This window comes from Curtobacterium sp. VKM Ac-2865 (assembly GCF_015350905.1).
Classification (GTDB): Bacteria; Actinomycetota; Actinomycetes; order Actinomycetales; family Microbacteriaceae; genus Curtobacterium.
In genome coordinates this window covers 254296-365760 of record NZ_JADKRZ010000004.1, presented here as the reverse complement: position 1 = coordinate 365760, position 111465 = coordinate 254296, and the positions used below count along the sequence as shown (strand labels likewise).

The following is a 111465-nucleotide window of genomic DNA, read 5'->3' as shown; positions in this document are numbered from 1 at the left end:
GCCGACGACGGCGATCGCGGCGCAGTACGTGAGCGCCCAGCTCGCGATGTAGACGGTCCAGCGTCGGCTGCTGGCGAAGGCCGAGCGGCCGCGGATCGCGAGCATGAAGCCGATCAGCAGCGCGAAGAGCGCCGCGAGCGTGCCGACGTAGACCGCAGCGAACGCGGTGCCCGTCGTCAGGCCCATCGCCAGCGTGCCGAGCGAGGTGGCGACCCCGAGGGCCGTGATGAACGTGACGTAGGGCCAGCGCACGGCGTCGTGCGCGCGGCGGCTGATGCGGTCCGCCCGGTCGAGCATCGCGCGAGCGTCCGCCGGGTCGATGCGGCCGGTGGTGGTGGTGTCGGTCATGGTGTTCCCTCCCGTTGCCACCAGTCTGGCAAGTACTTTCCGGTTTGGCAAGTACTTTCCAGTTGGGGCCTGCTCGGAGGAACGAGTGGTCAGACCGGGAGGATCGGGGACGTCGGCACGGAGCCGAGGTCCCACGCCGGCACGTGGCGGCGACGCCAGCCCTCGCGGAGCGCCCGCACGGCGTGGTCGAACTCCGTCAGGGTGTCGAGGTGCGGCCGGACGAGCATCTGGATCTGCAGCCCCTCGTAGACCGCGAGCAGCTGCGTCGCGGCGCGTTCGGCCGGGACGACGATCGCCTCGATGCCGGTGTCGAGGTCCCGCTGCAGCCCGACGGTGAGCATGACGACGTAGTCCTGGTAGCGCTTCCGGAACAGCTCGGCGAAGCTCGTCCCGGCCCCGGCCATGTTGATGACGCCCGCCAGCACGCGGACGCGGCCCGGGTCGGCGACGTCCTCGGCGAGCGTCTGGCGGACGTGCTCGATCGTGCACATGGGGCTCTGGCGACGGGTCGAACCGCGCATGGACGTCCAGCGGTCGTACGTCACGAGCAGCAGCGCGTCCCACGTCGGGAACGCCCGGGAGACGGCATCGAGCGGGAGTCCGGCGACGTCGGCCACGACCGCGGCGTCGACGTCGTTGAACGGGTGCAGTCGGTACGCCCGGATCGCGGCACGGACGAGGCGCTCGGCGATGGTCTGTTCTGGCAACGGCCGCTCGGCGTCGAGCGTCCCGTCGGAGAGTCCCTCGGTGAGTGTCTGCACCCGACCATCACACCGCATCCCGGGGGTGCCGTCGTGTCCCAGTGCGGGGGGTGTTGTGCCTCAGGTGTCGGGCAGGCTGAGCTTCGACCCGCGGGGGTCACGGTTCCGGGTGGGCGCGGCGGGCGGTGGGTCGTACGGGGGCGTCGCCTCGGCTCGGCGACGGGCGGCGTCGGCGCGACCCGTGGCGAGCAGGGCGGTGATGGCACTCGAGGACTGCATGAGGGCGAGCACCGGCGGCATCAGCAGCAGCACGAGGTGGTCGGTGGACCCCTCGCCGACGACGAGCAGACCCACCCAGGCGATGAGTCAGCCGACGGGGAGCCACCGCGTCCGGTCGAACACGACGACGCCGGCGCCGACCGACCCCTCGACCTGTCGGAGCACCAGGTCCCGGTCCTCGGGGAGCATCGCCGGCGGTCGCGGCCCGAACTGCTGGCTGATGCGCTCGGAGCGTCGCCAGTCGCCGGTCAGGGCCGCGGGCTCGAGGGTGGCCGGGGTCGACGCCGTCCGCAGGAACGTGGCGGCGAGGCAGCCCACGGCGGCGGCGAAGGCCGCGATCGCGACGAGGGCGAGGCCGAGCGGTGCCTCGAGCACGGAGTGCCAGAGCAGCTGCGCGACGACGCCGAACGTGCCGAGCGCCGTGGCGACGGTGCCGCAGACACGGGTCCGGCGGCGGACGCGCGCGGGGTCGAGGAACTCGGTGCGGCGTGCGCGGTACACGCGCCACCCGGTGACGACGGCTGCCTCGGTCATGCGGCCATCATGCCCTGCGGGTGGCCGGTCGCCTCGGCGGCATGCTCGGTCGTCGGTCGTCGGTCGTCGGTCGTCGGCCGCTGGTCACGTCGGCGGCTTGCTCCGTCGTCAGCCGACGGTGACCGGGGCGGCGGACGGGCGGGTGCGCTGCCGCATCCAGACGAAGAACCCGGTGAGGGTGAAGACGCCGTAGACCACGTACATCAGCCCCGAGGCGTAGTACCCCGCCGAGAACAGCAGTGGCACCCCGACCAGGTCGACCGCGACCCAGACCAGCCAGAACTCGACCCACCCCTTCGCCATGCCGTACGTCGCGAGCAGGGACCCGACGAAGATCCACGCGTCGGACCAGACGGGCTCGTAGGACCCGAGCGCACGGAACACGGGGGTGAGCAGGGCCGTGCCGCCGACGAGCGCGACCACCAGCAGCGCGCGGGTCCGCCAGGAGGCCCAGCGCGGGTCGATCACGGTGACCGACTCGGCAGGGCGGTGCGTCCACCGGTACCAGCCGTAGACGCTGACGATGATGAACATCACCTGGCGGCCGGCCTGCCCGAGCAGGTTGACGGGGTTCGGGGTGTCGAAGAGCGCCCCCATGAAGACCGTGAAGAGCAGGGCGTTCCCCAGGATGCCGACGGGCCAGGCCCAGATGCGACGACGCATCCCGCCGAGCGCGCTGAGCAGCCCGAAGACGTTGCCGATCACCTCGCGCCAGAGCACCGTCTGGTCCCCGATGACGATCTGCGCGTCGAACAGCCAGCGCACGATGCCCATGGTCCCCTCCTCGTTCCCGGTCGATCCAACCGTGTCGGCCTGCCAGGCATTCCTCAGGATGAGCTGTCCGATCGGGGTACAAGCCAGTCGGCAGTCCTGGGGACCGAAATCACCCCCGTTTTGGGTCCATTCAGACGCATGATCTCCGTTGTCAGCACTTTGGGGGACCGGTAGCGTCGATGTCAGACGGAACCCAGCCCGCCCGAGCCGCCTTGCGCTCCGGAGCTCGGCGGTTCCGCTCGGCACCGGTCAGCCGCGACCCACGTACCACGGGGTCGATGACACCGTCCCGCCTGCACGCAACCCGAACCACCGTGCCGGCGGCCTCAGCGCTCCCCGAAGAGCGCAGGAACGGATCCACCATGCAGAAGATCGTCACGGGTGCCGTCGCCGGCGCCGCCGGCATCGCCCTCCTCCTCGGCGGGGCTGGCAGCTTCGCACTCTGGAACGCCAATGCCTCGAGCGCCGCGGCGTCCATCGCCTCGGGCAACCTGACCCTCACGGCTGCGAACGACGGCGTGTGGACCGACCTGACCAACGGCCGCTCGGCCACGATCAACCCGGCGTCCGTGCTCATGGTCCCCGGCAACAAGTACCAGTTCACGCAGACCCTGAACATCGCCGCGACCGGCCAGGACCTCAAGGCGAACCTGACCTACGCCACCCAGAGCATCACCGGTGACTCCGGCCTGATCGCGGCGACGACGAAGACCCTCGCGGTCACGTCGTCGAGCGACTCGGTGGTGCAGTCGACCTCGTCCGCCAACACCTTCGTGGTCTCCCCCGCTGCCGGGACGTCGGCCGTGAAGGTCGTCTTCACGATCGAGCTGCCCCAGTCCGCCACCACAGGCCAGAACGGCACCGTCAACGTCGGTGCGCTCGCCTTCACGCTGACGCAGACCGCGATCGGCTCCTGACCACCGGCGCGGTCGGTCCCTGATCCGTCGACCGCGCCGGTTCCACCACCACGACCACGTTCACCGGGGGGTGACGGAGATGAGCAGTCCGACCGCGTCGCGACGTCGCCACCGTGCGCCGTCGCGTCACCGCTGGGTGTGGGTCACCGCGCTCGCCCTGGCGGTCGCCGTGGTCGCGTCGGTGCTCGGCACCGGCGGGACCTACGCGCTGTGGAACGCCTCGGCGAGCACGAAGTCCTCGGTCGTGCGCTCCGGCACCGCGACGCTGACGGTGAGCCCCCTGTCCCCGATGTACCAGACGGCGATCGGCCCGGGCTCGAGCACGACGGGCACGTTCACCGTGCGGAACACCGGTACCGTCCCGCTCTCGATGCGGGTGGCCATCACCGCGACGAAGGTGTCCTACGCCGACACCACCGACGACGTCGTGCTCGGCGCGCAGACACTCCGGCTCGCGTCGGTCGGCTCGGCGTCCGAGTGCCACGCCGGCATGTCCGGCGCGACGGGTCCGCTCGCCACCTTCGACACCGGCAGCGGCTACTACACGTTGCCCCCGGGCGCCTCCGGCATGGGCTGCATCGAGATCGTGCTGGCGATGGACGCGCCGCAGAGCGTTTCGGGTGCCGTGACCGACTTCACGCTGACCGTCACCGGCACGCAGGTCGCGCCGTGAGCCGCCGGGTGCGCGTGCTCCTCGCCGCGATGCTGAGCCTGGCGCTGGTCGTCGGCGGTTCGAGTGCCGCGTGGGCGCTGTGGACCGCGTCGGCGAAGGCGACGTCGAGCACGACGATCGGCAAGCTCGCCGCCGGGATCAAGGGCGCGGAGGACATGACGACGACGTTCTCCAGCACGGTGTCCTCGCTGACGAAGCCCCTGACGCTGATGAACTCGCAGAACCTGCGGGGGACCACGACGACCTCCGTGATGGTCACGAGCGACAGCTCGTCCGAGCTCGCGCAGGCCATCGACGTCGTCGCATGGCCGGTCCCCTCGACGGCGGACTGCACCGACGGCGCGGCCGTCGGCAGCGGATCGGTCACCGGGACCTGGGCATCGCTGCCGAGCATGACCTCGACGCTCGCCGGCCACACGGAAGCGGTGTGGTGCACCAGGAGCACACCCCGGGCGTCCGCCCCGGCCTCGGCGACGGCCAACGTCATCGTCACCCTCACGACGAGCTGGGGGCCATGGGTCTCCGCGCCGGTCCGGGGTGGGTTCTACCTCAACACCTCGGCGGCGACCGCGGCCGCTCCCGCCCTGACCTGCACCGACCACGGTGGCAACTACGTCGACGTGACCTGGCCCGCATCCTCCCGCCCGACCGACACCTGGTACGGCGCCTACGTCGGCGACACGATGGTCGGGCAGCGGTCACAGGACTACTCCGGCGCCATCCAGCTCGCGCCGACCGACTTCCCCGCGTCGATCCCGCCCGGCACCTCGACCGTCGTCGTGAAGGTCGTCGACAGCACCGGCGCCCCCACCTCGACGGTCGCCGGCAGTGGACCCGTGACCCTGTTCACGCAGAACGACGGAGCGGCGATCCGATGCGGCGCATGACCCTGACTCGACGTGCGGCCCCGAGCCGACGTCCGACCCCGCGCACCGGTTGGCGGGCGGCACTGCACGCGGTCGTGCTCGGCCTGAGCACCGGACTGCTGCTCGCGGTCGTCGGGGTGGCCCTCGTGGTCATCGTGATCCCGAAGGCCACCGGGTCCACGCCGCTGACCGTCCTGACGCAGTCGATGGAACCGACGCTGCCCCCGGGCACGCTGCTCGTCGTGCGGCCCACCCCGGTCGACGCCATCCGGGTCGGCGACGTCGTGACGTACCAGATCGAGTCAGGTCGGCCCGCGGTCGTCAGCCACCGCGTCGTCTCGATCGCGACCGCCTCCGACGGCACCAGGAGCTTCGTGCTGCGCGGAGACAACAACGCCGTCGCGGACGCGGCAGCTGTCGTGCCCGGCCAGGTGCGCGGTGTCGTCTGGTACAGCGTCCCCGGGATCGGCTGGGTCAACCAGCTCGTCAACGGGTCGCGGAGCTGGCTCGTCCCGATGATCGCCGGGGTGCTCCTCACCTACGGCGCGGTGATGATCATCGCCGGCACGGTCTCGGCGGCGCGCCGTCGTCGCCGACGTGCTCGACGGTCAGGGCCGCGCCACGTCGCCGGCCCTCGGCGGACGGGTCAGCCGCACGGGACGGTGTCCTCCGCCGGGTGACCCGCCTCGGCGAGCGCCACCCGGGCGTCCTCGAACGACGAGTACGGCACGTGCTCCCCGCGGACGTCCCGGTAGTCGGTCAGGCCAGGGCCTGCCCAGTAGACGACCCCGTCGTCACCGACCGCGGCGAGCGCCGTCCGGATCGCGGCCGCGGGGTCTGGTTCCTCGACGATCAGGGCGTCCGAGTCGACCGAGCGCGCCCCGGCCAGGATCGCGGCCCGGATCGGTGCCGGGTCCTCGAAGCGCGGGTGGTGGTCGGCGACCACCACGACGTCGGCCGCGGTCGAAGCGACGACCCCCATGCCGTGCCGCTTCGTCGGGTCACGGTCCCCGTCGGCACCGAGGACGATCGCCACGCGGGCGGGTGCGACGGCGCAGACGGCCTCCAGGCTCTTCGCGAAGGCGTCGGGCGTGTGGGCGAAGTCGACGAACACCCGTGGACCGGTCGGTGCCGAGGCGTCGGACATCCGCCCGGGGACGACGACGTCGAGCCGGTCGCCCACCGCGGCGCGGAGCACCTCGGGGCCCACCCCGGCGCGGATCAACATGGCCATCGCGAGGCCGGCGTCGGCCGCCATGTGCCGACCGAGCAGCGGCACCTCGGTGGCGATGTCCGTGCCGTCCGGCCCCGTCAGGCGGAACCGCGTACCGTCCAGACGCTGGTCGAGCACGGCCACCCGCCAGGTCGCCTCCTGCTCGGGCAGCGACGTGATCGTCTCGACCGGGACGCCCGCGTCGCGGACGATCGTCCGGCCCGCGGCGCTGTCCACCGAGACCACGCCGCGACGCGCGTGCTCCGGCGTGAACAGCGCCGCCTTCGCGCGGAGGTACGTGTCCATGTCCACGTAGTCGTCGAGGTGGTCGTGGCTGAGGTTCGTGAACCCGGCGACGTCGAACCGCACGCCGTCGAGCCGATGTCGGCTGAGGCCCTGCGCGCTGGCCTCGACGGCGATGCCCATGACCCCCTGCTCGGCGGCCCTGGCCAGGAAGGCGTGCAGCTCCGGCGCTTCCGGGGTGGTCAGGCGCGCGGCGACCGCGGCGTCCCGGATCCGGCGTTCCGCGGTCGACGTGAGCGCGGTGGGCCAACCGAGGCGGCGCATGAGCGCGTCGAGCACGTACACGGTCGAGGTCTTGCCGTTCGTGCCCGTCACCCCGAGCATCGGGACGCCGAGGTCGCCCGTGCCGTACACCGCGCGGGCAGCGGCGCCGAGGACCGTCCGGACGTCGGCCACCACGACGACCGGCAGCCCGCTCGCCGTCGCGGTCGGCTCCCCTGCCGCGTCGGTCAGGACGGCGACTGCCCCGGCACGACGGGCAGCTCTGACGTGGTCGGCGCCGTGCTGGTGGCGTCCGGGCAGGGCCGCGAACAGCCCGCCGGGGCGGACGTCCCCGGTGCTCACCGTCATCCCGGTGACGCGGGAGCCGCTGTCGGGCTCGGCGGCTCCGACCGCGGCCGCGACGGAGCGCAGGCTGACCGGGCTGAGGTGCTCGGGGTCGAACGCGTGGGGCACTGGGACGTTCCTCGTCGTCGGGTCGGCGTGCCCGGGCCGGGCGACGCTGTTCGTCCATGGAACGCCGCACCGTCCGCGTCCCGGTCCAGTCGCACGTACCCCGCCCCTGTGGGAACCGCACGTCTAGGCTCTGGGGACGTGACGGACGGTGTGGCACGGGCCCAGGCGCTGCTCGACGACGCCGCCCGACGACTGCGCACCGCGGACGTCCGGGACGAGGCCCTCGGCGAGTACGTCCGACCGAAGGCGGTGCTCGGCATCCGCCGCGAGCCGACCATGCGGCCGCTCGGTCGGGTCTGGCGGGTCGGGGCGCTGCTGATCGGGTCGTCGCTGGAGACCGGCGGCCGGGTCTGGGCGACGGGCACCATCACCCGGGTCACCGACCCCGGGCGGGCGCAGTTCGTGTCCGTGTCCGCCGAGACCCGTCGGGCCTACCGGGCGGCGGCCGTCCGTGGTCGCTTCGACGCGGGCGACACGGTGAACCACGGCGCGACGCCGATCCCTCTCGACGACACGCTCGTCGACGCCGACGGGGTCCTGTCCGTGCGGGACGACGAGCCGTTCGTCCGGTGGTCGCCGACCTCCGGCGCTGCCGTCCCCCTCGTCGACTACCTGACCGACCGTGTCGCGCTGCTGGTCGACCCGCCCGCGGGCGCGACCGACTGACCGGCTCCGGCCGGGCCGCGCCGCCGATCCGCTGAGATCGCAGTTCGTGTCGGGTCCGGCGCGCACGAGGCGACACGAAGTGCGATCTCAGCGGCACGCGCGGCACGCGGGCACGCGGGCACGCGGGCGGACCGCGTAGCGTCCGCGAGGTGACCGACTCGCCACGCCGCCGTCTCGTGCTCCCCGGCCAGTACGGCCCGCTGTTCGACGATGGTGGCCCCGCGCTCGTCGTCGAGGCCCGCGAGTTCTTCACCGCCCGGCCCGTGCACCGGGCCAAGGCACACCTGTGGTTGAGCGCCCTCCGACACCGGGTGCGCGAGCTCGGCGACCGGGCAGAACACGTGCAGGTCCTCCGACTGGAGGATGTGCTCGCCGGACGGGACGACCTCGAGGTCGTGGACCCCCCGTCGCGCCCCCTCCGCCGGCAGGTGCGGGACCACGACGTGACGGTGCTGCCGAGCCGCGGGTTCGTCACCTCCGAGGACGACTTCGCCGCCTGGGCCCGCGGCCGGGGCGGACGCTTCCTCATGGAGTCCTTCTACGAACAGGTGCGCCGCCGCGAGGGCTGGCTGATGGACGGCACCGCCCCGGTCGGTGGGGTCTTCAGCCACGACGCCGACAACCGGCAGCCCCCGCCGCGCGGTGCGACCACCCTCGGGCTGCCCGGACCGTGGACCCCGACCGAGGACGAGGTCGACGACGAGGTGCGCGAGGACCTCGACCGGTGGGAGCGCGACGGTCTGGCGCAGTTCGTCGGCCGGGACGACCGCCGCCGCTTCGCCGTCACGGCGGACGAGGCCACGGCGGCGCTCGACGACTTCCTCGAGGTGCGGCTCGGCGACTTCGGACCGTTCGAGGACGCGGTCCTGACCAACGACCGGACGATGGCGCACTCGCTGCTGAGCGTGCCGCTGAACCTCGGCGTGCTCGACCCGAGGGACGCCGTCACGGCAGCGGTCCGCGCGTACGAGACCGGCGGCGCTCCCATCGGCAGCGTCGAGGGGTTCGTCCGCCAGATCGCGGGCTGGCGCGACTACGTCTGGCACCTCTACTGGTGGCTCGGGGACGAGTACGGCGCCGATGCGTCGGCACTCGGGACGCGGCGGGACGGAACACCGACGGACGCGCAGCCTCGTGGGGCCTCGCTCCCCCGGTGGTGGCGGGAGCTCGACGCGTCCGAGGTCGACGCCGTCTGCCTGTCCACCGCGCTCGACGACGCCAGGGACCACGGCTGGCTGCACCACATCCAGCGGTTGATGGTCCTCGGCAACTACTCGCTCCAGCGCGGCTGGGACCCGGTGGAGCTGACCGAGTGGTTCACCGACGTCTTCGTCGACGGCACCGACTGGGTGATGCCGGCCAACATCGTCGGGATGTCGCAGCACGCGGACGGCGGAGTCGTCGCCACGAAGCCGTACGCGGCGGGCGGGCGCTACATCGACAAGATGACCGACCACTGCGGCGGGTGCCGCTTCGACCCGACGAAACGGCTCGGCGAGGACGCCTGCCCGTTCACGGCCGGGTACTGGGCCTTCCTCGACCGCGCGGAACCGGCGCTCCGCGCCAACACCCGGATGACGCGGCCGCTCCAGCAGCTCCGGCAGATGCCGGACCGCGAGCAGGTCGTCGCCCAGGAGGCCGCCCGGCGCATGCCGTGACGGCGCACGGTCGCGACCACCCACCGGACGGGAGGCTCGCGGTGCGCTGGCACCGAGCCTCCCGTCCGGTGGTCCGCGCGACCAGAGCGGTCAGGGCGCCGCTGGCGCCTCCGTGGTCATCCAGAACGGCGACCAGTGGTAGCCGTCCGGGTCGTCGAACTGCCGCTGGTACATGAACGGGTACTCGTCGGTGTCGCCGACCCGCCCACCGGCCGCTGCCGCACGCTCGACCAGGTCGTCGACCGCCTGACGGCTGTCGAGGTCGAACGAGACCGTGACCTTCGACGGGGTGTCCGGTCCGCCCACGAGGTCCTCGGAGCCGCCGACGCTGGCGTACATCTCGCGGCTGGTGAGCATGACGTACTGCTCCGGGGCGATGGCGAAGCACGAGGCCTGGTCACCTGACATCTCGGCGTTGGGCGTCCAGCCGAGCGCCCGGTAGAACGCCGTCGCGCGCTCGACGCTCTCGACGGGACAGGTGATGAAGAGGCTCATGCGGTGATCGTCCTCGTGTCCTCCGTGCTGGTCAAGGGTCCCGTGCGCTCTCGTCTGCTCCACGTGGCAGGCTCTGGAGACATGGGCGCACGGAGCAGGACGATCAGCATCCTGATGGGGCTCCAGGCAGTCGGCGCGCTGCTGGTGGTCCTGCTGGGCGAGCGCACCGTGCGGGCCGTCACCGTGACGCTCGCGGGCCAGCCGAGGAGCACCTTCTCGCACGTGGACCTCGGCGTCGCGATGGTCGTCGTGCTCGCGGTGTCGGCCGTGGCGTGGGCGCTGTCGGCGCGGTGGTCCGGCACACTCGACCCGCTGCTGACCACGCCGATCACCCTGTTCGTCATCGCGCAGCTCAACGGCATCCGGGACGTCGGTGCACTGGTCGGCGTCTACGCGCTCGCGTCGGCCGGGGTGCTGTTCGCGGTGGTCCAGCAGCGCGACGAGCAGGCGACCGGCGGGTCCCGCGTGGCGCTCGGACTCGGGTCGGCGGTCGGCATCGTGCCGTGGGGCATCGTGGCGTTCCACCAGGTGGGCGCCGGGATCGTCGGTCACCCGCTGCCGGGGATCGTGGTCGTGGTCACGCTGGTGGCACTCGTCGCGGCGGTCGCCGAGTTCGTGGCGACGTGGCGCCGGCGGCTCGTCGCGGCGTCGGTGCTCCGCGCTGCGGGGTTCTCGCTCGTCGCGTGGCTCGTCGTGGCGGCGCTCTGACCCTGCCAGCGCGGGTCGTCACCCGACACGGCCCCGATAGGGTCGGAGCGTGGCACCGATCAACGACGACTTCAGCGACCGCTTCGACCTGCGCGAGTTCACCCCCGGCACCGACGCCGACGGGGCGCCCGACGCCCGCACCGCTCCGTGGATGGAGGCCGTGGGCATGGGCTTCCACGAGGGCACCCTGTCGCCCGAGTCCGCCGCGCGCATGGCGGCGAACTTCGTCGAGGACGGGGAGACCTTCCTCGGCGTGTACCTCCGCGAGCCCTTCCCCGGCTCCGTCGACGAGACCTGGCCCGCCGGCACCTTCACCTGGCTCCGCAAGGGCCTGAGCTGGGGCGACGGTGCCGCCGTCGACACGCAGGCCATCACCGGGGTCACGGTCCGACCGACCGAGCGTCGCCGCGGGATCCTCCGCGCGATGATGACGCACGCCCTGACCCGCGGTGTCGAGCAGGGCTACGCGCTCGCCTCGCTCACCGCCTCCGAGGGCACGATCTACCGGCGCTTCGGCTTCGGCTGCGCGATCCGCGAGCGGGCCGTCAGCGTGCGACGGAACCGGGCGCTGCCGTTCCTGGCGCCGACCTCGGGCACCGTGACCGTCGTGCCGCTCACCTGGCTGGCGGACGGCGTCGGTCGCGGGGTCTTCGACCGCTTCCACGAGCGCACGCCCGGCTCGATGGTCCGGAACTCCGGCACGTGGCCGGTCGTCTTCGGTGAGCTGACCGGCGACGGCGAGAAGGCGAAGGACGTCCGCGCCGCCGTGCACCGGGCCGAGGGCACCGACGAGATCGACGGCTACGTCACCTGGAAGGTCAAGGACAGCGGCGGCGAGACCACGGTCGAGATCGTGGACATCGTGTACACGGACGACTCCGCGTACCTCTCGATGTGGGAGTTCCTGCTCTCGATCGACCTCAACGACGTGGTGCAGTACAAGCGCTCGCGGCTGGACGACCCGATCGTGGCCGTGCTCGGCGACAACCGGGCGTACGACGTCGACCACGAGGAAGACCACGTCTGGCTGCGCGTGCTCGACGTCGCGGCGACGCTGTCCTCGCGGCCGTACGCGGTCGACGGCTCGGTGTCGCTCGCGGTGTCCGACACGATGGGGTTCGCCACCGGCACGTACCGGCTCGACGTGGTGTCCGGCTCGGGCACGGTGACGCGGCTGTCCTCGGACGTCCTCGACACGGTCGACGGGGCGGCGGTCGACGTCGCGCTCGACGTGGCCGACCTCGGTGCGCTGCTGATCGGGTCGGTGTCCCCGGTGACGCTCGCCGCCGCCGGCCTGCTCCGGGCGTCGGACGACGCGGCGCTCCGGCTGCGCGCGATGCTGCTGCCCCCGCGGACGCCACACGGCATCACGTACTTCTGAGGCAGGGGCGGCGCGGGGGCGCGTGCGCGGGCGCGGGCTCGCACCGTGCGCGTTCTCCCGGCCGGTGCGAGGTCGTACACCCCGTGCGTGCCGACAGCGCCGCACGGGGAGTACGACCTCGCACGGAACGTGCCCGACCAGACCCGAGCGGGGCGCGCGCCGACGCGACGGCCCGCCTACCCCCGCCGCCGAACCCGGGGGTCGACCACGCTGTAGACCACGTCGACGACCACGTTCGCGGCGACCACCAGGAACGCCGCGAACAGCGTGAAGCCGACGACCACCTGCAGGTCGAGGGTGTGCACCGCGTCGATGAGCAACGCCCCGAGGCCCTGCATCGAGAACACCTTCTCGGTGATGACCGCCCCGCCGAGCAACGACCCGAGGTCGAGCCCGAACAGCGTCACCACGGGCAGGATCGCCGTCCGTAGCCCGTGCCGCACGACGACCTGGCGCTCGCGGAGCCCCTTCGCGCGAGCCGTCCGGACGAAGTCCTGCGACATCGACTCGAGCATCTCGCCCCGGGTCAAGCGGGCGTAGATCGCGGCGCTGATGAACGCGAGCACGCACCACGGCAGCACCAGGTGGGTGAACCAGCCGACCGGGTCCTCGGTGAAGGGCACGTAGCCGCTGGTCGGGAGCACCCCGAGCACGAACCCGAACAGCAGGATCGCGAGCAGCCCGACCAGGTACGACGGCGCGGACACCCCGGCGACCGCGATGCCCATCACGGTGCGGTCGAGCAGGGACCCACGGCGCAGCGCCGAGGCCGCTCCCCCGGCGACACCGGCGACGAGCCACAGCAGGGCCGCACCGACGGCGATCGAGGCCGTGACCGGCAGCCGCGTCAGGATGAGCGAGGTGACGCTGTCGTGCAGCTGGAACGAGTACCCGAAGCACGGTGCCGCGCAGTGGATGACCGAGGCACCGGTGCCGAAGGTCCGACCCGTGAAGATCCCGCCGAGGTACGCGCCGAACTGCGCGATCCAGGGCTTGTCCGTGCCGAGGAACGCCTGCACCTCGCGGAGTCGGTCCGGCGTGCAGGGCTTGTCGCAGATGGCGCGCGCGGGGTTCGTGGGCAGCAGCATGAACAGCGCGTACGTCACCGCGGCGACGACGAGCAGCACCACCACGGCGCCGAGCACGCGGAACAGGACGAAGCGGAACGCGGTCATCGGGTGCCTCCGCGCGGGTCGAGGGCGTCGCGCAGGGCGTCACCGAGCACGTTGAACGCCAGGGTCACGAGGAACAGCGCGATGCCGGGGAACAGCAGGTACATCGGGTCGGTCTGCACCCAGCCGATCGCGTCGCCGATGCTGCGACCCCACGACGGTGTCGGCGGAGTGACCCCGACCGCGAGGAACGACAGCGCCGCCTCGGCACCGATCATCGACGGGATCGAGATCGTCGCGTAGACGGTGATCGTCGCGGCGAGGTTCGGCAGCAGCTGCGTCCGGATGACGTGCCACCGCCCGGCACCGAGCGCGGTCGAGGCGACGACGTAGTTCCGCGACCGCAGCGACAGCGTCTGTCCGCGGATGACCCGCGCGACGGCCGGCCACCCGAAGAACCCGATCACCAGCACGACGAGCAGCGGCTTCGGGAACGACGTCGGCACGATGGCAGTGAGCGCGATCATGAACACGAGCGACGGGAACCCGAACATCACGTCGACGACCCGGCTCAGCACACGGTCGTACCAGCCCCCGAAGAACCCGGTCGTGACGCCCACGAGCACGCCGATGACGATCGACATCGCGGTCGCCGCCAGACCGATGCCGAGCGAGGTCCGCGCGCCGTACGTGACGATCGCGAACAGGTCGCGCCCGGTCAGCGGTTCGACGCCGAACCAGTGCGTGCCGCTGACCCCGCCGAGCGCACCACGCGGTGCCCCGAAGGAGTTGAGCGCCCCGATGTGGTAGCTGTACGGGTCCTGCCCGCTGATGCCCGCGATCACGGGTGCGAGCACGGCGACGAGCAGGAAGACCGCGATGACGACCGCGCTCGTGACGGCCCAGCGGTCCTGCCGGACACGGCGGACGACCGCGCGGAACCCGGTCGAGCGACCGGACGCGGCGACGGGCCGCTCCACGACGTTCGCGGTCACGATCCGACCTCCACGAGACGACGCCACGCGGCACGGCGGGCGGCCTGACGTGCCGGGTCGGCCACGGGGGCGGCGGCGAGCAGCATGCGCGTGTAGTCCTCCTGCGGGTCGTCGAGCACGGTCTCGGTGCGGCCCCGTTCGACGACCAGACCGTCGTGGAGCACGACGACCTCGTCCGCGAGCTGGCGCACCACCGCGAGGTCGTGGCTGATGAGCAGCATGCCGAACCCGAAGTCGTCCTGCAGTGCCGAGAGCAGGTCGAGCACGGCCGCCTGCACCGTCACGTCGAGCGCGGAGGTCGGTTCGTCGGCGACGACGAGCGCCGGGCGCAGGGCGAGGGCACGAGCGACTGCGACACGCTGACGCTGCCCGCCGGACAGCTCGTGCGGGAACCGTTCCGCCCACGTCGGGTCGACCTGCACGGCCTCGAGCAGGTCGCGCACGCGCGTGCTCCGCTCGGCAGGTGTGGATCCGTGGACCAGCAGCGGCTCGGCGATGCTCCACCCGATGGTCTGCCGCGGGTTCAACGACGACGCCGGGTCCTGGAACACGATGCCGACACGGCTCCGGATCTCCCGCAGGCGCCATCCGCGTGCGGTCCGGAGGTCACTGCCGTCCACCTCGACGCTGCCGGCGACCACCGGCACGAGGCCGGCGAGCGCACGCCCGATGGTCGACTTGCCGGACCCCGACTCCCCCACGAGCCCGAGGGTGTCCCCGGCCCGCAGCTCCAGGTCGATGCCCGAGACGGTCGGGAGGCCGCGCCGGTCGTACCGCACGCTCACCTCGCGCAGGCGCGCCACCACCGGCCGGGAGGCTCGGCTCGCCTCCGCCTCGCGACTCCCGCCGTCGCCGAGACTCGGCCCGACGGACACTTCGCGGCCTGCGCGGCCCGCATCCTGTCCGGTGGGGCGAGACTCGGCCGGGCCCGTGGTGGGCCGGGCGGGCGGGGCGGACGTACCCCGAGCCTCCAGGCTGGGGACGGCGGCGAGCAGGGCTCGCGTGTAGGCGGCCTGCGGGGCCGCGAAGACGTCGGCGACTGTGCCGTGTTCCACCGGCCCGCCGCGGCGCATGACGAGCACCTCGTCGGCGACGTCCGCGACCACGCCCATGTCGTGGGTGATGAGCAGGACGGCGAGGTCGCGCTCACGGCAGAGCTGTCGCAACAGGTCGAGGATGCCCGCCTGGACGGTGACGTCGAGGGCGGTCGTCGGTTCGTCCGCGATGAGCGCGACGGGGTCCCCGGCGAGCGCCATCGCGATCATCGCGCGCTGCAGCTGCCCGCCGGAGAGCTCGTGCGGGTACGCCCGTCGGATGCGTGCCGGGTCGTCGAGGCCCGCGGAGCGCAGCAGCTCGTCGATGCGTGCGGACACCCCGGCGCGGTCGAGACCGCTGGGGTGGGCACGGACCGCCTCGGCGATCTGCGTGCCGATCGACAGCACGGGGGTGAACGAGTTCATCGGCTCCTGGAAGACCACGCCGATGCCGGCGCCGCGGACGGCGCGCAGCGACTCGACGGACGCGTCGACGAGCTCCTCGCCGCGGAAGCGGACGTTGCCCGAGACGCGGGCCTGGGGCGGCAGGAGCCCGAGCACGCTCATGGCGCTGACGGACTTGCCCGAGCCGGACTCCCCGACCAGGGCGAGCACGCGGCCGGGCGTCAGCGCGAAGGAGACGTCACGCACGACGGGCTCCGCGTCGCCGAACGCGACGCGGAGCCCCTCGACCTGCAGGATCGGGTCGTTCACTGGGCGAGCGCGACCTTGAGGTAGTTCGGGTACGCGGGGAAGTCCGCGACGCGGAAGTCCTGCACGTTCGACCCGGCGAGGAACGACTGCTCGGCGTAGGTCAGCGGCACGACGGGAGCGTCGGCCATGATCTTCCGGTCCGCCTCGGCCCAGAGCTTGCGTGCGGCCTGCTGGTCGATCGTGCCGGTCGCCTTCGCGATCAGCGCGTCGACCTCGGGGTTGCTGTACTTCGAGACGTTGTAGCGGCCGCCACCGATCTCCGACGACGCGAAGAGCGGCTGGATGTTGGCGTTCGCGCTCGGGAAGTCGGGCTGCCAGCTGAACAGTGCCAGGTCGAAGTCGGTGCCGTCCGTCGTCGCCGTGTAGAACGAGTCGATGTCGAGCGGCTTGAGCGTGACCGCGATGCCGGCGCGCTTGAGCCCGGCCTGGATCGCCTGCGCCTCGGCGAGGTTCGCGGGGTCGTTCTGCGTCGCGAGCGTGAGCTTCAGGTCGGTGGCTCCGGCCTTCTGCAGCAGCTGCTTCGCCTTCGCCACGTCACCGCTCGCTCCCGGCTCGTACAGGTCGTAGCTCTGGCGCCCGGCGATCCCCGGTGTGATGAGCGTCGACGCGTAGCTGCCGGCGAGGGCTCCACCCGATGCGATCCGGTACGACTTGCGGTCCACCGCGTACTGCAGGGCCTGACGCACCTGGAGCTCCTTCAGCGAACCCTTCTGCGTGTTGATCGCCAGGTACTGCAGCGGGCCGGCCTTCGACGTCGCGAGGCGGTCCTGCGCGGACGGGTTCGCGCGGACCTGGTTCAGCTCGGCTGCGCCGAGGTAGGTGGCCCCGAACGAGTCCTTGGCGTCGCCGTTGTCGGCGATGAGGGTCTGCGTGACCGTGGAGGGGTCCTGCGACTCCTTGAGGACGACCTTCGACGGACCGGCGGTGCGCACGGTGTCGGTCTTCGCGCTCCACTGCTTGTTCCGCACCAGGGTGATCTGCGACCCCTGCTGGTTGGACTCCACCTGGTACGGGCCGCTGGCGACGGGCTTGGCGTCGTACGCACCGGTGTCCGTGCCGTCGCCCTCGGGGACCGGGGCGAACGCGGGCATCGACACGATCCACGGCCAGTCACCGTAGGCCGCGGTGAGCTTGAAGACGATCGTGGAGTCGTCCGGCGTCTCGATGCTGTCGAGCGTCTTGCCGTCGAACGGCCCCCGGTAGGCGTCGCCACCGACCAGCAGCGACTTGTGGTAGCTCAGACCACCGGGCAGGGTCGGCGCGAACGAGCGCTCGATGCCCCACTTGATGTCCTTCGTGGTGATGGCCGAGCCGTCCTGGAACTCCAGCCCCTTCTTGAGGTGGTACGTCCAGGTCTTGCCGCCGTCACTGGAGTCGCCGGTGTTCGTCGCCAGGTCCGGGACCACCTTCGCGGCCTTGCCCGGCTGGACGTCCCAGGCCGTCAACCGGCGGAGCACCAGGCCGAGCGTCGTGATGTTGAGGTTCTGACTGGTCGCCGGGTCGAGGTGCACCGACGTCGCCGTGGTCAGGATGTTGAGCGTCCCGCCCTTGCTCGTGCCCGAGGACGCGTCGTCCGAGGCGCCGCCGCCCGAGCAGCCGGTGAGGACCAGGGCTGCGGCTGCGGCGACGGCCGCGGTGGTGGTCAGGCGGTTCGAGCGTCTCATGACGTGGTGCTCCTCGAGGGGTCGGTGCTGCGGGGCCGCGGCCGGTCCAGGCTGGGCGGCGTCCATCCTGGCACCGCCCCCATGCGCACGGAGACAGCCGATGACGCACGACGCAACAAAGCGATGTGCCGGGTGGACCGGTCGTTCCCCTCGCGCTTCCCTTCGCGCTTCCCTTCGCGCTTCCCTTCGCGCTTCCCCTCGCGCGTCCCCGAGCGGTGTCCGGGATCAGCCGGTGAGCGCGGGATCGACCGGGTCGGCGACGGAGACCGGCGCCACCCGGTGGACGACGGCGGACGCGTCGGCGATCCCGAGGCCGGTGAACAGGGCGGCCCAGAGGTCCCGGAGCTGCCGCTCGGTGACCTCGAGGGAGCGAGCACCCGTCCGTGTCCGCAGCACGCCGAACGTGGACGCCAGGACGAGGTCCGTCGCCCGGGCGACCTCGGGGTCGTCGACCGAAAGCCCCCTGGCCACCGCGAAGTGCCCCTGTGCGTAGGTGCTCCACGAGAACGTCGTGGGGAGCTCCTGCCCGGATTCCCCGAGCTCCTGGCTGAGCCGGATCGCGCTGGCGGCGACCGGGCAGCGGAGGGCGTCGAGGCACGACGACAACAGCATCGTCACGAGGTGCGCGAGTCCGGTCGGCTCCTGCACCGCGCTCGCCATCTCCGCCCAGCGCGCCTGCTGCTGGCCGACGACCGTCACCGCGAGGTCGAGCTTCGACGGGAACAGGTGGTAGCCGACCGCTGACTTCGGACGGTTCATCGCTGCCGCGACGCTTGCGAACGAGGTGCCGTCGTAGCCGTGCTCCGCGAACTCGGCAGCGGCGGCCTCGACGATCTGCTGGCGCGTCCGTGCCTTGGCGGCCTGGCGCTGGTTCATAGGGCTCCTCGAGCGACGACTCGGGGTGGTCGTGCCCGTCGATCCTACGAGCGCCGGACAGTGCGTGCCGGCGGACCCGTTCTGAGCGGTTCATCAGACGATCGTCTGGTGAAACCCGGCGGGTTCGGATGTTCGCCGGTCAGGTTGCTCTCACCTCCGCCGCAGCCACCTCGTGCCCCGACCGAGCTGCTGCGGCTCCGTCGACCTGGAAGGCTCCCCGTGCAGATCTCCCGCCGCACCGCGCTCGTCGGCATCGCTGCCGCCGTGCCGCTCGCCTCGGCCGCCCTGGCCACCCCCGCCGTCGCGGCGCCGCCCGCGGCGAGCTCCGGCCCCGCGTCCTCCGGCACTGGCGTGCTCGGCGTGCAGCGGTGGCTCAACACGACCTTCGGCCACGTCCCCGGCTGGGTCCACGTCACCGAGGACGGACAGACCGGCGCCGCCACGGTGACCGGACTCGCCCAGGGCGCCCAGTCCCTCCTCGGGATCACACCCGTGGTCCCGGCTGTCGGCCCGGCGACCCGGCAGGGGCTCGAGCAGCACGGCGACGTCGGCGGCGAGACCGGTCCGGACGCCGGCACCTGGTGTCGTCTCGCGCAGGCAGGGCTCATCTGCGCGGGCTTCTCGACCGTCACGATGACCGGGTCCTGGGACGCAGCCACCGTCGCCGCGGTCCAGGCACTGCGCGGTGCGCTCGGTGCGGCGCCGGCCGGCCCCACGATGTCACCCCACCTGTTCGGCTCGCTGCTGACCACCGACGCGGTCCGACTCGGTCCTGGCGGCTCCCCGACGGTCCGCACGGTGCAGCAGTACCTCAACCGGACGTACGCGGAAGCGACGGGTGGTGCCTACGGCAGCACGAGCGGACTGGTCGACGCCAGCACCTCGCAGGCGGTGGTCCGGGCGATCCAGATCGCCGCGTCAGCCGGGGCGGTGGACGGCGCCTGGGGGCCCGGGACCGCAGCGAGCCTGCGTGCCGCGACGGCGAGCGTGGTCGGCGTCGGGGCGAGCGGGCCGTGGGTCCAGCTGGTCAAGGCACTCCTGGTCCTGAACCGTGAACGCATCCCGTTCGACGACGTCTACACGGCAGCCGACGCCCGGGTGGTCCGGGCGTTCCAGCAGTTCCAGGCGTTCCCCGCCACGGAGCAGACCGGCACGTGCGACTTCGGCACGTGGGCAGCCCTCGCCGCGAGCAGCGGGGACGCAGGACGTGCGACGACCGGCGCGGACCTGGCGTCCCGGCTGGACGCCACGCACGCCGCGGCCCTGACGTCCGCGGGTGTGTGCATCGTCGGCCGGTACCTCACGAACGACCAGTCGGCCGGTGTGCGCGACAAGGCCATGACGGTCGAGGAGCTGCGGGTGCTGGCCTCGGCCGGGCTCGACCTGTGGCCGGTCTTCGAGGAGGGCGGCACCGAGGAGTCCTGGTTCACCGTCGAGCAAGGTGTCACCGATGCCCATCGAGCACACGACGCGGCCAGGCGGCTCGGGCTCCCGAAGCAGACCACGCTGTACTTCGCCGTGGACTTCGACGCGACTCCCGCCCAGACGTCGTCGGCGGTGCTCCCGTACTTCCGGGGCGTCGCCCGGGGGCTGCGGGACCGTGGAGACCAGTACAAGGCAGGTGTCTACGGCTCGCGGCAGGTCTGCACCACGGTGAGCTCCGCCGGCCTGGCGCACTGGTCGTTCGTCGGCGGGCTCTCGACCGGGTGGGCCGGCAACCAGCTGGTGCCGCTGCCGTCGAACTGGTCCTTCAACCAGGTGCAGGCCCGGACCGTGGGGACCGGCGACGCAGCGACCGAGATCGACGCGAACGTGGTGTCCGGACGCGACCCCGGCGTGACCGCCGCCAGGCTGGGGCGCTGACGCGATGCTGTCGACACCGTCCGGCGACGCCGCCCGCCTCGCGCCCGTCCCGCACCAGGTCCTCTACGTCTTCGCCGACTTCCCGGAGGCCGTCCAGGTCGACTGCTCGTGCAGCCACCCCGGTGACCACGTCGAGATGTACCCCTTCACGGAGGAGATCCTCCGCCCGCTCGTCGACCGGCTCGTCCAGCACGTCCGCCATCTGCGCCGCCGCCGGCGCGTCCGGCTCTTCCGACGCCTGACCGAAGGAGACCCCAACGCATGAACAGCACACCGTCCCGCCGCCACCGACACCGCCTGACGGCCGCGTTCGCCGTCGCGGCCGGCCTGCTCGTGACCGGCCCACTGCTCCCTGCGAGCCCCGCGGTCGCCGTGCCCATCAGCGCCTCACCCGCCACCGGACCGACAGGCTCCACGATGACCGCCACGAACGACACCACCAGCGTCCGGATGTCCTCCGCGACACTGGACACGGTCGGTTCCCTGGTGCTGCGGCGCCTCGTGCTCGCCGACCCGGTGGCCGCGTCGAAGTGGTCGAGCGGCAAGCCCATCGCGGACCCCGCCCGTGAGCAGGCCGTCGTGGACCAGGCGGTCGGCCTGGCTCGGCAGCAGGGTGTCGACCCGGAACTCGTCAGCCGGGTCGTCCGCGCGCAGATCACGGCGAGCAAGGTCGTCCAGCGGGGACTCGTCGACCGCTGGACGCACGACCCCCGGTCCGCCCCGACCACGGCACCGGACCTGTCGACCATCCGACCGCAGCTCGACGCGATCGACACCGAGCTCGTCACCGCGATCGGGGCCGTCCAGACCGAGGCCCAGGACCCGCGCTGCGCCCATGTCGTCGACGCCGAACGGAAGCGTCTCGCCGTGGGGCTCGACTCCCTGCACCGCAAGGGCGTCCACGTGGCGTGGAGCGGCTTCTGCGCTGCCCCGGGCGACTGACACCCGCGGGACGTCAGCGGTCGAAGAGCCCGCCGAGGAAGTCGTTGCCGAGGTTCGACGCCTGCTCGCCGAGCCCGGATGCCTGCTCGCTGAATCCGGACACGTGCTCGCCCACACCGCCGAGGAGCTGCTCCCCCTCGGCCGCGAAGCCCTCGACGCCACCGCCGAGGTCGGCGAGCCCGACGTCCCCGATGCCGGACGCGATGCCCTCGAAGTCCACGCCCAGGTCGGCGGCCCCAGCCAGGACCGGGGCTGCGGCGGCGCTGACCACCGCGCCGCCGGCGACGGCGACCGCGATCCCGCCGAGTGCCATCGCTCCGGCGCCCACCGCTGCGCCACCGGCCATGGCACCCATGCGGCCGCGGTTGCCCGCGCCGGTGGCGTTCCCGCCGCCGAGGACCCGACGGATGAGTCCGGGGCGTCCGACCTCGCCGCGCGTCATCGCACGGGCCATCGGGCCCGCCGAGTCGTCCGCGACGCGCTCGTGCGGCGGCAGCTCGGCGTTCATGCGCTGCAGGATCTGCTGACGCTGCTCGGGCGTGAGTCGAGCGAAGGCATCGTGGTGGACCTGCTCGAGCTGCTCCGGCGACGAGGTGCGCAGGAGGTAGTCGTACTTCGCGAGGGCGACCTTGTCGTGGTCGGCGGGGCCGGTACCGCGCGGCCGGCCGTGCTGCTGGGGCTGCTGGCCGTACTGCTGCTGCTGCTGCGTCGGCTGGCCGTGGTGCTGGCCGTGCTGCTGCGGCGGGCGCTGCTGGCCAGTGCGGTCGTCCCCGGTGAGCTTGTCCGCTGCGCTCCGCACGACGCTGCGCCAGTCCGTGCCGCCGGACTGCTGCCCGCTCGGCTGCTGCCCACCGGAGCGCTCCCCCTGCCCACGCTGCTGCAACTGCTTGTCGATGACCTTCGAGGCCATGCCGATGATCCGAGAGAGGTTCGCCATGCACTGACCTTTGCGTCCTCACATGTGAGCGCTCAGCACCAGAGCAGTGCAGCGCCCCCAGAACCCATCCGGATCCCCTGGGAGGAACACTGACGCCTTGGTGATACTCCAGTATCGGTAGGCTGACGTCTGGAGCAGCGCGATCGCCGGACCGCTGCCCCAGGGCGAACGAGTGAAGCCCGGAACTGCGCAAACAGTTCCGGGCTTCGATTCGCTCTCCGAGTGGAAAGCCAGGGGAAACGACACTTCCCCGAGTCACCGCTCGGGTAGAAGTGTAGCCGAGCCCGCTCGGCTCCACACCCCTGGCCGACTGCTCCTCGTGTCCACCGGCGGCGACACCAGGAGGTCCTCGATGTCACACGACGACGAGCGCCGGCCCAGGCGTCAGGTCCCGTGGTTGGGGATCGCGAGCTTGCTCGTGACCCTCGCCCGCTTCCTGCACGACCTGTACCGCAGAGGTCAGTGACCGGGTGCTCCGCGCCGCAGCCAGCGGCGCGGAGCACTCCTGGTCAGCCCAGGAGCTGAGCGGCTCGGAGGGCGAAGTAGCCGCTCGTGGCCACCCCGAGGATGACTGCCGCGAGTGAGACGCCGAACCCGGTCACCCGGGATCCCGTGAGTTGACCAGCGCGAGCGAGTCCGACCGCGCCGAACACGATCCCGAGGATGCCGGGGATCGCGAAGAGGTTGAAGATGAACGCGACGAGCGCGAGCACAAGACCGGCGTAGCCGAAAGGGTTGGCAGCACGGGTCGCTCGGTCCTTCGCGGCACGCGCCTTCCGGCCGCGCAGGACCGGCTCACCCTGGTGCACCGTGCGGTACTCGGACGGGGCCGGCGGTCGGGGATCGTCCTGGAGACGGGCACCACCACCGCCGTGTGGTGCGGCGAACTGCGGCTCGGTCCGGGGGGCGAGTTGCCCCCAGCGAGCCCCGTCCCACCATCGCGTCTGGCTCGGGTCCTGCGGGTCCGGGTACCACCCGGCGATCGGCAGCGTCACGGCGCTCCCCTCCTTGCGTCGGGTCGAGCGTAGGGACGAACCGTCGGCACCAGGAGCCCCCAGTGCTGGTGCCGTGTGCGGCGAGGCCTCACATCAGCCCAGGGTGCGCTCGAGGAACCCGTTCCGGAAGCGCCCCGCCGGATCGAGCGACCGCGCCAGCTCCGCGAAGGCCGCCAGCTGCGGGTAGGCCTCGTGCAGGCGGGCAGGTGAGGCCGCGGAGACCTTCCCCCAGTGCGGCCGCGGGTCGAACGGCGCGAGCACGTCCTCGATCCGGAGCACGGCCGCTGCGACAGCGGACGGGTCCCGTCGGAAGGTGAAGTGCAGCCCGACCGACTGCCGACCGGTGGAGGGCGCGAGCCAGGCGGTGTCGGCCGCGACGGTCCGGACCTCGGCCGCGATGAGCAGCGGGGCGAAGAAGTCGGCGAGCGGACGCAGTGCCCGGAGCGCCGGCACCGCGAACTCCGCGGGGATCAGGTACTCGGCCTGGATCTCCGCGCCCGTGGACGGCGAGAACGTCGAGCGGAAGTGCGGCAGGCGCTCGGACCAGGGTCCGGGCACGCCGCCCTGTTCGGTCACGCTGGCTGCGTCGTTCTCGCCCGGGTGCACGGCCTCGGTGGCACGGCGGGCACCGAGTGCGACGAGGTCGACGCTCGGTGCGGGCTCGTCCACGCGGTGCTTCGTCCACACCTGGCGGGCGCCGCGGTCGTCGAACGCCGTGAACATCGACACCGAGTAGGCGTCGGCCATCACCGCGTCGAAGTGCTCCTCGACGGCGTCCCACGGCAGGTCGAGGTGCACGGTCGTGGCGACCTCGAACGTCGGCTCGATCGCGAGCTCCAGCGCCGTGACGACGCCGAGCGCCCCGAGCGCCACACGATGGGCATCAAGGGACCCGGACCCGGAACCAGCGGACACGTGCTCGAGCTCCCCCGACGCCCGGACCACGTCCAACCCGACCACCGCCTGCGCCAGCGAGGGGTTCCGCACACCGGAGCCATGTGTGCCCGTGGCGACGGCCCCGGCCGTGGAGATGTGCGGCAGGGACGCGAGGTTCCCGAGGGCCCAGCCACGAGCCTCCAGGCCGGCCGCGACCTGCGCGTGCGTCATGCCGGCGGCGACCCGCACCGTCCGTCGCTCGGTGTCGATGTCCAGCGACGGTGGCATCTCGGTCAGCGTCACCTGGACGGCGTCGGTGTCGGCGACCTCGTTGAACGAGTGCGTCGACCCGAGCGCCGTCAGGCGCGGTGTCGACGTGACCAGGCGCTGGACCTCGCCCACCGAGGTCGGGCGCAGCAGCGCCGACGCCCGGTAGGTGACGTTGCCCGCCCAGTTGGTCCGCTGCTTCGCGATCACGTCGGTCATCGTACGGCCGCTCAGAAGCCGCGGTCGAGACGGTGCCAGGTCTGCTGCCCACGCACCTCGTCGCGGAAGCCGCGCGAGGTGGTGTGCTCGTCGATGACCAGGAACTCGGTGCCGAGCATCGTCGCGAGGTCCTCGACCACCTGCAGCTCCACGGCCGTCGTCATGACGGTGTGGTGCGCGGCGCCGGCGGTGAGCCAGGCCTCGGCGGCGACGGGGAACGACGGACGGGGCTCCCAGACGGCACGGCCGACGGGCAGCTTCGGCAGCGCCTCGGTCGGCGGGACCACGTCGACGACGTTCGCGGTGAGGCGGAAGCCGTCGCGGGTGTCGGAGAGCGCGACGACGACGGCCTCACCGGAGTCGGCCGTGAACACCAGGCGCACCGGGTCGTCCTTGCCGCCGATGCCGAGCGGGTGGATCTCGAGTGTCGGACGCGTCGAGGTCAGCGTCGGGGACACCTCGAGCATGTGGGCGCCGAGGATCTTCTCCGCACCCGGGGTGAGGTCGTAGGTGTAGTCCTCCATGAGCGACGCACCACCGGCGAGCCCGGCGCCGGCGACGTTCATCGCGCGGACCAGCACGGCGGTCTTCCAGTCACCCTCGGCGCCGAAGCCGTAGCCGTCGGCCATCAGGCGCTGCACGGCGAGGCCGGGGAGCTGCTTGAGCGTGCCGAGGTCCTCGAAGTTCGTGGTGAACGCGGCGGACCCGTTCTGCTGCAGGAGTGCGCGGAGCCCGAGCTCGATGGCGGCGCCGTCGCGGAGGGCGCCGTGGCGGTCACCGTCGCCGCGCAGCGACGGGTCGACGTCGTACGCCGACTCGTAGGACGCGACGAGCGCGTCCACCGCCGCCGTGTCGGCTTCCGCCGCGTCGACCGCTGCGGCCAGCTCGTTGACGGCCCAGGTGTTCACCTGCACGCCGAGCTCGATCTCCGCCTCGGTCTTGTCGCCCTCGGTGACGGCGACGTAGCGCATGTTGTCGCCGAACCGCGTCAGCTTGAGCGAGCGGATCGCGGCCGCACCGGCTGCGGCCCGCACCCAGTTCGACACGCGCTGCTGGACGCGCTCGTCGGACACGTGGCCGATGGCCGTCGCGTGCCGGACACCCATGCGGGCCAGGGCGTAGCCGAACTCACGGTCGCCGTGGGCGGCCTGGTTCAGGTTCATGAAGTCGAAGTCGATCTCCGACCACGGCAGCGCCACGTTCGCCTGCGTGTGCAGGTGCAGCAGCGGCTTGGTCAGGGCGTTCAGGCCGCCGATCCACATCTTCGCGGGGCTGAAGGTGTGCATCCACGCGGTGACGCCGATGACCTTGTCGTCGGCGCTGGCCTCGATGAGGGCGCGGCGGATGCCGTCGGCGTCCTTGAGCACGGGCTTCCACACGAGCTTCACCGGCAGCGCGCCGGCGAGCGTCTCGTGCACGGCGCGGCTCTGGGCCTCGACCTGGCGGAGGGTCTCCTCGCCGTACAGGCCCTGCGAACCGGTGAGGAACCAGACCTCGTACCCGTCGAGCGTGGCCTGGGGGTCGACGGCGTCCGTCGTGGTGGGGGTGTCCAGCGTCATCGCATGGCTCCTTCGGGGTTCTGTCCGTAGACGTTCTGGTAGCGATCGAAGAGTCGATCGATGTCTGCTTCAGCGATCGGGACGACCTCGCCGCCCTGCTTTGCGATGTGCACCGTGCGCGCCACGTCCTCGGCCATCACGGCGGCCTTGACGGCGTCCTTCGCGTCCTTGCCGATCGTGAACACGCCGTGGTTCTGCATGAGGACCGCGCGGGAGCGGTGTCCCGAGAGCGTCTCGACGATGCCGTGGCCGATCGAGTCGTCGCCGATGATCGCGAAGGGACCGACCGGGATCGGTCCGCCGAACTCGTCCGCCATCGCGGTGATCACGCACGGGATCGCCTCGGCGCGGGCAGCCCACGCGGTCGCGTAGGTGGAGTGCGTGTGCACGACGCCGCCGACCTCGGGCATGTTCCGGTAGACGTAGGCGTGCGCAGCGGTGTCGCTCGACGGGCCGTGGGCGTTGCCCCAGCCCTCCGCGGGGACGCCGTCGAGGGTGCAGACGACCTGGTTCTCGGGGGTCAGGTCGTCGCTGGAGACCCCGCTCGGCTTGATCACGAAGAGGTCGGTGCCGGGCACACGCTCGGAGACGTTGCCGCCGGTCCAGATCACCAGGCCGTAGCGGACCAGCTCGCCGTGCAGGGAGGCGACGCGCGCACGCGTGGCGGCCACGGCCTCCTGGGTGGCGCTGTCGTGGGCGCTTGCTTCCGTCATCGGGTCGGCTCCTTCACTGCCGGGAGGCTCGGGTCGGCTCCGGCCGTCGTCTCCGGTTCGTCGGTCGTTGCGTCGCGCATGGTGGCGGCGTCGTGGGTGGTGGCGACTTCGTCGCGGGTGGTGGCGGCGACCGCCGCTGCCTGCAGGGGCAGGCCGGCGCGGAAACGCTCGAGGTAGGTGCGGAACCCGGCGACGTCGTGCTCGTCGGGGTCGGCCACGTGCACGGCGTCCCCGCCGAACACGCGCTCGGCCAGGTGGGTCGTGAGGTCGGTGTCGCCGGCGTGCTCGAGGTACGCGGCGAGCACCGCGATGCCCCAGGCGCCGCCCTCGCCGGCGGTCTCCTCGAGGGCGACGGGCACGCGGAGCGCGGCGGCGAGCAGGCGCTGCGGGGTGCCCGGCGTCCGGAAGAGCCCGCCGTGCGCGGTCATCCGGTCGACGCGGACGTCCTCCTCGGCCAGCACGTCCATGCCGATCGCGAGCGTGGCGAAGGCGCCCTGCACCTCGGCGCGGACCAGGTTGCCGAGCGTGAAGGCACTGCCGGCGCCGCGGACCAGGAGCGGCCGGCCGGCCTCGACGTGGGTGACGGGCTCGCCCGCCAGGTAGTTGTAGGAGAGCAGCCCGCCGGCGTCCGGGTCGGCCTGCTCGGCCTCGGCGAGGAGCGTGGCGTACACGTGGTCGATGTCGAGCGGGGTGCCGGCGGCCTCGGCGAAGCGGCCGAACACGCGGGCCCACGCGGCGATCTCGCTCGCCCCGTTGTTGCAGTGCACCATCGCCACGGCGTCGCCGGCGGGCGTGGTGACGACGTCGAGCTCCTCGTGCGCCTGCGCCATCGCCCGCTCGAGCACGACCATCGCGAAGATGCTCGTGCCGACGCTGACGTTGCCGGTGCGGGGGGCGACGGCGTTCGTCGCGACCATGCCGGTGCCGGCGTCGCCCTCGGGCGGGCAGAGCGGGACGCCGGGTTCGAGGGCGCCGGTCGGGTCGAGCCACGCGGCGCCCTCGGGCGTGAGCGCGCCAGCGTCCTGGCCGGCGACGAGCACCTCGGGGAACAGGGCGCGGATGCCCGTGCTCGTGCCTGTGTCTGCGCCTGCGCCTGCGCCTGCGCCTGCGCCGAGCATCTCGTCCGCCGTCTCGAGCATGGCGGCGTCGTAGTCGCGGGTCGCCGGGTCGATCGGGAACATCCCGCTCGCGTCACCGACCCCGAGGACGTCGTGCCCGGTCAGGCGGTGGTGGACGTACCCGGCGAGGGTGGTGACCCGGGCGACCTCGGCGACGTGGGGCTCCTCGTCGAGGACGGCCTGGTACAGGTGCGCGACGGACCAGCGCAGCGGGATGTTGAACCCGAGGCGCTCGCTCAGGGCCTCGGCAGCGGGGCCGGTCGAGGTGTTGCGCCACGTGCGGAACGGCACGAGCAGCTCCCCCGCGGCGTCGAACGCCAGGTAGCCGTGCATCATCGCGGAGACGCCGAGCGCACGGAAGGTGGTCGGTCGCACGCCGTACTGCGACTCGACGTCGGCGACGAGGGCGGCGTACGCGGCACGGAGTCCGGTCTCGACGTCCTCGAGCGAGTAGGTCCAGCGGCCGTCGACGAAGGCGTTCTCCCACTCGTGGTCGCCGCTCGCGAGGGGGACGTGGTCCTCGTCGATGAGCACGGCCTTGATGCGGGTCGATCCGAGCTCGATCCCGAGGGTCGCGCGACCGTCCTCGATGCGCTGTCGGCGGTCGTCGCCCATGCTGTCCTCCCGAGACATCGTCGTCCGTGCACGCTGCGATGCGTGAGCGCTCACATCCTGGCACGTGAGCGCTCACTCTCGCAACGCGGCCGCGTGTCCGGGCCTCGGGTACCGATGACGCCCGTCCCGACCCCGGTGAGATCGCACTTCGTGTCGACTCGACCACGGCGAAGGCGACACGAAGTGCGATCTCACCGCGGGGCGGGAGCGACGCGCAGCGAGACGGGGGCGACGCGCGGCGAGACGGGGGCGTGTCGACGCAGACGGGGGTGTGTCAGGCGCCGATCGTGCTGCCGCGGATCACGAGCGACGGGGTCACGACGGCGGAGGCGGTGGACGAGCCCTCGATCAGGTCGAGCAGCGCCTGGCCCGCGACCCGGCCGAGCTCCTCGAGCCGCAGGTCGACCGTGGTCAGCGGCGGACGGCTCGCAAGCGCCATCACGTCCCAGTCGTCGAAGCCGGTGACGGCGACGTCCTCGGGCACGGACCTCCCGAGCTCGCGCAACCGGTCGCACACGCCCCGTGCGATCTGGTCCGACCCGCAGACGACCGCGTCAACCTCGACTGTCCCACGCGCGAGCACGTCGACGGCCTGCCGCCCCCAGCGCTCCGACCACTCCCCGAACAGCGGCGGCGACACGAGTGTCGACCCGAGCGCCTCGGACGCCCCGGTCGCACGGCGCGACGCGGAGCGGTGCCACGCGGGGCCGGTCACGATCGCCACGCGTCGGCGCCCGAGCGTCAGCAGGTGGGAGGCGACGAGCCCGGCGCCGTGCTCGTCGTCGAGCGTGACCGAGACGTCGTCGGGGTCGGTGGACGGGGTGAACGCGTAGACGACGGGCATGGACACGTCGATCGGTGGGCGCGGGTCGGCGGACCGGCCGGTCACGATGATGCCGTCGACCCCGCGGGCGGCTAGGGAGCGGAGGTAGTGCTCCTCGCGGACGTGGTCGTCGCGGGTGTCGCAGAGCAGGACGGCCATCCGCCCGGCGGAGAGGACGTCCTCGGCACCGAGCAGCACGGGGATCGAGAAGCGGCCGAACGAGTCGGTCGTGATCATGCCGACCGTGTACGACCGCCCGGAGGACAGCGCCCGACCCCGGGCGTCCCCGACGAACCCGAGCTTGGCCGCGGCGTCACGGACCCGGGCGCGGGTCTCCTCGCGGAGCTGGCCGGTGTCGTTGAGGGCCTTCGACGCGGTGCCGATCGACACCCCGGCGAGCGCGGCGACGTCGGTGATCCGCACCGGAGCACCGCCGGGGCGACCGGAGCGGCCGGTTCGTCCGATCGTCACGGCAATCCCCTTTCCGGTCGTCGAGCGTGATCACGATCCTAGGACGGACGACTGCAACAGCCCTTGCACCGGAGCTGATCGTGTCGTAGCGTCTCGACCCAGAAACCGTTTTCCGACACCGTCGTCACCAGGAGCTGTCATGACCACCACGCTCGCCACCGACAGCCGCGTGCGCACCGCGACCCCGGTCCTCCCGACCGCCGCCGCGCACCTGACGGTCCGCCCACTCGCGAACGGGACCCCAGCCGGAACCGAGCACGACAACGGCACCGGCACCGCTTCCGGCACCCCTCGCATCACCGGCGGCTTCTGGCACCTCCGCCAGGAACGCAACGGCCGCGACGCCGTCCGCGACGGGTACCGCCAGCTCGACACCGCCGGCAACTTCCGGAACCTCCGCATCGCCGCGGGGACGGAGCAGGGCGAGGTCGTCGGCCCGATCTTCATGGACTCGGACGTGTACAAGTGGCTCGAGGCCGTCGCCTGGGAGCTCGGCCGTGAACCCGCTGACGACCTCCGCGACCTGCAGCGTGAGGTCACCGCGCTCGTCGCCGCGGCCCAGGCCGAGGACGGCTACCTCGACTCCGTGCAGCAGGTGCGCGGCAACGGGGAGCGGTACACGGACCTCAAGTGGAGCCACGAGATGTACTGCGCCGGCCACCTCATGCAGGCAGCGGTCGCGCAGTCCCGGGCGACGGGTGACACCGGCCTGCTCGAGGTCGCCGTCAAGAACGCGGACCACCTCGTGCGGACCTTCGGCGACGGCACCGCGCCGGACGGCACGCCCAGGAAGCACGACATCGACGGCCACCCGGTCGTCGAGATGGGCCTGGTCGAGCTGTACCGGGAGACCGGCACCCGCGCCTACCTCGACCTGGCGCACTGGTTCGTCGACGCCCGCGGGCAGGGCATCATCGAGCGCGCCGGCGGTGAGCCCACCTACTTCTCCGACCGTGTCCCCGCGCGCACCGCCACCACGGTCGAGGGCCACGCCGTCCGCGCCGTGTACCTGGCCGCGGGTGCCGTCGACGTCGCGATCGAGACCGGCGACACCGAACTCCTGGCCGCGAGCGAGCACCAGTTCGCCGACATGATGGCGACGAAGGCGTTCATCACGGGTGGCCTCGGCGCCCGCTGGGACTGGGAGGCCTTCGGCGACCCGTACGAGCTCCCGACCGACCGCGGCTACGCCGAGACCTGCGCGGCGATCGGCGGCGTGCAGTGGGCATGGCGGCTGCTCCTGGCGACGGGGAAGCCCGAGTACGCCGACGCCATCGAGCGCCTGCTCTACAACGCGTTCCTGCCCGGGGTCAGCCTGGCGGGAACGGAGTACTTCTACGTCAACCCGCTGCAGCACCGCGACGCCGCCCTGGCCGACGAGAACCGCTCCCCCGCCCACGGCCGCCGCGGCTGGTTCGACTGCGCGTGCTGCCCGCCGAACATCATGCGCACGTTCTCGAGCCTGGACGGCTACCTCGCCACGGCGACCGACGGCGGGCTCCAGGTGCACCAGTACGCGACCGCCGACCTGGGCCCCGTGTCCGTCGAGACGGGGTACCCGCACGACGGCCACGTCCTGGTCACGGTGACCCAGGACGGCCCGCTCGCGCTGGGCCTGCGGATCCCGGCGTGGTCGGACACGACGACGGTCACCGTCGACGGCACCGAGGCCCACCCGGCCGCCGGCTCCCTGCACACGATCGACCGCGAGTGGCACGCCGGCGACACCGTCGAGCTCACCTTCGACACCACGCCCCACCGGTTCGTGGCGGACGCCCGCATCGACGCCGCCCGCGGACAGGTCGCGATCGAGCGCGGTCCCCTCGTCTACGCCGTCGAGCAGCCCGACCAGGACGGCTTCACGGTCGACGACCTGACGGTCGACGCCGACGCGGTGATCACCGAGGACCCCCGCGAGGACCTCCTCGACGGCATCGTCACGCTGCGCGTCCCGGCCCACGCCCCGACGCGGCACGAGCAGGCAGCGTGGCCGTACCGCCGTCTCGACACGGCGACCCGGTCGGGAGGCTCGGCTGCAGTCGTCGACGCGACCAGCGTCGACGACGGAACCGGTGACGGCGGGGCCGCACCGAGCCTCTCCCCGTCGGCACGGCCGGACCGCCGCTGGCGCGTCGCTCCGGAACCGGCTCCGTGGGCCCAGGCCGTGGACGCAGTCGCGATCCCGTACTACGCCTGGGCGAACCGCGGCGCGGTCCCCATGCGCGTCTGGTTGCCGCTCGCCCGCTGAGCGGCCCGGTGCGAGGCTGCCCACACGGTGCCCGGCCACGAGCCCGCACCAGGTGCGCAACCTCGCACCACGGCACAGAAGCCGCACTGGGAACGAACCCGGCGTCAGGCGCTCCGGCGCACCACGAGCTGCGGCTGGATGAGCGTGTCGTCGAGCGGCCGGCCCTCGACGAGCGACCGCACCGAGGCGAGCACCCGCTCCCCCATCGCCATGAAGTCCTGCCGCACGGTGGTGAGCGGCGGGGTGAAGTGCGCGGCCTCGGGGATGTCGTCGAACCCGAGCACGGCGATGTCGTCCGGCACCCGGAGCCCGTCGTCCGCGAAGGCGTGCAGCACCCCGAGCGCCATCTGGTCGTTCCCGCAGAAGACCGCGTCCACCGCCGTCGCGTCGATCATCCGCCCGGCCGCGAAGCCGCTCGCCGGGGTCCAGTCGCCGTCGAGCACGACCGGTTCGAGCCCGGCCTCGTGCATGAGCCGCGTGTAGGTGGTCCGACGCACCTCGGACTCCTGCGAGACGGACGGCCCCGAGATGTGCACGATGCGCCGGTGCCCGCGGTCGAACAGGTGCCGCATCGCCAGGGTCGTGCCGACGACCTGGTCGATCGCCACGGCCGCGACGCTCGGCAGGAGCTGTTCGGCGCGCGACGCGGCCGGGATCGCGTCCCCCTGCATCGCGTTCGAGACCACGACGGGCACGGTCACCGGAACGGTCAGCGACGCGAGGGCGTCGAGCACCCGGTTGTCGGCGGCGACGAGGACGACCGCGGCGACGTCCTGTGCGAGCAGGCTGACGAGCGCGCCGGACAGGTCGGCCGGTCGCGGGTCGTCCGGCAGCGTGGAGAGCAGCACGTGGTAGCCGGCCGTGCGGGCCGCGCGTTCGAACCCGATCGCGGTGCTCGACGGTCCGTAGAGCGCGTCGCCCGCTGTCACCAGTCCGAGGGCCTTGCTCCGACCGCCGGCGAGAGCGCGGGCAGCCGCACGCGGGCGGTACCCGAGGTCCCCGATGGCGGTCGTGACCCGGGAGCGGAAGTGGTCGCGGACCGTCGGGTCCCCGTTGATCACGCGGGAGACGGTCTGGTGGGAGACCCCGGCACGCTCTGCGACGTCGAAGATGGTGGGGGCCTTGCGCCCCTTGCCGTTCGTCGTCGATGCGGTGGTCACGTGCACACCGTACCGCTCGGTGGGAGAACCGCACGGTCCGCACGAAACGGCTGACCGAGTTGACACCACGTCGCACAAAGCCCAGGATGTGAGCGCTCACTCAGAGCATCACACTCCGACAGCGGCACAGCAGCCGAGGTCACACAGCTCACGTCGACGTCGACGTGGCGGGAACAGAGGTACTTCGATGATGAAGCGCAGGATCGTCGCGGGCGTCGCAGCCCTCGGCATCGCCATCGCACTCGCCGGCTGCTCGGCCGGCGGCCGTGGTTCCGACGCCGGCAGCGGCAGCGGCAGCACCGACAACAAGGGCGCCCTGGTGGGCGTCGCCATGCCGACCAAGGTCTCCGAGCGGTGGATCAAGGACGGCAACGCCGTCAAGTCCGACCTCGAGAAGGCCGGCTACAAGGTCGACCTGGAGTACGGGGACAACAAGGTCCAGCAGCAGGCCCAGCAGGTCAGCAACATGATCACCAAGGGCGCGAAGGTCCTGATCATCGCGTCGATCGACGGTGGCGCGCTCTCCGACCAGCTCGACGCCGCCGCCAAGGCCGGCATCAAGGTGATCTCCTACGACCGCCTGCTCACGGGCAACAAGAACGTCGACTACTACGTGTCGTTCGACAACGAGAAGGTCGGCGTCGACCAGGCCACCAGCCTGCTCACCGGCCTGGGCGTCCTGGACGCCGACGGCAAGAAGACCGGCAAGAAGGGCCCCTTCAACATCGAGGTGTTCGCCGGCTCGCTCGACGACAACAACGCGGGCTTCTTCTTCAACGGCGCCATGGAGACCCTCAAGCCGTACATCGCGGACGGCACGCTGAAGATCCAGTCCGGCCAGGACTCGCTCTCGCAGGCCGCCACGCAGCAGTGGGACCCGGCGACCGCCAAGGCCCGCATGCAGAACCTCATCGCCAAGTCCTACTCCGGCGGCGAGACCCTGAACGGCGTGCTCTCGCCCTACGACGGCATCTCGATCGGCATCATCTCGGCCCTGCAGGGCGCGGGCTACGGCGGCAGCGACCGTCCGCTCCCGACCGTCACCGGTCAGGACGCCGAGGCCGCTTCGGTCAAGTCGATCATCGCCGGTCAGCAGTACTCGACCATCTACAAGGACACGCGCAAGCTCGCCAAGCAGTCGGTCACCATGGCCGAGGACCTGCTCACCGGCAAGAAGCCCGAGGTCAACGACACCAAGAGCTACGACAACAAGGTGAAGGTCGTCCCGACCTTCCTCTTCCAGCCGACGGTCGTCACGAAGGACAACTACAAGGAAGTCCTCGTCGACTCCGGCTACTACTCCGAGGCCGACCTCAAGTAGGTCGCCCCACCTGCGGACAGGAGGCGCGGTGCCAGCCCGCACCGCGCCTCCGCTCCGCCCCCCACTTCCGGACGGGAGGCGCGGTGCCAGACCGCGCCGTGCCTCCCGCCCGTCTCACCGCGCGCGTCGCGCGCACAACGGAAGGCAGTCCACATGGCGGACACCATCCTCGAGATGCGGGACATCACCAAGACGTTCCCCGGGGTCAAGGCCCTGCAGGGTGTCTCGATCGAGGTCGAGCGCGGACAGGTCCACGCGATCTGTGGCGAGAACGGCGCCGGCAAGTCGACCCTGATGAAGGTCCTGTCGGGCGTCTACCCGCACGGCTCGTTCGAGGGCGAGATCCTGCTCGACGGCCAGCCGGTGAAGTTCGGGTCGATCAACGACTCCGAGGCCGCCGGTGTGGTCATCATCCACCAGGAGCTCGCACTGAGCCCGTTCCTGTCGATCGCCGAGAACATCTTCCTCGGCAACGAGCGCGCCACCGGCGGGCTCATCGACTGGAACAAGACGAACCTCGAGGCCGCGGCGCTGCTGAAGCGCGTCGGGCTCAAGGACAACCCGGTCACCAAGATCGTCGACATCGGTGTCGGCAAGCAGCAGCTCGTCGAGATCGCGAAGGCGCTCTCGAAGGAGGTGAAGCTCCTCATCCTCGACGAGCCCACCGCCGCGCTGAACGACGACGACTCCGAGCACCTGCTCGAGCTGATCCGGTCGCTGCAGGCCGAGGGCATGACGGCGATCATCATCAGCCACAAGCTCAACGAGATCAAGGCGATCTCGGACAAGGTCACGATCATCCGTGACGGCAAGACCATCGAGACGCTCGACATGCACGCCGACGACGTCTCGGAGGACCGCATCATCCGCGCGATGGTCGGTCGCGACCTGTCGAACCGGTACCCGGAGCACGAGCCGAAGATCGGCGAGGAGCTCCTGCGCATCGAGGACTGGACCGTGCACCACCCGCTCGACGGGTCCCGTGAGATCATCCACCAGGCGAACCTGGCGGTCCGCGAGGGCGAGATCGTCGGCATCGCCGGGCTGATGGGCGCCGGACGGACCGAGCTCGCGATGAGCGTGTTCGGTCAGTCGTACGGCACCGGCATCTCCGGCACCGTCTACAAGCGGGGCACGCCGATCAAGACGCACACGGTGTCGCAGGCGATCGACAACGGCATCGCCTACGCCACCGAGGACCGCAAGCGCTACGGGCTGAACCTGCTCGACGACATCAAGCGGAACGTCTCCGGCTCGGCGCTCGGCAAGCTCGCCACGTGGGGCTTCGTGAACGGCTCCGAGGAGACCACGGTCGCCAGGCAGTTCCTGAAGAACATGAACATCAAGGCACCGTCGGTCAACGCGGTGACCGGCAAGCTCTCCGGCGGCAACCAGCAGAAGGTCGTCCTGTCGAAGTGGATGTACGCCGACCCCGACGTGCTCATCCTCGACGAGCCGACCCGCGGCATCGACGTCGGTGCCAAGTACGAGATCTACACGATCATCAACGCGCTCGCGGACCAGGGGAAGGGGATCATCGTGATCTCCTCCGAACTCCCTGAGCTGCTCGGCATCTGCGACCGCATCTACACGCTCTCCGAGGGCACCATCACGGCCGACGTCCCGCGCTCCGAGGCGACGCCCGAAGTCCTCATGCAGTACATGACCCAGGAACGGGAGACCCCAGTCAATGAACGCGCTCAAGTCCGCCGCTAGTTACCTCACCGGGCAGCTCCGACAGATCGGCCTGTTCATCGCGCTGATCGTCATCGTCGTCTTCTTCCAGGTGACGACGAACGGCATCACGCTCGCCCCGATCAACGTCTCGAACCTGATCGTCCAGAACAGCTACATCCTGATCCTGGCGATCGGCATGGTGATGGTCATCATCGCCGGGCACATCGACCTGTCCGTCGGGTCCATCGTCGCCTTCACCGGCGCCATGGCCGGCGTCATGATCACGCAGTGGCACGTGCCGTGGCCCATCGCCGTGGTGCTGTGCCTGGTGCTCGGTGGCCTGGTCGGCGCCTGGCAGGGCTTCTGGATCGCCTACTTCGGGATCCCGGCGTTCATCGTGACGCTGGCCGGCATGCTCGCCTTCCGCGGTGCCGCGCAGATCGTCCTGCAGAACCAGCAGATCTCGCCGTTCCCGACCGGCTTCCGTGCCCTCGGGTCCGGCTTCCTGCCGACGTTCGGCAGCTCGGGCTACGAGCCGCTCACGATGATCCTCGGCTTCGCCGCCGCGGTCGTCATGGTCGTGGTGTCGCTCCGTGGTCGCGCCACCCGCAAGAAGTACCAGCTCGAGAGCGAGCCGTTCGTCTGGTTCATCGTGAAGCTCGCCTTCGGTGCGCTGCTGGTCGTCTACGTCGCCCTGCTGCTCGCCAGCTACAGCGGCACGCCGATCGTCCTCGTCATCCTCGGTCTGCTCGTGGTCGTCTACTCGGTGGTCATGCGCAGCGCGGTCTTCGGTCGCCACGTGTACGCCATCGGTGGCAACGCCCTGGCCGCACAGCTCTCCGGCGTGAAGACGAAGCGGGTCACCTTCCTGCTCTTCGTCAACATGGGCGTCATCGCGGCCCTGGCCGGCGTGGTGTTCACCGGTCAGCTCAACCTGGCGGCGCCGGGTGCTGGCAACGGCTTCGAGCTCGACGCCATCGCGGCGGTGTTCATCGGTGGTGCAGCCGTCACCGGTGGCATCGGCACGGTGCCGGGCGCGATCATCGGTGGTCTCATCATCGGTCTGCTGAACAACGGCATGTCGATCCTCGGTGTAGGCACCGAGTTCCAGTCCCTCATCAAGGGCCTGGTGCTGCTCGCCGCCGTCGCGTTCGACGTGTTCAACAAGCGCCGGGCGGCATCCGCCCGCAAGTAGGGCGCGCTGCCCGGCCCAGCCGGCCCGCACAGGCCACGAGGCTCGTGCTGAGCGACAGAGCTCGCATCCCCGGATGCGAGTGACGTCGCACAGCACGAGCCTCGTTGCGTCGGGTCAGCGGGACAGGACGGCCCACCCGGCGGCCGGGAGGCTCAGGGTTCCGTCGCGCAGGTCGCCGCCGCCCGCCTCCACCTGGGTCGCGTCGGCTGCGGGAACCTCGACCGGGCCGTCGGACAGGTTCAGGGCGGTCACCACCGCGTCGTCCCCGGTCGCCGTCCGCAGCACGACGACGGTGTTCTCCAGGTGCACGACGTCGGTGTGTGCCCGGTGCAGCCAGGGGTGCCGGCGGCGGAGGGCGATGAGCGCCTCGTAGGTGTGCGTCAGCGCGGTCGGCTCCGGGGGCGTCGGCGGGAACTCCGGACGGACGGCGTCGTCGCCACCGAGGCGCTCCTCCTTCTCCCCCGTCCACCCGTACTCGTCGCCGGCCCAGACGCTCGGGGTCCCGGCGACCGTGAACAGCACCGCGGCCGCGTGGGGCGCGAACCGCTCCCCCACCGCACTCGCGATGCGGGTCACGTCGTGGTTGCCGATGAACGTGCTCGAGGCCGACGTCGCGAGCAGCGCGTCGTGGCGTTCGATCGCGTGCGCCAGCTCGAAGCAGTTGCGGTCCGCGATGCCGTGCCAGACCGCTTGCCACAGCTCGTACTGCGTGGTCGAGTCCATCGTCGACGCGGTGACGATCGCCGCGGTGTCGCCGTGGATGACCTCGCCGGTGAACCACGCGTCCCGGAACCGCTCCCGTACGCGGGGCAGCACCCGCGCCCAGAACTCCGAGGGGACCGCATAGGCCGCGTCGAGCCGCCACCCGTCCACGCCGCGCTCCAGCCAGTGCAGCATCACGTCGACGACGAGGTCCTCGGTCGCCTGCGACGTGTGGTCGAGCGCGACCAGGATGTCGTGGCCCTCGAACAGCCCGACCGGCACCGGGTCGCCGGGGTTCCAGCCGGACCAGTCGATGCCGAACAGCGGCGCGGACTCCGCCGCGGGACCGTCGGTCTCGAGCGCCCGGAACGCGGGGTGCTCACGGCCGACGTGGTTGAAGACGCCGTCGAGCACCACGCGGACGCCGCGGTCGTGCGCCGCGGTCACGAGCGCGTCGAAGTCGCCGTCGTCACCGAGCCGTGGGTCGATCCGCAGGTGGTCCACCGTGTCGTACCCGTGCGTGCTGCTCGCGAAGACCGGGCCGAGGAGCAGCCCGTTCAGCCCGAGGTCGACGACGTGGTCGAGCCAGCCGGTGATGCGGTCGAGCCGGTGCTCCACCGGGCGGTCGCCGACGGGCGTGTCCGGGCGGACCTCGGCGCCGACGAAGCCGAGCGGGTAGACGTGCCACCACAGCACGTGTTCGACCCAGGCGGGCTCGGACGGTCGGGCGGGGGCGCTGTCGGGAGTCACTGCTCCGATGCTGCCACCTCGGCGTCGGCTGGGTACGGGAGTGCGCTTCCGGACGATGATGGACGCATGGGACGAGCGATCCGCACCGAGGACGACGCACGCCGGGTCTCGGCCGCGCAGGCGGAGCGCACCTGTGCGTCCTGCGGGCGTCGGATGCCGGACTCGGCGGCGCCCGACGCGAAGTGGTGCTCGGACGCCTGCCGCCGGCACAAGCTCGACGACACCGACCGGACGCTCGAGCGCACCATCGACGAGCTGTTGGACGCCCGGGCGCTGACCTCGAGCATCTGCCCCTCCGACGCTGCGCGGGCCATCGGCGGCGAGGACTGGCGCGACCTCATGGAACCCGCTCGCCGGGCCGCTCGGCGGATGGTCGCCAGGGGCGAGGTCGAGATCACCCAGGGCGGGAACGTCGTCGACCCGTCGACCGCCAAGGGCCCGATCCGCATCCGCCGTCCCCGCTGAGGGAACACCCGCGGGGCGACAGGTGTTGGCTTCCTTCGATGACTCCCGACGGAACCACCACACAGTCCACCGCCCAGCGCACCGCCCTCGTCGTGGGTGCCAGCGGCATCACCGGCTCGGCCCTCGTGCAGCGCCTGACCCAGGACGGCTGGGAGGTGAGCGCGCTCTCCCGCCGAGCAGGGACCCGCGACGGCGTCCGTGGCATCGCCGCCGACCTCCGCGACCCCGAGGGGCTCCGCAGCGCACTCGCTGACGAACGACCCACGCACGTGTTCTTCACCGCCTGGCAGCGTCAGGCGACCGAGGCCGAGAACATCGCCGTGAACAGTGCGATGGTGCGCGACCTGCTCGCCGCCCTCGAGAACGCGCCGCTCGCACACGTCGCGCTGGTGACCGGGCTGAAGCACTACCTCGGCCCGTTCGAGGCCTACGCCGCCGGCGAGATGCCCGACACCCCCTTCCACGAGGAGGAGCCGCGGCTCGACACCCCGAACTTCTACTACGCGCAGGAGGACGAGCTCTTCGCCGCCGCCGAGCGCCAGGGCTTCACCTGGTCCGTGCACCGCTCCCACACGGTGATCGGCCACGCCGTCGGAAACGCCATGAACATGGGCCTGACGATCGCGGTGCAGGCGACACTGGCGAAGGAGCTCGACCTGGACTTCGTCTTCCCCGGCAGCGAGGCGCAGTGGAACGGCCTGACCGACATGACCGACGCCGGACTGCTCGCCGAGCACATGGTGTGGGCGGCGACCTCGCCCGAGGGTGCCGACGAGCCGTTCAACATCGTCAACGGCGACGTCTTCCGCTGGCGCTGGATGTGGCCGCGCCTCGCCGCGCACCTCGGGGTCGACCCGGCGCGCGTCGTCGGGTTCTCCGGGGAGGCCCGACCGCTCGAGCAGCAGATGGCCCCGCACGAGGCCGCGTGGGCCGGCATCGCCGAGCGCCATGGACTCGTCGAGCCGGACATCACCCGCGTGGCGTCGTGGTGGCACACCGACGCCGACCTGGGTCGGGCCATGGAGGTCGTCACCGACATGGGCAAGAGCCGCGACGCCGGGTTCACGGGCTACCGACGCACCGAGCAGGCCTTCGCCGACCTGTTCGCGCGCTACCGCGCCGACCGCCTGATCCCCTGACGCGCCGACACCTGTCCCGCCGCAGTGAACGGGGTACAGAGGCGTCCGTAGTGTCGGAGGCACACCGCCGGGACCACCGGTGATGCCCCCACCGGAAGGAATCACCATGTCGCTCGGAGACAAGGCCAAGGACGCCACCCAGAAGATCGTCGGCAAGGTCGAGGAGACCGTCGGCGAGCACACTGACGACCAGGAACTGCACGCCCAGGGCAAGAAGGACCAGCACATGGGCGAGGCGCGCATGGAGACCGAGAAGGCGAAGGACGCCGTCGACGGCAAGTGAGCACCTGCTCCTGAACACCTGAACGGCTCGGCATCCACGGATGCCGAGCCGTTCGTGCGTTCAGGACGTCCGTTCAGAAGGCGTAGCGGATGCGGCAGGACGGCAGGTGCTCGCCGACCAGCTCGCGGAACCGCTCGACGAGCTGGCCCTTCATGCCGGAGCGGTACCGGACGTTGACGGCACCGTTCTGGGACACCTTCTGCTCCTGCAGGTCGGGACGCCAGAGCAGGTCCTCGGCCTTCGGGTGCCAGCCGAGGTTGACCTGGTGCAGGGGCTCGTTGTGCGTGAGGAAGATGACCTCCGACGCGAGCTGCGCCTTCGCCCGCGGGGACAGCACGTCGTCGACCTGACGCAGGAGCTCGGCCCAGTCCGACTCCCATGTCGGGGTGAGGATCACGGGCGAGAAGTTGAGGTGGACCTCGTACCCGGCGTCGACAAAGTCGTTGACCGCCGCGATCCGCTCGGCGATCGGGGAGGTCCGGATGTCGGTGACCTTCGCGGTCTCGTGCGGCATGAGCGAGAACCGGATGCGCGTGCGCCCCATCGGGTCCCAGTCGAGCAGGTCGCGGTTGACGTACTTCGTGGCGAACGACGCCTTGGCCGTCGGGGTCATCCGGAACAGGTCGCAGAGGTCGCGCACGTTGTCGCTGATCATCGCGTCCACCGAGCAGTCGCTGTTCTCGCCGATGTCGTAGACCCAGGCGTCCGGGTCGCACTGGTTCGGTTCGGTCTTCTCCCCCTGCTTGTGGATGTTCCGCGCGACGTGCTTGGTGATCTGCTCGATGTTCGCGAACACCGTGACGGGGTTGCTGTAGCCCTTGCGGCGCGGCACGTAGCAGTACGCGCACGCCATCGCGCAGCCGTTGGCCGTCGACGGCGCGATGAAGTCCGCCGAGCGACCGTTCGGCCGGGTGACGAGCGACTTCTTCACGCCGAGCACCAGCGCCTCGGTCTTGATCCGCACCCAGCGCGAGACGTTGCGCTCGTCGCCGTGGACCTCGGGGATGTTCCAGTGCGACTCGACGGGGACGACCTCGGCGTCGGGCCACCTGGCGACGACCTCGGCCCCACGGGGCAGCTCGAGCGCAGCGGGTTCGGCGTAGATGCGGTGGACGTCGAGCATCGGGCGCACGCGGGGTTCGGTCATCGTCCCCTGTCTACCGGGCACCACCGACGGTGCAGAATCAGAGGCATGAGCGAGCCGGACGACCACTTCTTCGTCGTCGACGGACGTCGCTGGCGCCGTACCGACCCGGTCATCCCCGAGGAGACCGCTGCGGCGCTCCGGTCACACCTCGGTCGTGGGCGGAACGCGGTCAAGCAGGCGAAGCGCTCGGGCGACGACGCTGCGCTCGAGGCCGCCCGGCACCGGAACGGCCTCGCCAAGCACGGCCTCGGCGAACGCGGTCCGGCGTGGTGGGAGCGCCCGGAGGCCGACCGTGTCGCCGATGCCGAGCGCGCCCGCGACGAGCTCGACGCCCTCGACGCCCTCGACGACTGACCGCTGCCCATGACGACCACGATCCGCCCGCCGAAGCTCGACCGTGTGCTCAACGTGATCGTGATGGGCCCGGTGTTCATGGGCACAGGGGTCGCGATCGCCCTCGCTGCGACGTCCCCGGACGCGTCGGCGCGGGTGTTCCTCGCCGTCCGCGGCGCGGTCTTCGTCGCGACGGGGATCTGGCTCACGAGCCGCCTGCCGCGGGTATCGGTCCAGCTCCTGGACGACGAACTCCGCTACGACGGCTTCCTCGTCTCGTGGACGCTCCCCCGCGAGGGCATCACCGCCGTGCTCGATGACGCCTGGGTGGAGTGGCGAGACCCCGCCGGGCGGGAACGCCGTCGTCAGATCGGGCTGCTCACGCGTGCCTGGGAGGACGACGGCACGAAGTTCGCGCCGTACTGGCGCTGGCGTCGGGAGGCTCTGCTGCAGGTCAGGGAGTGGGCAACGGGTCCGGGCCACTGACCCCGGCGCACAGTCCTTCCCATCACGCCCGCGATGGGGAGCTGGATCGCGCGCGGGGTGGGCAGGGCGGGCAGGGCCGCCGCAGCCGACCGGTCAGGCCTCGGTGTGGCCGAGGTCGGGCTCGATGCGCAGGTGCACCGTGCGCGATGCCGAGGCGTGCAGCTCGAACACGACGACCTCGTTGTGACCCGCACGCAGGACCGGCCCCGGCACCGCCAGGGTCTGCTGCGGCCCGCGCGACCAGTACCGCCCGAGGCAGAACCCGTTCACCCAGGCGACGCCCTTCCGGAAGCCGTCGAGTGCCAGGTACCGGTCGGACACCGTGTCGAGCTCGAACGACCCGAGCGCCACGACGGGCCCGGCGAGGACGTCGGCAGCGGCTGCAGACCCGACGGGCTCCAGCGCCCGCAGCACGTCGAGCGCCCCGGTCGGCATCGGGTCGAGCGCGAGCGGGGACGCCGTCCACCGGGACAGCGGGACACCGTCCACGGCCACGCCGCCGATCAGTCCCTTGGGCTCGCCGATCCGCGTGCCGTAGTCGACACGGCCCTGGTCCTCGACGAGGAGCTCGAGCGTGCCGGTCACCGGCGGGAGCGCGATCGCGCGGTCGTGGTGCTCGCGCTCGAGGACGCCGACGGAGCGGCCATCGACGCTGACGAGGACGCGGTCGCGGACCTCTCCCCCGACGGTGAGCACACCACCAGTGGGCAGGTCGACCTCGGTGCGGTACAGCACGAAGCCCGAGGCGGCACCGAGCTCGTCGAACGTCGGGGTGGTCTCGTGCGTGGTCCAGGACGTGAGCTGCGGGAGCAGCGTGCGCAGGGCGGTGGACCGGTCGAGTCGGACGGCGAGGTCCGTGGCGGGGGCGAGCCGAGCCTCCTGGCCGTCGGTGAGCCGGCCGGAACCACCCGGTTCCATCGAGGCCGGCAACGGCGGCACGGGCGCGTAGCGCTCGATCACCGAGCGGAACGCGTGGAACTTCGCGGTGGGGCGGCCGGCCTCGTCGAGCGGGGCGTCGTAGTCGTAGGACGTCGCGATCGGCCGGTACACGCCCTTGTCGTTCGCGCCGTTCGTGAAGCCGAAGTTCGTGCCGCCGTGGAACATGTAGACGTTGACGGAGCCGCCGGCGGCGAGCAGGACGTCGAGGTCGGCGGCGCTGTCGGCAGCCGAGGTGGTGTGGTGGTGCTCGCCCCAGCTGTCGAACCAGCCGTCCCAGAACTCCGAGCACATCAGCGGCCCGGTGGGCTGCGCCTGCCGGAGCCGGGCCAGACGCGACTCGGACCGGGAACCGAACGACCCGGTCTTGTGCAGCGAGGGCAGCGAGCCGTCCTCGAGCATGGTGCCCATCGGCTGGTCGACGCTCGTGAACGGGACGGTGAGCCCGATCGCTCGGTGCATGGCCTCGAGCTTGGTCAGGTAGACGGGGTCGGAGCCGTACGCGCCGTACTCGTTCTCCACCTGCACGAGGACGATCGGCCCGCCCGGACCGTCCGCTCCGCCGGCGTCGATCTGCCGCGGGACGAGGATCGGCGCGAGGGCGTCGAGGTACCGCGACACGGCGGCGAGGAACTGCGGCTCGTCGCGGCGGATGCCCACGGTGCCGTCGGTGAACAGCCAGTACGGCAGCCCGCCGTTGGTCCACTCGGCACAGATGTACGGGCCGGGGCGGACGATGGCGTGCATGCCCGAGGCTTCGACGAGGTCGAGGAACCGGCCGAGGTCGAGTCCGTCGGTGAAGTCGAACTGCCCGGGCGAGGCCTCGTGTGCGTTCCAGGCGACGTAGGTCTCGATGGTGTTGAGGCCCATCAGCTTTGCCTTGCGGATGCGGTCGGCCCACAGGTCCGGGTGCACGCGGAAGTAGTGGATCGCGCCGGAGAGGACCCGGTGCGGCTCGCCGTCGAGCAGGAAGTCGGTGTCGCCGATCGCGAAGCGCATGGGCAGAGCCTTTCGTCAGAGCGGGGCCGCGCGGACTGGTGTCCGCACGGCCCCGAGGGTGGTGGTGCTGGTGCTACTTGGTCGAGACCGTGAAGCCCTGCTGCTTGCCGTACTTCACGAGCGAGTCCTGCCAGGCCTGGAGTCCGGACTCCAGCGAGGTGCCCTTCTCGTAGGACTGCCCGACGGTGTCGGCGTAGACGCTGTTCGCGTACACCTGGTACGGCAGGTAAGTGAAGTCGTTGTCGGACGACTTCGACGCGTCGACCAGGACCTCGTTGATCTTCTGGCCGCCGAAGTACTCCGGCTCCTCGTTGAGGAAGGCCGAGGACTCCAGGTCAGCGGTGGTGGACGGGAAGCCGCCGGACTCCATGAAGATCTTCGTGGAGGCCTTCGACGAGTTCAGCCACTTGAGGAAGCCGGCTGCGAGGGCCGGGTTCTTCGTCTGCTTCATGACGACCTCGGCGCTGCCGCCGTTGTTCGCGGTGACGGCCTTCGAGCCGTCGTAGGTCGGCATCGGGGCGACGCGCCAGTCACCCTTGGCGTCGGCGACGCTCGCCTCGAGGTTGCCCGGCATCCACGCGCCCGTGATGAGCGTGGCGATCTGGCCGTTGCCGAGCTGCTTGTACCAGTCGTCGGTCCAGCCGACGGTCTTGGCGAGCAGCTTCTTCTCGACGAGTTCGTTCCAGGTCGAGGTCCACTTCTCGGTGCCCTTGTCCTGCAGGTTGACCGTGACCTTGTCGCCCTTCGTGGTGAACGGCGTGCCACCGGCCTGGGCGATCATGCTGGTCGTGAAGCCGGCGTCGCCGGAGTCCGCCGCGATGTACGCGTCGGGGTCGGACTGGTGCAGCTTCTCGGCCGCGGTGACGTACTCGTCCCACGTCTTCGGGACGGTGATGCCGTTCGCGTCGAAGACCTTCTTGTTGTAGAACAGCGCCATGGGGCCGGAGTCCTGGGGCAGGCCGTAGACCTTGTCCCCGTTCGTCACGGAGCTCCAGGTGCTGGCGGCGAACTTGCTCTCCAGCCCGTCGAAGCCGTAGCTCGACAGGTCGAGGAGCGACTCGGACAGCGAGAACTGCGGGATGGCGTAGTACTCGACCTGCGCGACGTCGGGGGCACCCGAGCCGGCCTTGATCGTGTTCTGCAGCTTCGTGTACTGGTCGGCACCGGTGCCGGCGTTGACGAGCTTGACGTCCACCTTGGGGTACTGCTTCTCGAACGCGGCGACCTGGGCCTTCGCGGACGGGGTCCAGGACCAGTAGGTCAGCGTGCCGCCCTTGGCGAGCGCAGAGTCGATGTCCGAGGCGGAGCCGCCGGAGGACGAGCCGCCGGACGAGCAGGCCGCCAGGGCGATGGCGGCGGTGACGCCGATGGCGAGGGCGCTGAGTCCGCGCCGGGCCTTCGTGTTCATGGGGTGCCTTTCACTTCTTCGTGTTGGGGATGCTGCGGTGCTGCTGTGGAGCGGTCGGGCGGGAGGCGCGTGGCGGGGTCGCCCCGAGCCTCCTGGCCGTGGATCAGGCCTTGACGGACCCGGCCGCGAGGCCGGACTGCCAGAAGCGCTGCAGGAAGAGGAACGCGACCACGATCGGGATGATCGTGAGCAGCGAACCGGTGACGACGAGGTTGTAGATCGGCTGCGCACCGGAACCGGTGGCCTGCGCGTTCCACTGGTTGAGGCCGACGGTGAGCGGGTACCACTTCGGGTCGCTCAGCATGATGAGCGGCAGGAAGTAGTTGTTCCACGTCGCGACGACGGTGAAGAGCAGCACGGTGACGACACCGGGTGCGAGCAGGCGGAGCGCGATCGTGAAGAAGATCCGGAACTCCCCCGCGCCGTCCATGCGGGCGGCTTCGAGGAGCTCGGACGGGATCGCGTCGACCGCGTACGTCCACACCAGGTACATGCCGAACGGGCTGATCAGCGAGGGCAGGATGATCGCCCACGGGGTGTTCGTCAGGCCGACCTGCGAGAAGAGCAGGAAGGTCGGGACCGCCAGGGCCGTGCCGGGCACCGCGATGGCGCCGAGGACGATCGCGAACACGGCGCGGCGGCCGGGGAACGCGAACTTGGCCATGCCGTAGCCGGCGACGGTCGCCAGGAGCGTCGCTCCACCGGCACCGACGACCACGTAGAGCAGCGTGTTGCCGAACCACTGCAGGAAGATGCCGTCGTTGTAAGTGACCGTGTCGACGATGTTCTGCCAGAGGTTGAAGTCTCCGCCGAACCAGAGGCCGAACGTGGACAGCAGCGACGACTGCGTCTTCGTGCTGTTCACGAGCAGGTAGAACAGCGGCGCGAACGAGTAGACGACGAAGACGATCATCACGGCGGTCAGGAGACCGGAGCGCTTCGGCTTGCGGCCGTCGACGGGCTGCTTCGCCTTCCTGGAGGCTCGTCCCGCGCCGCCACGGCCGTCGCGGAGCGTCGTGGTCGCCTCGGTCACCGTGGCGGGTCCGGCAGGACCGGTGGCGGGGTGCTGCAGGGTGCTCATCGGTTCTCCTGTCGGGTGCCGCGGACCTGCACGACGTAGGCGATCACGGCGGTGATGACGCCCATCACGATGGCGACGGTGGCGGAGTAGTTGAACTGCTGGCCGCTGAAGGACAGCGAGTAGGCGTACATGTTCGGCGTGAAGGAGCTGCCGATGACGTTCGGGGCGAGGGTCTTCAGCAGGTTCGGCTCGTTGAAGAGCTGGAAGCTGCCGATGATCGAGAAGATCGTGGCGATGACCATCGGGCCGCGGAGCGCCGGGAGCTTGATCGAGAAGACCGTGCGCAGGGGCCCGGCACCGTCGAGCTCGGCGGCCTCGTACAGCTCGCCGGGGACGGTGCGGAGGGCCGCGTAGAAGATCAGCATGTTGTAGCCGAGGAACTCCCACGTGACGACGTTGCCGATCGACGTGAGGACCCAGGTCGGGCTGAACGGCTGCAGCAGGTCGATGCCGAGCGCGTCGTTCGCCGCACCGGTCAGGCCGAACTGGTTGCCGTAGATGAAGCCCCAGATGAGCGCTGCGACGACACCGGGGACCGCGTAGGGCAGGAACACCGCGATGCGGAAGAACGACGTTCCCCAGAGCCGCGCGCTGTCGAGCGTCAGGGCGGCGACGAGCGCGAGCCCGAGCATGATCGGGACCTGGATGACCAGGAACACGACGACCCGACCGAAGCCGGACCAGAACTGCGAGTCCTGGAAGAGCTGCAGGTAGTTGGCGAACCAGACGAACTGGTTGCCGCCGACGAGTTGGTCGCGGAACAGGCTGAGCCAGAGCGCGTACCCGATCGGCACGATGAGCATGAGGACCAGGACGACGACGAACGGGCCCACGAAGAGCCACCCGGTGAACCGGCCCCTGGGCTTCGGCCGCCGTCGCGGTGGCGCTGCCGGCGACCCGGCCGGGGCCGTGCGCGCTGCGAGCGTGCTCATGTGACTCCTTCGTCTGCTGCGTTCGGGGACGCGGCTGGTGCGTGCGTGGGACGCGGTTGCTGCGTTCGGGCACGCGTCTGCTGCGTTCGGGGACGTCGATGTTGACGTCAACATCGAACGAGCCGACGATAGCATGGCAACGTCAACATGCGTTACCGTTCGGAGCGGTCGGCTCCCTGTCCGGCTGTCCCCCGGGCGTTCCGCCCGGCCACGCCCGACGAAGGAGCGACGTGACGACCGACCTGTCCGCCACCGGCCGTCGCGCCCCGTCGATGGCTGCCGTCGCCGACGCCGCCGGCGTCTCGATGCAGACGGTGTCGCGGGTCGCGCGGGGCTTCGACAACGTCAGTCCCGACACCCGCGAGCGCGTCCAGCAGGCGATGGCCTCGCTCGGGTACCGGCCGAACCGGGCCGCGCGGGCACTGCGTTCCGGGCGCTTCCGCACGATCGGCGTGATCATGTTCACGCTCGCGTCCTTCGGCAACATGCGCACGCTCGAGGCCATCGCCGACGCCGCTGGCGCCGCCGACTTCACGATCACGCTGCTGCCGATGGCGTCCCGCACGGAAGAGGGCGTCCGATCGGCCTTCTCCCGCCTGCACGAGCAGGCCGTCGACGGCGTGGTGATCATCATCGAGTCCCACGTCATCGACACCGCCGAGGTCGCCCTGCCCGACGGCGTCCCGATGGTGGTCGTCGACTCCACCGGCACGACCGAACACCCGGCGATCGACACCGACCAGACCGACGGCGCCCGGCTCGCCACGCAGCACCTGCTCGACCTCGGCCACGACACCGTGTGGCACGTCGCCGGCCCCTCGTCGTCGTACTCGGCGGCACGGCGACTCGCTGCGTGGCAGACCACGCTCGAGCGTGCCGGCCGGGTCGTGCCACCGGTGTTCCGCGGGGACTGGAACACGTCCTCCGGCTACCGCGCCGGCCTCGAGATCGCCCGGCGCCCGGAGATCACCGCGGTGTTCGCCGCGAACGACCAGACCGCCCTCGGGATCCTCCGCGCGTGCCACGAGCTCGGGCGCACCGTGCCGGAGTCCCTCAGCGTGGTGGGCTTCGACGACTCGCCGGAGTCCGACTCGTTCTGGCCGCCGCTGACCACGGTGCACCAGTCCTTCGACGAGGTCGGTCGCCGCGCGGTCTCGACCCTGCTCGCCCAGATCGAGGGAGCACCGGTCGTCGCCACGACGGACCTGGTCCCGGTGCGCCTGGTCGAGCGCGCGAGCACGGCGCCCCCGCCGCGGTAGCGCGGCGGGCGCGTGGGCTGGCGCGTGGTGCGAGGTTGCGCACCCCGTGCGCGCCCGTGTCCCCGCACGGGGCGATCAACATCGCACCGACCGAGGGACCCCGCACCGTGCGGGCCGGCTCACCGGCCCGCACCACGTGCCGGACGGGAGGCTCGTGGCGGCCCGGCACCGAGCCTCCAGGCCGCCCCGTGGTGCGTTCCTTACCCTCACGCCCGCGCTGGAATGCGGAAACGCGCGTGGTGGGTCGGAAGTTCCAACCCCTTACGCGCGATTCGACCTCCTTCGCACGGATTGACCCGCACCGCACCGGACCGCACCAGACCGCGCGCCTGCGCTGGAAAGCGGAATCGCGCGTAGGCAGTCGGGATTCCCGACCACCTACGCGCGATTCGACCACCTACGCGTGATGCGACGATCAGCCGATCGACAGCGCCGTCCAGCTCACCGGGGGGAGCTCGATCGTGACGGTGTCACCCTCGCGGCGAGCCGACTCGTTCGTGCGCAGACCGACGCGCGACGTGTTCGTCAGGTCGTTGACCGCGTGCAGGTCGTCGTCCCAGACACCCTCGGCGTGGACGTCACCCGTGACGTCGAGCCCGGACAGGTCGATGGTGACCGTCGTGCTCTCCGAGGGGTGGCGGTTGACCAGGAACACCGCGGCCTTGCCGTCCTCGATCGTGGCGGCGGAGTCCACGACCGGGACCTCGCCGTACGTGCCGCCGTCGACGGTGTCACCCGACGCGATGACCTGCAGCGAGGTGCCGTGTGCGAGCCGCGACGTCAGCGAGAACGGGAAGAAGGTGGTCTGGCGCCAGGCCTCGCCACCGGGCTCGGTCATGATCGGGCCGATCACGTTGACGAGCTGCGCGATCGACGCCGACGCGACGCGGTCCGCGTGCCGCAGCAGCGAGATGAGCAGGCCACCGACCACGACGGCGTCCGCCACCGTGTAGATGTCCTCGAGCAGACGCGGGGCCACGGGCCACTCGTCGAGCGTGAACTCCTTCTGCTGCTCGTTCCACTTCGAGATCGACCAGACGTTCCACTCGTCGAACGAGATGTCGATGCGCTTGTCGGACTTCTTGTGCGCCTTGACGTGGTCGGCCGCGGTGGTGACCGTGTCGATGAAGCGGTCCATGTTGACGCCGGACGCCAGGAAGGTCGGCATGTCGGTGCCTTCTTCGTAGTAGGCGTGGGCCGAGATGTAGTCGACGTCGTCGTAGGCGTGCTCGAGGACCGTGCGCTCCCACTCGCCGAACGTCGGCATCGACGCACCCGAGGAACCGCAGATGACGAGCTCCAGGTCGGGCTGGATCTGCCGCATGCCCTTGGCGGTCATCGCCGCGAGCTTGCCGTAGTCGTCGGCGTTCTTGTGGCCGAGCTGCCAGGGGCCGTCCATCTCGTTGCCGAGGCACCACATGGTGATGCCGAAGGGCTCCTCGCGGCCGTTCGCGCGTCGCTGGTCGGCGAGCGCGGTGCCGCTGCGGATGTTGGCGTACTCGAGCAGTTCGATGGCGGCGTCGGTGCCACGGGTGCCGAGGTTGACGGCGAGCATCATCTCGGATCCGACCGAGTCGAGCCACTGCTGGAACTCGTGCAGGCCGACCTCGTTCGTCTCGGTGGAGTGCCACGCGAGGTCGAGGCGGCGGGGACGCTGGTCGACCGGGCCGACGCCGTCCTCCCACTTGTAGCCGGAGACGAAGTTGCCGCCGGGGTAGCGGATGGTGGTGACGCCGAGCTCCTTGACGAGTTCGATGACGTCCTTGCGGAAGCCGTGCTCGTCGGCGCTCTCGTGAGCGGGCTCGTGGATGCCGTCGTAGACGTGGCGACCGAGGTGCTCGACGAACCCACCGAAGATGCGGCGGCGCACCGGCCCCACGGTGAACGCGGCGTCGAGGACGAGGTGTGTGCGGGGCATGGATCTCCTTCGATCATCTGCTGGCTCGTGGGCTCCGGGCGCACTGCACCCGGTGCGGCAGGTCGCGCTCGGTCCCGAGTCGTTCCAGAGAGTGAGCGCTCACCTGTCCCGTAACGCTACCGGTATCCATGTCGTGACGAAAGGGGTGGCGCGCCGCGGACAGCGAGGCTAATGTGAGCGCTCACGGAGCACTGACCCACGTGTTCCGCAGCCCGGCCCACGATGGAGTGATGCCATGCCGATCCGACCCGTACCACCCGTCTCGCAGTCACGGGGCGCCGGTTTCACCCGGCGGAGCCTCCTGGCTGCCGGAGCGGCGGCAGCGACCGTCCTCCCCCTCGCTGCGTGCTCGAGCCCGCTCTCCGCCGGCCTCGCCGGAAGCGCGCTCAACCCGGAGACGCTCGTCTTCTGGAACCTCTTCGGCGGCGGCGACGGTCTCCGTATGCAGGAGATGGAAGCCGGCTACGCCAAGCAGCACGGCGGCTCCAGCTCCCTGCAGGCCACGACGTTCGCCTGGGGCAACCCGTACTACTCGAAGGTCACACTCGCCACCGTCGGGAACAAGCCGCCGGACGTCGCGATTGCCCACCTGACCCGGGCGAAGCCGCTCTGGGACGGCGACCTGCTCGACCCGATCACGTCCGAGGACCTGGCCGGGGTCGGGCTCAGCGCCAGCGACTTCAACCAGAAGGCCTGGACCGCGCAGAAGACCGACGGCAAGAACATCGCCATCCCGCTCGACACGCACCCGTTCGTGCTGTTCTACAACGTCGACGTCTGCCAGAAGGCCGGCCTGATCGACGGCGACGGCAACCTCAAGGACCTGACCGGCATCGACGCCTTCGAGAGCGCCCTCGCCGCGGTCTCGAAGGTCACCGGCGGCACGGCCCTGAACGTGGCGAACGTCAGCGAGATCGCGACCCCGTGGCGCTTCTTCTGGACGATGTACAACCAGATCGAGGGCGCGACGCCGTTCATCAGCGACGGCGGCGCGAAGCTCACGGTCAACGAGGACGCCTACTCGAAGGTCACCGAGATGACCCAGAAGTGGGTCAAGAGCGGCTGGCTCAACAAGGGCCTCGACTACGCCACCGCGCAGACGCTGATGTTCACCGGCAAGGCCGGCTTCTTCATGCAGGGCGAGTGGGAGATCAGCACCGCGCAGTCGATCAAGGGGCTGAAGTTCGGCATGGCGCCGATCCCGCAGCTCTTCGACAAGCCGGCGGCCCAGGCCGACTCGCACACCTTCATCCTGCCGCGGAAGGACCGCACGCCGGAGCAGAAGAAGGCCGCGATGCTCTTCATCAAGCAGATGCTCGAGCAGAGCCTCACGTGGGCGCAGGGCGGTCACGTGCCGGCGTACATGCCGACGTTCGACAGCAGCGCGTACAAGAAGCTCACGCCCCAGTCGAACTACGCCTCGGCCGCCGCGTCCGCCGTGTTCGACGACGCCGCCTGGTACGGCGGGTCCGGCTCCACCTTCGAGAACACCGTCGGCGCCCAGCTCGCGCTCGTGCAGCAGGGCAGCAGCTCCCCCGCCGCCGCCATGAGCGCGATCAAGTCCCAGCTCTCGACCTACCTCAACACGCCGAGCCCGCTGTGATCGGCCCGACGACCACCACGAACGCCGTGAACACCCTGCGAAAGGCACGATGACGTGACCACAGCACCTGTCCTCGACCGGCCCACGGACGCGGCGAGCGCGCCCCGCAAGCTGCGCACCTACCGCACCAGCCTGACCCGCGGCCAGGGCCGCAGCGGCTGGCTCTTCCTGGCCCCGTTCGGCCTGTTCTACATCGCCTTCCTGCTCGGCCCGACGGTCTGGATGATCGTCACGAGCTTCTTCAACACCTCGACGGTCCGCACCGGGCTCGGCTCCTTCGCCGGGTTCGCGAACTACGCGGAGATGCTCGGACGCGACGACTTCTGGTCGTCCCTCTGGCACACCCTGCAGTTCACGCTCTACACGACCCCGCCGCTGGTGATCCTGGCGTTCGTGTTCGCCGTGCTGACGAACCGGATGAACAAGGGCCAGTGGTTCTTCCGCCTGGCCTTCTTCCTGCCGTTCATCCTGCCGTCGGCGACGATCTCGCTGATCTGGGTGTTCATCTTCACGCCGAGCACCGGCCTCTTCGCGAGCATCCAGACGCTGCTCGGCATGACCCCAGGCGCCGGCATGCTGGCGAGCCCGAACACGGCGATGATCGGTGTCGCCATCGCCACCGTCTGGTGGACGCTCGGGTTCAACTTCGTGCTCTACCTGGCCGGCCTGCAGGAGATCCCCCGCGAGCTGTACGAAGCGGCTGCGGTCGACGGCGCCTCGAACTGGCAGCAGATCAAGTCGATCACCCTGCCGCTGCTCGGCCGCACCACGACCCTGGTCATCCTGCTGCAGATCATCGCGTCCCTGAAGATCTTCGACCAGGTCTACCTGATGACGAACGGCGGTCCGGGCATCTCGACCCAGGTCTCGCTGCAGCTCATCACCGGCGTCGGCTTCACCGACAACCGGCTGGGTGCCGCCTCGGCCGCGTCCGTCCTCCTGTTCATCGTGATCGTCGCGATCGCCGTCATCCGGCAGATCGTCGAGCGGGTCGCCGCCAAGCGTGAGATCGGAGCCTGAGATGACCACCACCGAGAGCATCACCACGGACCGCCCCAAGTACCGGTCCGGCGTCTCGTCAGCCGCCCCCACCAGTGCCGCCAAGATCGGTGTCAGCGGCCGCGGCTTCACGATCGCGTCGGGCATCATCCTGACGGTCTTCGCGATCATCTGGCTCATCCCGAGTGTCTTCGCCCTGAAGACCTCGCTGTCCGACAACGGCGTCGCGGCGCTCGGCGCCAACTCGATCCTGTCGAACTGGAACCCGACGCTGCACTCCTACGCGGCGCTGTTCCAGGCCGGCGACATCTGGAACTGGTACCTCGCCAGCGCCATCACGAGCATCGTCACCGCGCTGCTGACCGTGCTGTTCGCCTCGATGGCCGCGTTCGCGCTGTCCCGCCTGGTGTTCCGCGGTCGGAACGTCGCGTTCCTGCTCATCATCCTCGGCATCATGATCCCGACCCAGGTCCTGATCATCCCGATCTTCCAGGAGCTCAACGCCGTCGGCCTGCTGAACACCTACTGGTCGGTCATCTTCCCGCAGGTGCCCGCCGTGATCGCGGTGTTCATCTTCAAGCAGTTCTTCGACGGCATCCCCCGCGAGCTCGAGGAAGCGGCCCGCATCGACGGCGCCGGCATCTGGAAGGTCTACTGGTCGGTCATCCTGCCGCTGTCGCGTCCGGTGATCGCTGCGGTCACGATCCTGACCTTCGTCGGGGTGTGGAACAACCTGCTGCTGCCGCTGTTCGTGCTGTCGAACCCGGACCTCATGACGATCCCGGTCGGGCTCGCCACGGTCCAGGGCAGCTTCGGCCAGCGGTACGCCGACATCCAGGCGGGTGCGCTGCTCGCGGCGCTGCCGCTGATCATCCTCTACCTGATCTTCCAGCGGCAGATCGTGGAGGGCGTGACCGGTTCCGGCCTGAAGGGCTGACGCCACCACACGACGGACGGGAGGCTCGGTGCCAGCTGGCACCGAGCCTCCCGTCCGTCGTGTGGTGCGGTGGAACCGCGCGTGGTGGGTCAGATCGCGCGTGGTGCGTGGATCCGCGCGTAGTCGGTCGGTTCTTCGGACCTGCAACGCGCGGAACCACATCCCACCGCACGTGATGTGGGAAGGAACGACCAGGCGCCCGGCTCAGGGAACGGGCGTCACCGTCCACGTGCCGTTCGTCTGGATCGCCATGACACCGGGCAGGTCGACGTCGAACTGCTCCGCGAAGGCCTCGGTGTTGCCGAAGATCTTCGGCTGGTCGGACGTCGTGAAGACCCGTCCGCTGAAGGAGTCGTCGGCGTTCGCGGGCGTGAAGTCGACGGACACGTGCGGCACGTCGTCGCCGAGGAACAGTACTGCCGGACCGGTGCCGGACTGCGCTCCCGAGACCGACGGGATGTCGTTCCAGCTGCGCATCGTCACCGACCAGGGGCCCTGCGCGTCGACGATGACTGTCTGGTCCGGGGCGTCGTCCCGCATGACCGCCGTCAGGAACGAGCCCTTCAAGGGTGCGGTGGCGCGCCCGAACGGGGACATCCGCCCCGGTGCGGTGACCGTTGCGGTGCCCGTGCACGCCGAGCAGTCCAGCTCGATGACGACCGCGAACGCTCCCTCGGTGTGGAAGGCGACGTTCGACGGCCCGGTCGCCGACGCGGAGGCCGAGACGCCGGAGGCCACCGTACCCGCATTGACCGTGTCCGGCAGCGCCTGCGCGATGGGCGGTGTCGTCGCCGTCGGCGTGGGGGTGGCCGTGGCCGTGGGCGTGCGCGTCGGTTCCGTGGTCGGCGCGGTCCGTGACGCTGCGGGCTCGGGCGGTGCCGAGTCGTCCATCTCCTGCGCACATCCGGTCAGCAGCAGCACCGCTGCCATGACCGTGCTGACCAATGCTGTTCCCCGTACCGACCCCATGCGACCACCCTGGCACGTCGACCGGCGCGCGGGGTCGGACGGGCGCCGACGAGTCAGGCGTCGACGCGGGTCTTCGTCTCGTGCTTCCAGAACCCGGAGAACGTGATGCGGTCCTTCGGCAGGCCGGCGCGATGCAGGTGTCGGCGTCCCTCCGTCGCGAGCGTGGACTCCCCCACGACGAACGCGTAGCCGCGGTCGTCCGCCAGGGTGTGGCGGCGGAGCTCCTCGAGCGCAGCCGTGCCGGGCACCGCGTGCGGGTCCTCGTGCTCGCGGACGACCCAGGTCACGGTGACACCCGCCGGGGCGTCGAGCTGCCGGACGTCGGCTGCCGTCGGGACCTCCTGGATGATGCGACCGACGGTGTCGCGCGGCATCGAGCCGGCGATGCCGATGACGCCGGGCAGGCCGGTCTCCTCGGCGACGACGAGCACCTCGCTGGCGTCGGGCGGGCAGTCGAAGATGCGCCCCTGGTCGAGCACGGCGAGCTCGTCGCCGGGCTGCGCGCCGCAGGCCCAGATCGCGGCGCGACCCTCGGGAGCGCCGTCGTCAGCCGTGTGCACGACGAAGTCGATGTCCAGCTCGCCGACGTCCTGGCGGAAGGCAGCGACCGTGTAGTTCGCGCAGTGCGGGCGGACGGCCTCGGGGATCGCGAGGAAGGGCGGCCACCACTTCGCCCCGTCGAGCTCGGGCAGTTCGAAGGCGTCCTGGTGCGGCAGCTGCACGAACAGGCGGAACCAGTGGTCGTAGCCGAGGTGCTCGAACTCGTGTAGGTCGAGCCCGGTGACCGTGACGCGGTGCATCGACGGGGTCACACGTGCTGAGCGGACGACCTGGGCGCGGAAGAGCCTCGGGTTCGTGGGCATGAGCCGCGGGGTCTTCGCCATGAGGCAAGGCTAACCTGAGTCCCCGGTCATGCAAGGAGTGTCGGATACGCTCTCGTGCCGTGGAGCTCCCCCGATCCGGCAGCCGTCGTGCCGCCCTGCTGACCGCCGTGGTCGTCGGGGTCATGGTGCTCGCGGGCTGCACCGGCGGGACCACCGTCACCGGACCCACCAGCAGCACGGACGCCCGCCGCGGACCCGCTGCTGACGCCTGGTCGTTCAAGGACGCGACCGGCACCACCATCGCACTCGACCACCGGCCGGAGCGCATCGTCGTGGTGGACGACCTCGCCGTCTCCTTCCTGCAGTACGGCCTGCACCCGGTCGGGACGTTCGGCGACGTCCCCCTGTCGGAGGATGCCCGGTTCGACGAGCTCGACACCACGGGCATCACCGAGGTCGGCACCGACGACGGCGACGTCGACCTCACCCGGCTAGCCGGACTCGAGCCGGACCTCGTCGTGACGTCGGTCTACCCGACGGACGGCTCCGTGGGCGTGGACGACCTGGGAACCGGGTTCGCCAGCCGCACCCGTCAGGACCAGATCGGGAAGATCGCGCCCGTCCTCCGCGTCGAGTGGGGCGGGAAGGGCCTCGACGCCGTCCGGCAGGTCACCCGGCTGGCGGAGGCACTCGGCGCTGCCCGGTCGACCGTGGACACCGCGGAGCGCGCGTTCGACCGCGCTCGTTCAGCACTGTCGGACGCCGCCGACGACCGGGACCTACGGGTCGTCTCGTTGTACGCCGACGCCGACGGGGTGTACGTCACCCGTCCCGCCGACGAGCCGACCCTGCAGCTGTACGACAGCCTCGGCGTGGACGTCGTCGACCCGGGTCCGAAGGGCTTCTACTGGGGCGTGTACAGCTGGGCGAACGCGGGCAAGGTCGACGGCGACGTGCTCCTGCTCTCGCCGGAGGGGTACCAGGCCCGGCAGCTGCTGGCGCAACCGACCTTCGCCGACGACCCGGCCCTCGTCGCCGGGCAGGTGCACAGCTGGCCGGTGCCGGGGCTCGACTACGCGTCGCAGGCCCGCGCGATGACGGAGCTCGCCGGCTGGCTCGAGGACAGCCGGACGGTGTCCCAGCGCGCTGACGGCTGACCGCCCGCAGGCGTCAGGCGTCGGGCGTCAGGCGTCAGGCGTCGAGCGGCAGCAGGGGCGCCCAGAAGGCGTCAGGGCCGTCGCCGACGACCGCGTCGGACTCGAAGCGGAAGCCGTACCCGCGCACGAACTCGGCGGCGGCGGCGATCTCGCTCTGGGCGTCGTCCTGGTCGGCCTGGAAGAGGTACTCGCCGTGCCCCATGCGGACGCCGCTGTCGCTGATGACGCTCAGGTCCCAGCGTCCCTCCTCGGCGCGCTCGATCCGGACGACGGCGGCCTGTGCGGCGGTGAAGTCAGACATGACGGCGAAGCTACGCGTGGCCGCTGAGCGCTCCTCAGAGGCGCGCGTTCCTGGTGGCACGGTGCGCGGCCCGCACGGTGCGCGGCTCGCCGGCCGGTGCGAGGTCAACCACCCGGTGCGGTCCGGTGACGGCGCACGGGGTTGTCGACCTCGCACCAGGCAGAGCCGGGTCAACGGCCGAGCGCGGTGACCGCCACTCGCGTCGCCGTGGCCACCAGGGCGTCGTCGGGCTCCGCGCCGGCAGCGCCCTTGCTCGTCATCACGACCACCACGATCGGCGCCCGGCCCGTCGGGTACACGACACCGATGTCGTTGCGGACGCCGTACGACCCCGTCCCGGTCTTGTCGGCGACCGACCACGCCGGATCGACCCCAGCCCGGATCGTCGCGTCGCCCGTGGTGTTGCGGAGCATGGTCTCGCGCACCATCCTCCGATCGGACGGTTCGAGTGCCGAACCGAGGAGGACCGCGCGCACGTCGGCCGCGAACTGCGCCGGCGTGGTGGTGTCCCGCGCATCGCCCGGAGTGGCCTCGTTCAGGTCGGGCTCGACGCGGTCGACGTTCGTCGTCCGGTCGCCGAGGTCGCGGAGGAACCGCTGCACCTCGCCCGGCCCACCGACCCGCTCCACGAGCAGGTTCGCCGCCGTGTTGTCGCTGAAGCGGAGCATCGCGTCCAGGAGCGCCCGCACGGTCATCCCGGTGGCGACGGACTGACTCGTCACGGGGGCGTACGCCAGCAGGTCCGCACGGTCGTAGTGCACCACGGTGTCGAGGTCGGCGTCCGAGGACCGCGCGAGCAGTGCCGCCGCGATGAAGACCTTGTTCGCCGAGGCGAAGGCGAAGCGCTCCCCCGCACGCCAGGCGACCTGCCTGCCGGTGCCGGTGTCGATCGCCGTCACGCCGAGCCGAGCGCCGTGGTCGCGCTCGAGCGCGCGGAAGGCGCGGTCCGTCGCAGGCGACGAGGTCGTGTCGGGCGACGCGGCGGACGTCACGCTCGTCGGCCCCCTGCCCGACGCGGCGGACGACACCGGGGCAGACGGCCCCGCACCGGCGCACCCGGCGAGCGCGAGCGCCCCCACGAGCAGCACGGCCGCAGCGGACACCGTCGACGTCGATCGCATCCCGCCATCCTCCCCTGCGCCGTGCACAGTTCCCCACCTGACGTCCCACCGCCACCCGGTCACGTCGAGTGCGCGACCCGCGTCAACCGCGCGACAGCCGCTCCACCGTGGCGTGCGCGCCGTCGCGGACGAGTCCGTCGAGGGCGTCGCGGTACGCGGCGACGAACCGCTCGTCGTCGACGAGGTCCCCGAACACCTGCCGGTTCGCGATGAAGGCGAGCGGGTCCTCGCGCTGGGTCAGGGCGATGCGGTGCAGGGACTCGGCCAGGCGGTCGACGATCTCGATCGGCTCCCCCGACTCGTCGGTGCCCTCGGCGTACCGGGCCCACGACGCGACGATCCCGGCCGACAGGGCGACAGGTCCACCCGATCGGAGGTTGTCGCGCACGACCGGCAGCAGCCACTTCGGGATCCGGTCGCTCGACTCGGCGCAGAGCCGGGCCAGGGTGTCGCGGACCTCGGGGTTCTGGAAGCGCTCGATGAGGGTCGCCTTGTAGTCGTCGAGGTCGATGCCGGGTACCGGCTGCAGCGTCGGGGTCGCCTCCTCGTCCATGTACCGACGGAGGAAGGTCGCGATGGCCGGGTCCTGCGTGGCCTCGTGCGCGTAGCGGTTGCCGGAGAGGTACCCGAAGTAGCACAGGCCCTGGTGCGACGCGTTGAGGAGCCGCAGCTTCATCAGCTCGTACGGCTCCACGTCCGCGACGAGCTGCACGTCGACGTCCTCGTAGGCCGGGCGTCCGGCGGGGTGGTCGTCCTCGAGCACCCACTGGAAGAAGGGCTCGGCGACGACGGGCCAGGCGTCCTCGATGCCGAGGTCGTCGCGCACCGCGGCTCGGTCCTCGTCGGTGGTGACGGGGGTGATCCGGTCGACCATCGAGTTCGGGAACGCCACGTGCTCGTCCATCCACTCGGCGAAACGGGGGTCCTGCAGCCGGGCGAAGGCGGTGAACATCGCCCGGGCGACGTGCCCGTTGCCCTGGATGTTGTCGCACGACATCACGGTGAACGGCTCGAGCCCGCGGTCTCGTCGGCGACGGAGGGCCGCCACCACCAGGCCGAAGACGGTGCGCGGCGGGGTGTCCCCGTCGACGTCGGCGACCACGCCCGGGTCGTCCTCGACGAAGGCGCCGGTGACGTGGTCGAAGTTGTACCCGCCCTCGGTGATGGTCAGGCTGACGATCTTCGTCTCCGGCGACGCCATCTTCTCGACCACGGCGTCCGGGTCGTCGACGGCGAGCAGGTAGTCGACGATGCTGCCGATGACCCGGGCCTCGCGGGTGCCGTCCGCGTGCTTGAGGACGAGCGTGTAGAGCCCGTCCTGCGTCCGCATCGTCTCGGCCATGCGGCGGTCCTGCTCGAGCACACCGACCCCGCAGATGCCGTACTACCGGGCTTCGCCGCGCTGCAGGAGCCGGTCGATGACCATCGCCTGGTGCGCCCGGTGGAAGCCGCCGACACCGAAGTGGACGATGCCGGCCGTGATCCCGGTGCGGTCGTAGGTCGGGACGGCGACCCCCGCGGCGGCGATCTCGTCGAGGGTGGCCGTGGACAGGGAGACGGACATCGGTACTCCTTCGTACGGGTCGGTCGACCGGTCACGCTGGCCGTTCGGTCAGTCTTCCACGCGAGTCCGGGGGACAAGACTGAGCGTCCGCTCCGCCACGGTGCACTGAGTGCATCGTTGCACCTAGTGTTGCTTCCGTGACCCTGTCGATCGACCGCCGTGCTGCCCTCAAGGCGAAGCACCGTGCGGCGATCCTGCAGGCGGCCCGCGACCTGGTGGACGAACGCGGCGGACGTGGCTTCAGCGTGGACGAGCTCGCCGCCCGCGCCGACGTCGCCCGACGCACGGTGTTCAACCACTTCTCCTCGCTCGACGAGATCCTGCTGACGGTCTGCGAAGAGGTGCTGTCGGTGATCATCGACCGCTTCCTCGGTGACATCGCCAACACCCCCGTCGGTGACGGCTCCCGTTCCTCGATGTTCGACGAGCTCGAGTCCGCAGCACGGGGAGCCGACCTGGCGAGCGCCATCGCCCGGATGGCCACGATCCTCGGGGAACCGGACGACGAGACCGACGCCAAGGCGGCGATCCTCACCCAGACGGCCTTCGCCCGGGTGACCGACCGCCTCCGGGTGGAGGTCATCCGACGGCACCCCGCAGCCGACGAACTCGACGCGGCCCTGCTCGTCGACTCGCTCATGAGCGGCATCGTCGTCATCGCCGAACACTGGCTCTCGACGACCGGGCCCCGACTCGACCAGGACGCCCTCGACGACTGGGACGCCCTGCTCGCACGACTCGTGCACAGCGTCCGCAGCGGGTACCTGCCCGCGCACTGACATCACCACCAGGGGTCCACCGGCGTACCCCACTCCGCACGCACCACCCACTACGAAAGGAACGGGGCACCCCATGGCCGGTCTGCTCTACCGCCTCGGACGATTCGCCGCCCGACGGCACTGGCTCGTGATCATCACCTGGATCGTGATCATGGGGATCGCGGGCGGGACGTACGCCCTGTTCGCCGGGACCATCTCCTCGTCGATCACCATCCCGAACACCAAGACCAGCCAGGTGCAGGACCAGCTCGCGGACAAGTTCCCGAGTGCCAACGGCGGGAACGGCACGCTCGTCTTCGAGACGACGGACGGCAAGGCCTTCACGAGCGCGCAGAAGAGCGGGGTCGACGACTTCCTGAAGGACCTCGAGGACCTCAACGGCGTCAAGGGTGCGACGTCGGGGTTCAGCACGCAGGACCAGCTCGACGACCAGCGCCAGAAGATCGTCGACGGCCGCAAGGAGATCAGCGACGGCCGCGCACAGATCAAGGACGGCCAGGCCCAGCTCGACGCCCAGAAGGCCCAGCTCGAGTCCGGCAAGCAGCAGATCGCCGACGCGCAGGCCAAGCTCGACGCCCAGAAGCAGCAGCTCTCCGCAGCGTCGGCCTCCGGTGCAGCAGCGACCGGCGCAGCAGCCTCCGGCGCCGCCGCCCAGGCACAGGCCGCGCAGGCGCAGCTGACGCAGGCCCAGGCGCAGATCGACGCCCAGCAGGCCCAGATCACGTCCGGTGAGCAGCAGCTCACCGAGGCGCAGCAGAAGATCGACGAGAACACCACCAAGCTCGACGACAGCGCGAAGCAGCTCGAGCAGGGGTCCGACCTGCTCGACCTGTCGAAGGACATCCGCTTCGTCTCCTCGAACGGCAGCGCCGCGATCGGCACCGTGCAGTTCACGAAGTCGACGTACGAGGTGCCGCAGAGCACCAAGACCGCGATCTCCGACAAGGCCGATGCCGCGGAGATCGACGGCGTCCGCGTGTACGTGTCGAACGACATCGCCCAGGGGGTCCCGTCGATCCTCGGCCCGGGCGAGATCGCGGGCGTGATCGTCGCCGCGATCGTGCTGTTCCTGATGCTCCGGACGATCGTCGGTGCCGCAGTGCCGCTCGTCAGTGCCGTGCTCGGCATCGGGGTGGCGTCGCTCGCAGCCCTGTCGTTCTCCAGCCTCGTCGAGTTCATCTCGGTCACGCCGGTGCTGGGGGTGATGCTGGGCCTGGCGGTCGGCATCGACTACTCGCTGTTCATCCTCAACCGACACCGGACCCAGCTGAAGCAGGGCATGGGCGTGCACGAGTCGATCGGGCTCGCCAACGGCACGTCCGGCAATGCCGTCGTGTTCGCCGGCGCGACGGTCATCGTCGCCCTGCTCGCGCTCAACATCACCGGCATCCCGTTCCTCGGCCTGATGGGCACGGTGGGCGCCGTCGCGGTGTTCTTCGCCATCCTCATCGCCACGTCCTTCACCCCGGCGCTGCTGTCGATCATCGGCATGCGGATCCTCCGGGGGAAGGAGCGCACGCGCATCGGCAACACCGGCTCGACCCGCGTCCCGAACAAGCCCATGTCGACCTGGCGCGCGGTCATCACGCTCGTCGCCGGCATCGCGGTGCTCGGCACGATCGCGCTCCCGGCCACGCAGATGCGGCTCGGTCTGCCCTCGGGGTCGTCGGAGGCCGTCGACTCCAGCCAGTACAAGGCGTACAAGACGCTCAGCAAGGAGTTCGGCGCCGGACAGAACGGCCCACTGCTCGTCGTGGCCACCCTGCCGAAGGCGATCGACGAGGGCGACGTCACCGCGACCGAGGTCACCATCGGCCAGGCGATCGCGAAGAACAGCGACGTCGACGCCGTGCTGCCGATCGGCGCCTCGAAGGCCCGCGACATCATCGCGTTCCAGGTGAAGCCCTCCGGCGGCCCGGACAGCATCTCGACGGAGGACCTCGTCAAGGACCTCCGGACGCAGAACGTGAACGTCGACGACGGGAAGGCCACGCTCGGCGTCGCAGGCAACGCGTCCGCGAACATCGACGTCTCCGAGAAGCTCTCGAGCGTGCTGCCGCTGTACCTGGCGGTCGTCGTCGGGCTGTCGCTCATCATCCTGATCGTCGTGTTCCGGTCCTTCCTGGTCCCGATCACGGCCACGGCGGGCTTCATCCTGTCGGTCCTCGCGGCCTTCGGTGGCCTGACCGCGATCTACCAGTGGGGGTGGTTCGGCAGCGTCTTCGGCGTGCACGACCCCGCGCCGATCCTGAGCTTCCTGCCCATCATCGAGATCGGCATCCTGTTCGGCCTGGCGATGGACTACCAGCTGTTCCTGGTGTCGGGCATGCGCGAGGCCTACGCCCACGGCGCGAGCGCGAAGGTGGCCGTCCAGCGCGGTCTGCACGCCGGTCGCGCGGTGGTCACGGCAGCGGCGATCATCATGATCTCCGTGTTCGCCGGGTTCATCTTCTCGGACTCCTCCACCATCAAGCCGATCGGGTTCGGCCTGGCGTTCGGTGTGCTCGTCGACGCGTTCGTCGTCCGCATGCTGCTCATCCCGGCCGCGATGCACCTGCTCGGCAAGAGTGCCTGGTGGTTCCCGAAGTGGCTCGACCGCATCGTGCCGGACGTCGACGTCGAGGGCGCCAAGCTCGAGCGGTCGCACCCGGGTGACCGGAACGCCGACCTCCAGCGGAACAGCGAGCCCGAGCCCGCGCGAGTCGGAGCCGTGCACGCGCACGAGGACACCCGCACCGGCACCCACGCCCTGCCGGTGGAGCCGGACGCGAACCCCCACGAGTCCGGCCACGAGCCGGCCCACCGCGCGGAGTAGCCCCGACCCCATCCCACCCCGAGATCGCAGTCCGTGTCGCCTCCCCCGTTCCGGAGGCGACACGGACTGCGATCTCACGTGGTGGGGGCGGCGGGGACGCGGGGACGCGGGCCGACCGCCGGGCGCGCCACGAGCCTCCCGACCGGTCACGACACCCCGTTCACGTCCGCCGACCGGTCACGGCCCGTCGACCCGGCCGTCGCGGAGCGACGGGGCGTGACCACTGGATGCGTTGCTGCCGGTGCGTCCCGACCAGTCACGGCCTGGAGGCCCGGCTCAGCTCCGCCCCGCCCCCACCCTGAGATCGCAGTCCGTGTCGCCTCCCCTGTTCCGGAGGCGACACGGACTGCGATCTCACGTGGCGGGGTGGGGGCGGCGCAAGGCGTGGCGCAGGTCCTTCGCGCACGAACGGTATCGTGGGGGCATGGCCTCCACCGAGCTCGACCCTCTCGCCCTCGACCGGCAGCTCTGCTTCGCACTCGCCGCGACGAGCCGCAGCGTGATCGGGCTCTACCGCGACCTGCTCGACCCCCTGGGCCTGACGCACCCGCAGTACCTCGTCATGCTCGCCCTGTGGGAGCACGACCCGCGGTCCGTGCGTGCGATCGCGGCGGAACTCCGACTCGACTCGGCCACGTTGAGCCCACTCCTGAAGCGCCTCGAGGCCGCCGGGTACCTCCGCCGCACCCGCAACGCCTCCGACGAACGGCAGCTCGAGGTGTCGCTGACCACAGCGGGACGAGCCCTCCGCGACCGCGCCCGCGCCGTTCCCGTCGCGGTGGCAGACCGGCTCGGCTGGCCCGTCGCCCGGCTCGAGGCACTCAAGGACGAGCTCACCGCCCTGCTCGACGTCGTCGACACGGTCTGAACCGACACGGTCTGGACCCACACGGCGCGGATCGTTCGTGCGACAATGATGAGTGGACGAACGAAAGGCAGGACCATGGGTCGCTTCAGCGGGTGGTACCAGCGGTGGAACACGACGCTCATCGAGAAGATGGGCCCGTCGCAGATCGGCGCGGGCCACGACGAGGGCGTGGACGACCGCTCCGTCGACCGCGGCTGCCCCATCTGCCACAAGCCGCTCTCCCGCCACCAGGTGATCCGCCCCGAGGGCCAGGTCCGCTCCTCCACCCTCGTCTGCCCCCGCGACTGAGAAGAACCTCCGAGCCGCGCGACCCGTGGAATTGCACAGCACAACAGCACGTTGACCTGCACGTGAAGCTCTTCGAACCCACCTCCTTCGGCGCCATGCGCCTGTCGAACCGCATCGTCATGGCCCCGCTCACGCGCACCCGCGCCGGCGAGCACGGCATCCCGAACGACCTGCTGGTCGAGCACTACCGTCAGCGCGCCGGCCTCGGCATGATCATCACCGAGGGCACCTGGCCCGTCCAGGAAGGCCGCTCCTACCCCGGACAGCCCGGCATCGAGACCGACGACCAGATCGCCGGCTGGCGCCGCGTCGCCGACGCCGTGCACGCCGAGGGCGGCACCATCGTGATGCAGCTCATGCACGGTGGCCGCGTCTCGCACCCCGAGATCTCGCAGACCCCGCGCATCGTCGGCCCGAGCGCCGTCGCCGCCCCCGGCCAGACGCACCTGGCCGACGGCTCCAAGGCCGACATGCCCGTCCCCCACGAGCTGACCACCGACGAGGTCGCCGAGGTCGTGCAGCAGTTCGCGCAGTCCGCCCGCAACGCCATCGCCGCGGGGCTCGACGGCGTCGAGGTCCACGGCGCCAACGGCTACCTGGTCCACGAGTTCATGTCCCCGGTGTCGAACACCCGCACCGACCAGTACGGCGGCTCCCCCGAGAACCGCGCGCGCTTCGCGGTCGAGGTCGCCACGGCCGTCGCCGAGGCCGTCGGTGCCGACCGCACCGGCATCCGCCTGTCGCCCGAGCACGGCATCCAGGGCGTCCTCGAGGACGACGCCACCGAGACCCGCGCCGTGTACACCGCGGTCGCCGAGGGCCTCGCGCCGCTCGGACTCGCCTTCGTCGACGTCCTGCACGCCGAGCCGACGGGTGACCTCGTGCAGCACATCCGCCGCACCGCGGGCGCGCCGTTCATCGTGAACTCGGGCTTCTCCTCGCTCACCACGCGTGACGAGGCCGTCGTGCTGGTCGACACCGACCAGGCAGACGCCGTCGCCGTCGGTCGCGCGGCCATCGCGAACCCGGACCTCGCCTACCGCTGGGAGCAGGACACGGAGCTCAACGAGCCCCGCCCGGAGCTCTTCTACGGCCAGGGCGCCGAGGGCTACACCGACTACCCGACGCTCGCCGACGTGCGCGCGTCCTCCGTCGCGTAGTCAGCACCACTGACGGACTGGAGGCTCCCTGCCAGCTGGCAGGGAGCCTCCAGTCGTTCCGTCAGCGGATCAGAGGTCGACGCTGGCGAGCGTGAGCCCACCGTCGTGCAGGCGGACCTGCACTCCGGAGATGTCGGCGCGCGGGATGTCCGTCGTCGCCGCCAGTCCGCGGGCGTCCTGCCCTGCGGCCGTCCACGTGCCGACGGTCTGCGTCCTGCCGTCCGTCCGGACCACCACGAGGTCGTACATCACCGACCCGTCCGCGGCCCAGTCCTTGCCGCCGTACGAGCAGCCCCAGTCGAAGCGCGTCCCCCACGACGCGCCCTGCACCGCGAGGTCGACCGCGAAGCCCTGCCGTCCCGACATCGCGTACTGGTCGGCTCCGGGAACGGCGCTCGTCGTCGGGCCGGCCTGCACGGTGCCGCGGTCGGCAGCGGTCCCGACCGCGAGGCCGCCGAGCACGGCGACCACGACGGCGATGCCCGCGGTGGCCGCGACCCAGACCCGACGACGGTGCCGACGGTGGCGGACGCGGTGCGCGACGGAGGCGAGGGTGCTCTCGGAGGCCGGGACGTCCCTCCAGTCCGCGTCCGCGATCTCGACCGCCTGGTCGGCCGGGAGCTTCGCGAGCAGACCGGGCAGACCGGCGAGCTCGGCGACGGCGGCCGAGCAGCGGTCGCACGTGGCGAGGTGCTGCTCGTACTCGAGCCGCTCGTCCTGGGGCAGCGCGCCGACCACGTACGCGGCGTCCCACTCGGCGTAGGGGTCCTCGGTCATCGGGTCACGCCTCGTTCCTGCAGTGCGAGCCGGAGTGCCCGCAGCCCGTAGTGCAGCCGTGACTTCGCGGTGCCCTCGGGGATGTCGTGTCGCCGGGCGATCTCCGGGACGGTGTGGCCGAGCCAGTAGGCGTCGACCACGACCCGCTGGTGCTCGGGCGACAGGGACGTGAGCGCGTCCGCGACCACGATGCGGTCGAGGACGGCGTCGGTCCGGTCGGCCTCGACGCGGTCCACGGGTTCCTCACTGCCGTACTCGCGCCGGTTCCTGGCGGAGCGGGCGTCGTCGACGACCAGGTTCCGCGCCACGGTGAACAGCCACGCGCGGACGCTGTCCGGCGGCCGTTCGAGCACCGCCGGGCGCTGCCACGCACGCACCATCGTCTCCTGGACCACGTCGTCGACGGTCGAGCCGTCCCGCGTCAGGTGCCGGACGTACCGGGTGAGCGCGTCGCCGTGCTCACGGTGGAGCGTCACGAGCAGTTCGTCGGCGGACCGGCTCGCCACGGTCACCGCGCCAGGTCGAGGGAGAACTCCACGGAGCCCTTCCCGTCCACGGTCACGAAGCCGAGCGAGGGTGCCGTCACGCCGTAGTCGGCGAAGGTGACCGGCACGGAACCGGCGACCTGCACGGTGCCGTCCTTGCCGACGGCGACCTGGGCGTCGGCGGTCACGGGCTTCTGGACCCCGTGCAGGTCCATCGTCCCGGTCAGCGAGACGTCCTGCGTGGTGCCGGCCAGCGCCTTCGACACGTCGACCGGCTTCGTCACCGTGAAGGTGGCGGTCGGGAACTGGTCGGTCTCGAGGGCCTTCGACCGGAAGTAGGCGTCACGGGCCGCCTCGGGCGTGCTGATCTTGGCGACCTGCACGGTCACGGTGGCCTTCCGGAGCTGCCCGCCGTCGACGGTGGCATCTGCCTCGACCTGCTTCGTCCGTCCGACCACGTTCACATCCTGCCCCTGCAGGACCTCGTGCACCCGGTAGCCGGCGTACGACGTGTCGCGGCTCGTCCAGGTGCCGTCCGCGTCGGAGGCGTCGAGGGTGGCGGACGAGCTCGGCGCGAGGCTCGGTGCGGCGGCGGCCTGTCCGTTGACGACGTTCGCGTAGATGAGCGGGCCGCCGATCAGGGCGGCGGCGCCGACCACGACGACGCCGGTGGTGATGCCGATGATGACCTTGGTGCGTGTACGAAGTCCCATACCCGGACGACGAGACAGGGCGGCGGATCGTTCACCGCTGGTCCCGTGGACTGGGGTATCCGGGTGGACCACCACCAAGGACGCCGGTTCCGAAGCATGCACACACCGTCACTGGAAGACCGGAACACGCATGCTCACCACCGCCCCTCGCCCCGCCCTGGACCGCCCGACGACGCCGGACCCCGACGACCTGCTCGTGCTCCGGGCCGCCGGCGGGGACGAGCGGGCGTTCGGCGAGCTCATGCGTCGGCACTCGGCACTGCTCCACGGCGTGGTGCACGGCATCCTCCGGAGCTCCAGCGACGCCGACGACGTCGTGCAGGAGACCTTCATCGCCGCGTGGACCCGGCTCGACAGCGTGCTCGACGGCGCAGCGATCGTCGGGTGGCTCGTCACGACCGCGCGGCGACGCAGCTACGACCGCCTGCGCGGCGCCGGCCGCCAGCGACCGGGCGACCTGCAGGACACGATCCGGGCCGCCGTGGAGCACGCCCCGGACGCCGTCGCCGAACGGGCGTCGCTCGTCGCGGAGGCACGGCGCGTGCTCGACCGGATGCCCGCCGTGCAGCGACGGTGCTGGGAGCTGCGGCACCTGCGCGGCAGCAGCTACGACGAGATCGGGATGGAGCTCGGCGTGCCGAAGTCGACGGTCAGGGGCCTGCTCGCACGGGCCCGTCTGGTGCTCGAGACCGACCTCGCGCTCTGGCGGTGACCGGCACCGACGGCCGGTGGGCGCCTGCGGTACGCTCCGCAGGCAACGTCGTTGCTGGTCCCGTCCTCACGCATCTGCGCGGCGCCTCTCCCCCCCCGGTGCGTAGAGGCGACAGCATCCCGACCCACCGCGATCCTCTTCCGCGTCCGACCGAGTCCGACGCCGTCCTGACCCAGTACTGGGCGCACGTCTCGGCACACGTCCGCTTCGTCCTCGACACCCACCCCGTCGGCAGTTCGGACGACGTGCGCGCGGTCGCGTCGGCGTACCTGGAGTCCGCCGCGACCGTGGTCCCCGCCGCGTTGCGACGCGAGCTCGACGAGCACGGGGCACCGCGCACGGTCCGCCGTGCCGTCGCGTTCATCCAGGCGAACCTGCTCGACCACCTGACGGCCGTCGAGGTCGCCACCGCCGCGGGTTCCTCCCCGCGGGCGCTCCAGCTCGCGTTCCGCCGCGCACTCGACCTGACGCCGATGGAGTACGTGCGCGATGCACGGCTCTCCGGTGCCCACGCGCAGCTGCTGGTCGACAGCCGGACCTCCGTCGGACAGATCGCGTCGAAGTGGGGGTTCTCGAACCAGGGTCGGTTCGCAGCGGCCTACCGCGAGCGGTACGGCGAGACGCCCACCCAGACACGTGGTCGCCTCGACCACGCGGACCGGGACGGAGGCTCGGAGGTCGCGTCCGACACGGAGGCGCTGACGGCCTGACGGCCTGACGGCCTGCCGGCCTGACGGCCTGCCGCGGTGCGGGGCCATGTGCGCCTGCTGTCCGCGATCCGCCGTCCGTCGCTCAGCGGCGCGTTCCGGGTCCCCGGGTGGTGACCTGGTCGGTGGTGGCCTCCTCGTGCCGGAGCACCGCGTCGACCGGGCGGTCCTCGGCGACGGTGTGCACCGTGAGCGTCACGCGTTCGACCGGCACGATCCGCTTCGACACGACGACCTGCTCCTGGTGGAGGACCACCACGATCGGTTCCCGGGTCGGTGCCGGGCTGTCCGCGGGCAGGGCCGGGCCGTCGGCGACGGGCTCGCGGGTGAGCCGGACCTCCTCGCGGCGGACGTCGACGGTGATCGTCCGCTGCTCGGTGACGATGTACCGCTCGAGCCGGACCCGCTCGGTCGCGTGCACCTCGGTGCCGACCAGGAGGTGTTCCTCGTGGCGGACCACGGCGACCTCCGGGGCGTCGTCACCGGAAGTGGGCTGTGGGACGTGACGGTCGGTCATGGGCTGCTCCGATGCGCTGCGAGGTGGTGCGAGGACGCGCGACGGCCCCGCTCGTAGGAGCGGGGCCGACGCACGGTGTTGGTGATCAGCGAGCGCGGTGGGCGCTGCTGGTCGACGACTGACCGGCCTGCTTCGCCGTGGCAGCAGCCTGCTTGGCCTGCTCGGTGACGGACGGGGCGTTCTGCGCGTGCTGCTGGATCTTCGGCGCCTCGGCCTCGGCCTTCGTCAGGATCGACTCCCAGCGCTGCTGCATCGGCTTGATGAGCCCGCCACCAGCACCGACGATGATGACGCCGGCGACGATCGCGAGCACGGCGATGAGGATCGGGGTCGTGACCGTCGTGGCGATGCCGACCTGGTTCAGCGCGGCCGTCGCCCCGAGGAACAGGATGAACACGGCGGCGACGTTGGCGAGGACCTTTCCGTAGGACAGGCCGCCGAGGGTGTTCTGGATCAGGCCCTTCACACCGGCGGCGATCGCGGCGGCGATCACGATGATGATGATCGCGACGATGATCTTCGGCAGGAAGCCGATGATGGCCGCGAGCAGGTCGCTGACCGGGTTCTGTCCGAAGACACCGAACGCGAACTGGAGCACGAACAGCACCAGCGTGTAGTAGATGATCTTCGACACGATGTCGGAGGCGTCGAGCTTCGAGTTCGCGAGCGCCTTCTTGATGCCGCCGCGCTCGACGGCACGGTCGAAGCCGACCTTCGTCAGCAGCCGCGACAGGCCCTTCTCGATGAGCTTCGCGACGATGAGGCCGACGACGAGGATGAGCAGGAACAGGAGTGCGAGCGGGACGAACGCGATGACCGCGGCGAGTCCGTTCTGCAGGGCAGCGGGGAAGTTCATGGGGGTGGCCTCTCGGGCGCAGGGCGCATGGCGCGGGGCGTCGCGTGCGGGTGCAGCGATCGGGTGGTGCAGCGTGCAGGGAGGCGGGCGACCGGCCGGAGGGTGCCGGCCGGTCGCCCGCGGTCAGTGCCTAGGAGCGGGCGTCGCGGTCGACGGCCGACGTGTCGGTCGTCGTCGTGCCCTCAGTGCCGGGCTCGACGAGCTCGATCTCCTCGTGCGCGACGTCCTCGTTGACCGTCTGCTGCTCGGTGACGGTCTCGGTGCCGAGGCTGACGCGCTCGACGGGGACGGTCTCCTTGGCGGTGACGACGCGCTCCTCGGTGAGGACGACTTCGTGCTCCTCCTCGCTGAGGTCCGGGCCGGCCAGGGCGTCGGCGGCGTTCGCGTCGGTGATCGGCTCGCGGGAGAGCGTGACCTCCTCGTGGCTGACCGGCACGTTCGTCGTGACGTTCTCGGTGACGACGTGCTTCCGCAGGCGGGCGCGACCGGCCTCGACACGCTCGGTGCCGACGTGGAGACGCTCCTCCGAGCGGGTCATGGCGTCGTCCGTGGTCGGGCCGGAGGTGTCGTGCCCCTGGGTGCCGTGCTCGTTCGTGCCGTGCTCGTCGGTGCGCTGGTCGGTCGTGTGCTGGGCGTCGGTGCGCTGGGGGTCGGTGCGCTGTGCGTCCACGCCGCGGTCGGCGTCCTGGTCGTACAGCGGGGACTCGGCCGGGGCGCCGTGGGTGGCGACGTCGCCGTTGCCGTAGTACGAGTACAGCGCCTGCTCTTCAGACGGGTCGAGCTCGCCGTCGGCGTCGACGCGGGGTGCGTCCTTGACGAAGGCCTTGTCGTGCGTGACGTGCACAGCGCTGCCGTCGAAGGTCGCGTCGTCGAGCGGCGCGAACGACTCCGAGGTGCCGAACAGCCCGGTGCGGATGGTGACCCAGGTCGGGGCCTGGGTGTCGTTGTCGACGTAGACCTGTCCGACGGTGCCGATCTTGGCGTCGTCGCTGCCGTACACGTCGGCGCCGACGAGCTGGTTGACGGTGCTGCTGTCGATCATGGTGGTGCTCCTGTTCCCCGGCATGGTGCACCGGGTTCGGTGTGAGGAGAGACGAGGCGGCCGCTCGGGTGGAGCTCGATGACGCTGTGGGGCAGAGAACGCGGACGGGTCTCCGCGTGCCGCCACTGGTACCACCTCGGGTGACTTACGGTGTAAGCCGAGTCGGAGCTTACAACGTAAGTCGGGCTATCGTGGAGGACTGCGTCCGGTGGACTTCCGGGAGCACACCGCAGCCGGTGGACGGCAGATCTGTGAGGCACTCCCGTGGCGGAACGCACGAAGTCGACCCGGTCCGGTTCCGGCGGTCCGCGGCTCAGCCGTGACCTGATCATCGCGGCGGCGCTGACCCAGATCGACGAGTCGGGTCCCTCCGGCCTGTCGATGCGCTCCCTCGCCCAGCAGCTCGGGGTCGAGGCCATGTCCCTCTACCGGTACGTGCACGGCAAGGAAGACCTGCTCGAGGGCGTCGTCGCCTCGCTCATGAGCGAGCTCACCGCCCGGCTCGACGAGGCCGAGGGCGACCACTGGCAGGCGTTCCTGCAGACCGTCGCGCACGAGGTCCGCCGGATCGCCACCGACCACCCGAAGGCCTTCCCGCTCGTGGCGACCCGGCACCCCGCCGCACCGTGGCTCCGCCCACCGCTCCGCAGCGTCGAGGTCGTGAACACCTTCCTCAGCGCCATGACGACGGCGGGGTTCTCCGACACCCGAGCCGTCGACGCCTACCGGGCGTTCAGCAGCTTCCTGCTCGGACAGCTCCTGCTGCAGTCCGTGGTCCGGGGCGCCGAGGCCGGCCCGGCCGAGGAACCGCTCGACGAGGGTGGTGCCGAGGTCCCCCAGGGCGACGGCAGCATGTCCCTCGACGTCGCCCCCGAGGTCCGGCGACTCCGGGGACTGCTCAGCGAGGACCGCAGCGACGAGGAGTTCGAGGTCTCCCTCGAGGCCCTGCTCGACCGCCTGGACCGCGACGTCTCCCAGTAGCTGCGACCCACTCGTGCCGGGGCGCGTAGCGTCCGCACCATGAGCGACGACAGCACAGGACAGGCAGCACCCGACGGCTCGACCGATGTCAGCGACGAGGAGCGGCAGCGGACCGCCGACCTCGGCGACGGGTCGAGCACCGGCAACGCGACCGAGGACCCGGACCAGGACAGCGACGTCGACTCCGGCGGCGAGCCCGCGGCCCCGGAGAACGACCAGGCCTGAACCTGTCGTTCTGACGGCAGCACGACGAAAGGCCCCGGCGATGCCGGGGCCTTTCGTCTGTTCGGTGTTCCCTGCTGGCGATGCCAGCCCTGTGCGCTCGAAGGGACTCGAACCCCCAACCTTCTGATCCGTAGTCAGATGCTCTATCCATTGAGCTACGAGCGCATGGCTGCCGAAGCGGCCGTGGAAGACTCTACAACAGGTGCGGCCCCCGCGCCAATCGAGCCGGGCTCGACGCCGAGGTCGGCGTGTCGCCCGGCTCGGGGACCGGTCAGACGACGCTGGGCTCCTCGCCGAACACCTCGGCCAGGAACACCTGGAGCGCCTGCCACGAGCGGCGGTCGGCGCGCTCCTGGTACTGCGCGCCGTGGTCAGGAGCGTCGGTGCCGGGGACGGCGAAGGCGTGCATCGCCCCGGCGTACGTGACGACCTGCCAGTCGACCTCGGGCGCCCCGCGCATCTCGTCCTGCCACGCCTGCAGGGTCTCGTCGGGCACGACGGGGTCGGCCGCGCCGGTGAGCACGAGCAGCTTCGTGCGGATCTGGGCCGCGTCGGAGGGGTCGTGGGCGATCAGGCCGCCGTGGAACGACACCGCGCCGGCCAGGTCGGCACCGGTGCGCGCGAGTTCGAGCGCCGCCGAGCCGCCGAAGCAGTAGCCCATCACGACGATCCGGGAGTGGTCGACGTCAGGGTCCTCGCGGAGCCGGTCGAGACCCGCCTGCACCCGGGCCCGCATGAGCGGCAGGTCCTGGTAGAACGAGCCGGCGACCTCGGCCGCGGTGTCGTCGCCGGGGCGGACGCCCTCGCCGTAGACGTCGGCGCCCAAGGCCACGTAGCCCAGTCGCGCGAGCATCGTGACGCGGGCCTCGACGTGCTCGTTCACCCCGTGCCAGTCGTGGATGACGAGCACCGCCGGGCGGGGGCCGGACACGGCGTGGTCCTTCGCGAGGACGCCGGCGAGGGCCGTCCCCTCGTGGTCGTAGCGGACGGGCTCGACACGGATGTCGGCACCTGCGGGTTCGGGGACTGTGGCGAGGACGTCGTCGGTCGTGGTCATGCCACGGACGCTACGCGCCGCCGCCACGGTGCCAGCCGAGCGACGGGGCCGCCCGACCCCGTCAGCAGTCGATGTTGTCCCAGCCCTCGGGCCCCTCGGACCCGGCGGCGTAGTCGTCGAGCGGCGCCGTGCCGGCCTTCCACGCCGTGACGAAGGGCTCGACGACCTTCCAGCCCTGCACGGCGCTGTCCCCGCGGACGGAGAGCGTCGCGTCGCCCTCGAGCACCCCGGCGAGCACCTCGCCGTACGCACTGAGCCGACCGGGGTTGAACGTCGTCTCGAGCACGGTGTGGTCGATCGTGTACGGGTCGCCGGGACCGTTGACGTTGAGCTCGAGGTCCATCTTGTCCGGGGCGATCCAGATGCGCAGCCGGTCGGGCCGCTGCACCCCGGTGAGCCCGTCGGGCACGTGCGGGGAGTCCTTGAACGTGATGACGATCTCGCGGCGCTGGGCACCGAGCGCCTTGCCGGACCGCAGGGTGAAGGGCACGCCCGCCCAGCGCCAGTTCGCGATCTCGAGCCGGATCTGCGCGAGGGTCTCGGTGCCGATGGACGGGTCGACGCCGTCCTCGTCGACGTAGGACGGCAGGGTCCGGTCGCCCACGGTCCCCGCCGTGTACCGCGCTCGGCGTCCGGCGGTGAGCGGGTCGCCGCCCCACGGCCGCACGGCGCGGAGCACGAGCTCCTTCTGGGTGCGCAGGTCGTCGGCGTCGATCGAGGCGGGGGCCTCCATCGCCACGACGGCCATCACCTGCAGCAGGTGGCTCTGGATCATGTCGACGAGGGCGCCGGCCTTGTCGTAGTAGCGCGCGCGGCCCTCGAGCCCGAGGGTCTCGTCGTAGACGATGTCGACGCGCTCGACGTGGACCGACGACAGCAGCGGCTCGATGATGCGGTTCGCGAAGCGCAGCCCGAGCAGGTTCAGCACCGTGGACCGGCCGAGGAAGTGGTCGACGCGGTGGATGCGCGACTCGGGCAGGAACGAGTGCAGCAGGTCGTTGAGGTGCTCGGCGCTCTCGGCGTCGGTGCCGAAGGGCTTCTCGAGCGCCAGGCGGGTGCCGGCCGGCAGGTCGAGGTCCTTGAGGACCGCGCAGCTCTTCTCGGTGACGGCGGGCGGCAGTGCGAAGTAGACCGCCGGGTCGTGGTGGCAGTCCGCGAGCAGGGCCTTCAGGTCGTCGGCGCTCGTGACGTCGGCCTTGCGGTAGCTCGAGGCGTCGACGACGTCCTGCAGCCGCTTCGACAGCGTCGCGTCGCCCGAGGCGCCCTCGTCCTCCTCGTTCTTCGACGCCTGTGCGTCTTCGAACGCGTCGTGCACCAGCCGCTTCCAGTCGGCGTCCGCGATGTCCTCGACACCGGCCCCGACGAGCTGGATCTCCCAGTCCTCCTTGACCTCCAGCAGGGTCGCGAGGCCCGGCAGCAGCAGTCGCTTGGACAGGTCCCCGCTCGCGCCGAGGATGAGCAGTGTGGTCTGGAGGCTCGCCATGCCCCAGACCGTACCCACCGGTTCCGGTGCGTGGTCGGCTGGTTCCAATACTGTGGGCCCGACGGCGCGAGGGAGCACCATGACGAATGACGAGACCGGACCACGCCTGCGCGTGGTCGTGGTGGGCACCGGGATGATCGCCGCGGTGCACGTCCGTGCCGCCAGGGCCGCCGGGGCCGAGGTGCTCGGGGTCCTCGGGCGGAACCCGGCGCGGTCCGCCCAGGTCGCCGCACAGCTCGACGTGCCGACCGGCTACGCCTCGCTCGACGACGTCATCGCGGACCGGCCCGACGTCGTGCACGTGTGCACGCCGAACGACCAGCACCACCCCCAGGCGCTCGCGGTCATCCGCGCTGGGATCAACGTCGTGTGCGAGAAGCCCCTCGCGGTGTCGAGCGAGCAGGCCCTCGAACTCGAACACGCTGCGCGGCAGGCCGGGGTCGTCGCGACGGTGCCGTTCGTCTACCGCTTCCACCCGATGGTGCGGGAGGTCCGGGCGAAGATCGCCGACGGCGACCTCGGCCGCGTGCTCGCGGTGCACGGCCACTACCTGCAGGACTGGATGCTCGACGAGGACTCGTCGTCGTGGCGGGTCGACGCCGGCGCCGGCGGGATGTCCCGGGCGTTCGCCGACATCGGTTCGCACTGGTGCGACCTCGTCGAGTTCGTCACCGGCGAGCGCTTCACGTCCGTCAGCGCCGTCACCGACATCGTCTTCCCGACCCGTCCGGCCGCGTCGGGTCCGTCCTTCTCCGGCTCCCCCGACCCGGACCCGATCGCCGACACGAGCACCCGGGCCGAGGTCACGACCGAGGACACCGCCGTCGCCACCTTCCGCACCGCCACCGGCCGCATCGGCAACGTCGTGATCTCGCAGGTGTCCGCGGGCCGAAAGAACCGCCTGTGGTTCGAGGTCGACGGCACCCGCGGCTCGGCGGCGTTCGACCAGGAGCGCCCCGAGTCCGCCTGGTTCGGCAACGAGCGCGGCGCCCAGATCCTGGTCCGCGACCCGTCGCAGGGGTCCGTCGACCAGCGCCGTCTGGCGGTCGTGCCGTCCGGGCACCCGCAGGGCTACCTCGACGCCTTCGCCGCGTTCGTCGCCGACACGTACACGGCGGTCCGGACGGGCGTCACCCCCGACGGGCTGCCGACGTTCGCCGACGGGGCACGGTCCGCGCAGATCATCGACGCCGTGGTCGCCAGCGCCGGCGACGACACCTGGAAGGCGATCGCGTGAAGCTCGGGATGCTCACCGCCTGCCTGCCCGGCTGGTCGCTCGACCGGATCGCGGACTTCGCTCAGGAGCAGGGCTACGAGCGACTCGAGGTCGCCGTCTGGCCGGGCACCGGTGGCAGGGACTTCGAGGCAGCGCACCTGCCCGTCGCGACCCTCACCGACGAGGACGCGGCCGCCACTCGGGCGCTGCTCGACCGCACCGGGCTCGAGATCAGCGCCCTCGCCTACTACGAGAACAACCTGCACCAGGACCCCGCTCGTCGCGAGGACGTCCGCACGCACCTGAAGCACGCGATCGACGCCGCGCAGACGCTCGGGGTCCCCTACGTCGGCACGTTCATCGGCCGTGACGTGACGAAGTCCGTGCGCGAGAACATGGCCGAGGGCGACCGGGTCCTGCCCGAACTCGTCGACTACGCCGGCGAGCGCGGCGTGCAGCTGATCATCGAGAACTGCGTGATGGAGGGCTGGCACCCCGACGGCTACCCCGGCAACATCGCCTACTCCCCCGAGCTCTGGGGCTGGGTCACCGGGCTCGGCTTCGGCCTGAACTGGGACCCCTCGCACCTGACCTGGATCGGCATCGACCCCGTCGAGACGATCCTGCCGTTCGCCGAGCACATCGTGCACGCGCAGGCGAAGGACCTGGAGCTCTTCCCCGAGCGCCGCAACGCCTACGGGTTCTTCGGCAAGGTCGACAAGGGCGAGGATCCCTGGGACATGGGCTGGTGGCGGTTCCGCGTGCCGGGTCGTGGCGTCGTCGACTGGCCGCACGTCGTCGACCGCCTCTACGAGGCCGGCTTCACCGGCACCCTCTCGGTCGAGCACGAGGACCCGCTCTGGGGCGGCACCGACGAGAAGGTCCTCGAGGGGCTGCGCATCGCGCACAGCACCCTCCGTCCGCTGATCGCGGAAGAGCGGTAGCCGGACAGGAGGCCCGGTGCCGGTGACCGACGTCGGTCACCTGCACCGAGCCTCCCTTCCGGCACTGCGTGTGAACAACGCGTGACGGCGCAGCCGTCGCTCTGGCGCGTCGGCTGTGAAGCCTCATAGGTTCGTCGGCGATGAACGCACACTCCTCTCTCCGAACGCGCGCTGCCCGTACCGGTCTCGCACTCGCCACCGCCGGTGTCCTCGTCGCCCTGTCCGTCCCGTCGGTGGCCTCCGCTGCCGAGGGCGACACGACGATCGACGTCTACGACGTGAACGACTTCCACGGCCGCATCGCCCAGTCCCTGAGCGCACCGCCCCGCTCCGGCGACGCCGCCGGTGCCGCGGTGCTCGCCGGTGCCCTCGACCAGCTCCGGGGTGACGACCCCTCGACCTCCGCGTTCGTGAGCGCCGGCGACAACATCGGCGCCTCCACGTTCGAGTCCTTCATCCAGCAGGACCAGCCCACGATCGACGTCCTCAACGCGATGGACCTCTCCGTGAGCGCGATCGGCAACCACGAGCTCGACAAGGGCCGCGCCGACCTGCAGGACCGCGTGATCGGGTCGGACGACGCCCGCAACGCGAAGTGGGACTACATCTCCGCCAACATCCTCGACCGGGCGACCGGCGAGCCCGCGTTCGACCCGTACTCGGTCCAGGAGATCAGCGGCAAGCGCGTCGGCTTCATCGGCGCGACCGTCGACCTCACCGGACTCGTCAGCCCCGACGGCATCGCATCGCTCGAGATGGCCGACATCACCGACTCGGTCAACGCCGTCGCGACCGACCTGCTCGACGGCGACGCGGCGAACGGCGAGGCCGACGTCCTGGTGCTCATCGTCCACGACGGCGCCGAGACCGCCGCCGCCAGCGACCTCGACGGCGACAGCGCCTTCGCGCGGGCCGTGCACGGCGTGACCCCCGACGTGTCCGCGATCCTCTCCGGGCACACGCACCAGACCTACGTCCACGACGTGGTCCCGGACGGCGGCACGGTCCCCCGCCCGGTGATCCAGACCGGGTCGTACGGCTTCAACCTCGGGCACCTCGAGCTCACCGTCGCCGCCGACGGCAGCGTCACCGCGACGGGTGAGAACATCCGCCTGGTCGACGGCACCTTCGCCCCCGATGCCGGCGTGGCCGCGACGGTCTCCGCCGCGGTGACCCAGGCGGACGTCCTCGGCGCCGTGGAGCTCGGCACCACCGACGTCGACATGCGCCGCGCGGTGCAGACCGACGGCAGCGAGAACCGTGGTGGCGAGTCCACGCTCGGCAACTTCGTCGCCGAGGTGCAGCGCACCGCAACCGCGGACCGCCAAGGATCCCAGATCGCGTTCATGAACCCCGGTGGGCTCCGTGCCGACCTGCTCGGTGGCACCGTCACCTACAAGGAGGCCGCCCTCGTCCAGCCGTTCGCGAACACCCTCGTCGTGCTCGACCTGACCGGCGCGCAGGTCAAGCAGGCGCTCGAGCAGCAGTGGCAGCCCCCGTCGGCGACCGGTCGTCCGTTCCTGAAGCTCGGCGTGTCCGACGGCTTCGCGTACAGCTACGACCCCGCCGCCGCCAAGGGCTCCCGCATCACGTCGATGACCCTCGACGGCGCCGCGATCGACCCGGCCGCGACGTACAAGGTCACGGTGAACTCGTTCCTGGCATCGGGTGGCGACAACTTCACCGCCTTCGCGGGCGCCGCCGCCAAGCAGGACAGCGGCAAGGTCGACCTCGAGGCGCAGGTCGAGTACTTCGAGGCGAACCCCGACGTGACCGTGGCCGACGACCAGCGCGCGGTCGGTGTCACGATCACCCCGACCCCGGCCGGTGGCTTCCAGCCCGGTGACCGCGTCTCGCTGACGCTCTCCTCGCTGCTGTTCAGCAACGCGACCGACCAGCCTGCCTCGGTGCAGGTCAGTGCGGGCGACCAGGTGCTCGCCACGGCGGACATCGACCCGACGATCGTCGACACCACCGACGAGCAGGGTCGTGCGACGCTGGCGTTCGACGTGCCGACGGCCGTGGCGCCGACGACCCGCGCAGCTGCCGCCGCCGTCACGACCGACGAGCCCCTCGTGGTGACCGTCGGCGCGACGCGGATCGTCCTGCCGGTCACGATCCCGCTCGCCGTCGCCGTCGACCCGACCGACCCGGGCACGCCGACCGACCCGGGCACGCCAGGGACGGACCCGACGGTGCCGGGCGCACCGGGGACCGACCCGGGCACCCCGGGCACCTCGCCCGTGCTCGACGGCGGGAACGGCGTCGGTGGGGACGCCGCGGGTGCCCCGACCGCGAACGACGGGTCGCTGGCCTACACCGGCGCTGACCTGACGGCGCCCGCGGTCGCCGCGGGGCTGCTGCTCCTCGCCGGCATCACCGCGATGGTCATCGCCCGCCGCCGACGCCTGCAGCGCTGACCTGACAGGGGTGTCTCGCCGGCCCGGACTGCTCCGGCGCTCGGCGAGACACCCCCGTTTCGCATCTCCCCCGCGTCCGCACGTCCCTCCCATCCCCGCGAGACACCCCCGTCAGCGCGAGACACCGGCGTCTCAGATCCCCGAACTCCTGCGGCCGCGCGCGAGACACCCCCGTCAGCGCGGGACACCGGCGTCTCGGCTCCCCGAACTCCTTCGGCCGCGCGCGAGACACCCCCGTCAGCGCGAGACACCGGCCACCGCTCGAGACGCCGCCGAAGACTGCGGCGTCTCGACCCTCGGGAGGCGTCTCACGCAGACACCGGTGTCTCGAAGTGACACGGGGGCGTCTCACCTCCACGATCACGACCCCGCCACGACCAACACCAGCAGCGCAAGCCCGAGCATGCCCCGAGCTGGCCCCGAGCCGGACCCGCAGCGGAGCACCCGTGTGACGACGACCCCTCCCGCGCAGGGACCCCCGACGCGTGCCGGACATGCACTGTGTTTTCGGGGGTTCGGCGGGTAATCTCAGGCTTGTCGCACAGCGACGCGCCGCGCCGGGTCGCCTCTCACGTCGGACGGTGGTTCCGCCCGACAAGACTCCGCGGCGCGGGTGTCCTCCGTCTCCAGGGAAACGACGGAGGACACCCTTCCACTTCCTGGTCGTGACGGATCCGGTTCGTCATCGCCGAGGTCCACGAACCGGATCCGTCATCGCCGAATCCGAGAAGTCGGTCCCGGCAGCACGGCAGTGCGGCAGCACGAAGAATGCCTCCTCAGCGGAACAGCTGCTCGCCGATGTACGACCCCTTCCGGGGCGCCGGCGGCACCGCGAACACCGCGGACCCGATGTGGGCGACGTAGTCGTTCAACCGGTCGACCGCGCCCAGGCGTCGCTGGATCCGCGTGAAGTGGTCCGGGTCGTTGACGTACGCGGCGAAGAGCAGCCCGGCGTCGAGCTGGCCGTACTGGTTCAGCCCGTCCGTGTAGTTGTACGGGCGCCGGAGGATCTTCACCCCGTCGTTGTTCTCGTGCGCCGCGAGTGCCACGTGCGACGTGGCGTCGATCTTCGTCGCGCCGGACGCGCCCGCAACCCGCGCGTGGAAGTCCGGCGTCGTGTGCTCCGAGCCTCCGGACAGGGGTGCGCCCTCGATCTTCGTCCGCCCGAACACCCGCTGCTGGTCGCTGACGACGTCGGCGTCCCAGATCTCGATGTTCATCTGGATCTTCCGGAGGACCTGGTAGGTCCCACCTGCCATCCACCCCGCGGAACGGTCGAGCCACACGAAGCGGTCGTAGTCCTCGTCGGTGGTGATGTTGCGGGTGCCGTCCTTGAAGCCCATCAGGTTGCGCGGGGTCGTCTGCGACGGGCCGGCCGAGGCACGGCCGAACCCCATCACGGTCCACCGCACGGTCGCGGTGCCCCGGGCGATGCGGGCCAGGTCGCGGACCGCGTGGTACGCCACCTGGGGGTCGTCGGCACAGGCCTGCAGGGACAGGTCGCCGCCGCTCAGCTCGTCCTGCAGCCGGTCGCTCGGCAGTGCGGGGATGTCCGCGAGCTTCGCCGGACGCTGCGACGCCAGCCCGAAGCGCTCGTCGAAGACCCCGGGGCCGAGGCCGACCGTCACCGTGAGCGACGCCGGGCCGAGGTCGAGCGCCTCGCCGGTGTCCGCCCCGACGCCGTCGCCGTGTGCGGGCTCGACGGAGCCCACGGTCGCGCCGGCCTGGAGCTGCGCGATCGACGCCGACCACCGGGCGAGCAGCACCTGCAGGTCCGTCGCGACCGAGGTCGACAGGTCGAAGGTCATGACGACGCAGTACCGCTGCGGCACCGTGCGGATCCCGCCCTGCGGCTGCCGCGCTGCCGTCGCGTAGAACGGGTGGCTGGTCGACAGGTCGATGGACTCGTCGCCGTTCGCGGCAGCCGGGAACGGGTTCACCCCGGTGGCCGCGGCGGCTCCGGCGATGCCCGCAGCCGCCCCGACCCCGGCACCCGCTGCTGCGAGCCCGACGCCGAGCAGACCCCGGCGGGAGACGCCCTCGCTCACGCGGTGGCGACCTTCTCGGCCAGGCGGGACAGCGGGTCCTGCAGTGCCTGCACCCGCTGCGAGATCGCGTTGGCGTGCTCGGACTTCGTCGCGTCGGTCCAGCTGTCGAAGCCGCCGAGGTCGTCCGCGTTCCGGAAGCCGTCCATCATCGTGTTCGTCGTGTCGAACTGCGTCGCGATCTGCTTCGTCAGCGTCGGGTCCGTCTTCGTCAGGCCCGGCTTGAGGTAGGCGAAGGCCTGCCGTGCGCCCTCGACGTTGGCGGCGAGGTCGACGAGGTCGATGTGGCTGTAGGCCTCTTCCTCACCGGTGATCTTGTTCGACTGCACCTCCTCGAGCAGGCCGGCGGCGCCGTTGGCGAGGTCCTCCGGCTTGTAGTCCAGGGTCGGCACGAGCTTCGCGAGGAGTTCCACGTTCGTCGTCAGGTCGCCGGCCAGGTCCTTCGTCGACGCGGTGATCGCGCCCTTCTCGAACAGGTCGCGCTCGACGGCGTGGAACCCGCTCCACCCGACGGCCGGGTCGAGGTTCGACGCCCGCATGTCGATCAGGTAGTCGAGGTTGCCGGCGTTGTCCGTGGCCTTGAAGCCCTTCTTCACGAAGCCGTCGACGTCGCTCTCGACGTGCTCGTAGTACGGCCGCGCTTCGGCGTAGTCCTGCTTGGCGGCGTCGAGGTCACCGGCGTCGACGTCGGTCTGCAGCTGCTTCACGGCGGTCACCATGTCGCTGACCTGCGCGTCGACGTACTTCGAGTACCCGGTGGCACCGTCCGCCAGCAGCGACGCTGCACTGCTGCCCTTGGTCGACGCGACCTTGCCGGTGACGGTGAGGTCCGTCATCTCCTGCTCGGCGCCGGGGCAGTACACCTGGTACTTCCCGCCGCCGAGGGTGCTCGTGAAGGACACCGCTGCGAGGCCCGGCGCGAGGTTCTCCTTCTCGCCGAAGATCCGCTGGTCCTGCAGCAGCTCGACCTCGGTGATGGCGGTGGACGACTCGTTCTTCACGGTGAAGGTCACCGGCCCCGCCGGCACCTTCGTGGTGGACACGGCGCAGGCGTCGGAGCCGTCGTTCGTCAGGGTGATCGACACCCGGGCGACCTTGCCGGAGTCGGTGGCGTCGTCCGTCGCGGACGACGAGGTGGACGCGCACCCGGTGAGGGCGAGTGCGGTCACGGCGCCGAGGGCGCCCAGGGTGATCAGGGGTCGTGCGGTCTGCTTACCGAACGGCATGGGCGGTGCTCCTTGTCGGGTCCCCGGCGGGCGGGCCGCGGGCGGGGACGGGTGGTGCTGGGCGGTGGGGAACGGGGGTCGCCAGGCGACGACGGTCACGGAGTGCGAGGGCGAGCTGGGTCGCGGCCGCGATCCCGAGGGCGATCGGCAGCCAGGCACCCCAGAGCGCCAGTTCCGCCGACCGGGTGTCGGCCGCGGTGACGGCCGTGGCACTCGCGCGGACGCGGGACGTCGGCACCGCGTACACGCTGCGGTCGAGCGTCGTGGTGCGAGCGAACGGGAGGCCCCCACCGGTCAGCGTGAGCACGGACCGTTCCGAGCTGGTCGCGTCCAGGACCCCACCCCCGACGGCCCAGAGGGTGACGGTCTGCGACGTGGACCAGCGGGCCCGGAACGGGCCCGGGTTCGTCGACGGGGAGATGCCGACGGGGACGCGGCCGAACAGGCCGACCAGGTCGTCGAGCGTCAGGCTCGACGGCTCACCGCTGGTACCACCGCTCGTGGTGGAGCGCCAGCGGTCCGCGGTCGCACCGGCGCGGGTCACGCTGCGGTGGGTCGACGCCGGGAGGTCGACCCGAGCCTCCTGGCCGTGGCCCCGGCTGTTCAGCACGGCGGTCGCTCCGTGGACCTCGGCCGAGACGGACGTGGCGTCGCCGTTGACCGGGACGGTCGAGGGCAGGTGGGCACCGCCGGTCGGGACGGCGACGGCGAGGGCCGCTGCCGCGACGGCGAGCACGGCGGCGACGCCGATGCGCAGGGCCGGGACACGCCGCGGAGCCGGACGCCACACGCGCGGCCAGAGCGAGAGCGCCAGGACGGGGACGACGTAGCAGGACCAGGCGAGCACCTCGATCACACGCGGGTCCGGCGGGATGCCGAGCACGCCGGTGACGAGGGCGCCCTGCACCGAGCCGTTCGGGGCGAGCCAGCTGAGGTCGACGGTGCGCTGCTGACCGATGACGACCCAGCCGGCCTCGTGCGCGCGGCGGAGGACCGTCAGGACCAGGCCGGCGGCGACGAACACCAGGAAGACGCCGGTGCCGGTGAAGAACTTCGCGAGGTTCAGCCGCACGCCACCGGTGTAGATACCGTAGCCGACGACGACCGCCGCGGCGATGCCGACCACCGCGCCGAGGGCCGCGAGCCCGGTGTCGCTCGACGCCTGGAACGTGGCGAGCAGGAAGACGGAGGTCTCGAAGCCCTCCTTGAGGACGGCGAGGAAGGCCATGCCGGCCAGGGCCCACGCGGTGCCGCGGCCGAGGGCGGCGGTGGCGCTGGCCTCGAGGTCCTTGCTCAGCGTGCGCGCGTGGGTGCGCATCCAGACGATCATGCCGGTGACGAAGACGACGGCGACGATGCCGATGACCGCCTCCATGCCCTCCTGCTGGGCCTGCGGCAGCGCCTGCTCGACGGCCTGCAGCCCGACGCCGACCCCGATGCTCATGAGCACGGCGACGCCGACCCCGAGCCACATCGGCGCGAGCGGCACCCGGTTGCGGCGCAGGAACGCGGCGATGATGCCGACGATGAGCGTGGCTTCGAGGCCTTCACGGAGACCGATGACGAGTGTGGCGAGCATGACGAAGGCAAGGCTAGCCTTACCTCACTGCTCCCGTCGAGCGGGTCGGCGTGGGGTTTGATGGTTCTCATGAACCTGCTCTCGGTCGACGGCCTCGCCGCGGTGACGAACGTGCTCGACCTCGCCGGGGTCTTCGCGTCGGCGCTGCTGGGCGGCGCGGTGGCCCGGTCGATGGACTTCGACCTGTTCGGGTTCCTCGTCGTCGGGTTCGTCTCGGGCCTCGGCGGCGGCATGCTCCGCGACGTCCTGCTGCAGAACGGCCCGCCCGTCGCCCTGACCGACCCCCTCTACGTGCCGGTCGCCGTGGCCGGTGCCCTCGTCGCGTTCCTCGTGTCGTTCTCCGAGCGCGGGTGGGACCGGCTCTTCACCTTCCTCGACGCTGCCGTCATCGGGTTCTGGGCGGTGGTCGGGGTCCAGCGCACCTTCGACGCCGGGCTGGAGTGGCCCGCCGCGATCATCATGGGCACGATCACCGCGGTGGGCGGTGGGGTCGGGCGCGACCTGCTGCTGCGGCGCGTGCCGGCGGTGTTCGGCGGCAACGCCCTGTACGCCTCCGTCGCGGTCGCCGCGTCAGCCGTGATGGTCGGTGCGTCCGCGCTCGGGTCCCCGACGATCGGCATCGTCGCCGCCGTCGTGCTCTCGCTGCTGCTCCGCTGGGGGGCCGTGCGGTGGGGCTGGGGCCTGCCGAACGGCCGCGACTGGCAGCCGCAGTCCACGCTGGCCTCGCTGCTCCGCCGCGGGCGCGGGCTCCGACCGGACGCTGTGCGACTGTTGCGTCGTCCAGGACGGCGCACCGGGACGGGGCGTCCCCGACCGGACGGGTCGACGCCGACCCAGGAACCATGACCGCTTGTCAGGTACGGCGGGATCGGCGTACGATCGATACCGCCGGGGATCGAGTTCTCCGGCGCACCTCGCCTCGGTCACGCAGCCGTGGTCGAGTACCGGCACGACCCGAACGTGGCGGTACCGACTGGGACACGTCGTCCGGGGTGTGCAGCCGATGGGGGCTCCACCGCGCCGCGCGCGATCAGACGCGCGGTGCGGCAGGTCCCCGGGGTAGCACCGCTCATGCCATGGTGGACGTGTTCCACCAGCAGATCCGCCCGGCCGGACCTCCGGGCTCCGTCGAACCAGGACCACATGAGCGACGAGGACACCCCCGCCACCACCAGGACCCCGCGTGCCGAGGTCCGGGCACGGTTGCTCGCAGCCGGTGCCGACGCGATCGCCGAACACGGGGTGCACGAGGCCCGGCTCGACGACGTCGCCGCCCGTGCCGGGTTCAGCAAGGGCGCGGTCTACTCGAACTTCTCCTCGAAGGAGGACCTCGTCGCGCAGGTGATGCAGCGCGCGACGAACCTGGTGCTCGGCGCGCTGGACGACCTGGTCGACGCCGACATCCCGGCGGCGGACATCGGTGACGTCGTCCGCGCCGCGTTCGGCCAGCACGACCAGAGCGCCCAGTTCGCGCTGCTGTCGGAGTTCCGCGGCTACGCCCTGCGGCACCCGGAGTCGATGCCCGAGTTCGTCCGTCAGCGCCGGGTGCTGCAGGACGGCGTCGCACGACTGGTGCGGCTGTGGTTCGGCGCGCACCCGGGGATCGACCCGGGGATGCCGCTCGACACCCTCTCGACGCTGCTCATCGCCGCGAACGTCGGCACCGTGTTCGACGCCCCGGCGCTCGACGACGCGAACCCGGGCGAGCTCGTCGCCACCCTCGTCGAGGCGGTCATCCGGCGCCGCTGACGCGGGGTCCGGCCGCGGCGCCGGGCGGTCGCGCCGGGCGGTCGCGTTGGGCGGGTGCGTCGGGCGGTCGTGCCGGGCGGTCGTGCCGGGCAGTCGTGCGCCGGACGGGTGCGAGCGCGGTGCCGGGCGGTGGCGCGCCGAACGGGCGCGGCCTCGCACCGTGCGCGCTCCCTCGGCCCGTGCGAAGTTGACCACCCCGTGCCGTCCGACAGCGGCGCACCACGTGGGCAAGCTCGCACCACGCGCAAATGCCCGCGCCGGACTGTCCGGGCGGATGGTTTCCACTTCGCTCCGTGACGGATCCGGTTCTCGGCCCCCGTGTTCCGCGAACCAGATTCGTCATCATCGCAAACAGGAACCGGCGCCCGACGCCGGTGAACGCTGCGGCCCGACGTTACCCAGCTGCGGAGGCGCGACCTCGCACCGTGCGCGCTCCCCCAGCCCGTGCGAGGTTGACCACGCCGTGCAGGCCGACAGCGGCGCACCACGTGGTCGAGCTCGCACCACGCGCAAGTGCCCGCGCGGGACTGTCCGGGCGGACGGTTTCCACTTCGCTCCGTGACGGATCCGGTTCTCGATCCCCGAGTTCTGCGAACCAGATTCGTCATCGTCGCGAACACGAACCGGCGTCCGACGCTGATCCACGCTGCGGCCCGACGTCATCCCGCCGCGGAGGCGCGACCGCGCACCGTGCGCGCTCCCCCAGCCCGTGCGAGGTCGACCACGCCGTGCGGGCTGACAGCGGCGCACCACGTGGTCGAGCTCGCACCACGTGGTCGAGCTCGCACCAGTCGCGGGTGCCCCGCGCGGGTCACCCGGGCGGACGGTTTCCACTTCGCTCCGTGACGGATCCGGTTCTCGGCCCCCGAGTTCTGCGGACCAGATTCGTCATCATCGCGAACGAGAACCGGCGCCCGGCAGTAGCGGGCACGCCCCCGCTGCCGCCGCCGCTAGGCGGTGCGGCCTCGGCGCCGCCGCTAGGCGGTGCGGCGCCGGCGACCCTCGTGCGACCAGGTCGACGCGGGCGTCAGGCTCGGCGGGAGCAGGCGCGACCGGACCCGCTGCGGGAGCCGGACCGATGCGTCGAGGGCGACCCGGGCCTCCCGGAGGGTGGCGACGAGCGCTGCCCCGTCGACCGCACCCGACGGCGCGTAGCGCTCCTGGTCGACGGCGTCGACGACCCGCTCGAGGAGGGGCAGCACCGACGCGGGAACGCTGGACCGCAGGCGTCCGAGGACCGACCGAGCTGTCCGTGCCGCAGCCGAGGCGTCGCCGGCGTCAGCGGCCCCTGGTGCGTAGCCGTGGTCGGCGACGTCGTCGACCAGCTCGCGCCACGCGGTCACCGCCGGCGCCCGCCCCGCGGCGACGGCACCGAGGCGCGAGCGTCGACGCGCCGCTCGGACGAGCCCGGGGGCGAGCAGGACAGCGGCGGCGATGAGGATGCCGAGCACGATGCCCCACGGGCCGCTCCCCCCGGAGCCCGGAGCGCCGGACGCACCGGCCTCGGCCGAGGCGCTCGGGGTGGGGCTCGCCGAGGACGACGGCGTGGCCTGGTCGCTCGGCGCGGGCAGCGGAGTCTCCGGGGTGGCCGCGGTCGGGCTGGCGGAGGGCTGCGGTGCGGTGCTGGCAGCCTCGTCGGAGTCCGGCGTCGGCTCGAAGGCGACCCAGCCGGCGCCCTTGATGTAGAGCTCGGGCCACGAGTGCAGCTGCCGGTTCGACACCGTGTACTCGCCGTCGACCGCGGTGCCGCCGGCCCGGTACCCGACCGCGATGCGCGAGGGGATGCCGAGCGTCCGGGCCATCACGGCCATCGCGGAGGAGAAGTGCACGCAGTACCCCTGGCGGACCTGCAGGAACTTCGCGACGACGTCCATGCTGTCGCCGTCGTAGCCCTGCTCGACCGGGGCCGTCTCGGAGTACGTGAACAGGTCGCTGCGGAACCACTGCTCGAGCGAACGGGCCTTGTCGTAGTCGGTCAGTCCGCCCCCCGCCACCCGGGCCGCGGTCGTCCTGATGCTCTTCGGCAGGTCCTTCGGCAACGTCCGGTCCGAGCGGAGCTCGCCGCCCGACGGGGTGGGCCATCCGCGGCCCTCGAACCCCGCGAGCCGACCCGAGGCGTTCACGGCGTCGAGGTAGGCGTTCGCGAAGGTCGAGGCGCCGTACACCTCGTACGTGGCGCCCCTGCGGGTCGAGGGACCGGTCGAGCGCACCGTGTTCGAGCCGTTCATCCACCGCCACTGGTCGAGCTCGAGGTTCGTCGACTTCGACTCGATCGACACCGCGCCCGAGGGCACCGGCAGGTAGTTGCTCGACAGGCCCGTGATCTGCACGGTGACGTCGCCGCGGCTGGCGAGCCGGGGGTTCACACCGACCGCCCACTGCTGCTGGTCGGCGGTCGGGGCGTTGCTGACGTCGGTCGCCGTCGGCACCCAGTCGCCCGTGCCGAACTCGTCGAGGTCGGCGAGCTTGAGGTACTCCGGCTGCCCGTCCGAGGTGCGGTACCGGAAGACCTCGAGCTCGTTCGGCCGGCGGAGGTCCTGGCCGAGGTTGAGGAGCGTTCCGGGGCGACCGGGCAGGATCGGCGACTGGATCGCCCCGGTGACCCCGGACAGCCAGCTCGCGTTCAACGGCACGACGGACGGCAGGCCGACGGCGACGACGAGGGCGACCGCACCGACCACCGTCGCCGGGAGCGCCCGCTGCACCGGACGGACCGACAGCCAGAGCAGGGCGAGGAACGCCAGTCCGACGGCGACCACGAGGCCGGTGCCCGCCGGGGTGCCCGTGACGACGCCCGGCACGATGAGGATCACGAGGGCCGGCGCGGCGGCGAGGGCGGCTGCGGGAGCGATCGTCGCCAGGAACAGCGACGCGGCTGCCACCCAGGCGATCGCGACGGTGACGACCAGGCGGATCGGGTCGGTCTGTGGCAGCGGCGCGGGGTTCAGCCGGATCGCGGCGATGGTCTGCCCGAGGGCGCCGTCGCCGTCCAGCCAGCCGAGCGGTTGGATGTCGTTGACCAGGGCGGCCGCGCACGACGTCGCGATGAGCGTCGAGACGAGCGCGATGAAGCGGACGCCGGCGGGTCGTCGACGCACGGCGAGCATCACGCCGACGAGCACGACGACGATCACCAGCGCGGATGTCCACCACGCGACGCCCTGCACGAGCGGTCGGAAGGCCAGCGCCGCGATCATCACCGGCACGGGCGCCAGTGCGACGACGGCAGCGGCGGGGGCCGGGCGGTCGTCGGCGCGGTCGAGGATCGCACGCACGTCGACGCGTCGGTCGGAGCCCCGGGCGTCCGGGCGTCCGCCGGGTCGGACGTCCTGCGCGGTCATCGGTTCGCCCCGGTCCGCGTCACCGGCACGACGAGGGTGCGCCACCCGCCACGGTCGAGGATCCCGCGGACCACCGGGTCCGGCGGCACGATCGTGGCGAGGATGCCGCGGCTGGACCCGTTCGTCGAGGCGACGAGCGCCGATGCCTGCTCGACCGTGCAGTGCCCGGTCACGACGGCCGTCATGCCGTGGACGTCACGGCCACGGACGTCGGGCAGCACGTCGGTGACGGCGCGGGCGTCGCTGCGGACCCGGACGTCGGCGAGCCCGACGAGCACGTCGGTGAGCCCGCCGGCGTCCCCGGTGTGGCGGGTCACGGTGTCGTCGGTGACGAGCACGACGCGGGAGGTCCTGGCGGCGAGCGCCCGTGCGACGCTGGCCGCGACGACGACGGCGTGCTCGAAGGCGGCGTCCCCGCCCAGGTCCGACAGCTCGGCGAGTTCGTCGCGGCCGAGGTCCTGGTACGAGGAGCGCCGGAGGTCGAGCGCGATGACGGCCTCGGGTGGCTGCGCCTGGGCCGTCTGGCGGACGTGCAGCTCGCCACGACGGGCACTCTGCGCCCAGTGCACGCGGCGGATGGGGTCACCCGGACGGTACGGCCGGAGTTCGCTGTCGTCCGCCGAGCCGCCCTGGCCGACGCGGCCCTCGTCCGCGGACACGGCACCGGCGAGTGCGCCGGTGTCCATCGCGGACAGCGCCGTCGACGCGGGCACGACCACCACCTCCTCTGCCGGGACGACCGGGCGGTCGATGCGGAGCAGGCCGAACGGGTCCTCGACGCGGATCGTCACCGGGCCGACCAGGCTGCGGCCGCGGTGCATCGCGAGGGCCTCGACGTCGAACACGGCGGGCGGGACGGACGGGCCGACCTGCACGTAGGCCTCGGCGTCGGACACGCTCGCGAAGGCGTCCTCGAGCTGTTCGCGCACCAGGAGCGTGGAGCGCGGGCCGATCGGGACCGACGTGCCGCGCAGGGTGATCCGTTCGCGGTACACCTCACCCACCTGCACCGTCGCCCGCGGCGCGGTCCGGCTCCCCCGGAGCGGTGCCGCCACCAGGAACGCCATCGCCACACCGAGCACCACGAGGACGAGCAGCAGGATCCCCGCGGACACCGCGACGCTGGTGGTCGCGACGAGTCCGCCGCCGATCAGCCCGATGCCGACCGCGATGACGGTCCAGCCGCGGGCGGTGGGCCGTGGGAACGGGGTGCGCCGGAGCATCGACGCCCCGCGACGCGTCCACCGCGCGAGCACCGACTGTGCGGCACCCGCACGACGGGCGAGCGGTGAGGACGCCTGGGTCATCAGGACCGGACGGGCGCCGCGGTGAAGGGCACGGACGTCTCGGAGACGATGCGCACGACGATCTCGCGGGCGGTGTCCTCGGTCGAGCCGCCGAGGCCGCGGGCGACGGGGACGAGCCGGTGGGCCAGCACGACCGGGGCCAGCTCGGCGACGTCGTCCGGCGTGACGAACGGCCGGCCGAGCAGCGCCGCGTGGGCCCTGGCGGCCTGGGCGAGGTGGAGCGTGGCCCGCGGGCTCGCGCCGAGCACCAGGTCCGGGTGGGTGCGCGTGGCCCGGGTGATCTCGATGATGTAGGCCTCGACGTCCGGGGAGATGTGGACCGCGTGCACCGCCGCCGTCATCGCGCGGAGCGTGCCGACGTCGACGATGGGCCGGACGGACTCGAGGGGGTCGCTGCCGCCGCGGTTGGAGAGCATCCGCCGTTCGGCGTCGACGCTCGGGTACCCCATCGCGATGCGCGCCATGAAGCGGTCGCGCTGGGCCTCCGGCAGCGGGTAGGTGCCCTCCATGTCGACGGGGTTCTGCGTCGCCACGATCATGAACGGCGAGTCGAGCTGCCGCGTGACGCCGTCGACCGTGACCTGGGACTCGGCCATGGCCTCGAGCAGGGCGGACTGGGTCTTCGGGCTCGTGCGGTTGATCTCGTCGCCGATGACGACGTTCGCGAAGACCGGGCCGGGCGAGAACCGGAAGGTGCCGGACGACTGGTCGAAGATGTTCACCCCGGTGACGTCGGACGGCAGCATGTCCGAGGTGAACTGGATGCGGTTCACGGACCCGCCGACCGAGGCGCCGAGCGCCTTCGCCAGCACGGTCTTGCCGACGCCGGGGACGTCCTCGACAAGCAGGTGGCCCTGCGCGAGCATCACCGTCAGCGCCGTGCGGATCGCGTCCGTCTTGCCGTCGACGACGGTGGCGACGGCTGACATGATCGCGGCACCGGCGTCACGCACCCGGTCGACGGGGAAGGCGAGGTCGGGGGCTTCCGGCACGCAGGTCTCCTCGGAGTTGGGGATGTCCGCGCATGCTACATCGGCCCGGTGACAGGGACCGGGGGATGTGTCACCGACCTGCGGATCACGGACGGGCGCCGGACTGGAGGCCCGGATCACGTGCGCAGACCGGCTGCGGTGCGCCGCGCCTCCAGTCCGGTGTGCGCACTCCGTGCGCCCTCAGCGCGGCAGCGCCATCGTGTTCAGGGACCACATCGCGACACCGTGCAGCCCGAGCTGCCGCGCCAGCGCCGTCCGGGCGGCGTAGGACCGGGCGTCCGACCAGTGCAGGACGCGCCCGTCGTCGAGCCGTGCCGACCACTCGCCGTCTCGGTCGGACCACCGCGCGCGCTCCCCCGCTGCCCGTGCGGCGGCGGACGGTGTGAGCTGCGCGTCCGCGTCGTCGCCGCCCCAGCCGTAGCCGTACCCGGCGACGCCGAGGTCGACCGTCGAGGACCGCACCCCCTGCCGCTCCGCCGCACGCACCACCGTCGTCGCCCACGGCAGCGCACCGACCGTGCCCGGGCCGCTCCACGGGCCGTGCTGGTCGTAGGTCATGAGCACGAAGCGGTCGACGTGCTCCGTCAGCCCGCGGAGGTCGTAGCCGGTGTCGTGGAACCCGGCCGCGTCGGTCGAGGCCATCACGGCCATCGACACCGACGCCTCCGACCCGAGCTGCTCGTGCACCGCGGACCGCACCGCCGCGGCGAACGCGACCAGCCCCGGTCGGTCACGGGCCCGCAGCGACTCGAGGTCGATCTGCACGCCGTCCATGCCGGTGCGTGCCGCGAGACGCGCGACGTCGCCGGCGACCCGCTCCCGGTTCACCGCCGAGCCGAGCAGTGCCGTCCCGATGCGCGGCGAGAAGTCCCCGATCGCCGAGGAGTAGTTGCTGACCAGGAGCTCGGTGGCGGCCCCGCGTCGGGTCGCCGTCCGGGCCAGTGCGGCGATGCCCTCCGGTGGGGCGTTCAGCGCGCGGCCGTCCTCGGCGATCGTGACGCCGTCGATGCCGATCGTGGCGACGTGCGGCGCCGCGGCCGACACCCGCGCGGTGGCAGGCCCGCCGGGTTCGGTGTAGGCCTCGACCGCCAGCGTGTGACCGGTCCGCGCGTGGGCGACCACGGCTCCGCCGAGCACGACGGCGACGAGGACGACGGCGGAGGACAGCAGGACGGCGCGGCGGGACACGTCGTCACGGTAGCGGTGTCGATCGTCCGTGTGTCGGTCGCCTGGCGCGACGTCGGTCGCCTGGCGTGATGTCAGTCGCCTGTGCGTCGTGGATGTGCGGCGACTACCGTCAGTGCCAGGTGACCCAGGACCCCGGCCGCCGGAACGATCTCATCGTCCGCAGCCCGACCGGAAGCCCCCATGCAGTCACCGCGCACCCGCACTCGCAGCCACGCCGTCCCCGTCGGGACCGTGACGGCCCTGCTGTGCTGCGGTCGCTCCGCATGGTCCGTGCCGAGGTGCACGCGATGAGCCTCCACGACGGCATCCTCTGGACCGAGACCTCCAACGGCCGCTGGGAAGGTTCCTCCGGGGCGGACCTGGTCGGCGTCGTCTCGTGGTCGGACCGCTACTCCGTGCACTCCACGGGCGGCGAGGTCAACGGGCAGCACAGCACGCTCGACAGCGCGAAGGCGCAGCTCGAGGGCTGGATGCGCTGGATCGACTCGACCGCGGGCTGATCCGCCCGTCCGCGACATGGAAACGCCCCCGTCGACGTGACGGGGGCGTTTCTGCGAGTGCGGAGACGGAGGGATTTGAACCCTCGGTCCCCTAAAGGGGACTCCACCTTAGCAGGGTGGTGCACTCGGCCGGACTATGCGACGTCTCCATGCGCCCTCGCGGACGCACACACCACCATACAGGAGGACACGGGGCCGCTCGACCCCACGTGCCGAGCCGGAATCCGCACCGGCACGACCGGTCCCCCGAAGTGGGGACGCATTGGTCTTGTCGGGGCGTACCCCGGTCGTTAGTCTCGTCCAGACGCGGCATCACATTCCGGGGCTCGTCCCCGTCGTCGCGACACAGCACGCAGCAGCACTCCTCGACCCGGCACGGCTCCCCCGATGTCCGGCAGCCGTCGTGGAGTGACCGGAGCGGGGACGTGGCCCAGGCCGCGTCCCCGCTTCCGCGTTCCGGGGCGGGTGCTCACTCGCTACGAGCCGAAGGCCTTCGAGCAGGTCTGCTGCGCGGCCGACTGCCCCTGCAGGCCGTCGAGCGTGTCGGCGGTGGCGGGAGCGGACGGCGTGCCGGAAGCCGCCGGGGTCCCGGGTGCTGCTGGGGCCGGTGCCGCTGGGGTCTGCGCGGCCGGGCTCTGGGTGCTCGGGGTCTGCGCGCTCGGGGTCTGCGCCGCGGGTGCCCCTGCCGCTGGACTCGGGGTGGCGGGGGCCGACTCGGAGCCGATCCCCGTGCTGCCCGCCCCGAGCGAGAACGACTCGTCCGCCTTGATGCGGGTGAAGAGCTCGTCGGCCAGCTCCGTCGTGGGCTGCACCTTGCCCTCGTAGACGCCCGTGCCGCCGGTCGTCCCCGGGTACTGCACGAAGTTCACCTGGTCGAGCGGCAGGTCCTGCAGCGCCCGACCCATCCCGACCAGGGTGCGCGGGTCGTTCAGGCTCTCGGACAGCTGCATGTTCGACGCCGCGGCGCGAGCCAGTTTGTACAGCGTCGGTGGCGAGGTCAGCGTGCTGTTCGCCTTCACCGTGCGGAGCAGCGATGACAGGAAGACCTGCTGGCTCGAGATCCGTCCGAGGTCCGACCCGTCGCCGACTCCGTGTCGCGTGCGGAGGAACTCGAGCGCCTGCGACCCCTGCAGCGTCGTCGTCCCCGCCGGAAGGTCGAGGCCGGTGTAGCGGTCGTGGATCGGCGAGGCGACGCAGACCGGCACGCCGCCGATCGCGTTCGACATCTCGATGACGCCGTTGAACGACACGGCCGCCGAGTACTGCACGTCGAGGCCGGTGAGTCCCTGCACGGTCTGCACCACGCAGTTCAGCCCACCCTCGCCCCACGCCTCGTTGATCGGTTCGGCAGCCATGGCCGGCGTCGAACCGGACCCGTCGGGCTTCGCGCACGCCGGGATCGGCGTGACCAGGTCACGAGGGATGCTGACGGCGGTGGCGTTCGTGTGGTCCGCGGACACGTGCAGCAGGATGTTGACGTCGTTGAGGGTCGCGTCGCGCTCCCCGTACTGGGTGCCCTGCTCGGGGTCGTTGTCGGTCCCGACGACGAGCATCGTGAACCCGCCCTCGAAGGCACTGAGCGTCGGACCGGCCTGCTGCTGCGGCCGGGGTGCCGCGGACTGTCCCTGGATGCGCACACCCTCGCCGAAGTCGTCGGTGACCTGCTTCGCCGCGATCGCGGTGACGGACGCCGTGCTGACGAGCGCGACGGCCACCACGCCGGAGAGCACCTTGACGGCGGTGCCGAGCGGCCGGTGTCGACGGAGGCGTCCGTGTCGGGCGATCCCGTCCACCCGGTTCAGGCGGTGGGATCGGTCGCGGACGTCGTTCACGGGCACTCCTGTCGTCGGCGGACTCGGCAACCGGGACAGCCTGCCACAGGCCCGTCTTGCGGTTCCGTGTGCGCCGACGGCGGCCGGTCGCCCCAGGTCATCCGCCGGCGGCCACCGCGCAGGTCTTCTGCGCCGCCGTCTGCCCGGTCACGCCGGACATCTCGCGCGGTGTCGCCGAGGGGGTCGACGGCGCACGGGGAGCCGTCGCTGTGCGCTCCGAGGGCGCTGGTGCCGCTGCGGGGGCGTCCGTCCCGACCGCGGGAGCCTCCTCGGTCGCACCGCGTCCGGTGGCGCCGGCGTCGAGGCTGAACGGACGATCAGCACGGACCGCGCGGATCAGCCGGTCGGCGGTCGCCCGGTCGGGGACGACCTTGCCGGGGAAGGCGGGGTCGTCGACGCTGCCCGGGTACTGCACGAAGGTGATGTCGCCGAGGTCGATGCCCTCGAACGCGCGGGCGATGTCGACCATCGTCGAGGGCTTTGCGAGCGAGGTGGACAGGGTGATGTTCTGCGACGCGGCCTTCGCCAGGCCGTACAGCTTCGCGGGGTCGCCGAGCGTGCCCTCGTGCTTGACCTTGCGGAGCAGCGAGGACAGGAACTGCTGCAGGCTCGAGATCCGGGAGAGGTCGCTGCCGTCGCCGACACCGTGCCGGTCGCGGAGGAACGCGAGGGCGGTCTTCCCCGAGACGGTGTGCTCCCCCGCCGCGAGCTGCAGCCCGGTGTAGGGGTCGTCGACTGCGTCCGTCACGCACACGGGCACCCCGCCGACGGCGTCCGACATCCGGATCACCCCGGCGAAGCTGACCTGGGCCGCGTAGGGCACGTCCATCCCGGTGGCGTGCTCGATCGTCGAGACGACGCAGTCCATCCCGCCGCGGCCGTACGCCTGGTTGAGCGGGGTGTCCTGCACCGCTGGCGCACCGCTGCACGCCGGCTGGTCGAGGACCAGGTCCCGCGGGAAGCTGATCGCGACCGCGTGGGTGTGGTCGGCCGAGACGTGCAGCAGCACGTTCGAGTCGTTGAGCGTGGCGCCGCGGTCGCCGTAGGCGGTCCCCTGGGACGGGTCGTTGTCTGCGCCGATCGCCAGCACGTTGAAGGCCCCCTCGGTCGATGCCGCGCCACTGCCGACGTCGACCGCGCGCTGCTGGAACCCGTGGCCCACGTCGTACGCCGCGTAGGCGGAGAGCGACGTGGCACTCATCACGGCGACCGCCGCCGCGATGCCGACACCGCTGACGAGTCGACTGATGCCGAGGTCGCGGCGACCTCGGCCGTGCCGTGCTCCGCTGACGCGGAACCCGGGGCCGGAGACGACGGACGGACGGCGTCTCGGGTCGAGGACGTCGTCGAAGGCGGACTGTGGACCGTCGGGATCGGTCACGGGCGGGCTCCCTCCGAGCAGCCCCGGGCACGGGCCGCTCGCCGGGGGACGATACCCGAGCGGGTGCGTGCTGCCGGGGACCCGGGGCGGCTCGGCGTGCCTCGTTCGGGGGCCACCGCGAGCGCGAGCGGATCAGCGCCCGCGATGCCCCCACCACCGCGTCACCGGGTCGGCATCACGACGTCATGCGGACTCCGCCGATCGGAAGCGGTCGGGCAGGGCGATCAGGCACTCCCCGAGCGCGCGGACGGCCCTGGCGCAGTCGTCGAGGTCGTCCTGCACGGCCGCGGCCCGCGCCCGCTCGACCAGGTCGAGACGATGGCGTCGGTCGACCACGGCGTCGATGCCGTTCGCTGCGGCGACGTCGTCCGTGAAGAACATGTCGAGCACCGGGCGCTGTGCCGCCAGCCAGTCGGCACTGACCGTGGCGCCGGACCGCCGGAGCAACCAGGAGCCGATCTCGACGAAGGCCCCTGCCTCGGTCATGCAGTCGCGGATCCAGAACGGGTCGAAGCGCTCGGCCGACCGTGCACCGGGCATCTGCGGTGCCGCGAGCATCGTGCACCCGAGCCGGATGCGCTCCTGCATCTGGTCGAGTGACCAGTGCGCGATGACCACGCCGACGTACCGCTGCACCGACACGAGCCGGAGCGACTCGAGCGGCACCAGGGCTTCGCGCACCGGCGTCCGGGAGACCCGCATGTCGTCGGCGATGGCGTCGAGGCGCAGGCGCTGCCCCCGCCGGTACTCCCCGCGGAGGATCCGGTCGAGCAGCCAGGTGAAGACCGCGTCCCGCAGCAGGCTGCGCCGCACCCCGAGCGGGTCGGGGCCGCCGAGTCCCGACATCGCTGCCCGGTCCGTCTGCGGCCCCACCGGTCGCGGCTGCGGGGTGGGTGCCGTCACAGTGTCGTCGTACCCCATGGAGCCACCTTCACGCACGGCGGCCACCGCCAGGGGTGGTCCGTCGTGATCGGTGGACGAGTCCGCCGATCGTCGCCCTGTGGAGGGCACGGTGCCCGTCTTGCATCACTGCACTCCCGCCGTCCAGGACCCCCGTCGGGGGTCGATGGAGAGAGCGTTGCAGGATCGATCGTCAGTCGCTAAACATTCCGGATATCGCCGGTCAGCGCTTCGACTCCTCCTTCTTCGCGATGACCGAGAGCGGCTGGGTGACGTCCTCGAGGCCCTTCCGGGCAGCGTCCACGCCGAAGATCAACGCCACGATGCCGCCGAGGATCATGATCCCCGCGCCGAGCAGGTAGCCCCAGAAGAGCGGCTCCCGGGACGACCCGTCACCGATGAGCGCGCCGTAGATCGTCGGCGCGATCGCCCCGAAGACCTGCGCCAGCGCGAAGAAGTACGAGATGGCCTGCGACCGGAGCTCGAGCGGGAAGATCTCGCTCACGGTCAGGTACGCGCTCGACGCCCCGGCCGAGGCGAAGAAGAACGAGATGCACCAGAAGACGACCTGCACGGTGGCGCTGATCGCGTCGGCCTGGAACAGGAAGGCGGACACCGCGAGGACCAGGCCGGAGATCAGGTACGTGCTGAAGATCATCTGCCGGCGACCCCACGTGTCGAACAGCCGTCCGAGCACGAGCGGCCCGAGCAGGTTGCCGATCGCGAACGGGAAGAAGTAGACCGCGGTCTCCGAGGTCTTCAGCCCGAAGAAGTTCGTCAGCACGAGTGCGTACGTGAAGAAGATCGCGTTGTAGAGGAACGCCTGCGTGATCATCATCGTCGCGCCGACGAGGGTGCGCTTCGGGTACTGCATGATCAACACCTTCGCGACGGTCCGCAGCGAGACCTTGTCCATCGGCGTGACCGTCATCGCCTTGGACTCGTCGACCTTCTCCAACGGCTTGCCGGACTCCCGCTCGACCTCGGCCTCGATCCGCGCGACGGTGGCCTCGGCCTCCTCCTGCCGCCCGTGGGTCATCAGCCAGCGTGGGCTCTCGGGGATGTGCCGACGCAGGAAGATGATCGCGATGCCGAGCACCGGGCCGAGGAAGAACCCGATGCGCCAGCCGATGTTCTCCGCGAAGTACGCGGTGTCGAGCAGGTAGATGTTGGCGAAGGCGCCGAGGGCAGCGCCGCCCCAGTAGGTGCCGTTGATCGCGATGTCGACGTGCCCGCGGTACTTCGCCGGGATCAGCTCGTCGATCGCGGAGTTGATGGCGGCGTACTCGCCGCCGATGCCGAGTCCGGCGATGAACCGGAAGACGGCCAGGAACCAGAAGTCCTGCGCGAAGCCCGCGATGCCGGAACCGATCAGGTAGATCGCCAGGGTCAGGATGAACAGCTTGCGGCGACCGAGTCGGTCGGACATGCGTCCGAAGACCAACGCGCCGAACACCTGCCCGAACAGGTAGATGGTCCCGAGCGTCGTCACCTCCTGCGTCGACAGGCCGAGGTCCGCCTGGAAGCCCGCGTTGGAGACGATCTGGATCTCGAGCCCGTCGAGGACCCAGGAGATGCCGAGCCCCACCACGATGCTCCAGTGGAACCGTGTCCACGGCAGTCGGTCCATCCGTGCCGGGACCAGGCTCCTGACCTGGCCGTCCTGCAGTCCGCTCGCGCTCGTCATCGCGGTTGCTCCTCACCCGCCGGGCCCCCGCGGTCCGGCACAGATGGAGAACGTACGCCCGGATCGCCGATCCGGTCCACGGCCGTGTGTCGCCGTGCGACGACACACGGCGGGCACCGCAAGTAGCGTGGCAGCGTGCCGCTCCAGAACTCGACCGACCGCATCCTGACCACCCACACCGGGTCGCTCCCCCGGACGCCGGAACTCAGCGCCCTGCTGGTGGCGCGCGACCAGGCCAAGCCCTACGACGAGGCTGCGCTCCGCGAGGAGACGGCCGCCGTCCTCGCCCGCACCGTCGACGCCCAGCTCGACGCCGGGCTCGACGTGGTGAACGACGGCGAGGTCCCCCGCGTGGGCTTCTCGACCTACATCCGCGAGCGCCTCACCGGCTTCGGCGGGACCGGGCACCGCAAGCCGACGCTCGACTCGGTCAAGTTCCCGGGGTACGCCGCGTTCCAGGCGAAGCAGATCGACGAGGGCGCCGAGTTCGCCCGGGTCTGGGACACGCCCCTCGCCCAGGGCCTGCTGGAGTACGACCAGGAACGCGCCGGCATCCGCGAGGACCTCGACGGGTTCGAACGCGAGCTCGCCAGGAACGCAGCCGCCGGGCGGACCCCCGCCGGCACCTTCATCTCCGCCGCGACGCCCGGCATCGTCGCGACGACACTGCTGCTCGACGAGGCCAACCCGCACTACGCCGACCACGGCGAGTACGTCTTCGCCCTGGCCGAGCAGCTCCGCGTGGAGTACGAGGAGATCGTCTCCCGCGGGCACATCCTCCAACTGGACGCTCCTGACCTGGCGATGGAACGGGTCATCCACTTCGGCGACGCCAGCACCGAGGAGTTCCTCCAAGCGGTCGACCTGCACGTCGACGCCCTGAACCACGCGCTCCGCAACATCCCGAAGGAGCAGACCCGCCTGCACGTCTGCTACGGCAACTGGCAGGGCCCGCACCAGGACGACGTGCCCGTCGACGTGCTGCTGCCGCACCTGTACCGCGCCCAGGTCGGGTCCTTCAGCATCCCGTTCGGCAACCCGCGCCACGCGCACGAGTTCCCCGCGTTCCGCGACCTGCCGCTGCCCGACGGCGCAGTCCTGGTGCCCGGTGTCATCGACGTGACGACGAACTACCTGGAGCACCCGCAGCTCGTCGCGAACCGCATCGTCGAGGCAGCCGAGGCCGTCGGCGACCCGACCCGCATCGTCGCCGGGACCGACTGCGGGCTCGCCACGTTCGCCAGCTACGAGTTCGTCGCGACGGACGTCGCGTGGGCGAAGCTCCGCGCGCTCACCGAGGGTGCCGAGATCGCGAGCAAGCGGCTCTTCGGCTGACGCCGACGACGGACGGGAGGCTCGTGGCGGCCCCGCGACGAGCCTCCAGTCCGTCGGCACTCGCCCTGGGCGAACAGGTGGGCCGGTTCGTCGGCGGTCAGGCGTAGCGTCGACGACGTGACCCGACCCACCATGAGAACGGTCGGCGAGCTCCGCACCTCTGGTCACGTCCAGAAGACGGTCCGCGCCGAGATCCGCGACAACCTGCTCACCGCCCTCCGAGAGGGCTCCGATCCCTGGCCCGGCCTGCACGGCTTCGCGACCACCGTCGTCCCCCAGCTCGAGCGCGCCCTGATCGCCGGACACGACGTCGTCCTGCTCGGCGAACGCGGCCAGGGCAAGACCCGCCTGCTCCGTACGCTGCAGGGCCTGCTCGACGAGTGGACCCCGGTGATCGCCGGGTCCGAGCTCGGCGAGCACCCGTTCGAGCCGATCACCACGGCCAGCATCCGCCGTGCCGAGGAGCTCGGGGACGCCCTCCCCATCGACTGGTGGCACCGCGACGGCCGCTACGTCGAGAAGCTCGCGACCCCGGACACCTCCGTGGCCGACCTGATCGGCGACGTCGACCCGATGAAGGTGGCCGAGGGGCGCAGCCTCGGTGACCCCGAGACCATCCACTTCGGGCTGATCCCCCGGGCGCACCGCGGCATCGTCGCCATCAACGAGCTGCCCGACCTCGCCGAGCGCATCCAGGTCGCGATGCTCAACGTGATGGAGGAACGCGACGTGCAGATCCGCGGCTACGTGCTGCGGCTGCCGCTCGACGTCCTGGTCGTGGCGAGCGCGAACCCCGAGGACTACACCAACCGCGGTCGGATCATCACGCCGCTGAAGGACCGCTTCGGCGCCGAGATCCGCACGCACTACCCGATCGAGCTCGAGGACGAGATCGCCGTCATCCGGCAGGAAGCCGAGCTCACGGCCGAGGTGCCGGACGCCCTCATCGAGATCCTCGCCCGCTTCACCCGGGCGCTCAGGGCCTCGAGCGCGGTCGACCAGCGCAGCGGCGTCAGCGCCCGCTTCTCCATCGCCGGCGCCGAGACGGTCTCGGCAGCGGCCGTGCACCGGGCAGCGCGTCAGGGCGAGTCGGAACCCGTCGCCCGTCCGATCGACCTCGAGACCGCGGTCGACGTCCTCGGCGGCAAGATCGAGTTCGAGTCGGGGGAAGAGGACCGTGCCGACGAGGTCCTCGAGCACCTGCTCCGCACCGCCACCGCGGAGACCGTCCGGTCGCGGCTGCGCGGGCTCGACCTCGCGCAGCTCATCGAGGCCCTCGACGGCGGCACGATGGTGACCACCGGCGAGCAGGTCTCGGCTCGCGCGTTCCTCGAGGGGCTGCCGTCCCTCGGCGAGTCCGACCTGTACGACCGCATCTGCGAACGACTCGGCGCCACGAACGACGGCGAGCGGGCCGGGGCGATCGAGCTCGCGCTCGAGGGCCTGTTCCTCGCGCGGAAGATCAGCAAGGAGTCCGGCGGGGGCGAAGCCGTCTATGGCTAGTCGGCAGAACCGCCGGCTGTCACGGGACACCCGGTACGGGCGGTACGAGGGCGGCCCAGACCCGCTCGCGCCGCCCGCCGACGTGTCCGAGGCGCTCGACGCCATCGGACAGGACGTCATGGCCGGGTACTCCCCGGAGCGCGCGATGCGGGAGTTCCTGCGCCGCGGCGGTCGTGACCAGCGCGGCCTCGACGACCTCGCTCGTCGCGTGGCCGAGAAGCGCCGCGAGCTGACGAGCAGGAACAACCTCGACGGCACGCTGCAGCAGATCCGTCAGCTCCTCGACGAGGCCGTCCTGGCCGAGCGCGGCGAGCTGGCCCGCAACGTCGACATCGAGGACGGGGACCGGGCACTGGCCGAGATGCAGCTCGACAGCCTGCCGCCGTCGCCTGCGGCCGCCGTGACCGAGCTCTCCGGCTACGACTGGACGAGCCCCGCGGCCCGTCAGAAGTACGAGGAGATCAAGGACCTGCTCGGGCGGGAGATGCTCGACCAGCGCTTCGCCGGCATGAAGCAGGCGCTCGAGGACGCCAGCGACGACGACCGCGCCGAGGTCAGCGCGATGATGCAGGACCTCAACCAGCTGCTCGATGACCACCGCGCCGGCACCGACTCGCAGGAGCAGTTCGACGAGTTCATGGCGAAGCACGGGGAGTACTTCCCGTCCGACCCGAAGAACGTCGACGAGCTCCTCGACGACCTCGCCGCCCGGTCCGCAGCCGCCCAGCGGATGCGGAACTCGATGACGCAGGAGCAGCGCGACGAGCTCGACGCCCTCGCGCAACAGGCCTTCGGCAGCCCCGACCTGATGGGGGCGCTGTCGCAGCTCGACGGCAACCTCCGTGCCCTCCGCCCCGGCGAGGACTGGGGTGGTTCCGAGCGGATGGACGGCGAGCAGGGGCTCGGGCTCGGTGACGGCACCGGCGCGTTCCAGGACATCTCCGACCTCGACGCCCTCGCCGAGCAGCTGGCGCAGTCCAGCCCAGGCTCCGACCTGGACGACCTGGACCTCGAGTCCCTGGCCCGACAGCTCGGGTCCGACGCCGCGGTCGACGCCCGCACCCTGCAGCAGCTCGAGAAGGCCCTGCAGAACTCGGGCACCATGCGCCGCGGTGCCGACGGCCAGTACAAGCTCACCCCGAAGGCCATGCGGCAGCTCGGCAAGAGCCTGCTCAAGGACGTCGCCCAGAAGATGTCGGGGCGGCAGGGCGCACGGGACCTCCGCCGGTCCGGAGCCTCGGGCGAACCGTCCGGCGCGACGCGTCAGTGGGCGTTCGGGGACACCGAGCCGTGGGACATCCCCCGCACCATCACGAACGCCGTCACCCGCACGGCAGCGTCAGGCCGTGACGGCGCCGCCGTGCGGCTGACGATCGACGACGTCGAGGTCCAGGAGACCGAGGCCCGCACGCAGGCCTGCGTGGCACTGCTCGTCGACACCTCGTTCTCGATGGCGATGGAGGACCGCTGGGTCCCGATGAAGCGCACCGCCCTGGCGTTGCACACGCTCATCTCGACCCGGTTCCGCGGCGACGACCTGCAGCTGATCGCCTTCGGTCGCGAGGCCGAGGTGATGGACGTCGAACAGCTCGTCGGGCTCGACGCCGAGTGGGACAAGGGCACGAACCTGCACCACGCGCTGCTGCTCGCCAACCGGCACTTCCGGAAGCACCCGACGGCACAGCCGGTGCTGCTCATCGTCACCGACGGCGAGCCGACCTCGCACCTCGAGCCGAACGGGCAGGTGTACTTCAGCTACCCACCCGACCCGATGACGATCGCGCTGAGCGTCCGGGAGCTCGAGAACGCCCATCGGCTCGGCGCCCAGACGACGTTCTTCCGCCTCGGCGACGACCCGGGGCTCGCCCGGTTCATCGACGGCATGGCCCGGCGCGTCGACGGCACGGTCACGGCACCGGAGAACGACGACCTCGGCGTGGCCGTGGTCGGCTCGTACCTCGGGTCCCGGAGCGGTGGTGCGCTCTTCCGCGACGACGACTGGAGTGGTGGCGGCGCGTTCGGCCGCTTCGGCTGAGCGTCGGACGTGACGGACTGGAGGCTCGTCGCCAGCTGGCACCGAGCCTCCAGTCCGGCTGTGGTCTAGAACAACGGCCAGGGCACCGCCGGGCCGTACCCGGCCGGTGGTGGGAAGCGGCCGACGGCCGCCAGCGCGGCGCAGCGCGCCTCGAGGTTGTCGATCTCGTCCACGGTCAGGTGCTCGGTGAGCTGCTCGCCCAGGTCACCGTGCAGGGCCGTGACGACCCGTTCGAGTCCAGCGAGCTCGTCCGCGTCGAGTGCCTCGTCGACCCATCCCCAGAGCACCGTGCGGAGCTTGTGCTCGACGTGGAAGGTGAGCCCGTGGTCGACGCCGTGGCGGTGGCCGTCCGGCATCGCGAGGACGTGTCCGCCCTTGCGGTCCGCGTTGTTGACGACGACGTCGAAGACGGCCATGCGCCGGAGCGCCGCGGTGTCCTCGTGCACCAGGGTGACGGGCCGGTCGTGCTCGTCGATGGCCTCGAGCACGGTCTTCATGCCCGACGCCTCTGCCTGGTCCGTCGGGACCACGTCGACGGCGTCCTGTTCGGGGTCGACGTCCTGCCACCGCTGGACCATGCCGAGCCCGAGCGGTCCGGTGCCGAGCCAGGTCGGCGGGACCACACGCCAGCCGAAGGCCTCCGACACCAGGAACGCGGCGTACTCACGACCAGCCAGGGTGCCGTCCGGGAAGTCCCAGAGCGGCTTCTCGCCGGCGATGGGCTTGTAGACGACCTCGTGGCCGTCGAGCTCCGCGAGGAACGTGGCGTTCGAGGCCTCGCGGATGCGGGCCGTGAGCGACATGCCGGACGGTTCCGGCGCCTCGCTCATGCCTCGCCGGGCAGCCGTCCCGCGGCCACCACTTCGCGTGTCCGTTCGACGAAGGCACGGGCAGTCCCGACCGGGATCTTCACCTGGAGCAGTTCGGCGGGTTCGGGCATCTCGACGACGGCCTCGATCTCGCCGTCCTCGCCGGGCTCCTCGGTGATCTCGACCTCGTCCTCGATCGGGTAGGCCTCGATGACGACCTGCGCCGTCGCCGGGTCGAACCCCAGGCTCAGGGCGCCGGCGCGGAACTCTGGCTCAACGGGCTGGTCGAGCGGGTCCACGTCGTGGAGCTCACGCGGGACGGTGGGCGGGACGCTGAAGCGGTTCTCCTCCACCGTGGCGACCTCGTCGAGGAGCTCGTCGAGCTTCTCGGCCAGGACAGCGGACTGTTCCTTCTCGAGGGCGACACTCACCACCCGGCGGCCGTCGCGCGCCTGCAGGTAGAAGCTCCGCTCACCGGGGCGCCCGATGGTGCCGACGACGAGACGATCCGGCCAGTCGAATCCGTGGACGATGGTGGGCATACCGGCATTGTAGGAGCGCCAGCCTGCGCCCGTTCAGGGTCTGGCAGTACCCGTCTCCGAACGGGACCGTCGTCGCAGCTCCAGGGGGCGTCCGCGGCGCCGTCCTCGCGACCCCGTCAGGCTGGTGCGGCGCCGTCTTCGGGCGCCGGGTTCCCTGCCCCGCCGCCGATCGCCGCGTCGCCCGTCGGGGCGGGTGCCTTCGCGAGCCAGGACAGGTCACCGGATTCGGTGTTCGTCGCGACGACCTCGGGCCGGTGCTCGCCGTAGCGGACGACGGACACCGACGCGGGCCCGACCGTGATCCGCTGGAACAGGTCGAGGTGCATGCCGAGGGCGTCGGCGAGGACGGACTTGATGATGTCGCCGTGGCTCACCGCGACCCAGACCGCGTTCGGTCCGTGCTCGGCCTCGACCTGCGCGTCGAGCCGTCGGATCGCCGCGACGGCACGCGACTGCATGGTCTGCATCGACTCTCCGCCGGGGAACACCACCGCGCTCGGGTTCGCCTGCACCACGCGCCACAGCGGTTCCTTCGCCAGGTCGCTGATCTTGCGGTTCTGCCAGTCGCCGTAGTCCGCCTCGATGATGCCGCGCTCGACGAACTGCTGCGGCTCCCCCTGCTGGAACGCCGTGATCGCCCTGGCCGTCTGCCGGCACCGCTCGAGCGGGCTGGACACCACCGCTGCCAGGGGCACCGCGCCGATGCGCTCCGCCATCGTGGCCGCCTGCCGCTTGCCGACCGAGTCGAGCGCGACGCCCGCGGTCCGTCCTGCCAGGAGCCCGGTCGCGTTGGCGATGGTGCGTCCGTGCCGGACGAGGAGGACGGTGGCCATGCGCACGATCCTATTCACGCTGGGCCGGGTCGGATTCGCTCGACGGGGCCCCGCATGGTCATACTGATCCTGATGGACGCACTGCTCCGGTTGTTCCGCCGGTACCCCTCAGCGGGACGGTTCCTGGTCGTGGGAGGCATCGGCTTCCTGCTCACGATGGCCATCAACTACGGCCTGAAGCTCTTCGTCATCCCGCAGCACCCCGTCAGCGCACTCGTCATCGGCACCGTCGTGGCGACCGTCGTGTCGTACTGGCTCAACAAGAAGTGGTCGTTCGGCGACCGCGGGGGTCGGCACACCGGGCTCGAGATGCTCTACTTCGTGATCGTCAGCGCCATCGGCATCGCGCTGAACTCGGCACCGCTGTACCTGTCGCGGTACGCCTTCGGCCTCGAGGTCCCCCACGTGAGCCGTGCGACGCAGGAGATCGCGGACTTCGTCAGCGGGCCCGTCATCGGGACCGCGATCGCGATGGTGTTCCGCTACTGGGCGATGAGCCGCTGGGTGTTCGTCCGTCGCGCCGACGTCTGAGTCGTCCCCGACGGCGTTCTCCACAGGTCCGAGGATCGCTGCCGTGATGCGGTGCCGGTGACGTACCGTTGCCTCATGGCCACGAACGTCTCGCTCTTCCCCGTCGGTGGTGTCCGACCTGTCGGCTCCGACGGACTGACCGACGACGAACGTGTCGCGCTCGCCGACCGGTACCGCGCCACGGCAGCACGGAAGACGCTCGCGGCATCGGAGAAGGACGCGCTCGACCGCTGGTACGCCAGCCGTGCCGACCGGTAGCCCGGTCGAGTGGAGCAACGCGGGACCAGGGCACCGCTCTGCCCTGCAGTCCTTCACCTGCGCGGAGCCGGCGCGAGCTGTCTGGCGTACTGGGTCCACGATCTGCTCGGAGACGACGCGTCCCGGTCGCCGCACGGTGGCACGATGGTGCCATGACCACGGAACCGGCTCTGGTCCCCGAGCTCCTCGTGACGGACCTCGATGCGAGCCTCCGGTTCTGGATCGACCTGTGCGGCTTCACCGTGGCGTACGACCGCCCCGACGAGCGGTTCGCCTTCCTGACGCTCGGGTCCGCGCACCTGATGCTCGAACAGGTCGGCATCGGGCGGAACTGGCTCGTCGGGCCCCTCGCCGTGCCGTTCGGTCGCGGGATGAACCTCCAGGTCACCGTGACCGACAGCGACGCGATCGCCACCCGGCTCGTCGATGCGGGTGTGGCCCTCTTCATGCAGCCCGAGACGAAGTGGTACCGGACGGGTGACACCGAAGCCGGGGTCCGGCAGTTCCTCGTCGCCGACCCCGACGGCTACCTCATCCGATTCCAGTCCTCCACGGGGCATCGCGACGCCTGACACGGCAAGATGGTCGGATGCTCGTCTCGATCGTCTACATGAGTCGCGCTGCCGACGACTTCGGTGACGACGACCTCGCGGAACTCCTCAAGGGTTCGCGGCTCCGGAACGAGGCCATGGGCGTCTCCGGTCTCCTCGTCGCCAAGGGCGGCCGGTTCATGCAGCTGCTCGAAGGTCCGGCCTGGAGCGTCGACGACCGCTTCGCCGCGATCTCCCGCGATGCCCGGCACCTGGAGATCACGTCACTCATCCGCGAGGACATCGAACGGCGCCGGTTCGACGGCTGGTCGATGGCCTTCCGCGGGCTCGACGACGAGGACCTGCACGCGGTCGAGGGCTTCAGCCCGTTCCTCTCCGGTGCGACGGACTTCCCGCGGTCCTTCGACCGCACGAGCGCCGCGTGGCTGCTCAAGTGGTTCCGGGACCGCGAGCTCCACGACGTCTGACCCGGGGCTCCCTGGCGGACAGTCAGCGAGTGCGGGTGTCGGAGTGAGCGAACGCGCGGCTCCGTTCGAAGGCGTCGACCGTCGCCGTTCCGGTGTCGAGGGCAGCGATCGTCGAACGGAGTGCGCTGATCGGCATGCTGAGCCACAACGACGATCCGACGCAACGGATGAAACCGTGGGCTTCGTACCAGGACGCGCGGCACTCGTCCGAGGCCTCGACCACGAAGTGCTTGGCTGGAACGACGCTTGCTGCGACCAGAGCCGCACGGCTCGCTTCGAGCAGGAGTTGCGTCCCGTGCCCTCGGCCCTGGTGCGCCCGGTGTACGGCCAGCCGTTGGAGCTGAACGGCTCGGAGCTCCTGGCGCCCTCCCGCCACCTCGATCGACCCGTGGTTCAGCGCGTAGACCGCGACCACGGCGCCGACGGAGTTCAGGGCGACGTGCACGGCGGTCCGACCTGCTCGGTCGTCCTTGCGCGCCCGTTCACGGACCCAGCAGTTCATCCACTCGTCACCACAGTCGAGCAGTTGGAGGCGATGTGTGTGACTGAGCCGTTCGATCGACACCCAGGGCTTCATGCCCGGTCCCGCCGGCGCAACACCGCCGCTGCGAACCGGGCGTTCACCGAGTCGTCGTCAGAAGCTGACGCGAGGACGGCGAACTGGTCGTCCGTCACGTACCGGATGTTCGACGGTGGCAGGTCGGGAACCGGCCCGTCGCCCGCCAGGAGCTTCGAGTAGAAGGAGCGCATCGCGTCCGTCGTGATCGCGTTGTTCCTGTCCGGGACGTAGACCGAGCGCCACGGTTCCTCGGCGTGTGTGAGCTCCACGAGGGCGTCGGACTCGAGCCGCCCGTAGTACTGCACCACGCTCCGGAGGACCGCGAGGGCGTAGTCGTCGAGGACAGCGCCTCCGCCAGGACCGACCATCGCGGACGTGACACGGTAGTGCCCCTTGTGGAGCGGCCACAGGTCCACGGCGACCGGCCCGTGCTTCCAGGCCTGGATGACCCCGTCGAACATCGGACGCTTGGTCTGCGTGACGTGCCAGGCCTGGCAGTAGTAGACGAGCTTCTGCAACTTGTAGGCGTCCGCGGATCCCCCGAGCTCGTCGAGGACCAGGGCCGCGACTCCCGGTGCGGTGGTCATGGTGCTCCCTTCCGCTGACGACCCTACGCGGACCAGGACACCAGTACCAGGATTTGGTATGCAGTATGTGGATGGATCAGCGCGCCGAGCCGTTCCACACCCCGACGTCACCGACGCTCCACCGCGGCGTGTAGGTGGTCGTCGCCGACATCGTGCCGCGTCGTCCGGTGCTGCTCTCCCGGTACAGCCACCCGTACGCGACGGCCTCCGGCTCGACGTCCGACCGGATGAGCGCGCAGTACCGGGCGCTCCCCCGGTCGTTCAGCGCCGCGGTGAGCGCCGCCCGGTCCACGACGCAACCCTCGGGGACGGACGCGTCGCGCGTCGCCCTGACGTCCTGCGCCCGGCCGTCCTCCCCGTGCCGACCGGTCCAGGCGAACAGGTCCCAGTCGTCCTCGGTGATCGTCGCGTCCGTCGGGATCGCCACGTCGACCACGGCCACGTAGGGTTCGCCCTCCGTCAGCGTGTTCGCGTCCACGATGCCGGCGTGCCCCCACGCGTCCGCCTGCGCCTCGGTCGCGCGGTCGAGCGAGCGGAACGTCATGGTCACGTCGACGTCGACGTCACGGCTGATCGACCCGGTCAGCGCCGTCCCCGGCGCCTCGTTCATCGTCGCGCGGGTGACGAGGACGAACACCGTGAGCCCGACGGCCAGCACCAGGACGACCGCCGCGACGCCGACCAGGCACCCGAGCGGGCCACGGAGACGGCCCCGGCGCGCCCGGCCACCGCCACCAGCAGCAGCACGACGACCGGCCCCAGGCCGACCGGCACGACGCCAGGCC

105 protein-coding genes and 2 tRNA genes (2 of these 107 cut by a window edge) are annotated in these 111465 nt (G+C 71.4%); 47 read left to right on the top strand and 60 right to left on the bottom strand.

The genetic code is table 11. The features are described 5' to 3' along the window. The 5 genes from ITJ54_RS12475 to pnuC all read right to left on the bottom strand — a co-directional run. Window positions 1-348 carry the 5' portion of a chemotaxis protein CheY gene (locus ITJ54_RS12475; RefSeq protein ID WP_194628705.1) on the bottom strand. It extends 93 nt beyond the left edge of the window, so 348 of the gene's 441 nt are visible here — the first part of the coding sequence; its start codon is at window positions 346-348; its stop codon lies off the left edge, out of view. A gap of 89 nt (window positions 349-437) precedes the next feature. Further along, entirely contained in the window at window positions 438-1109 is a 672-nt protein-coding gene (locus tag ITJ54_RS12470; RefSeq protein WP_194628703.1) for a hypothetical protein, read from the bottom strand. A gap of 60 nt (window positions 1110-1169) precedes the next feature. Continuing rightward, a complete protein-coding gene (locus tag ITJ54_RS12465; protein WP_194628701.1) occupies window positions 1170-1403 on the bottom strand; it encodes a hypothetical protein in 234 nt (77 codons plus the stop codon). A 12-nt stretch (window positions 1404-1415) separates the two neighbouring features. Next, window positions 1416-1862: a hypothetical protein gene (locus ITJ54_RS12460; protein ID WP_194628699.1), complete on the bottom strand. Its 447-nt coding sequence runs from the start codon at window positions 1860-1862 to the stop codon at window positions 1416-1418. A gap of 108 nt (window positions 1863-1970) precedes the next feature. Beyond that, entirely contained in the window at window positions 1971-2636 is a 666-nt protein-coding gene (gene pnuC, locus ITJ54_RS12455; protein ID WP_194628697.1) for a nicotinamide riboside transporter PnuC, read from the bottom strand. Between the two features lie 362 nt (window positions 2637-2998). On the opposite strand from pnuC, the gene ITJ54_RS12450 reads away from it, so the two are divergent. The 4 genes from ITJ54_RS12450 (at window position 2999) to ITJ54_RS12435 (ending at window position 5772) form a co-directional block, all read left to right on the top strand. Next, on the top strand, window positions 2999-3553 hold the full coding sequence (locus ITJ54_RS12450) for an alternate-type signal peptide domain-containing protein (protein WP_194628695.1): 555 nt from the start codon (window positions 2999-3001) through the stop codon (window positions 3551-3553). Between the two features lie 79 nt (window positions 3554-3632). After that, on the top strand, window positions 3633-4226 hold the full coding sequence (locus ITJ54_RS12445; RefSeq protein ID WP_194628693.1) for a TasA family protein: 594 nt from the start codon (window positions 3633-3635) through the stop codon (window positions 4224-4226). Beyond that, window positions 4223-5113 carry a hypothetical protein gene (locus tag ITJ54_RS12440; RefSeq protein ID WP_194628691.1) on the top strand — a complete coding sequence of 297 codons (891 nt, stop codon included), beginning with the start codon at window positions 4223-4225 and terminating at the stop codon, window positions 5111-5113. Before ITJ54_RS12445 ends, ITJ54_RS12440 begins: the two co-directional genes overlap by 4 nt. Next, a complete protein-coding gene (locus ITJ54_RS12435) occupies window positions 5110-5772 on the top strand; it encodes a signal peptidase I (RefSeq protein ID WP_228509317.1) in 663 nt (220 codons plus the stop codon). The genes ITJ54_RS12440 and ITJ54_RS12435 overlap by 4 nt, the downstream gene beginning before the upstream one ends. Here the strand turns inward: ITJ54_RS12435 and ITJ54_RS12430 are convergent. Then, on the bottom strand, window positions 5739-7283 hold the full coding sequence (locus tag ITJ54_RS12430; RefSeq protein ID WP_323741707.1) for a UDP-N-acetylmuramyl-tripeptide synthetase: 1545 nt from the start codon (window positions 7281-7283) through the stop codon (window positions 5739-5741). The genes ITJ54_RS12435 and ITJ54_RS12430 overlap by 34 nt on opposite strands. Before the next feature lie 138 nt (window positions 7284-7421). On the opposite strand from ITJ54_RS12430, the gene ITJ54_RS12425 reads away from it, so the two are divergent. Next, a complete protein-coding gene (locus ITJ54_RS12425) occupies window positions 7422-7949 on the top strand; it encodes a hypothetical protein (RefSeq protein ID WP_194628686.1) in 528 nt (175 codons plus the stop codon). A gap of 149 nt (window positions 7950-8098) precedes the next feature. Beyond that, window positions 8099-9607 (top strand): cryptochrome/photolyase family protein, encoded by a 1509-nt coding sequence (locus ITJ54_RS12420; protein ID WP_323741706.1) that lies wholly within the window; start codon window positions 8099-8101, stop codon window positions 9605-9607. A 90-nt stretch (window positions 9608-9697) separates the two neighbouring features. On the opposite strand, the gene ITJ54_RS12415 is transcribed toward ITJ54_RS12420, so the two are convergent. Continuing rightward, window positions 9698-10102, bottom strand: a complete 405-nt coding sequence (locus tag ITJ54_RS12415) for a VOC family protein (RefSeq protein ID WP_194628684.1) — start codon at window positions 10100-10102, stop codon at window positions 9698-9700. An 81-nt stretch (window positions 10103-10183) separates the two neighbouring features. Here ITJ54_RS12415 and ITJ54_RS12410 point away from each other — a divergent pair, with 81 nt between their 5' ends. Continuing rightward, window positions 10184-10810 carry a hypothetical protein gene (locus ITJ54_RS12410; protein WP_194628682.1) on the top strand — a complete coding sequence of 209 codons (627 nt, stop codon included), beginning with the start codon at window positions 10184-10186 and terminating at the stop codon, window positions 10808-10810. Between the two features lie 49 nt (window positions 10811-10859). Continuing rightward, window positions 10860-12191, top strand: a complete 1332-nt coding sequence (locus tag ITJ54_RS12405) for a GNAT family N-acetyltransferase (RefSeq protein WP_194628680.1) — start codon at window positions 10860-10862, stop codon at window positions 12189-12191. Window positions 12192-12367: 176 nt separating this feature from the next. Here the strand turns inward: ITJ54_RS12405 and ITJ54_RS12400 are convergent, their stop codons facing one another. The 5 genes from ITJ54_RS12400 to ITJ54_RS12380 all read right to left on the bottom strand — a co-directional run bounded on the left by ITJ54_RS12400 (window position 12368) and on the right by ITJ54_RS12380 (window position 18586). Next, window positions 12368-13366 carry an ABC transporter permease gene (locus ITJ54_RS12400; protein WP_194628678.1) on the bottom strand — a complete coding sequence of 333 codons (999 nt, stop codon included), beginning with the start codon at window positions 13364-13366 and terminating at the stop codon, window positions 12368-12370. Continuing rightward, window positions 13363-14298, bottom strand: coding sequence for an ABC transporter permease (locus tag ITJ54_RS18335; RefSeq protein ID WP_194628676.1), 936 nt, complete (start codon window positions 14296-14298; stop codon window positions 13363-13365). Before ITJ54_RS18335 ends, ITJ54_RS12400 begins: the two co-directional genes overlap by 4 nt. Further along, complete coding sequence (locus ITJ54_RS12390) at window positions 14295-16046, bottom strand: dipeptide ABC transporter ATP-binding protein (protein WP_194628674.1); 1752 nt, start codon at window positions 16044-16046, stop codon at window positions 14295-14297. The genes ITJ54_RS18335 and ITJ54_RS12390 overlap by 4 nt, the downstream gene beginning before the upstream one ends. Then, window positions 16043-17710, bottom strand: coding sequence for an ABC transporter substrate-binding protein (locus tag ITJ54_RS12385; RefSeq protein WP_194628672.1), 1668 nt, complete (start codon window positions 17708-17710; stop codon window positions 16043-16045). Before ITJ54_RS12385 ends, ITJ54_RS12390 begins: the two co-directional genes overlap by 4 nt. A gap of 225 nt (window positions 17711-17935) precedes the next feature. Continuing rightward, entirely contained in the window at window positions 17936-18586 is a 651-nt protein-coding gene (locus ITJ54_RS12380; RefSeq protein WP_194628670.1) for a TetR family transcriptional regulator, read from the bottom strand. A gap of 219 nt (window positions 18587-18805) precedes the next feature. On the opposite strand from ITJ54_RS12380, the gene ITJ54_RS12375 reads away from it, so the two are divergent. The 3 genes from ITJ54_RS12375 to aroQ are packed head-to-tail and all read left to right on the top strand — an operon-like array spanning window position 18806 to window position 21391. Next, on the top strand, window positions 18806-20449 hold the full coding sequence (locus ITJ54_RS12375) for a glycoside hydrolase domain-containing protein (RefSeq protein ID WP_194628668.1): 1644 nt from the start codon (window positions 18806-18808) through the stop codon (window positions 20447-20449). 4 nt (window positions 20450-20453) lie between these two features. Then, window positions 20454-20714, top strand: a complete 261-nt coding sequence (locus ITJ54_RS12370; protein ID WP_194628666.1) for a hypothetical protein — start codon at window positions 20454-20456, stop codon at window positions 20712-20714. Next, on the top strand, window positions 20711-21391 hold the full coding sequence (aroQ, locus tag ITJ54_RS12365) for a gamma subclass chorismate mutase AroQ (protein WP_194628664.1): 681 nt from the start codon (window positions 20711-20713) through the stop codon (window positions 21389-21391). Before ITJ54_RS12370 ends, aroQ begins: the two co-directional genes overlap by 4 nt. Before the next feature lie 13 nt (window positions 21392-21404). Here the strand turns inward: aroQ and ITJ54_RS12360 are convergent, their stop codons facing one another. The 7 genes from ITJ54_RS12360 to ITJ54_RS12330 form a co-directional block, all read right to left on the bottom strand. Continuing rightward, window positions 21405-22328 (bottom strand): cation-transporting ATPase, encoded by a 924-nt coding sequence (locus ITJ54_RS12360; protein WP_228509315.1) that lies wholly within the window; start codon window positions 22326-22328, stop codon window positions 21405-21407. A 509-nt stretch (window positions 22329-22837) separates the two neighbouring features. Next, window positions 22838-23323, bottom strand: a complete 486-nt coding sequence (locus ITJ54_RS12355; RefSeq protein WP_194628662.1) for a DUF2510 domain-containing protein — start codon at window positions 23321-23323, stop codon at window positions 22838-22840. 93 nt (window positions 23324-23416) lie between these two features. Beyond that, window positions 23417-24685, bottom strand: a complete 1269-nt coding sequence (locus ITJ54_RS12350; RefSeq protein WP_194628660.1) for an FAD-binding protein — start codon at window positions 24683-24685, stop codon at window positions 23417-23419. An 11-nt stretch (window positions 24686-24696) separates the two neighbouring features. Then, entirely contained in the window at window positions 24697-26244 is a 1548-nt protein-coding gene (araA, locus tag ITJ54_RS12345; protein ID WP_194628658.1) for an L-arabinose isomerase, read from the bottom strand. After that, window positions 26241-26957: an L-ribulose-5-phosphate 4-epimerase gene (locus ITJ54_RS12340; protein WP_194628657.1), complete on the bottom strand. Its 717-nt coding sequence runs from the start codon at window positions 26955-26957 to the stop codon at window positions 26241-26243. Before ITJ54_RS12340 ends, araA begins: the two co-directional genes overlap by 4 nt. After that, window positions 26954-28690 (bottom strand): xylulokinase, encoded by a 1737-nt coding sequence (locus ITJ54_RS12335; RefSeq protein WP_194628655.1) that lies wholly within the window; start codon window positions 28688-28690, stop codon window positions 26954-26956. Before ITJ54_RS12335 ends, ITJ54_RS12340 begins: the two co-directional genes overlap by 4 nt. A gap of 274 nt (window positions 28691-28964) precedes the next feature. Beyond that, a complete protein-coding gene (locus ITJ54_RS12330; protein WP_323741705.1) occupies window positions 28965-29984 on the bottom strand; it encodes a LacI family DNA-binding transcriptional regulator in 1020 nt (339 codons plus the stop codon). Between the two features lie 139 nt (window positions 29985-30123). Between ITJ54_RS12330 and ITJ54_RS12325 the strand changes: the two genes are divergently transcribed. Further along, a complete protein-coding gene (locus ITJ54_RS12325) occupies window positions 30124-32232 on the top strand; it encodes a glycoside hydrolase family 127 protein (protein WP_194628653.1) in 2109 nt (702 codons plus the stop codon). 104 nt (window positions 32233-32336) lie between these two features. Here the strand turns inward: ITJ54_RS12325 and ITJ54_RS12320 are convergent, their stop codons facing one another. After that, window positions 32337-33392 carry a substrate-binding domain-containing protein gene (locus ITJ54_RS12320; protein ID WP_194628651.1) on the bottom strand — a complete coding sequence of 352 codons (1056 nt, stop codon included), beginning with the start codon at window positions 33390-33392 and terminating at the stop codon, window positions 32337-32339. 187 nt (window positions 33393-33579) lie between these two features. Between ITJ54_RS12320 and chvE the strand changes: the two genes are divergently transcribed. From chvE to mmsB, 3 genes are all read left to right on the top strand, one after another. Next, window positions 33580-34713, top strand: a complete 1134-nt coding sequence (chvE, locus tag ITJ54_RS12315; RefSeq protein WP_194628649.1) for a multiple monosaccharide ABC transporter substrate-binding protein — start codon at window positions 33580-33582, stop codon at window positions 34711-34713. Between the two features lie 153 nt (window positions 34714-34866). Further along, entirely contained in the window at window positions 34867-36429 is a 1563-nt protein-coding gene (gene mmsA, locus ITJ54_RS12310) for a multiple monosaccharide ABC transporter ATP-binding protein (RefSeq protein WP_194628644.1), read from the top strand. After that, window positions 36404-37585: a multiple monosaccharide ABC transporter permease gene (mmsB, locus tag ITJ54_RS12305; protein ID WP_194628642.1), complete on the top strand. Its 1182-nt coding sequence runs from the start codon at window positions 36404-36406 to the stop codon at window positions 37583-37585. The genes mmsA and mmsB overlap by 26 nt, the downstream gene beginning before the upstream one ends. Before the next feature lie 114 nt (window positions 37586-37699). On the opposite strand, the gene ITJ54_RS12300 is transcribed toward mmsB, so the two are convergent. Then, entirely contained in the window at window positions 37700-39037 is a 1338-nt protein-coding gene (locus ITJ54_RS12300) for an alpha-amylase family glycosyl hydrolase (protein ID WP_194628640.1), read from the bottom strand. A 66-nt stretch (window positions 39038-39103) separates the two neighbouring features. On the opposite strand from ITJ54_RS12300, the gene ITJ54_RS12295 reads away from it, so the two are divergent. The 3 genes from ITJ54_RS12295 to ITJ54_RS12285 all read left to right on the top strand — a co-directional run bounded on the left by ITJ54_RS12295 (window position 39104) and on the right by ITJ54_RS12285 (window position 40924). Further along, window positions 39104-39502 carry a DUF3253 domain-containing protein gene (locus ITJ54_RS12295; RefSeq protein ID WP_194628639.1) on the top strand — a complete coding sequence of 133 codons (399 nt, stop codon included), beginning with the start codon at window positions 39104-39106 and terminating at the stop codon, window positions 39500-39502. Window positions 39503-39540: 38 nt separating this feature from the next. Beyond that, window positions 39541-40641 (top strand): SDR family oxidoreductase, encoded by a 1101-nt coding sequence (locus tag ITJ54_RS12290; protein WP_194628638.1) that lies wholly within the window; start codon window positions 39541-39543, stop codon window positions 40639-40641. 106 nt (window positions 40642-40747) lie between these two features. Further along, window positions 40748-40924 (top strand): CsbD family protein, encoded by a 177-nt coding sequence (locus ITJ54_RS12285; RefSeq protein WP_139200483.1) that lies wholly within the window; start codon window positions 40748-40750, stop codon window positions 40922-40924. A gap of 73 nt (window positions 40925-40997) precedes the next feature. Here the strand turns inward: ITJ54_RS12285 and ITJ54_RS12280 are convergent, their stop codons facing one another. Next, on the bottom strand, window positions 40998-42071 hold the full coding sequence (locus ITJ54_RS12280; protein ID WP_194628637.1) for a spore photoproduct lyase family protein: 1074 nt from the start codon (window positions 42069-42071) through the stop codon (window positions 40998-41000). A gap of 45 nt (window positions 42072-42116) precedes the next feature. Between ITJ54_RS12280 and ITJ54_RS12275 the strand changes: the two genes are divergently transcribed. Together ITJ54_RS12275 and ITJ54_RS12270 are read left to right on the top strand one after the other, a co-directional pair. After that, the gene (locus tag ITJ54_RS12275; protein ID WP_194628636.1) at window positions 42117-42425 is read left to right on the top strand and encodes a biopolymer transporter Tol; all 309 of its coding nucleotides are present in this window, start codon (window positions 42117-42119) and stop codon (window positions 42423-42425) included. Between the two features lie 9 nt (window positions 42426-42434). Beyond that, window positions 42435-42890 (top strand): hypothetical protein, encoded by a 456-nt coding sequence (locus ITJ54_RS12270; RefSeq protein WP_194628635.1) that lies wholly within the window; start codon window positions 42435-42437, stop codon window positions 42888-42890. A 93-nt stretch (window positions 42891-42983) separates the two neighbouring features. Here ITJ54_RS12270 and ITJ54_RS12265 read toward each other — a convergent pair whose 3' ends face one another. From ITJ54_RS12265 to ITJ54_RS12250, 4 genes are all read right to left on the bottom strand, one after another. Then, window positions 42984-44825 carry a glycoside hydrolase family 35 protein gene (locus ITJ54_RS12265; RefSeq protein ID WP_194628632.1) on the bottom strand — a complete coding sequence of 614 codons (1842 nt, stop codon included), beginning with the start codon at window positions 44823-44825 and terminating at the stop codon, window positions 42984-42986. A gap of 73 nt (window positions 44826-44898) precedes the next feature. Then, window positions 44899-46233 carry an ABC transporter substrate-binding protein gene (locus ITJ54_RS12260; protein ID WP_194628630.1) on the bottom strand — a complete coding sequence of 445 codons (1335 nt, stop codon included), beginning with the start codon at window positions 46231-46233 and terminating at the stop codon, window positions 44899-44901. A gap of 103 nt (window positions 46234-46336) precedes the next feature. Beyond that, a complete protein-coding gene (locus ITJ54_RS12255; protein ID WP_416354906.1) occupies window positions 46337-47314 on the bottom strand; it encodes a carbohydrate ABC transporter permease in 978 nt (325 codons plus the stop codon). Next, window positions 47311-48246, bottom strand: coding sequence for a carbohydrate ABC transporter permease (locus ITJ54_RS12250; RefSeq protein ID WP_194628628.1), 936 nt, complete (start codon window positions 48244-48246; stop codon window positions 47311-47313). Before ITJ54_RS12250 ends, ITJ54_RS12255 begins: the two co-directional genes overlap by 4 nt. A 272-nt stretch (window positions 48247-48518) precedes the next feature. Between ITJ54_RS12250 and ITJ54_RS12245 the strand changes: the two genes are divergently transcribed. Further along, a complete protein-coding gene (locus ITJ54_RS12245) occupies window positions 48519-49505 on the top strand; it encodes a LacI family DNA-binding transcriptional regulator (RefSeq protein WP_194628802.1) in 987 nt (328 codons plus the stop codon). Window positions 49506-49920: 415 nt separating this feature from the next. On the opposite strand, the gene ITJ54_RS12240 is transcribed toward ITJ54_RS12245, so the two are convergent. Then, window positions 49921-51423, bottom strand: coding sequence for an alpha-N-arabinofuranosidase (locus ITJ54_RS12240; RefSeq protein ID WP_194628626.1), 1503 nt, complete (start codon window positions 51421-51423; stop codon window positions 49921-49923). A 235-nt stretch (window positions 51424-51658) separates the two neighbouring features. On the opposite strand from ITJ54_RS12240, the gene ITJ54_RS12235 reads away from it, so the two are divergent. From ITJ54_RS12235 to ITJ54_RS12225, 3 genes are read left to right on the top strand one after another with little or no spacing between them, the layout of a single operon-like run. Beyond that, window positions 51659-53026 carry an extracellular solute-binding protein gene (locus tag ITJ54_RS12235; protein WP_194628624.1) on the top strand — a complete coding sequence of 456 codons (1368 nt, stop codon included), beginning with the start codon at window positions 51659-51661 and terminating at the stop codon, window positions 53024-53026. 54 nt (window positions 53027-53080) lie between these two features. Beyond that, window positions 53081-54046, top strand: coding sequence for a carbohydrate ABC transporter permease (locus ITJ54_RS12230; protein ID WP_194628622.1), 966 nt, complete (start codon window positions 53081-53083; stop codon window positions 54044-54046). Window position 54047: 1 nt separating this feature from the next. After that, a complete protein-coding gene (locus tag ITJ54_RS12225) occupies window positions 54048-54962 on the top strand; it encodes a carbohydrate ABC transporter permease (protein ID WP_194628620.1) in 915 nt (304 codons plus the stop codon). A gap of 204 nt (window positions 54963-55166) precedes the next feature. On the opposite strand, the gene ITJ54_RS12220 is transcribed toward ITJ54_RS12225, so the two are convergent. Then, window positions 55167-55907, bottom strand: a complete 741-nt coding sequence (locus tag ITJ54_RS12220) for a hypothetical protein (protein ID WP_194628618.1) — start codon at window positions 55905-55907, stop codon at window positions 55167-55169. Window positions 55908-55984: 77 nt separating this feature from the next. After that, on the bottom strand, window positions 55985-56815 hold the full coding sequence (locus ITJ54_RS12215) for a siderophore-interacting protein (RefSeq protein WP_194628616.1): 831 nt from the start codon (window positions 56813-56815) through the stop codon (window positions 55985-55987). 59 nt (window positions 56816-56874) lie between these two features. Between ITJ54_RS12215 and ITJ54_RS12210 the strand changes: the two genes are divergently transcribed. Beyond that, the gene (locus ITJ54_RS12210; protein WP_194628614.1) at window positions 56875-57912 is read left to right on the top strand and encodes an ABC transporter substrate-binding protein; all 1038 of its coding nucleotides are present in this window, start codon (window positions 56875-56877) and stop codon (window positions 57910-57912) included. Window positions 57913-57946: 34 nt separating this feature from the next. Here ITJ54_RS12210 and ITJ54_RS12205 read toward each other — a convergent pair whose 3' ends face one another. From ITJ54_RS12205 to ITJ54_RS18475, 4 genes are all read right to left on the bottom strand, one after another. Continuing rightward, window positions 57947-58213 (bottom strand): hypothetical protein, encoded by a 267-nt coding sequence (locus ITJ54_RS12205; RefSeq protein WP_194628612.1) that lies wholly within the window; start codon window positions 58211-58213, stop codon window positions 57947-57949. Between the two features lie 170 nt (window positions 58214-58383). Then, window positions 58384-59334 (bottom strand): class A beta-lactamase, encoded by a 951-nt coding sequence (gene bla / locus ITJ54_RS12200; protein ID WP_194628610.1) that lies wholly within the window; start codon window positions 59332-59334, stop codon window positions 58384-58386. A gap of 82 nt (window positions 59335-59416) precedes the next feature. After that, entirely contained in the window at window positions 59417-60712 is a 1296-nt protein-coding gene (locus tag ITJ54_RS12195) for a mannitol dehydrogenase family protein (protein WP_416354907.1), read from the bottom strand. A gap of 6 nt (window positions 60713-60718) precedes the next feature. Then, window positions 60719-60898 carry a hypothetical protein gene (locus ITJ54_RS18475; protein ID WP_416354905.1) on the bottom strand — a complete coding sequence of 60 codons (180 nt, stop codon included), beginning with the start codon at window positions 60896-60898 and terminating at the stop codon, window positions 60719-60721. Window positions 60899-61035: 137 nt separating this feature from the next. Between ITJ54_RS18475 and ITJ54_RS12190 the strand changes: the two genes are divergently transcribed. The 5 genes from ITJ54_RS12190 (at window position 61036) to ITJ54_RS12170 (ending at window position 66808) form a co-directional block, all read left to right on the top strand. Next, window positions 61036-61677 (top strand): TetR/AcrR family transcriptional regulator, encoded by a 642-nt coding sequence (locus tag ITJ54_RS12190; RefSeq protein WP_194628607.1) that lies wholly within the window; start codon window positions 61036-61038, stop codon window positions 61675-61677. A 73-nt stretch (window positions 61678-61750) separates the two neighbouring features. Beyond that, the gene (locus ITJ54_RS12185; protein WP_194628605.1) at window positions 61751-64492 is read left to right on the top strand and encodes an MMPL family transporter; all 2742 of its coding nucleotides are present in this window, start codon (window positions 61751-61753) and stop codon (window positions 64490-64492) included. A gap of 424 nt (window positions 64493-64916) precedes the next feature. Further along, window positions 64917-65360 (top strand): MarR family winged helix-turn-helix transcriptional regulator, encoded by a 444-nt coding sequence (locus ITJ54_RS12180; protein ID WP_194628603.1) that lies wholly within the window; start codon window positions 64917-64919, stop codon window positions 65358-65360. Window positions 65361-65435: 75 nt separating this feature from the next. Further along, on the top strand, window positions 65436-65648 hold the full coding sequence (locus ITJ54_RS12175; protein WP_071269526.1) for a hypothetical protein: 213 nt from the start codon (window positions 65436-65438) through the stop codon (window positions 65646-65648). A gap of 62 nt (window positions 65649-65710) precedes the next feature. Continuing rightward, complete coding sequence (locus tag ITJ54_RS12170; protein WP_194628601.1) at window positions 65711-66808, top strand: alkene reductase; 1098 nt, start codon at window positions 65711-65713, stop codon at window positions 66806-66808. A 69-nt stretch (window positions 66809-66877) separates the two neighbouring features. Here ITJ54_RS12170 and ITJ54_RS12165 read toward each other — a convergent pair whose 3' ends face one another. From ITJ54_RS12165 to ITJ54_RS12155, 3 genes are read right to left on the bottom strand one after another with little or no spacing between them, the layout of a single operon-like run. Beyond that, entirely contained in the window at window positions 66878-67585 is a 708-nt protein-coding gene (locus ITJ54_RS12165) for an anti-sigma factor family protein (protein WP_194628599.1), read from the bottom strand. Further along, window positions 67582-68061, bottom strand: coding sequence for a sigma-70 family RNA polymerase sigma factor (locus tag ITJ54_RS12160; RefSeq protein ID WP_323741703.1), 480 nt, complete (start codon window positions 68059-68061; stop codon window positions 67582-67584). The genes ITJ54_RS12165 and ITJ54_RS12160 overlap by 4 nt, the downstream gene beginning before the upstream one ends. 32 nt (window positions 68062-68093) lie before the next feature. Continuing rightward, entirely contained in the window at window positions 68094-68783 is a 690-nt protein-coding gene (locus tag ITJ54_RS12155) for a YceI family protein (protein ID WP_194628597.1), read from the bottom strand. Between the two features lie 130 nt (window positions 68784-68913). Between ITJ54_RS12155 and ITJ54_RS12150 the strand changes: the two genes are divergently transcribed. Both ITJ54_RS12150 and ITJ54_RS12145 read left to right on the top strand, forming a co-directional pair. Beyond that, the gene (locus ITJ54_RS12150) at window positions 68914-69495 is read left to right on the top strand and encodes an RNA polymerase sigma factor (protein ID WP_194628596.1); all 582 of its coding nucleotides are present in this window, start codon (window positions 68914-68916) and stop codon (window positions 69493-69495) included. Between the two features lie 98 nt (window positions 69496-69593). After that, a complete protein-coding gene (locus ITJ54_RS12145) occupies window positions 69594-70205 on the top strand; it encodes a helix-turn-helix transcriptional regulator (protein WP_194628595.1) in 612 nt (203 codons plus the stop codon). An 82-nt stretch (window positions 70206-70287) separates the two neighbouring features. On the opposite strand, the gene ITJ54_RS12140 is transcribed toward ITJ54_RS12145, so the two are convergent. The 3 genes from ITJ54_RS12140 to ITJ54_RS12130 form a co-directional block, all read right to left on the bottom strand. Then, on the bottom strand, window positions 70288-70719 hold the full coding sequence (locus ITJ54_RS12140) for a YsnF/AvaK domain-containing protein (RefSeq protein WP_194628594.1): 432 nt from the start codon (window positions 70717-70719) through the stop codon (window positions 70288-70290). A gap of 85 nt (window positions 70720-70804) precedes the next feature. After that, complete coding sequence (locus ITJ54_RS12135) at window positions 70805-71575, bottom strand: mechanosensitive ion channel family protein (RefSeq protein WP_194628592.1); 771 nt, start codon at window positions 71573-71575, stop codon at window positions 70805-70807. A gap of 130 nt (window positions 71576-71705) precedes the next feature. Further along, window positions 71706-72617 carry a PRC and DUF2382 domain-containing protein gene (locus ITJ54_RS12130; RefSeq protein ID WP_194628590.1) on the bottom strand — a complete coding sequence of 304 codons (912 nt, stop codon included), beginning with the start codon at window positions 72615-72617 and terminating at the stop codon, window positions 71706-71708. Between the two features lie 264 nt (window positions 72618-72881). Between ITJ54_RS12130 and ITJ54_RS12125 the strand changes: the two genes are divergently transcribed. Both ITJ54_RS12125 and ITJ54_RS12120 read left to right on the top strand, forming a co-directional pair. Next, a complete protein-coding gene (locus tag ITJ54_RS12125; protein WP_194628588.1) occupies window positions 72882-73598 on the top strand; it encodes a TetR/AcrR family transcriptional regulator C-terminal domain-containing protein in 717 nt (238 codons plus the stop codon). Window positions 73599-73637: 39 nt separating this feature from the next. Then, the gene (locus ITJ54_RS12120; protein WP_194628586.1) at window positions 73638-73823 is read left to right on the top strand and encodes a hypothetical protein; all 186 of its coding nucleotides are present in this window, start codon (window positions 73638-73640) and stop codon (window positions 73821-73823) included. A gap of 92 nt (window positions 73824-73915) precedes the next feature. On the opposite strand, the gene ITJ54_RS12115 is transcribed toward ITJ54_RS12120, so the two are convergent. The 3 genes from ITJ54_RS12115 to ITJ54_RS12105 all read right to left on the bottom strand — a co-directional run bounded on the left by ITJ54_RS12115 (window position 73916) and on the right by ITJ54_RS12105 (window position 76363). Continuing rightward, window positions 73916-73988: transfer RNA gene (locus ITJ54_RS12115), tRNA-Arg, on the bottom strand. A 106-nt stretch (window positions 73989-74094) separates the two neighbouring features. Then, complete coding sequence (locus tag ITJ54_RS12110) at window positions 74095-74880, bottom strand: dienelactone hydrolase family protein (protein WP_194628584.1); 786 nt, start codon at window positions 74878-74880, stop codon at window positions 74095-74097. A gap of 61 nt (window positions 74881-74941) precedes the next feature. Continuing rightward, window positions 74942-76363 (bottom strand): glucose-6-phosphate dehydrogenase, encoded by a 1422-nt coding sequence (locus tag ITJ54_RS12105; RefSeq protein WP_194628582.1) that lies wholly within the window; start codon window positions 76361-76363, stop codon window positions 74942-74944. A gap of 79 nt (window positions 76364-76442) precedes the next feature. On the opposite strand from ITJ54_RS12105, the gene ITJ54_RS12100 reads away from it, so the two are divergent. The 3 genes from ITJ54_RS12100 to ITJ54_RS12090 all read left to right on the top strand — a co-directional run bounded on the left by ITJ54_RS12100 (window position 76443) and on the right by ITJ54_RS12090 (window position 80943). Further along, a complete protein-coding gene (locus ITJ54_RS12100; protein ID WP_194628580.1) occupies window positions 76443-77600 on the top strand; it encodes a Gfo/Idh/MocA family protein in 1158 nt (385 codons plus the stop codon). After that, window positions 77597-78523, top strand: a complete 927-nt coding sequence (locus ITJ54_RS12095; protein WP_194628578.1) for a sugar phosphate isomerase/epimerase family protein — start codon at window positions 77597-77599, stop codon at window positions 78521-78523. The genes ITJ54_RS12100 and ITJ54_RS12095 overlap by 4 nt, the downstream gene beginning before the upstream one ends. Before the next feature lie 140 nt (window positions 78524-78663). Then, on the top strand, window positions 78664-80943 hold the full coding sequence (locus tag ITJ54_RS12090; protein WP_194628576.1) for a bifunctional metallophosphatase/5'-nucleotidase: 2280 nt from the start codon (window positions 78664-78666) through the stop codon (window positions 80941-80943). A gap of 776 nt (window positions 80944-81719) precedes the next feature. Here the strand turns inward: ITJ54_RS12090 and ITJ54_RS12085 are convergent. Genes ITJ54_RS12085 through efeU form a run of 3 tightly spaced genes read right to left on the bottom strand, consistent with a single transcriptional unit; the run spans window position 81720 to window position 85793 of the window. Beyond that, window positions 81720-82991: a Dyp-type peroxidase gene (locus ITJ54_RS12085; RefSeq protein ID WP_194628574.1), complete on the bottom strand. Its 1272-nt coding sequence runs from the start codon at window positions 82989-82991 to the stop codon at window positions 81720-81722. Next, on the bottom strand, window positions 82988-84214 hold the full coding sequence (gene efeO / locus ITJ54_RS12080; protein ID WP_194628572.1) for an iron uptake system protein EfeO: 1227 nt from the start codon (window positions 84212-84214) through the stop codon (window positions 82988-82990). Before efeO ends, ITJ54_RS12085 begins: the two co-directional genes overlap by 4 nt. After that, window positions 84201-85793 carry an iron uptake transporter permease EfeU gene (gene efeU / locus ITJ54_RS12075; RefSeq protein ID WP_194628570.1) on the bottom strand — a complete coding sequence of 531 codons (1593 nt, stop codon included), beginning with the start codon at window positions 85791-85793 and terminating at the stop codon, window positions 84201-84203. The genes efeO and efeU overlap by 14 nt, the downstream gene beginning before the upstream one ends. A 69-nt stretch (window positions 85794-85862) precedes the next feature. Here efeU and ITJ54_RS12070 point away from each other — a divergent pair, with 69 nt between their 5' ends. Continuing rightward, on the top strand, window positions 85863-86639 hold the full coding sequence (locus ITJ54_RS12070; protein WP_194628568.1) for a trimeric intracellular cation channel family protein: 777 nt from the start codon (window positions 85863-85865) through the stop codon (window positions 86637-86639). Between the two features lie 297 nt (window positions 86640-86936). Continuing rightward, window positions 86937-87542, top strand: a complete 606-nt coding sequence (locus ITJ54_RS17940) for a TetR/AcrR family transcriptional regulator (protein WP_228509311.1) — start codon at window positions 86937-86939, stop codon at window positions 87540-87542. Between the two features lie 977 nt (window positions 87543-88519). Here ITJ54_RS17940 and ITJ54_RS12060 read toward each other — a convergent pair. The 4 genes from ITJ54_RS12060 to ITJ54_RS12045 all read right to left on the bottom strand — a co-directional run bounded on the left by ITJ54_RS12060 (window position 88520) and on the right by ITJ54_RS12045 (window position 94370). After that, the gene (locus ITJ54_RS12060) at window positions 88520-90883 is read right to left on the bottom strand and encodes a transglutaminaseTgpA domain-containing protein (protein ID WP_194628566.1); all 2364 of its coding nucleotides are present in this window, start codon (window positions 90881-90883) and stop codon (window positions 88520-88522) included. Beyond that, window positions 90880-92190 (bottom strand): DUF58 domain-containing protein, encoded by a 1311-nt coding sequence (locus ITJ54_RS12055; protein WP_194628565.1) that lies wholly within the window; start codon window positions 92188-92190, stop codon window positions 90880-90882. The genes ITJ54_RS12060 and ITJ54_RS12055 overlap by 4 nt, the downstream gene beginning before the upstream one ends. Then, complete coding sequence (locus ITJ54_RS12050) at window positions 92190-93119, bottom strand: AAA family ATPase (protein ID WP_194628800.1); 930 nt, start codon at window positions 93117-93119, stop codon at window positions 92190-92192. Before ITJ54_RS12050 ends, ITJ54_RS12055 begins: the two co-directional genes overlap by 1 nt. Before the next feature lie 243 nt (window positions 93120-93362). Next, window positions 93363-94370, bottom strand: a complete 1008-nt coding sequence (locus ITJ54_RS12045) for a glycosyl hydrolase family 18 protein (protein ID WP_194628564.1) — start codon at window positions 94368-94370, stop codon at window positions 93363-93365. 287 nt (window positions 94371-94657) lie between these two features. Between ITJ54_RS12045 and ITJ54_RS12040 the strand changes: the two genes are divergently transcribed. After that, the gene (locus ITJ54_RS12040; RefSeq protein ID WP_194628563.1) at window positions 94658-94870 is read left to right on the top strand and encodes a hypothetical protein; all 213 of its coding nucleotides are present in this window, start codon (window positions 94658-94660) and stop codon (window positions 94868-94870) included. Window positions 94871-94930: 60 nt separating this feature from the next. On the opposite strand, the gene ITJ54_RS12035 is transcribed toward ITJ54_RS12040, so the two are convergent. The 5 genes from ITJ54_RS12035 to ITJ54_RS12015 all read right to left on the bottom strand — a co-directional run bounded on the left by ITJ54_RS12035 (window position 94931) and on the right by ITJ54_RS12015 (window position 100670). Then, window positions 94931-95019: transfer RNA gene (locus tag ITJ54_RS12035), tRNA-Ser, on the bottom strand. A gap of 327 nt (window positions 95020-95346) precedes the next feature. After that, window positions 95347-96702, bottom strand: coding sequence for an LCP family protein (locus tag ITJ54_RS12030; RefSeq protein WP_194628562.1), 1356 nt, complete (start codon window positions 96700-96702; stop codon window positions 95347-95349). 97 nt (window positions 96703-96799) lie between these two features. After that, complete coding sequence (locus ITJ54_RS12025; protein WP_194628561.1) at window positions 96800-98083, bottom strand: LCP family protein; 1284 nt, start codon at window positions 98081-98083, stop codon at window positions 96800-96802. Between the two features lie 183 nt (window positions 98084-98266). Continuing rightward, window positions 98267-99004, bottom strand: coding sequence for a GntR family transcriptional regulator (locus tag ITJ54_RS12020; protein ID WP_194628560.1), 738 nt, complete (start codon window positions 99002-99004; stop codon window positions 98267-98269). Between the two features lie 202 nt (window positions 99005-99206). Continuing rightward, a complete protein-coding gene (locus tag ITJ54_RS12015) occupies window positions 99207-100670 on the bottom strand; it encodes an MFS transporter (protein WP_194628559.1) in 1464 nt (487 codons plus the stop codon). 135 nt (window positions 100671-100805) lie between these two features. On the opposite strand from ITJ54_RS12015, the gene ITJ54_RS12010 reads away from it, so the two are divergent. The 3 genes from ITJ54_RS12010 (at window position 100806) to ITJ54_RS12000 (ending at window position 105543) form a co-directional block, all read left to right on the top strand. Beyond that, window positions 100806-102005 carry a cobalamin-independent methionine synthase II family protein gene (locus tag ITJ54_RS12010; RefSeq protein ID WP_194628557.1) on the top strand — a complete coding sequence of 400 codons (1200 nt, stop codon included), beginning with the start codon at window positions 100806-100808 and terminating at the stop codon, window positions 102003-102005. 132 nt (window positions 102006-102137) lie between these two features. After that, window positions 102138-103508, top strand: coding sequence for an ATP-binding protein (locus ITJ54_RS12005; protein WP_194628798.1), 1371 nt, complete (start codon window positions 102138-102140; stop codon window positions 103506-103508). Continuing rightward, on the top strand, window positions 103501-105543 hold the full coding sequence (locus ITJ54_RS12000) for a vWA domain-containing protein (RefSeq protein ID WP_194628556.1): 2043 nt from the start codon (window positions 103501-103503) through the stop codon (window positions 105541-105543). The genes ITJ54_RS12005 and ITJ54_RS12000 overlap by 8 nt, the downstream gene beginning before the upstream one ends. 65 nt (window positions 105544-105608) lie before the next feature. Here ITJ54_RS12000 and ITJ54_RS11995 read toward each other — a convergent pair whose 3' ends face one another. From ITJ54_RS11995 to ITJ54_RS11985, 3 genes are all read right to left on the bottom strand, one after another. Beyond that, window positions 105609-106373: an SCO1664 family protein gene (locus ITJ54_RS11995; RefSeq protein WP_194628555.1), complete on the bottom strand. Its 765-nt coding sequence runs from the start codon at window positions 106371-106373 to the stop codon at window positions 105609-105611. Then, window positions 106370-106894, bottom strand: a complete 525-nt coding sequence (locus tag ITJ54_RS11990; protein WP_194628554.1) for a DUF3090 domain-containing protein — start codon at window positions 106892-106894, stop codon at window positions 106370-106372. The genes ITJ54_RS11995 and ITJ54_RS11990 overlap by 4 nt, the downstream gene beginning before the upstream one ends. Before the next feature lie 116 nt (window positions 106895-107010). Next, a complete protein-coding gene (locus ITJ54_RS11985) occupies window positions 107011-107727 on the bottom strand; it encodes a histidine phosphatase family protein (RefSeq protein WP_194628553.1) in 717 nt (238 codons plus the stop codon). Between the two features lie 54 nt (window positions 107728-107781). Between ITJ54_RS11985 and ITJ54_RS11980 the strand changes: the two genes are divergently transcribed. From ITJ54_RS11980 to ITJ54_RS11965, 4 genes are all read left to right on the top strand, one after another. Then, complete coding sequence (locus ITJ54_RS11980; RefSeq protein WP_194628552.1) at window positions 107782-108258, top strand: GtrA family protein; 477 nt, start codon at window positions 107782-107784, stop codon at window positions 108256-108258. Window positions 108259-108333: 75 nt separating this feature from the next. Continuing rightward, window positions 108334-108516: a hypothetical protein gene (locus ITJ54_RS11975; protein ID WP_194628551.1), complete on the top strand. Its 183-nt coding sequence runs from the start codon at window positions 108334-108336 to the stop codon at window positions 108514-108516. A 152-nt stretch (window positions 108517-108668) separates the two neighbouring features. After that, window positions 108669-109088 carry a bleomycin resistance protein gene (locus tag ITJ54_RS11970; RefSeq protein ID WP_194628549.1) on the top strand — a complete coding sequence of 140 codons (420 nt, stop codon included), beginning with the start codon at window positions 108669-108671 and terminating at the stop codon, window positions 109086-109088. 17 nt (window positions 109089-109105) lie between these two features. After that, the gene (locus ITJ54_RS11965; protein WP_194628547.1) at window positions 109106-109534 is read left to right on the top strand and encodes a BLUF domain-containing protein; all 429 of its coding nucleotides are present in this window, start codon (window positions 109106-109108) and stop codon (window positions 109532-109534) included. Window positions 109535-109556: 22 nt separating this feature from the next. Here the strand turns inward: ITJ54_RS11965 and ITJ54_RS18470 are convergent, their stop codons facing one another. From ITJ54_RS18470 to ITJ54_RS11950, 3 genes are all read right to left on the bottom strand, one after another. Next, a complete protein-coding gene (locus ITJ54_RS18470; protein ID WP_416354904.1) occupies window positions 109557-110111 on the bottom strand; it encodes a GNAT family N-acetyltransferase in 555 nt (184 codons plus the stop codon). Then, the gene (locus ITJ54_RS11955) at window positions 110108-110680 is read right to left on the bottom strand and encodes a Panacea domain-containing protein (RefSeq protein ID WP_194628543.1); all 573 of its coding nucleotides are present in this window, start codon (window positions 110678-110680) and stop codon (window positions 110108-110110) included. Before ITJ54_RS11955 ends, ITJ54_RS18470 begins: the two co-directional genes overlap by 4 nt. Before the next feature lie 76 nt (window positions 110681-110756). Next, a protein-coding gene (locus ITJ54_RS11950; protein ID WP_194628541.1) for a hypothetical protein crosses the window boundary here: on the bottom strand, window positions 110757-111465 show its 3' portion. 26 nt of this gene lie beyond the right edge of the window; 709 of the gene's 735 nt are visible here — the last part of the coding sequence; its start codon lies beyond the right edge, outside the window; the stop codon is at window positions 110757-110759.

Bases quoted from the DNA above. Each gene is read 5' to 3' on its own strand.
- ITJ54_RS12460 (WP_194628699.1), bottom strand. From the start codon at position 1,862: ATGACCGAGGCAGCCGTCGTCACCGGGTGGCGCGTGTACCGCGCACGC.
- pnuC (WP_194628697.1), bottom strand. From the start codon at position 2,636: ATGGGCATCGTGCGCTGGCTGTTCGACGCGCAGATCGTCATCGGGGAC.
- ITJ54_RS12450 (WP_194628695.1), top strand. From the start codon at position 2,999: ATGCAGAAGATCGTCACGGGTGCCGTCGCCGGCGCCGCCGGCATCGCC.
- ITJ54_RS12445 (WP_194628693.1), top strand. From the start codon at position 3,633: ATGAGCAGTCCGACCGCGTCGCGACGTCGCCACCGTGCGCCGTCGCGT.
- ITJ54_RS12435 (WP_228509317.1), top strand. From the start codon at position 5,110: ATGACCCTGACTCGACGTGCGGCCCCGAGCCGACGTCCGACCCCGCGC.
- ITJ54_RS12415 (WP_194628684.1), bottom strand. From the start codon at position 10,102: ATGAGCCTCTTCATCACCTGTCCCGTCGAGAGCGTCGAGCGCGCGACG.
- ITJ54_RS12410 (WP_194628682.1), top strand. From the start codon at position 10,184: ATGGGCGCACGGAGCAGGACGATCAGCATCCTGATGGGGCTCCAGGCA.
- ITJ54_RS12400 (WP_194628678.1), bottom strand. From the start codon at position 13,366: ATGACCGCGTTCCGCTTCGTCCTGTTCCGCGTGCTCGGCGCCGTGGTG.
- ITJ54_RS12385 (WP_194628672.1), bottom strand. From the start codon at position 17,710: ATGAGACGCTCGAACCGCCTGACCACCACCGCGGCCGTCGCCGCAGCC.
- ITJ54_RS12380 (WP_194628670.1), bottom strand. From the start codon at position 18,586: ATGAACCAGCGCCAGGCCGCCAAGGCACGGACGCGCCAGCAGATCGTC.
- ITJ54_RS12370 (WP_194628666.1), top strand. From the start codon at position 20,454: ATGCTGTCGACACCGTCCGGCGACGCCGCCCGCCTCGCGCCCGTCCCG.
- aroQ (WP_194628664.1), top strand. From the start codon at position 20,711: ATGAACAGCACACCGTCCCGCCGCCACCGACACCGCCTGACGGCCGCG.
- ITJ54_RS12360 (WP_228509315.1), bottom strand. From the start codon at position 22,328: ATGGCGAACCTCTCTCGGATCATCGGCATGGCCTCGAAGGTCATCGAC.
- ITJ54_RS12350 (WP_194628660.1), bottom strand. From the start codon at position 24,685: ATGACCGACGTGATCGCGAAGCAGCGGACCAACTGGGCGGGCAACGTC.
- araA (WP_194628658.1), bottom strand. From the start codon at position 26,244: ATGACGCTGGACACCCCCACCACGACGGACGCCGTCGACCCCCAGGCC.
- ITJ54_RS12340 (WP_194628657.1), bottom strand. From the start codon at position 26,957: ATGACGGAAGCAAGCGCCCACGACAGCGCCACCCAGGAGGCCGTGGCC.
- ITJ54_RS12335 (WP_194628655.1), bottom strand. From the start codon at position 28,690: ATGGGCGACGACCGCCGACAGCGCATCGAGGACGGTCGCGCGACCCTC.
- ITJ54_RS12325 (WP_194628653.1), top strand. From the start codon at position 30,124: ATGACCACCACGCTCGCCACCGACAGCCGCGTGCGCACCGCGACCCCG.
- chvE (WP_194628649.1), top strand. From the start codon at position 33,580: ATGATGAAGCGCAGGATCGTCGCGGGCGTCGCAGCCCTCGGCATCGCC.
- mmsA (WP_194628644.1), top strand. From the start codon at position 34,867: ATGGCGGACACCATCCTCGAGATGCGGGACATCACCAAGACGTTCCCC.
- mmsB (WP_194628642.1), top strand. From the start codon at position 36,404: ATGAACGCGCTCAAGTCCGCCGCTAGTTACCTCACCGGGCAGCTCCGA.
- ITJ54_RS12295 (WP_194628639.1), top strand. From the start codon at position 39,104: ATGGGACGAGCGATCCGCACCGAGGACGACGCACGCCGGGTCTCGGCC.
- ITJ54_RS12290 (WP_194628638.1), top strand. From the start codon at position 39,541: ATGACTCCCGACGGAACCACCACACAGTCCACCGCCCAGCGCACCGCC.
- ITJ54_RS12285 (WP_139200483.1), top strand. From the start codon at position 40,748: ATGTCGCTCGGAGACAAGGCCAAGGACGCCACCCAGAAGATCGTCGGC.
- ITJ54_RS12280 (WP_194628637.1), bottom strand. From the start codon at position 42,071: ATGACCGAACCCCGCGTGCGCCCGATGCTCGACGTCCACCGCATCTAC.
- ITJ54_RS12275 (WP_194628636.1), top strand. From the start codon at position 42,117: ATGAGCGAGCCGGACGACCACTTCTTCGTCGTCGACGGACGTCGCTGG.
- ITJ54_RS12270 (WP_194628635.1), top strand. From the start codon at position 42,435: ATGACGACCACGATCCGCCCGCCGAAGCTCGACCGTGTGCTCAACGTG.
- ITJ54_RS12265 (WP_194628632.1), bottom strand. From the start codon at position 44,825: ATGCGCTTCGCGATCGGCGACACCGACTTCCTGCTCGACGGCGAGCCG.
- ITJ54_RS12260 (WP_194628630.1), bottom strand. From the start codon at position 46,233: ATGAACACGAAGGCCCGGCGCGGACTCAGCGCCCTCGCCATCGGCGTC.
- ITJ54_RS12255 (WP_416354906.1), bottom strand. From the start codon at position 47,314: ATGAGCACCCTGCAGCACCCCGCCACCGGTCCTGCCGGACCCGCCACG.
- ITJ54_RS12250 (WP_194628628.1), bottom strand. From the start codon at position 48,246: ATGAGCACGCTCGCAGCGCGCACGGCCCCGGCCGGGTCGCCGGCAGCG.
- ITJ54_RS12245 (WP_194628802.1), top strand. From the start codon at position 48,519: ATGGCTGCCGTCGCCGACGCCGCCGGCGTCTCGATGCAGACGGTGTCG.
- ITJ54_RS12240 (WP_194628626.1), bottom strand. From the start codon at position 51,423: ATGCCCCGCACACACCTCGTCCTCGACGCCGCGTTCACCGTGGGGCCG.
- ITJ54_RS12235 (WP_194628624.1), top strand. From the start codon at position 51,659: ATGCCGATCCGACCCGTACCACCCGTCTCGCAGTCACGGGGCGCCGGT.
- ITJ54_RS12225 (WP_194628620.1), top strand. From the start codon at position 54,048: ATGACCACCACCGAGAGCATCACCACGGACCGCCCCAAGTACCGGTCC.
- ITJ54_RS12215 (WP_194628616.1), bottom strand. From the start codon at position 56,815: ATGGCGAAGACCCCGCGGCTCATGCCCACGAACCCGAGGCTCTTCCGC.
- ITJ54_RS12205 (WP_194628612.1), bottom strand. From the start codon at position 58,213: ATGTCTGACTTCACCGCCGCACAGGCCGCCGTCGTCCGGATCGAGCGC.
- bla (WP_194628610.1), bottom strand. From the start codon at position 59,334: ATGCGATCGACGTCGACGGTGTCCGCTGCGGCCGTGCTGCTCGTGGGG.
- ITJ54_RS18475 (WP_416354905.1), bottom strand. From the start codon at position 60,898: ATGTCCGTCTCCCTGTCCACGGCCACCCTCGACGAGATCGCCGCCGCG.
- ITJ54_RS12185 (WP_194628605.1), top strand. From the start codon at position 61,751: ATGGCCGGTCTGCTCTACCGCCTCGGACGATTCGCCGCCCGACGGCAC.
- ITJ54_RS12180 (WP_194628603.1), top strand. From the start codon at position 64,917: ATGGCCTCCACCGAGCTCGACCCTCTCGCCCTCGACCGGCAGCTCTGC.
- ITJ54_RS12175 (WP_071269526.1), top strand. From the start codon at position 65,436: ATGGGTCGCTTCAGCGGGTGGTACCAGCGGTGGAACACGACGCTCATC.
- ITJ54_RS12165 (WP_194628599.1), bottom strand. From the start codon at position 67,585: ATGACCGAGGACCCCTACGCCGAGTGGGACGCCGCGTACGTGGTCGGC.
- ITJ54_RS12155 (WP_194628597.1), bottom strand. From the start codon at position 68,783: ATGGGACTTCGTACACGCACCAAGGTCATCATCGGCATCACCACCGGC.
- ITJ54_RS12150 (WP_194628596.1), top strand. From the start codon at position 68,914: ATGCTCACCACCGCCCCTCGCCCCGCCCTGGACCGCCCGACGACGCCG.
- ITJ54_RS12140 (WP_194628594.1), bottom strand. From the start codon at position 70,719: ATGACCGACCGTCACGTCCCACAGCCCACTTCCGGTGACGACGCCCCG.
- ITJ54_RS12135 (WP_194628592.1), bottom strand. From the start codon at position 71,575: ATGAACTTCCCCGCTGCCCTGCAGAACGGACTCGCCGCGGTCATCGCG.
- ITJ54_RS12130 (WP_194628590.1), bottom strand. From the start codon at position 72,617: ATGATCGACAGCAGCACCGTCAACCAGCTCGTCGGCGCCGACGTGTAC.
- ITJ54_RS12120 (WP_194628586.1), top strand. From the start codon at position 73,638: ATGAGCGACGACAGCACAGGACAGGCAGCACCCGACGGCTCGACCGAT.
- ITJ54_RS12110 (WP_194628584.1), bottom strand. From the start codon at position 74,880: ATGACCACGACCGACGACGTCCTCGCCACAGTCCCCGAACCCGCAGGT.
- ITJ54_RS12105 (WP_194628582.1), bottom strand. From the start codon at position 76,363: ATGGCGAGCCTCCAGACCACACTGCTCATCCTCGGCGCGAGCGGGGAC.
- ITJ54_RS12100 (WP_194628580.1), top strand. From the start codon at position 76,443: ATGACGAATGACGAGACCGGACCACGCCTGCGCGTGGTCGTGGTGGGC.
- ITJ54_RS12090 (WP_194628576.1), top strand. From the start codon at position 78,664: ATGAACGCACACTCCTCTCTCCGAACGCGCGCTGCCCGTACCGGTCTC.
- efeO (WP_194628572.1), bottom strand. From the start codon at position 84,214: ATGCCGTTCGGTAAGCAGACCGCACGACCCCTGATCACCCTGGGCGCC.
- efeU (WP_194628570.1), bottom strand. From the start codon at position 85,793: ATGCTCGCCACACTCGTCATCGGTCTCCGTGAAGGCCTCGAAGCCACG.
- ITJ54_RS12070 (WP_194628568.1), top strand. From the start codon at position 85,863: ATGAACCTGCTCTCGGTCGACGGCCTCGCCGCGGTGACGAACGTGCTC.
- ITJ54_RS17940 (WP_228509311.1), top strand. From the start codon at position 86,937: ATGAGCGACGAGGACACCCCCGCCACCACCAGGACCCCGCGTGCCGAG.
- ITJ54_RS12060 (WP_194628566.1), bottom strand. From the start codon at position 90,883: ATGACCGCGCAGGACGTCCGACCCGGCGGACGCCCGGACGCCCGGGGC.
- ITJ54_RS12055 (WP_194628565.1), bottom strand. From the start codon at position 92,190: ATGACCCAGGCGTCCTCACCGCTCGCCCGTCGTGCGGGTGCCGCACAG.
- ITJ54_RS12050 (WP_194628800.1), bottom strand. From the start codon at position 93,119: ATGTCAGCCGTCGCCACCGTCGTCGACGGCAAGACGGACGCGATCCGC.
- ITJ54_RS12040 (WP_194628563.1), top strand. From the start codon at position 94,658: ATGAGCCTCCACGACGGCATCCTCTGGACCGAGACCTCCAACGGCCGC.
- ITJ54_RS12020 (WP_194628560.1), bottom strand. From the start codon at position 99,004: ATGGGGTACGACGACACTGTGACGGCACCCACCCCGCAGCCGCGACCG.
- ITJ54_RS12015 (WP_194628559.1), bottom strand. From the start codon at position 100,670: ATGACGAGCGCGAGCGGACTGCAGGACGGCCAGGTCAGGAGCCTGGTC.
- ITJ54_RS12005 (WP_194628798.1), top strand. From the start codon at position 102,138: ATGAGAACGGTCGGCGAGCTCCGCACCTCTGGTCACGTCCAGAAGACG.
- ITJ54_RS12000 (WP_194628556.1), top strand. From the start codon at position 103,501: ATGGCTAGTCGGCAGAACCGCCGGCTGTCACGGGACACCCGGTACGGG.
- ITJ54_RS11995 (WP_194628555.1), bottom strand. From the start codon at position 106,373: ATGAGCGAGGCGCCGGAACCGTCCGGCATGTCGCTCACGGCCCGCATC.
- ITJ54_RS11990 (WP_194628554.1), bottom strand. From the start codon at position 106,894: ATGCCCACCATCGTCCACGGATTCGACTGGCCGGATCGTCTCGTCGTC.
- ITJ54_RS11985 (WP_194628553.1), bottom strand. From the start codon at position 107,727: ATGGCCACCGTCCTCCTCGTCCGGCACGGACGCACCATCGCCAACGCG.
- ITJ54_RS11980 (WP_194628552.1), top strand. From the start codon at position 107,782: ATGGTCATACTGATCCTGATGGACGCACTGCTCCGGTTGTTCCGCCGG.
- ITJ54_RS11975 (WP_194628551.1), top strand. From the start codon at position 108,334: ATGGCCACGAACGTCTCGCTCTTCCCCGTCGGTGGTGTCCGACCTGTC.
- ITJ54_RS11970 (WP_194628549.1), top strand. From the start codon at position 108,669: ATGACCACGGAACCGGCTCTGGTCCCCGAGCTCCTCGTGACGGACCTC.
- ITJ54_RS11965 (WP_194628547.1), top strand. From the start codon at position 109,106: ATGCTCGTCTCGATCGTCTACATGAGTCGCGCTGCCGACGACTTCGGT.
- ITJ54_RS18470 (WP_416354904.1), bottom strand. From the start codon at position 110,111: ATGAAGCCCTGGGTGTCGATCGAACGGCTCAGTCACACACATCGCCTC.
- ITJ54_RS11955 (WP_194628543.1), bottom strand. From the start codon at position 110,680: ATGACCACCGCACCGGGAGTCGCGGCCCTGGTCCTCGACGAGCTCGGG.